This is a genomic window from Streptomyces sp. S.PNR 29, assembly GCF_030386795.1.
Classification (GTDB): Bacteria; Actinomycetota; Actinomycetes; order Streptomycetales; family Streptomycetaceae; genus Streptomyces.
The window spans coordinates 56,644-171,588 of record NZ_JANUQM010000015.1 but is presented as its reverse complement, the minus strand read 5'-3'; the positions used below and the strand labels follow the sequence as shown (position 1 = coordinate 171,588).

The following is a 114,945-nucleotide window of genomic DNA, read 5'->3' as shown; positions in this document are numbered from 1 at the left end:
GGGAGGAGACGACCGTGGTGGCCGACAGCGCCCGGTTCACGACGTGCGAGTCGCTGCCGCTGGAGCCTGCGAAGCTGTTGCTGCCGTTGTAGGTGGCGGTGACGGTGAACAGGCCGCTCGACCTGGTGGTGTACGGGCGGGTGACGGTGGCGACACCGTTCGACAGGGTGGCGGTGACCGCAGTGGTGCCGTCACCGAAGTCGAACGTGACGGTGCCAGTGGGAGTACCCGCACCAGGAGCCACGGACGCAACCGTGGCAGTGAAGGTCACCGGCTGGCCCACCACCGACGGATCCGGCGACGAACTCACCGTCGTCGTGGTCGACGCCTGGCCCACCGTGTGCGAATCCACCCCGGTCGAGCCCACGAAGTCCGTGTCACCGCTGTAAGTGACGGTGACCGTGTACGGACTACCCGTCCTGGCGGTGTAGGGGCGGGTGACGGTGGCGACACCGTTCGACAGGGTGGCGGTGACCGGCGTACTGCCGTCACCGAAGTCGAAGACTACGGAACCGGTGGGAGTACCCGCACCAGGAGCCACAGGCGCAACCGTGGCAGTGAAGGTCACCGGCTGGCCCACCACCGACGGATCCGGCGACGAACTCACCGTCGTCGTGGTCGACGCCCGGCCCACCGTGTGCGAATCCACCCCGGTCGAACGCACGAAGTCCGTATCTCCGTTGTAGGTGGCGGTCGCGGTGTACGGGCTGCCGGTCCTGGCGGTGTAGACATGGGTGGCGGTGGCGATGCCGTTCGTCAGGGAGGCGGTGACCGGCGTACTGCCGTCACCGAAGTCGAAGACAACGGAACCGGCAGGGGCACCCGCACCAGGAGCCACAGGCGCAACCGTGGCAGTGAAGGTCACCGGCTGGCCCACCACCGACGGATCCGGCGACGAACTCAGCGTCGTCGTGGTCGACGCCCGGCCCACCGTGTGGAGCCCGGCGCCGCTGGAGGAGACGAAGTCCGTATCTCCGCTGTAGGTGGCGGTCGCGGTGTACGGGCTGCCGGTCCTGGCGGTGTAGGCATGGGTGGCGGTGGCGATGCCGTTCGTCAGGGGGGTGGTGACCGGAGCAGTGCCGTCACCGAAGTCGAAGACAACGGAACCGGTGGGAGTACCCGCACCGGGAGCCACGGCCACCACCGCGGCGGTGAAGGTGACGGTCTCGCCGACCACCGACGGATCCGGCGCCGCGGTCACGGTGGTGAGGGTGAGTGCCCGGTTCACCCTGTGGGTGCCCGTCGCGGTGGAGCCGGTGAAGTTCGCGTCACCGCCGTAGGTGACAGTGAGGGGGTACGGGATGTCGGCGGCGTGCGTGTAGATGTGGGATGTCGTGGCCGACGCATCGGTGAGCGGCAGCGTGACGGGGGCAGTACCGTCACCGAAGTCGCAGGTGACGGTGCCGGTGGGGATTCCCGCCCCCGGGCCTTGGGGTGTGACGGTGACGGTGAAGGTCACCGGTGCCCCCACATGGGACGGATTCGGTACGGACGCCACCGCGATGCTCGTCGACGCCTGTCCCACGGTGTGGGTGGCCGTCGCTGTGGAACCGGCGAAGTTGTCGCCGCCATACGTCGCGGTGACGGTGTACGGGCTGCCGGTGGTGGTGGCGTAGGTGTGGACGATCGCGGCCGTGCCGCTGTCGACGGGGGCGGCGGCCGGCGGCGACCCATCACCGAAGTCGAAGACCACCGTGCCGGTCGGAATGCCGGCCTCCGCCGCGTCCGCTGCGACGGTTGCGGTGAAGGTCACCGGCTGGCCGGCCACGGACGGCTCGGGTGAGGCGCTGAGGGTGGTGGACGTGGGGGCCGGGTTCACCGTCTGGAGGTTCTGGCCCGCGGAGGCACTGATCGCTTCGTCGTCGCTGGTGTAGACGGCGACGACCGGGTAGGGGCTGCCGACTACGGAGGTGTAGGTGTGGCTGACGGCGGCGTTCCCGTCCGACAGAGGCACCTGGACTGTCGGCGTACCGTCGCCGAAGTCGAAGGTGACGGTGCCGGTGGGGGTGCCCCCTCCAGGAGCGGTGGACGCGACCGTGGCGGTGAAGGCCACCGGCTGCCAGGCCGTCGACGGATCCGGTGCGGACGTCACGGTCGTGAGGGTGGCCTCGACGTCGGACAGCACGCGGTGGGTGCGGACGCCTCCGGAGGGGGCGTGGTTCGTGTCTCCGCTGTAGGCGGCGGTGATCGTGTAGGTGGCCTCGGTGGCGGGGTAGGTGTGGGTGACCGTGGCCAGGCCGTCCACGAGCATCTGCACAGCGGACGGCGTGCCGTCGCCGAAGTCGACGGTCACCGTGCCCGTGGGTTGCCCGGCGCCGGGGGCGGCCACGATGACCCGCGTGGTCACGGTCGTCGATCCGCCGGGATTGGAGGGCTCCGGCGAGGACAGGACGGTGGTCGAGGTCGACGCCATTGCCACGGCCTGCTCGGCGGTGTCCGACGACGGGGCGAAGTCGTCGTCCCCGCTGTAGGCGGCGATGACGGTGTACGGGCTGCCGCTGGTGGTGCTGTAGCTGTGCGTCGCGGTTGCCAGCCCGTCCACCACCACGGCGGTGACCGGGACGGTGCCGTCGCCGAAGTAGAACCAGACCGTGCCCGTGGGCGTGCCGGCCTCTGCGGGAACGGCCCCGACCGTCGCGGTGAAGGTCACCTGCTCGCCGACGACGGGCAGCTCGGCGGAGGAACTCAGGGTGATGGTGGTGAGCGGGTCGCGATACGTGTAGGCGGGACCGCCGGCGGTGCCGCCCAGGGTGGTCACCACCACCGGTGTCCTGATGGCGGGCCCGGGCGGAGCGGGGGGAGCCGGGGGCGCGGTGAGGATGAGTTGACCGTCCGAGACGACGGTCGGGTACACGCCGGTGGTGCCGAAGCGGACTTCCTGGGTGGTGTACAGGCCCGTGCCGGTGACGGTGAGGGTGTTGCCGCCGGCGTTCGGCCCGGTGGAGGGGGAGACGGCCCGGATCCGTGGGGACTCCAGGTAGAAGAACTTCCCGACCGTGTAGGCGACGCCGGCGAGGGTGACGGTGACCGGGGCCACGCCCATGCCGGCGGGGGTGACGGCGGCGATGGTGAAGTCGTCCACCACCGAGAACGAAGCGGCCGGACGGCCTGCGAACCGCACCCCGGTGACACCGAGGAAGCCGCGTCCGCTGAGGGTGACCGGGGTGCCGCCTCCGATGTGACCCTGCTCGGGTGAGACGGCCACCGGAATGTTCAGAACCCTGACCGTGTCGGTGCCGCTGTCGGCCACATAGATGTGACGGCTGTCGCGGGTGACACCGAGCCCTTTGGGCTCGCCCAGCCCCGTGACGGTGGCGGCACGGGCGTTGGTGGCCAGATTGATCGCCGTGAGCGAGCCGGAGCCGCTCTCGGTGACGTAGGCGAGCGCGCCTCGGGGGCCGATGGCCAGGGAGAGGGGGCCGTTGAAGCCGCCGATCGTGGTGGCGACGGCGTACGTGGTGGTGTCCACGACGCCGACCGTGCCGCCGCCGTGGTCGGCCACGTACAGCCGCTGGCCGTCAGGAGTGAGGGCCAGACCGCGTGGCTGGGCGAAGCCGCCGATCGTGGCCACGGCCGTATGTGTCGCGGTGTCGACGACCGTGACGGTGCCGTTGCCGAGGTCGCTGACGTACGCATAGGGGGCGTCCGGGGAAAGCGCGACCTCGTAGGGGGTACCACCCACCGCCACGCTCGCCACCACCGCGCGCGTGGCGGTGTCCAGCACGACCAGACTGCCGGTGTCCTGGCTGACCACGTAGGCGCGGGTGCCGTCCGGGGAGAAGGCGATGCCCGCCGGTGCGGAGATACCGCCGATCGTCGCGGTGACAGCGTTCGTCGCGGTGGCGATCACGCTGACCGTCCCGGAACCTGAGTTGCCCACATATGCCTCCGCCCCGGTGGGGTCGACGGCGACTCCCCACGGGCCGGAACCCACGGTGACCGTGGCGATGGCGGACCGGGTGACGGTGTCCAGGGCGGTGACCGTGCCCGAGCCGAAGTTCGTCACGTAACCGGCCCGGCCGACGCGAGCGATGGCGACACCGGTGGGGTCGTCGCCCACCTGGATGGTGGCGATGGGGGCGGCGGGAATCGTGACACTCATGGCACGCGCGGGCGGAAGCAGATCGACGGACACGGACAACTCCCTTCTGGGGTACGTCACTTCGAGCGGAGCGCCCGCCCATGACGCCGAACGGACCAGCGTCCCGCTCCGGTGGACCCCTGTTGCGGAGTGGCAGGCAGGACAGAACGCCTCGCTGTGCGCACAGGGACATGACGCGGAACAGGCAAGGGGGGCGGAACAGAGTCGACCCACTACCGCGGCACGGCCAGGCACGCAGCAGCTTCCCGGCGTCTCCTGTGGGCAAAGAGAAAACCGGCGAGAGCAGCCGTCTCAACGTCCTCCGGCACGAGGATGGGCAGCCTGCCGGTTCACACTCTCAGTGACCCACGCGCCCATTCGAGTGACAAGGGCTCGCCCCCCTCAATCACACGAACGAAGTAATCCGGTGCCCACCTGCACCCGCACGCCGACCAAACTCAACGGGTTCCATGATTCTCGGAGGGCTTTCCCCTCGAACCCACCGCGGGAGAGACGACGGATCCGGGAGCGTGGGTACTGTTCGCGGCGGGTCCCTCATTCATCGACTTCATCGGCCACGGCCAGGGACCCTTCGAGTCCATCTACACAGCGGCGTCCGGCACGCACACCCGCGGGTTGCCGACCAGATCACTCCGTTATGGGCAGGCACTCGGCGAGCAGGTCTACGACGTCCCGCCAAGCTCGCTGCGCGTGCTGAGGGTGAAAACCGACCCCGGGGAGCACAGTGTGGTCGACCGGTGGGTGATGGAAGGCGTGCAAGGCGCCGCCGTAGACCACGAGGCGCCAGTCAACGCCCGCAGCCTGCATCTCGGCAGTGAATGCGTCCCGTTGCGCCGGCGGCATGATCGGGTCTTCCGACCCGACCCCGGCCCACACCGGGCACTGAATGCGCGCCGTCTCGCCTGGTCGGCCCGTGGTCAGTCCGTTGACTGTCGCGATCGCGCGCAGGTCGACGCCGTCGCGCCCGAGTTCCAGCGCGATCGCGCCCCCGGTGCCGTAGCCGACGGCGGCGATCCGGTCCGGGTCGGCCCGCGGCTCGGCGCGGAGCACGTCGAGCGCCGCGTGGCCGATGCCTCGCATCCGGTCGGGGTCGGCGAGCAGCGGCATGCAACGGGCCAACATCTCCTCAGGGTCGCCCAAATAGCGCCCGCCGTGGAGGTCGAAGGCCAAGGCCACGTATCCCAGCTCGGCGAGCGCATCGGCCCGGCGGCGCTCGACGTCGCTGAGCCCCACCCCCTCGGGCCCGACCAGGACCGCGGGCCGGCGGTCGGCACCGGCCGGGAGCGCGAGATGCCCGATCATCGTCAGGCCGTCGGCCGCGTACTCGATCGTGCGCGTTGTAACCGTCGTCATACGCCTGGACTGTAGTGATCGTCGAGCCCGGTCGGGCCGGTGTTCTGCCGCTGGCAGAAGGCAGGTCTCTGGCGCATTCCGGAACCACCCCGTCGGCGGTTCAGCTCGGAGCCGGTGAACCAACCGCCGTCCGCCCGAAGGGCGGGCGCACCGGACGCCGCTGCTCGCAGACGGGGTTTGTTCACAGGCTCTGATCGACTGTCGCTGGTCCTCGAGGAAGCCAGCCTGTTGGTGACTGCGTGATCTCCTGGGGCGTATCGGCTCCATGTCCCGCCTGTCTCTCCGATGAGGCGGCTGGTGGTCTTGTCCCGGTAGCCGAGGGCGTCCGCAACGACGGGGCCGGGTACTTCGAGGAGTTGCTGTCGGATGGCAGCACCGCGGGCAGCGGCGGCCGGGACCCCGACCTCGTGCAAGAGCGCAGACAGGTGGTCGGGGAGAAACGGCTCGCCCGCCCGGCGCCCGGGGAAGAGCCAGCGGGACGCAGGGTTGTTAGCAGTGTTCATGTTTCCGCGGTGTGCGATGTGCTCCAGCAGCAGCGCGGCGACCGGTGCAGGAACGGGAACAGTGGTTGGCGTTAAGCATGGACCGACGTCATGGACGCCGTTGACGGCTGCCATCATCGGATGCTGATCCGCTGGCGTAGCGAGGTCGTGTCGGACCCTTCAGCAAGACCGCCGTCGTCATCACCGCGAGGTCCGCCGGGCGCAAGGTCTTCGATCTCGCCACCGCAGGCGTCCGTCTCGCTTGACCTCTTGCGCGTCAGTCCGGCAGCCAGTGCAGCTCGTGCGCCAGGGTTTTGGCGACGGCACGGATGCGGCGGTGTAGCGGCGACTGCTCGCGTGGGAGGACCAGGTGGATCGTCAGGCTGGGCGCGCCCCGCAGCGGTCGCCAGGTGAGACCGGCCGGTTGTGCCGTGACCGCGGCTTCTCCGGCCGGGGCGAGGGTGACCCCGTCGCGCAGGTCGCGCTGAGACATGTCGAAAGAGACTGCGGGCGTGTGGAATCGGGGGTGTGGTCGGGTGTCTCGGAACAGTGCGGACAGCTGATCGTGGATCACGGGGTTGGCCGCACGGTCCGGGAGGCGCAGCGGATACGCAGCCGCGTCGGCGATCTCGATCTCCGGGTGTTCGGCCAGCGGATGGTGCTGCGCCAGCTGGACCCCGACGCGCAAACGCCGCAGCAGGAGCCGGCGCACGCCACGGCCCGGCTGTTCACCGCGGGTGATCCCGGCATCGATGCGGCCGTCGGCGACCGCGGGAGAGATTTCCGGTGTCGCCATCGGGACCGCACCGACCTCGAGTCCGCTGTTGTCGCGAATCAGCCTGTCCACCAGGGCCGGTGCCGTCTCGGCCCCGGCGCTGAGGCTGTATCCGATGCGCAGCGTGCCCAGTTCACCGGCCGCCGCGCTTCGGGCGGTGTCCCATGCCCGGTCCAGCGCGGCCAGCGCGGGCGGCGCGGACTCCGCCAAAGCCGCACCGGCCGTGGTCAATACGACGCTACGCGTGTTGCGGACCAGCAGGGCCGTACCGAGTTCCGCCTCCAGTCGGCGCATCCGGGCGCTGAGTGCGGGCTGTGCGATACCGATCCGTGCGGCCGCGCGGGTGAAGTTCAACTCCTGCGCCAGCACCAGGAAGTACCGCAGGCTCACCGTATCCGGCGCCACGTGCCCTCCCTGCCGATTGATAACGATCCGTTCTGAGTCCATCTCGTACCGGTCTTTCCCTCGACCGCACATCAAGCCCTAGCCTGCGCATATGACGATTCAACTGACCGCAGTACCCGTCGCCGGGATCGATCGATCTGAGTGTCAATTCGAAGTCGGACGTGTCCGGCCGAACACAGGAGGTTTCCATGACTAAGGGCTACTGGGTCAGTGTCTACCCCGCCATTTCCGACCCTGAGAGGCTGACTGCCTACGACAAGCTGGCCGGTCCGGCTGTCCAGGCTGGGGGCGGGCGCGTCCTGTCCCGGATCCCGTCCCGTGGCGGTCGAGTCGTCGCCCACGAGGCCGGAATCACGCAACGCGTCGTTCTGATCGAATTCGACAGCTTTGAACAGGCCGTCGCGGCATACGAGAGCGAGGCATACCAGAAGGCGCTGGTGGCCCTCCCCGACGGCGTCGAGCGCGACTTCCGCATCATCGAAGGCATCGACTGACCGGCTGGCCCAGCCATCGCTGAGCATCCGTCACCTGATACGCACACGGTGCTGAACGACGACTCACGAAGCACTCCGATCGTCTTCGGGGACAGGAAGGTCACCCTAGCCAGGGGGCGCTCTCCAGGTCGTCGGTTCGCCCAGAGCGGGCCCGGCACTGCCGCACCCAGCTTCGTCGTCCCTGCGCCTGACCGCCGACGATCCGCACTGATCCAACTCCATGGCGTGTTTCTATCGGAGGTATGTGTTCCGTTTGGTCTGTGGCTATCGGCCCCGACGACCCGGGCCGACGTTCAGGGAGCGATCGGGTCGGGTCGTTTGGCGGGGGTGAGCGGCCATGACGTACTTCTTCGCGGTGTTCTTGCTCAGGCCGAACAGCTGCATGAGGTGGACGGGGCCGGCGGTCCGGCGGGCCTCGTCGCAGATGCGGTCCTTGCGCAGTCTGCGTGCCGGGATTCCCACGTCTTGAGCGCGTCGCCGGGCAGGGGGGCCGCAAGTCGTGGGGCGGTGGTGAGGATGAGATGGCGTGCGGGGTCGCGGAAGATGCGGCGTTCGCGTCGCAGGGCGAGGAAGAGGGAGCGCAGCGGGGGTGGACGGAGTGCCGTCGGGTGGGCTCGGTGTCTTTCACTGCGGCGACGACGTGCTCGCGGGTGATCTGCCTGAGGTCCGTGATTCAGGCTGGGCCTCCCTTGAACGGGTCGCCATTGTGGACCCCGGCCCGATCGCGGCGGTCCAGGGTCCACCTCGCAGGCAGAGTTTGTCTGCCCTTGGTACAAGCCGGGGTCAGTGGTGGTCGTGGATCACTCGGAAGCTGCCGACAAGCGCGAAAGGCACCACAGCCCCGTCGAAGACCGTCGTACCGGGGATTGCGCTGCTGGAGTTTCGGGGCCCAATAGTCGCAATTGCACCGCCGTTATCACAAGTGATACCGGTAAAGAATTCGACAGTCTTGTCACTTTCGTTTCGGACGTTGAAGCTGGTGGCGGGACTACTGACCACAGCGGTGCACACGCCCGGCTGGGCCGCATACGTTCGCTCGTTGACGTGGATCCGATCCTCGTCGCTCCTGAAGCCGGGGTGCGTCTGGCCGTCGCCTCCAAGAGGAACAGAGGCTGCGGCCTCCTCCACAGCCGGGGCTGACTGTGGGACGGAACTGGAAGCTGAGGCGTAGTTCACACCGGTTGCGGCCAGGGCCGCGACGCCCACCGACGCTGCGATCGCCACAACGGTACGCCTACGCGCTCCGTTCCTCCTTCTTTCAGGCATTCCGTTTCTCCATTTCTCAGGGATGTCAGCTGAGCGGCCGACCATGATGAACATACTTGCGCATTTCACTGTCGCCACTTCAGAAAGCGGCTGAGGGTGATGAATGGGGCCGACTGGGTGCTCGATAGGCCTAGGTCGAATATGTGACTGGCCATCAAATTGTCTCGCCGAAAGGTACCTTGACGTGGACGTTGAGCCGACCGGGGGACTGAGCTGACACGCCTTCACACCACTGATGGCGTGTCATGCATTGACATCACTCCGGGCAACGACTACGGGGTCATTTCCAGTGGGCGTGATCTTGCGGCAGACGTCCTCGCAGGTCATCACGGTCTTCGAGGACCACAGCCGGATCGGCAGCGGGTCCTTGCCGCCGGGCAGGTGGGCGACCTTCAGGCGGATCAGCGTGCCGCCGCAGCCCCTTCGTGTCGATGTGGCCGCAGTTTTCAGCGCGTCGTACAACGCGCCGTGGCCGCGACAGCAAGCCGAGAGCCGGCAGCCACGTGTCTGGGACGGCACGGCTGGTACGTGGGATCAGTCGCCGGCTCGCGCTTGCTCCGCCAGACGCTCCTGAAGGCGGGCGTGCCGGAACTGGTACACCCCGCCTGTCTGTCGCAGGATCCCGCGGCGGTGCGCGTCCGCCAGGAATCCAAGGAGTCGCCCTGGCTGGCGTCCGCACACCGTGAGCCATCCGCGGCCCAGCAAGAAAACCCCCCATGCCCGTGACGACAGCACGGTGAATCCCACGGCGAGGCCGAACAGAAGACCCACGGCCAGGCCGAATGCCACCGAGTCGGTCGGAGGGAAGGCGAGACCTGCGGCAACCGCGCCGGCCGGGCTGTACGCGCATGCTCCCAGGCGCCCATAGGCGACTCCACCGACGACCGCTCCGGCGACCGCTCCCGACAGACCGAATTCGACCCCCATGCGGAGCCCTAGGGGAAGGTCCAGCATGGGTCCGCCGGAGGCCTCCTCGGTAAAGATGATCGCCGCGGCGTAACTTATTCCGAGCGAGAACGAGAAGGACGCGCAATGAGCGAGTGCTGAGGTCCTGTCCCGCCGGAAGACGACCAGGGGCGTTGAGGCGTTGGCCACATTGGCCGGGACGTCCAGCCACACGTGCAGCCCCACCGCGAGACCGAAGGCGAGGCCCAGCCCGAGGACGATGGGCCCTGGGAAGTCGAACGCTGTCCCCAGGGCGAGTCCGGTGACCACGCCGACCGGGAATCGGAGGAGGAAGGGTCCTGCGGTTCCCCGGAATCGCGCCTCCAGACAGGACGGTTCTGGCTCCGAGTCCAGCGCACAGCAGGTCCCGGCGGCGAGCGCGAAGAACAGTCCGTAGGCGAACCCGATGGCCGGGTCGGCCGCGATGCCCCCGACGAGGCCGAAGAGAACTCCCGATACGAGGCCGGCCGCAAGCCCCCGCACCCCGCGCGGCACGCCATGGATGTACTGCCACCACGCGATGTCACGCGTACCGAGTCGGCTCAGGTGAGAGGCGAGGAAGGTGAGCCACACCTGGGCTTGTTCCGGACGGTAGCGGCCCGTTCGCGCGGATCCGAGCGGCGCGGTGCTGGTGGACGCGTGCGGGAAATACGAAGCGAAGACAAAGGAGTTGAGCAGGTGCTTCTCGAGCACTGAGGTGTCGGCGAATCTGATGTCGATGAGTTCGAGGGGGTCGGCCGAGGTGTCGCTGTAGGCGACTCTGGCCATGGACGACATCAGCGGCGTGGAGAGCACCTCGATGAGCGCCTGCGCGACGGCGTCGGTGCCGCTTTCTCGCAAGTAGTCGAGGACCGGCGTCCACTTGGTGGTGAGCGCCCCATGTGCTTCGCCGTTCGTGCGCCGCGTGGTGAAGGGCAGGTAACCGACCAGCTGGTCCAGGCTCAGCGGCTGCAGCTCGATGACCGCGGCCGCGGTGAACACATCGGCGGATTCGATGGTGCGCCGATATTCGTCCGTACGACTGGTCAGGATCACCGGCGTTTCCAGGTCGAGCGTCGCGTTGAGGTGCCGGATGGCATCCGGACGAGAGGACTCGGGCATCTCGTCCAGACCGTCGAGGACGGGGAGGACGTGGTCCATCAATTCCGTGGCCCAGGTGGCCCCGGAGGGCGCGGTGGCACTGAGCGCGGGGAAGTCCTTCGCGACGCGCTCGGACATCCAGGACCGAAGGCTCTGCTCTCCCGGGCGCCATGAGGCCAGGGAGAACAGGACCGGCACCCGGTCCCCGGGCCGGCGGGCCTCGAGGATCTGGAGGACGAGACGCAAGGTGAGCACCGTCTTGCCCGCGCCGGGCTTGCCCAGGACGACCAGTCTCTTGGAAGGGACCGTGTCGAATGCCCCCAGGACATCGGCGAGTTCACCCGCCACGTCCAATGGCGCGATGTTGCCCGACTGCCTGCGGATGTTCGCCCAGTGGTCGGTGATCAGCGGATCGGCCATCGTCCAGCGAACCGGCAGGGGGAAGGGGTCTTGCAGCCGGCGAAACCTCTCCTCCGCGCGCCACTGCTCCCGTACTGCCGCTGCCAGGTCTTCCGCCGCCCGGCGCAGGCGCTCGGAGAATTCGGGAGTGGGTGCTGGGGGCTCGGCAGAGAGGAAGTCCGCGAGGAGTCCCAGGAGGCCGACGAACAAGGCGAGGGCGCTGGCCCACTTGTCGATCTTGTCCAGTTCCCCGAGGACGACGAAGAACGCGGCCACGGCGAGAACGGTGGAGATCCAGACGGCCTTGACCCAGCGCGGTCTCCGCCACCAACTCATGGGCCCGCTCCGTCATGCCGACATTCACCTCTGCCCACAAGCCTCCATCAGGCCATTGGCTGATGCTGCACAAAGACAGGAGTTGACCACTTTTGCCGGATGTGTAACACGTCAGGATCGGCCAGCACCTCCTGGGCCCACCGAGCGGCGCGCGTCCGGGTGGCCGGCCACGAGGGCGGACGGGGCAGGGCCCGGACGGCATCATCAAGGCGCGGCCTGTCGGCGTGCGGCCTGTCGGCGTGATCAACGCGCCCGCCAGTCAGGCCCGGCGAGTCTTGTTCGAACTGCGGGGTTGCATCTCAAGCTCAGGGGGTGGCGGACTTCAACACCTGCCGGGCCGCCCTGTCCTCCCGCAGCCGCAGGGCCTTCCACTCGGTGACCGCGTCCTGGTTGTCGTCCAGCCAGCGCTGCTGCATCGCGGCGAGCCGGGCGTAGGCACGCTCCAGGTAGCCGGTGCGCTCCTTGCACTCCAGGTCGGCGCGGACCGAGGGGTGGGTGGCGGGGTTCGTGCCGCGCGGCAGACCGCGGGCGAGTTCCCGGGGGTTGGCGGCGGCGACTCCGGCGCGTGCCATGCACGTCCGCCACCGAGAGTCGGCGGCGCGGAAGGCCGGGTCCTTCTCCAGCGTCCGCAACGCGTCCCGCTCCCCCTGGTCGAGCCTGAGCCGCAGGGTGAGGTCCCGGGTCCGCCCGTCCCGGCCCAGCAGCCGGGTCTGGGCCTCGGCGAGGCATCCCGTCGCGGGCCGCGTCACCCGCAGCACCTTGTTCCGGGCGGAGATCGTCCGGGCGGGGTCGCCGTACAGCGCGCGGTCGAAGCCCTCGTCGCGGGGCCGCTCCCTGGGCATCGGCTCCCGGGTGCCGGGGCCGCCCTGCCGGTCGAGGGTCTCGATGCCGAACAGGGCCGGGCTCGTACCGGAGTCCGCCGCGGCCGCCGGAGCGGGGTCGTAGCGGAAGCCGCGGGCGGCCATGCACGCGGCCACCAGCCGCTGTTCCGCCTGGTGGACCCGTCGGGAGGCGTCGGTGGACGCATGGAGCAGTCCGTGCAGCGGGAGTCGGGCCCGCAGCGCCGTGGGCGCCGGCTCGGGCCCGGACGACTGCGGGGAGGCCGGGGTACGGCCGGTCAGCGCCCAGGCAGCCGTCGCGGCGAGGGCGAGCGGGAGGAGCAGCAGCAGGGCGATGCCCGCACTTCGGCGCGATCTGATCGGTGGCATGGTGGGCCTTCCCTCCGTGGTCCAGGACGGCGGCCGGCCTGGGCCGGGTCGGTGGCCGGCCTGGCGGGGTCGGTGGGCGGACGGGGCCGGGAGGCGGTGCGGTGACCGCCGCCTCCCGGCGCCCGGCCCGTGGGGCCGCTCAGAAGCAGTTGATGCTGGTGGTGCCGCGCAACCGGAGGGAGCTGGCCCGGTTCTGCAGGCTGCCCGGCAGGTAGTCGACGTGGGACCCGGGGTTCACGCAGAACAGGAAGCCCTCCCAGTCGCTGCCGACCCCGGTGTAGTAGTGGCTCTCGTACCCGCCGGTGCTGGAGTTGCTGGCGGAGGCCACGTTGTTGTGCACCGTCTGACCGCCGCCCGTACGGCTGGTGAGCTGGTTGAAGGTGTCGTTGCGGAAGTCGGTGTCGGAGTCGAAGTAGGAGTGGCGGGCCGAGTCGTTGATGCCCAGGTAGTAGACGCAGTGGTACCCGGACGCGCAGTTGGGGCCTGCCGAGGCGGGGGCCGCCCCCAGCAGGAGTCCCGCCGACGCGGCCATCGCGGCCAGACCGCTCACTGCCGCAAGCCTCGTGCGTGTGCGCATGCTTCCTCCGTTGTCCGTTGCCTTGGTGATACGTCGTCGTCCACCCGCCTCGCGGCCCCGCGTGCGGGCCCTTCCGGTGGGCGAGCGCGAATCTACGGCCGGGCGCGGGGGCGCACATCGGGGCAGACCCTGAGTCAGGCGCGGAGGTAGGTGATGACGGCCTGGACCCGCCGGTGGTAGGCGAGGTCGGGTTCCAGCCCGAGCTTGGTGAAAATGCTGCGGATGTGGGTCTCCAGCGTCTTGCCGCTGATGTCCAGAATCCGGGTGATGGCGTCGTTGGAACGGCCTTCGGCCATCGCAGCGAGCACCTCGCGCTCGCGGCGGGTGAGACTGTCCAGGTGGCCGTCCGCGCGTGGGCGGCCGAGCAGCCGGGCGACCACCTGCGGGTCGATGACGGACTCGCCCGCCGCCACGCGTTTGAGCGCGTCGTGGAGTTCACCGACGTCGGCGACCCGATCCTTCAGGAGGTAGCCGAATCCGCGGGGAGAGGCCGCGAGCGCGCGGATCGCGCCGCCGGTCTCCACGTAATGCGAGAGCAGGAGCACCCCGACGGCCGGGAAGCGGGCCCGAACAGCGGTCGCCGCCGCGATGCCCTCGTCGGTGTGGGTCGGGGGCATGCGGATGTCCAGCAGGACCACGTCGGGGGCGTGGTGCGCGACCAGCCGGGGCAGGCTCTCGCAGTCGCCGGTCTGCCCGGCCACCTCGATGCCCGCATCGGTGAGCAGCCGCACCAGCCCCTCCCGGAAAAGGCCGGAGTCCTCTGCCACGATCACGCGCACGGCAGCTCCGCCCTGACCCGGGTGCCGCGGTGCGGGCCGTCGCCGATCCGCAGTACCCCGCCCGCCGCGGACAGCCGGTCGGCGAGCAGACTCAGCCCGGTGCCTCGGGCCGGGTCGGCACCGCCGGTGCCGTCGTCGGCGACCTCGACGACCAGCACGGCCCCTTCCCTGCGGACGGATACCTGCACGCGTTCGGCACGGGCGTGTTTGACCGCGTTCGACAGTGCCTCGCAGACGGTGAAGTAGGCGGCCGACTCGATGAACGGCGGATACCGGCCGGGTTCGGCGGTCACCTCGACGGGCAGCGTGGAGCGTTCCGCGAGGGCGGTGACGGCGGGGCCGATGCCCTCGCGGGTCAGTACGGCCGGGTGGATGCCCTGGGCGAGTTCCCGGAGGTCCTCCAGGGCCTGGCGCAGGGTCTCCTCGGCGTCGGCGACCGCCCGGCGCAGCGCCGCGTCCTCCTGCGGCGTCCCGGCCGTGCCGTCCCTCTCGTTCTCCCCGTCGCCCCGCAGGACGATGGAGCCCGCCCGGCGCAAAGTCATCAGGGCCAGAACGAGCCGCGTCTGCGCACCGTCGTGCAGATTCCGTTCCAGTTGCCGTCGTTGCTCGTCGGCGGCACGCAGCAGACGGGAGCGAGCCTCGGCGGCGCCCTCCTCTCGGGCCCGCATCTCCGAGCGCAGCCAGGAGGTCCGCAGGCACAGCCGTACGGCGGCGCCTGCCGCGGCCAGCAGTTCGGGCTCGTCGTCGAGGGCGGAGTCGTGCACGAGCACGGCCTCGACGACATCCTCCGCCTCCTCCCCGCCCAACGAGGTGACGCTCAGTGCGGGATCTTCGGCAGCGGGCAGGAGCAGCGGACGCCCGTACGGATCGATGTAGCCGTGCGCGACGGCCCGAGGGTCCTCGGTGTTCGCCGGGGCGCCGGAAGCAGCCGTTGCGGTGGCGACGGCTCTGCCCGTGGTCCGCAGCCCCAGGCGCACCGAGGGGTCCCCGAGTACCCGGGCCAGGACCTCCTGCAGGCGCCGCAGACCGGGATCGGCGGCGGCCTCGGTCACCAGGTCGACGACGGCGGCGCGGCGCAGCCGCATCCGCAACAGTCCGACCAGGAAGGCGAAGGGTACGGCGATCTGGCTCAGGTCGGAAGGAAAGGCCAGGACGGTGGCGGCAGGTCCGAGCGCGTCGGGCGCCATGACGTACAGCATCTCCCAGCCGATGAACGCGACCGCCACCGACAGGGCGATCCAGGCGGGCATCAATGTCCGCCTGCGGGCAGGTCCCCCGGCGCGCCAGCGGCGTACGAGGCGGGCGGTGCAGCAAAGGGTGAGCACCACGCCCAGCCACCGGTAGCCCAGATCGACCGCAGCGAAAAGGTCCGGTTCGGAGCGGAGCAGCAGGGCGTTCGGGCCGCAGGTTCGGCAGTTGAGATAACTGGCGGTGCCGGCGGCCGCCGGGTCGTACAGGAGCGTACGGAGCAGTCCGCCCACGCCGACCAGGAGGTAGCCGGCGGACACGACGCGCCGGTCGGTGGCGGTCGTCGTACGACCCTCCGGATAGGCCAGGAGGAGGTGGGCGAGGACGGCCAGGTTCAGGGCCTCCGTCCAGGCGCCGAGGGCGAAGAGGAGCGGCACGTTCGTGCCCTGGAGATTGCCGAGGAACCAGGTGAGCCCCACCGCCAGCATCAGCGGGCCGGTGCGGTTGGCCGGTCTGCGCCACCAGGCGGCGAGCCCGGCGCCCGCATAGGACCAGCCCACCGCCAGGTCCCGCAGGACATCGGTCCAGGAGGCCCCCGCTCTGCCGTAGGCCCAGGCCCCGCAGGAGCCCACCGCCAAGGCCGCCGCCGCGCTGAGGACGAGTCGGCGGCGGATCCGCTCATCATCCGGCGGCGAGGCCGCCGCTGTCACTGCCACCAAGCCGTCCCCCCGGACCACAGTCGAAGCCGCTGCCGCCCCGCCCCGCTCGATGTCAGGGCGACCCTACGAATCCGAGCGTGGACACGCCAAACAGACCGTATACATCCGGACAGCGTCGCCCTGCCGTGCGTCCGGCCAGCGGTCACTGTGTCCGTTCGCGAAACGGTTCCAGCCGACGCCTCCAAGCCCTCACCTTGCACCGCGGCGCGGCCGATGCCTGCGGGTCGAACCTGTGCCGGACGCGGTGCCGGTACACCTGAGTGAGCTAACGGAACTTGGTGAGCTCGAACCGCTGTCGATCGGCGCGTGACGGCCTGGTCCTGGTCCTGGTCCCACCCGCGGAGCGAGGCCCGCACTGCCGGCGTCTTCAGCAGCCTGAGCAGTCGTGTTCGGCCGACGGCCATCCGCGGACGCCGGCACAGCCGGGCAGCAGGACGGCCGCCGAGCTCGATCGCGATCGCGATCGACCGCAGCCATCCCGTGAGCCCGGTGCTGGAGCGGCGGTGCCGCTCGGACAGGCCCGGAACCTGGGCCTGCTTGCGGCAGTCCGGGCACCGGCCCGGACGAGTCGTGCGAACATCGATCCCGGGAGACGGCACACCCTCGCCCGTCTTGCTCGCCACGGCAGGAAACACCCTGCCGAAACGGTCCTCTAGAGCCTCAACACCACCAAGACACGTCCCGTGCTTGTCCGGGACACAGGTTGTTGTTCCTGGTGGGGAGGAGGTGGGTTGTCCCGGACAGGACGAGGGGTGCCGAAGCTCGCCTTCCGGTCATACCGTCGATGGCCATGGACACGACACGAAGGACATTACTCAGGGGCATGGCCGCGGTTCCTTTCGCGGCCGCGGCGGGCGGTCTGCTGGTTCCTGCCACCGCCGAGGCGGCACCGCTGCCGGCGTCGGGTTACCGGCTTACCGGCCGCGACCACCCGCTGTTCGCACCCCGTTACCCCTACGAGGGAGTGATGCGGCGCCTCGCGCCCGACCTCGGGCCGGCCGTCCCGCTCACGGCGGTGGCAGCGGCAGCCAACAGGACGGCGGTACGCGTCGCCCGGTGGCCCAGGCCGTCCGGCGGCTCTGGCCGGCCGTACCGCTTCGACGTGTCGCCGCAGCGACGCCTGGCAGGGCACGCGTTCCGGTGGGACCCGGACGATTTCACGGACAAACGCTGGCGTCCGCAGGGCATCACCCAGGACTACGACGGGGACGGCGCCAGTCCCGCGAAGACCCTGCTCGTGTCGTGGTACGCCCGTGGAAGCGCGCGTCACCAGGGCGCCCGGCTCACCGTCGTCAACTGGTCGCAGACGGGCGCCATCACCTACCGACACGTGCTGCTGGTCGAGCCGTTCTCGGAACGGGACGACCAGGATGAGCTGCGGGACGACATCGGCGCGACGGACATCCACGCCGGTGGTATCGCCTGGTACGGCGACCATCTGTACGTCGCCGACAGCGGCTACCTGGCGACAGGCACCATGCGGGTGGGGATCAGGGTCTTCGACCTGCGGAGGTTCTTCAAAGTCGCCCGGGGGCGCGGTATCGGGCGGCAGCCGGACGGAAGGACGTTCCACGCTCACGGCTACGAGTACGTCCTGCCGCAGATCTACGGCTACAACTGGAGCGGCAGCGCACGGGACCTCACCTTCTCCCAGGTATCCGTGGACCGGACGGCCAGCGGTCCCGGACTGCTCGTCAGCGAGTACGCCAAGGGCGGCCGCCCCCGGCTCGTCCGCTGGCCCTTCCAGACAGCGGGCGGTCTGCGGCCGCAGGCGGAGTGGGCCGCCGCAGTGCCGCAGGGCGTGCGCACACAGGGCGCGGTCAAGGTGGGCTCCACCTATTACCTGACCACCAGCAACGGCTCTCGCAGGGCCGGCGCGCTGCGCACCTGGAGGGACGCCGCAGGCGCGGCCCCCCGGCACAGGTCCCGGCTGAACATCGGCTGTGAGGACCTGAGTTACGACGGCAGCGGTTCCGGGGCGTTGTGGACACTCGGGGAGTACGCGAACGACGTGGGCGATGACGACCCCAAGGCGCCCTTCAGCCGCTACGTGTACGCCGTGCGGCCATAGGCGCGGGCGCCGGCCTGGGGTCAGGGTTTCGGGCCGCGCCGGGCTCACGTGCCTGGAACCGGGCTGATCCGGCCGGGTACGGGGGTGACTCTGCTCGCGGCCGCGAGCAGAGTCACCGAGAACGGTGCCGGGCTGCCGCCGGAGGTGACCGAGTCGGTGGTGTCGAGGCTGATGCCGGTGATCGTCACCGCCGTCCCGCCCGAGGTCGGCCCCGAGGCGGGGTTGGGGGGTCCCGCTACCCATAGCGACCCATACGGGACCACGACAGACCAAGAGAGCGTTACCCCTCGCGGCGAACTCGATGGGATCTTGTCGCCGATTCCGGTCAGCCCTTCCTTCTTTCCCTGAGTCTGGCGGGCCCCTCTGCACTGTGTGCCCCCACCGAAATGGGGTCTGTGCCCGATGGCCGTCTGGTGCCCGGGCGGTGAGGGTGGAAGGCCAAGGGGAGAGTGCCACGAACGCGGTGGTCTCCCTGCTCGGCTGATGTGGGAAGGGACTGTTTCGTGATGTCGCTGGACTCCGCTGCCCGCGCCGGTTCTGCTGTCGAACGCCTGAGTGCGTCTGAGGCACGCCAGCGTCTGGAGCACGAGCGCGGCGCCCGTTTTGCCCAGCTGCAGGCCGTCGACGAAGCCTCTGGCGGTGCTCCGCAGGCCGATGATCTGCAGGTCATGCAGAAGGGAGCGATCGAGCGGGCGCTGAAGGAGATCGACGCCGCCTTCGCCAGGTTGCGGCAGGGCACGTACGGCATCTGCCAGGGATGTGGCAGGCCGATCCCGGTGGAACGGCTGGAGATCCTGCCGTACGCGCGGTGCTGCGTGCCCTGCCAGCAGCGCACCGGCTGATCAGCGCGGCCTTCCCTGCGCCAAGGGGCACGCAGGGGCATGGGGCCGTCGTCTCCGTCCCGCTCCGGCTGCGGCTGCGGCTGCGGCCGGAGCCTTCTGGGCATCCCGCCCCCTGTTTCTTTCCTGAAGGGGTGAAGTCGTGAACCAGCAGGTCGTCGTGGCCGACACCAATGCGGGCCTGGGCGCGGCCGAACTGTCTGCGCTGCGGGAGAACCTCCATGAGCAGCGTGCCTTTCGTCTGGATCAGCTCGCCCAGCTGTGGCAGGTCGCTCCCACCCGGGCCCAGCGCGTCCGCGAACGGGCCGCGGTTGCCCAGCTGGAGGTCCACATCAAGCTGTGTGCCTCGGCCCGCATGGTCCTCGCCGACGTCGAAGCCGCTCTGGAGCGCATGGATCAGGGCACGTACGGCATCTGCCGGCAGTGCCGGCGCCCCATCGAGCCGGCGCGGCTGCGCATCGTGCCGCAGGCTCGCTACTGCGGGCGCTGCCACCAGGTCAGGGAGGCCCGCTCATGAATGCCACGATTCGTCGCCCGCCGTGGCCGGCCTGCCGACGCTGCCCCGCGATCGCCATTGATGGAGCCGCCCCCAAGCGGTCCCGGCAGCTCCGTTTCCCGACTCGTGGCTGGAGGCGATGTGCCCGACCTGATTCCGCGAGCTCAGCCGCCGCCGATCCGCACCATCCGCTGGTGGCGGTGGCGGCGCAACCAGCTGCGCCGCCCAAGCGACCTGCTCCAGGCATGGATCGGCCTCATCCTCGCCATCACGGTGGTGATCACCGCCCCGCTGGCCGCGTGGGCGGTCGGCACGGCTGTGCGCGACACGCTCACGGCCACCGCCTCCGAGCAGGCCCGCAGCGGACGTCACCACGGCTGTGCTCCTCAACGACGCGCCAGGGCATCCAGAGCCCGGCTCAGCAGAAGCCAGAGAAACCCAGTACCCGGTCAAGGTCCGCTACACCGCACCCGACGGCACCGCCCGCACCGCCACCACCGACGTCGACCCCAGCCTTCCGGCCGGGCACCGCGTACGGGTGTGGACCAACACCGAAGGCAAGCTCACCAAGCCGCCCATGCCCACGGACGAGATCCGCAACCGCGCCGTCGGCGCGAGCGCCCTCACCGCCATCACGGTGCTCGTCACCGGCACATTCGCCTACCGGCTCACCGCACGCGTCCTGGACCAGCGTCGTATGCGCGCATGGGAGGCCGAATGGCGGCGGACCGCCCGCCGGTGGACCACCTCCCCATGAGTGAGGGGCAGGGCGGAGCAGACACGGCCGAAGCGGTCGTCCTGGGCCGTCCAGGAGGCGTGGGCGGCGTCGATCTCGGCGCGGGTGCGGGCGACGAAGTGCCACGACATGAGGACCGGTTCGGGGAACGGTCCGCCGCCGAGCAGGGTCGCGCGGGCCGCTTCGCGCACCTCCAGGCGCAGTTGGTCGCGGCCTTCGCCGAGGTATCCGAGTGAAGTCGCCGACAAGGACGGTCGCCGTGCCCCCGCCGCCGTCCAGGCCGGCCCGGGGCAGCTCGGTGTGCTGCTCGAAGGCCCTGTCCGAGGCCCGACGGCTGCGCGTGCGGGAGGTCACCGTCGTCCGGATGCCGGACACCACGGGACGTCTTCATTCTGGGGCTTTGGTCGTAGGTCGTAGGTCGGTGGTCAAGTGATCGGCGGCAACAGAAGATTGGAGATGTGGAATCTCCTGGTTTCGATGTGGACGCCTTCCTGCAGCAGCCGCTCACCGCTCGCATCGCGACGAGCGGGCCAACGGTGCGTCCTGTCTGGTACCTCTGGGAAGAGGGAGCCTTCTGGACCTTGACAGGCCCGTGGGCCCGGCTGTTCAACCGCGTGAAGGATGACCCGAACGTCGCCCTCGTGGTGGACGAATGCGATCTCGCGACGGGGCGTGTCCGGCAAGTGATCGCTCGGGGCCGAGCCGAGCTTGTGCCTTTCGATGTGCCGAGGGGGCGGCGCAAGCTTGCCCGCTACTTGGGAGTGAACGAGGCTCTGTGGGACGAGCGTTTCGTGCACTACCTGCATGATGACCCGGGCGAACGAGGCACGATGTGGCTGCGTTTGAAGCCTGCCTCGCTCACCGCGGCGGACCTCAGCTACTCCGTGGCGTCGTGACGGTGCAGCGGCCGCGGCGGGCGGTCGCGGAACGACGGGCCGCGAACTGGCTCGCAGGGCCGCTGGAGCCGTGTCGCAGCCGATGCCGGTCTCAGCACACATCGGACGGTTATCGCTCCGTCTCCGCGGTCGCAGCGGACGAGGGCACTGGGGCGGTTTCGCCGGTGGGAGGCGAAGCCGTGGTGTCGGATGGGTCCGGCGCCGGATCGGTGCGCGGGGGACCACATGGGCGTGTTGCACTCGGCGCTCGGGCAGCGGCGAGTGTGCGGTCTCCAGGGCGTGGGCGAGCAGGTGGGAACGTCCGGCGACGATGGGGCTGAGGACAGCGAGAACGAGGACGTAGCTGGCGATGAGGTGAGCAGTCCCGCGGCCACGTTCATGGTGATGGTCAGTGCTGCGGCGATGGCGACTGGTCCGGCGACGGAGGTGATGTCAGCCATCGTGCGATCTCGTCCAGCCAGAGGCGGCGGTCTTCGTCATCGCGAGGGTGGCCGGCCCGCATCAAGGGGCGGCCAAGGGAGCAGAGCTGTGAGACATCCGCTCAGCTCCGTTGCGCGGTCCGATGGCACCCGCTGCCGAGCCGACCCTGGCGGCGACCCGGTCCCGCGCCCCCGCCCCGTCTGCAGCCGTCGACGCCGCCGCCTACCGCTTCCCTCGCTTCGCAGCGGTGTTCAAGGCCCGGCCCAAGAAGCTGATCAAGGATGGGCGGCCCGACCGCACAGTGATGCGCCGCGAGCTCATGACCGACCAGGAACTCCTCAGCCAGCTCCGCCTGCACGGCATCCAGGACCCTGCCCGCGTGCACCTGGCCCACCTGGAGCCCAACGGGATGATCAGCGTGCTGACCGACACGGATGAGGAGACCGAAGCCCCGCAGCACCCTCCAACCCGGTGACCGGTCCTCACCCCCGCCATCGCCGGCTGCTTCACACTCCCGTTGCGGGGTCGACGAGCACCGGGCCGCGCCTACGTGCGTTTGTGTAGTTCGACGGCGAAGGGTGTGGCGGTGAACATGGAGGAGTAGGTGCCGACGGCGAGGCCGATGAGCAGGGCGAGGCGAAGTCGGTGAGGGAGTCGCCGCCGAGGACGGCCAGGGCGCCGAGGATGAAGGCGGCGCCCAGGCCGGTGTTGACGGTGCGGGGCAGGGTCTGCAGCAGGGCGCGGTTGGCGGTGGCGGCGAAGGCTGTCTTGGGCTCGCGTCGGGTCAGGTCTCTGATGCGGTCGAAGACGACGACGGAGTCGTTGACCGAGTAGCCGATGACGGTCAGCAACGCGGCGAGGAAGACACCGTCGATGGGTTTGCCGAGCCAGGCGAAGATGCCGATGAGGATGACCACGTCATGGGCGAGGGCGGCGACCGCGGAGGTGCCGAAGAGCCAGCGGAAGCGGGCGGCGAGGTAGAGCAGCTGGGCGCCGAGGGCGCTGCCGAGAGCGATGAGGGCGCCGTGGCGTAGTTCCTTGCCGAGGCTGGGGCCGATCGCTTCGTCTCGGAGTTTATCGGCGCGGCTGGTCAGAGTGGTGATGGTGTCGGTGACGGTGGCCGCTTGCGCGTTGGTCAGCTGGTCGGTGCGGACGGTGAGCCGGCTGTCGCCGGAGGTCTGGACGACTGCGCGGGGGAATCCCGCGTCGGCGAGAGCGGCGCGGGCCCGGTCGGGGTCGACGGGGGTGGCGGTGCTGTATTCGATGAGGCGGCCCCCGGTGAACTCGACACCGAAGTCGAGGCCGCGCACGGCGATCCCGGAGGCCGACAGGGCCAGGACGGCCGCGGAGACGGCCAGCCACCGCCCAGAGCGGCGCATCAGGTGGGGATTGATGCGGGTGAGGCGGTCGCGGACGATGCCGGTGTGGGCGATGCCCGTCAGGTGTGGGCGGCGGCGAAGCCAGGGCCGGGAGACGGCCAGGTCGGCGAGGACGCGGGTGATGATCAGGGCGCTGAACATGGAGGCGAGGACGCCGATGCCCAGGGTGATGCCGAAGCCGCGCACGGGCCCGGAGGCGAGGAAGAACAGCAGGCCGGCGGCGATGAGGGTGGTGGTGTTGGAATCGGCGATCGCGCTGAAGGCGCCGCGGAATCCCGCGGTCAGCGAGGAGCGCGGGCTGGGCCGGTTACGGGAGGCGTACTCTTCACGGGCGCGTTCGAAGACGAGGACATTGGCGTCGACGGCCATGCCGATGGCCAGCACGAACCCGGCAAGGCCCGGGAGGGTGAGGGTGGCGCCGAGCGCGGCCAGGGCGGCGTAGGAGATCAGGCCGTAGCAGGCCAGCGCCACCGTGGCCAGAGTGCCCAGGAACCGGTAGACGGCGATGATGAAGAGCGCGGTCAGCGCGGTGCCCACGGCGGCGGCCCAGGCGCTGGCGGTGATGGCCTGCTTGCCCAGGGTGGGTCCGACGGTGCGCTGCTCGACGGTCTCGACGGGTGCGGGCAGGGCGCCGCCGTTGATGAGCAGGGCCAGCTCCTTGGCTTCGTCAGCGGTGAAGGATCCGGTGATCTGCGTGGAGCCGCCGCTGATGCCCGAGCCGCAGCCGACCGAGGCGTCGACCTGGGGCGAGGAGATGATCCTGTTGTCCAGGACGATGGCGACCCTTCGGGACGGGTCCCCCGCCGGGTGGCAGGCGGCCTGGCCGGTCAGGCGGGCCCAGCCGTCGCGGCCCGATCCCTTGAAGTCGACGGTGACCTGCCACCCGGCGCCGCCCTGCTGGTCGAACCGGGCGGTGGCCTCCTTGACGTCCTTGCCGGTCAGCGAGGCTGCCTCAAGACGCAGCAGCCGGCTGGACTCGTCGGCCAGAACCTGCGGGCGGGGCCGTTTCGGCAGCGATTCGGCAGTGTCGTCGGCGCGGGCGGCTGTGCCGAGCACCTGGTGGAAGGTGAGCTGGGCGGTGCGGCCGAGCACGTCCCCGGCCTTGGCCGGGTCCTGCACGCCGGGCAGTTCGACGACGATCCGGTTGCTGCCGGAGCGGGCGAGGGTGGGTTCGGCGACGCCGAGCGCGTCGATGCGCCCGCGCAGCACCTCCATGGTGCGGTCGGTGGTTTCGCTGTCGGCGTCGGAGGTGGCGGTGGGGCGGGTTTCCAGCACGATCTGCGTGCCGCCGCGCAGATCGAGTCCGAGGTGGACGGGCACAGTGAGGGCGACGTACAGCGACAGGGCGACAGCAGCGAGGGCGAGCAGCCCTCGGATGCGCAGAGCGCGGGTCAAAGTGGGCCTCCGGCAGGCACACCGCGGCCAGGACAGTGGCTGCGGCCAACGGAAAGAAAGGGGGAAGGTCAGGTGCCTGCGGGCGCGGGTGGTGCCCGTCCCTGGTGACGGTCAGCCGGGTGCGGGGAGGCGGGTGGGTTCGCCGCCGGCAGGGGCGTGCGGGTGGACGAGGGCGGGCCGTACGCCGTGCAGTACGAAGCGAAGGTGGCGCAGGTCGGCGGCGAAAAACGCTCGCCGGGGGTATCTCGAAGGCTTCGGACCAGCACATCGCAGGCGGCGCAGTGCCCGCCGTCTGCGTACGGTGCGCTGCCGGCCTGTAGATGGACGGCACCGGAAGCCGGCGACACGCCGTCGGTGGCGGAGGTGCCGCCCTGCGCTGGTGGGCCGATCAGGGCGGTGAGGACCGCAAGCAGGACAGCGAGCAGCGCTGCTGGGCCGAGGCCTCCCGCGCGGGGAACGGTGTGCAACGAGCGCGCCATACGCCGTCCCCCTTCTTGTCTCTCTTCTTGTCTCTCCCCCGGCTGGGCAGGAGCTGTTCTGCGAGGGCCTCAAGATCCCCGCTGAGGAGCGGAAACGGCCGGGCGGGTCAGGGTTCGATGAGACCGGCACGGATGGCATAGCGGGTGAGTTCCAGGCGGTCGCGCAGGCCGAGTTTCTGCAACAGGTTCGCCCGGTGCCGGTGGACGGTCTTGATGCTGATGAAGAGCATCTCGGCGATCTCCTTCGACGAGTGGCCCTCGGCGACCAGCTTGAGCACCTCCTCCTCCCGGGGCGTGAGCACCTGGTCGGGGGGTTCCTCGCCGTGGCGGACACGGTCGAGGTAGTTGCGGATGAGGGCGGTGACCGCGCCCGGGTACAGGAACGGCTCATCCCGCATCGCAGCCCGGCAGGCGGCGACCAGATCGCGATCGGCCACGGACTTCAGCACGTATCCACTGGCGCCGGCCTTCAGCGCTTGGAAGAAGTACTGCTCGTTGTCGTGCATCGTCAGCATCAGCACGCGCACATCCGGCTTCAGAGCGCTCAGCTCGCGGGCGGCCTGCAGACCCGTCATCCGGGGCATGGCGATGTCCAGCACGGCCAGATCGACCTCGTGGGTCCGGGCCAGGGCGATGGCCTCAGCGCCGTCGCCGGCCTCGGCGACGACCTGAAGGTCCGGCTCCCGGTCAAGGATGAGCCGCACGCCGCGACGCACCAGCGCGTGGTCGTCGGCGAGGAGGATGCGGATCGTGGACGTGTCGGTTGTGGTCATGGCTGCTTCCTGGGAACGGGCACGGCGAGCCGGACCTGCGTACCGGCCTGCGGCTGGGAGGCAATGTCCAGCGTGGCCCCGATCAGCAGGGCCCGCTCACGCATCCCGCGGATCCCCGAGCCTTCGCGCGCGACCCCTGTCCCTCGGCCGTCGTCCGCGACGGCCAGCACCACCGTGCCGTCGCTGTGGCGCAGGCTCACCTCCACCTGGCCGGCCTCAGCGTGGCGGGCCGCGTTGGTCAGGGCCTCCTGGGCGACGCGGTACAGCACCAGTTCGGTCTGCTGATCCAGCGCGGGCAGGCCGGCATCGAAGTGGCGCAGAACGCGCAGCCCGGTGTGGGTGGCGAACTCGGTGGTCAGCGAGGTCAGGGCGCTGACCAGGCCGAGATCCTCCAGGACGCCCGGCCGCAGCCGGCGCACCAGGCGGCGCACCTCGTCCAGGCTGTCCCGGGTGATCTCCTGAGCCTGGTGCAGCTCACCGCGCAGGGACTCGTCCGCCTCGTCCGCGGCCCGCTTCAGCACCAACAGGATCGCGGTCATGCTCTGGCCGACCTCGTCGTGGAGTTCCTGGGCGATGCGGCGTCGCTCGGCCTCCTGAGCGAGCAGGACGCGGGCGCTGCTGGCGGCCCGCTCGTGCTCCAGCCTCTCCAGCATGGCGTTGAAGGTGCGGATCAGCTCGGCGATCCCGCCACGGCCGTGTTCCGGCAGCCGCTGCCCGGGGCGCAACAGGTCGACGGTGGTCATGAGTTTCGTCAGCCGGTCCAGAGGGGCCAGCCCGATCCGCAGCAGGGCCGCGTTGGCGATCAACATGACCACCAGGCCGGCCAGGAGGATGATCGCCTCGGTCAGCAAGACCGGTACGGAAACGGTCACGGGAGCCCACAGCAGCAGCGCGGTCGCAGCCCCCAGCACCACGGCATTGAGAGCGAAGATCCGCCAGAACAGGGACACCGCGTGACGCCTTCCTCTTCATTCCTCTGTCTCTGCTGTCGGTCACCGCGTACCCCGAGCATGAGCTGCGGCCACTGCTCTCGACCGGCCTGCGGCCAGCCTGCCCGCTCCCCCGCTGATTCGTCGATGGGCTCCAATGCCCATTTCCGCATCCTGGCCTGACCACGTCACGATCGGCCCCGGACGCAGCCGCCGCGCGGTGCGAAGGCGGCGTTCTCGGACCGCGTCGGCCTCGGAATGATCATCGGGTATCCGGTCAGCGGCAGCGTCCTGGGCTGAGAGCGATGAATTTGGCCGCGGATCGCAGTCTCAGCTCCGTACCAACCGATTGGAGTGGAAATGGGCAAGCTGAAGCAGGTGGCCGACGGTGTCTGGGTCCGGCAGAGCGATTGGGTCTGGGCCAATTCCATCGCGGTGCGCGGGGAGGATGGTTTGATCCTGATCGATCCCGGCATCAATGGCTCCGAATTGAACCAACTCGCCGATGACGTGGACCAGCTCGGCATCCCGGTGGTCGCCGGGTTCTCCACCCATCCCCACTGGGACCATCTGCTCTGGCATCCCCGGTTCGGCGACGTGCCACGTCACGCCACCCCGGCCGCCGCCCACGTTGCCGGTGAAGCCCGAGAGCGGGCACAGGCGATGGCGGCGGAGAGCGCGTCCGGCATCCCTCTCGAGCCGATCGCGCTCGTCACCCCGCTGCCTGCGGACGGCGGCCCCGTGCCGGGCGAGATCATCGAGCATCAAGCGCACGCTGTCGGCCACGCCGCGATCCTCCTCGCGGACCGTGGCGTCCTGCTCGCCGGCGACATGCTCTCCGACGTCCTGATCCCGCTCTTCGACTTCCGCCAAGACGATCAGGTGGGCGCCTACGAAACGGCACTCGACCGGCTGAATGAGGCCGCCGGCCACGTCGATGTCGTGGTCCCCGGCCACGGCGCCGTTGCCAAGGGCCCCGAGGTGGCGGCCCGCCTCGCCGCCGATCGTGCCTACATCAACGCGCTGCGGCGAGGAGAGGAACCGGTCGATGCGCGTCTGGGGCCGGATACGGATTGGCTGTCCGCCATCCACCAGTCGAACCTGGAGCAGGCCCGAGGGCGGTAGGGACCTCTGATGGCCCGGGGCACCTGGCGGGTCTGCCGGATCGACACCCAGGGTGTTGTCACTGCGAGACCGTGACATGGCCGGCGAGTTCCAACTGGTCGTTGACCACACCGGTGCATGGGTCGACCGAGACCGGCACATGAGCACCGTTGACCGCCCCTCGGTCATCCACCGAGGACACCGACCTGCGCTGGGCTCTTCGTGGGCGACGCCTCCACCAGGTCCGGCTTCCAGATAACCCGGTCGAGGTAGACGTTCGCGGTGGGGGACAGCTCGTACGAGCCCGCGTTCGCGTTCTCGGCCAATACCCAGCCGGCGCCTTGGTACGCGGCGGGCGCCTCTTCCCGGGGCACGGTGCACTGCCCGGGATCCGTGATGACGGTCCTCCCTGCCGGGATGCTGAGGGAATGGGTGCTACTCGCCTTGGGACAGGGGTGGAATTCGGTGGCTCGCACATACTCCAGGCGGATCTTGACCGTGGATGCTGCCCGGCCCTGGTTGGTGAGCTTGAGGGCGAAGGAGACGCGCTCTGCCTCTACACGTGCGCACACTCTCCAGGTGACTGCCTCCGGACCGTGGAAGGGAGCGCTGCACCGGCTGTCCTCGCCGAGGACTCCCTTTTCCAGCGCTCCGGGAGCAGCAGTGGCTCCCCCCTCCGCGCCAGCACCCTCTTCACCACCGGCCGACGAAACAGGCCCATCGGACGTGCCGCCGTTCCAGATCGCGGCTCCCAGTACGCCGCCGACTGCGAGCGTGGCGAGGACAGCGGAAGTGACCCTCGCCTTTTTCGGGATGCGATCCCGCCGGCGCGCCCGGCCCGGGCTGTCCTGGGTGACCGGTTGACCAGGACCAACAGGCAGGTCGCCGCCCGTGGGCGACAGGGAGGCAGGTTCGCTCCCATCCTCCGTAGCGCCGATAGGCGCCTCTGGAGAGATGACGGTGCCAGGCGGTGCCCCGGTGAGGCTCTGGAGATGATCTCCGGCTCTCTTCCTCCAGTCCCTGCCGTGCTCCGTCAACTGTGCCTGTAGGTAGTCCACTTGGCCGGCCAACTGCATCAGGCGGGTGGACCCGCCTTCTTGAAGCTGAAGGACCTTTGCGACTCCCTGAGTAAGCCCTGCGCCGGGGAGAGCTGCTCCGCCTTTCCAGATCTGCTCCCGGCCGCCGAGCCACCTGGAGACGTTCCCCGGGTTGACGCCCAGCCCATTGACGAGCACCTTCTGCGGTCGTCCGTTGAGCGCAACCTTCACCTCTTGGGACCAGGCGTCGAGGGCGTCAGCGAAGTCCTCGGCCAGTTTCTCGAATGACGGTGGTGAATCCCCCACCTGAACACCCCTTCTCTTTTGCACCGTGACGGTGAAACCGCTGGTCACAGAGGTGCAAGTTGTACTGCAACATGCACCGCTCCGACGCTGTGGCCTCTCTCGGATCCCCTTGGCACTGTCGATTCCGGCGGCGCTCCGCCGCGCCGCCGAAGCCCGCAACTCACGTAACTCCGAGAGAGGAACAAACCGTGATTCGAACGAACGTACGCATGCCTCGTGCTGCACTGACCGCCCTGGCGGCGGCGCTGATCGGCTCTGCAACGCCCGCTCTTTCGCCCACCCCCGCGAACGCCGCACCGCTCGGCCGTGTGTGCCTGTTCCAGGACAAGGAGGGGGCCCGCGGGGCCGGCCACGTGGCATGGGCCATCCGCGACCCGAAGAACTCCAGCCACTGGATCTGGGGCGCGACGGAGAACGCCGAGGGAGACAGCTACACCGCTCCGGGCAAGAACAACGGCAGCTGGATCAAGGGCGGCAGCTGGACGCAGCTGCGCGGCAGCATCAACCTGGCCCGCTACGACTACTACCGATGCATCAACACCGCGAGCGGCAAGCTCACGTCCGCCCAGCAGACGTACCGCCAGATGAAGGCCAACGGCTACGCCGTGTTGACCAACAACTGTCTCACCAAGTCCCTCGCGATCTTCCGTAGCTACAGCCCCGCCCTGACCAGCGCCTACCTGCCCGACGGCAAGTTCAAGGCGCCCAACTACTACTTCACCACCTCGCTGAACAACTCCCGGGGCTGGGAGCGAGCCCGCGCCTACTGACTCACCCCGTCCACCTCCGAGGTACTCACACCGACCAGGAAAGGAACGACCACCATGTGCCAGCGATGCAAGGGTGACGGCAAGTGCACCACCTGCGGCGGCTCCGGCTACCGGGGCGTATGGAAGTGCGACAGCTGCCGAGGCAGCGGGGACTGCAAGGCGTGTAACGGTCGCGGCTGAACGCGGCCGAACCAGGTGGGCAGGGGCTCCGGCCCCTGCCCCTCCCCCTCGCAGACATTCGGACGGCGAAGGCGCACATGGAGACTGTCGCGCCGCTCCGCCTGACCAGCAGACCAGCTCGAGCTCGGATGCATTTCCCGGCTCGCGAGGTGCGAGCCGCCGACACCAGTGACAAGGAGACAGGTGGATGACCACATGGCTGATTACCGCTGAGGAGACCGTCACAGCCGACGGGGCAGCACCCCACCGGCAGATCAAGGTCATTCGGACGGTGAACAAAACCCGGGAAGAGGCACTCGTCGAGCTGCACAAGGCGGCCAAGAGCCACGTGCCCGACTCGCTGAAGGGCACCTCACGCGTGGTGGGACGCGACAGCGACGGCTCCTTCTGGATCCTGCCGAAGAACGGCAAGGGCCACGCTTCATGCACCATCCGTCTCATCGAGCAGATACATCCCTGAGTCGTGCCGTCCGGCAACCGAAGTCGATGAGGGGAACTCCTCGCCACCTGGTCTTGCACGGGTGTGCGAGGGGTGAGCTCAACTTCCGCTCGCCGCGGCGCCAGACCCGCTCCGCGCTTCATGGCCATGCGCTGTCCCTTCACGACCCCGGGTGGCGATTCGTGACACCCGGAAACGTAGTGAAGAGTATTAACCACGTAACATGGCCTCACTGCAAGTCGTATGATCCGTCAACTACCGGATTGCGGCGCCGAGTTGTGTGTATGAAGCGCCAGAGGGGTGTGAGTGAGTATGCGACCGTCCACCGAGGGGGAAGCCGCTCGGTCCGTGTCACGCCGTGAGCGTCTGCGCGCCGAACTGGAACGCGATGCGCTCACGGCGGCGCGCGAGCTCATCGCCTCGCAGGGCGCCGAGGCCCTGAGCCTGTCCGCGGTGGCCCGGGAAGTGGGCGTCACTCCACCGGCGTTGTATCGGTACTTCGAGGGAAAGGCGGGCCTGACGCTCGCTGTCTACGAAGCTGTCACACGCGACTTCGTCGCCATCGTCGCGAAGGCGGCAGGCGCCCGAGACCCGGAAGATTTCGGCGGCCAGCTCTACGCGGCCACCCGGGCGGTGCTGGACTGGTCGGTCGCCAACCCCGGCGAGTTCGACCTTCTCATGGGCGCCGGCTACGCACGGCTGGTCGCCTCGGGGCGCCACGTCGACCAGGTACTGGTCCGGGAGTTGGGCGGCCTGTTCGGACAAACCTTCATGCAGCTGTGGCGTCGGGGCATCCTGCCACATCCGTCAGAGGAAAAGCTGGAGCCGCGCCTTCGGGCGCAGGTGGCGGCCTACCAGCGGCTGATGGGGCACGACTACCCGGTCGGTGTCGCCATGGTGATGATCACCTGCTGGCGTCAGATCTACGGACTGCTTTGCATGGCCGTCTACGGACATCTGGCCTCGTCGTTCGACGATTACCTGCCCTTGTTCGAGAACATGATGGACGATCTGCTCGCCCTGTGTGGCGTACCGCGCGAACGGTGAGCATGCGTCGCATGGCTTTTCGAGCGGAGGCGCGAGGCTGGCGTGTGCCGTCGGCGTCCGCGTGCACGCTCCAGCCAGCCGGGTATGCGTTCGAGGTCCTCGTCGCGCTCCTCCTGCGGCACGTACCCAGCTGCTCCCTGCGTATAGCGGGAGTCGCCGAGCCGGAAGTCGACCGCGCGTACGGCGAGCCCGGAGCGCATCGGCGGCGACCTGGGTCTGCCGCATCCGGAGGAGAAGCTCACGCAACGCCGTCGGCAGATCGACACCTGCCCGTCAGCTTTCCACGTCCCTCGACCATGACGCGGAGCGTCGGCATCGACGTCCTACCGTCCTACGTCAGCCCGAGGCCACCGGCGGTCTGTCAGCGCAGGCCGAGACGCATCAGGACCCGGGGATGACCGGCCAGCACCGACGTGGTGTCGGCGGCGTGGGTGAACCCCGCGCGCTCGAAGTTCTTCCGGATTCCGGCGTACGCCATCGTCAGGTCGACCTTGGCGTCGCCATTGTCGAGGGGGTACGCCTCCACCGCCGGTGCACCGTGGGCGCGGGCGAAGTCGACCGCGCCGGCGATGAGGGCGTGCGAGATCCCCCTCTTGCGGTGACCGGGGCGTACTCGGATGCACCACAGCGACCAGACCGGCAGGTCGTCGACGTGCGGGATCTTGCGGTTGCGTGCGAAGGAGGTGTCCGAGCGCGGAGCCACGGCAGCCCAGCCGACCGGCTCGTCGCCGTCGTAGGCGAGCACCCCCGGAGGGGGCTCCGTACGGCACAGCTCCGCGACGTACTCCCCTCGGGCGGACCCGCGTAGCTCGTTGTTGAGCCTGGACGGGATCCGGTAGCTCAGGCACCAGCAGACATTCGCTCCAGGCGACTTCGGGCCGAGCACGGTACGGACATCCTCGAAGACCGAAGCCGGGCGCACGTCGATGGTCATGACACCACGATGTCACGGCGTCTGTGGTGCCGCTTCTCCCTTTGCGGCACCCACTCGCACCGTTATGAAGTGGCGCTGGGGCCAGGTGCGGATGCGCGTTTCGCGGTGTCCCGCCGGCCGATGGCCTCGGCAATCTCTTCGATGGCGGCGCGAAGAAGGTCACCGTAGAGGCCTTGAGGGAGATCGGGGGCATGCTCCCTGGCCGCGTCGATGTGCTCGGTCGCGGCTTCGAACGACCCGAGTCGGCGGTAGTTGTCCGCCAGATTGACGTGCAGGGACGGGTAGAAGCCGGCGATACGGAGGCCGGCGTGGTGCTGCCGCACGCGTTGGTCGGTCACGGCATCCGCAGCGTCCAGGGCCCGAACGTCCCAGGTCAGGGCCTGGGCGGGGTCTTCATGGAGATCTGCCAGGTAGTGCGCGAGGGTGCAGCGGTGCAGCGCGTCGCCGGTGATTCCGATCGCGGACCAGAGGTCCAGGAGTTCCTGACGGGCGGCAGCGACGTCACCTGCTCGGCCCTCGGCGACGGCTTTGCCGATGGCTTCCATGGTCGGGTCGGTGCTGGTGGGAGTGGCGGTCATGGAATAGTCCTTGTCGTCGTGCTCAGCTGGAGTGGTCGGGCTTGATGGGCATGGCCAAGGTGGTGAGATCGCCACGGTCGGCGGAGCGGATGGTGGCGGGCTGGTCGGGGCCTCGCAGGTCAATCACCACGTCAGGGCCGATGGCGGTGCTGACCGCTGGATAGAGGGTGGTCAGTTCGAACGAGATCTTGAGGGTCCGCCCCGTCGCGGTCGCGGGGAGCGGGACTTCAGGGTGTTCGTCATCGGTGGGCAGGATGTGCACTCCGTGGTCGGTCGCGCGCAGCGTGATCCGGTGGCCGGGGTGTTCTTCCAGAGCGCGCAGGAGGAGATCCTTCGAGACCGTCATACGGGTGGTGGCCTCAGGGAGCGCCCCGAGCATCAGCCGGTAGTCGGGGAACTCCTCGGTCAGCAGTCGGCAGTGCTGGTCCTCCCCCTCTGCCACGCGTAGCCAGATCCCGTGTGGCGTCGCTTCGACTCGGACGAGCGCGCTGCGGCGGATTTCGGCGACCGCGGTCCGCAACTCGTCGCCTCGGACTGTGGCAGCCCATGTCGTGGTGGGCGGTTCGGCAGGGACCAGCGTTCGTGTTGAGAGCCGGTAGCGGTCGGTCGCGGTGAGTGCGACTGCCTCATGAGTCGTTTCGATGCGCAGACCACCGAGTACCGGCATCCCCGGCTCGCGTGCGGTTGCAGTCAACACCTGCTCGACGGCGTCAGCCAGCACGGGACCCTTCAACGCGGCGATCGGCAGGCTGGGCACACGAGTGAGCGAGGACCTGATGACGGCAGCCTTCTGCTGCGCGGCGACCGCGTCTGCCACGACCTTCGCGAGGTGCTCGTCGATCAGCCGGGACGCTTCGTCGGACACGGCGTCGAGGACCGCCTCAACGGCGGTGAGGGGCATGGCGATCTCACGGAGCTGACGAAGCGCGGTTGCCCGCGCCACCTGGTCACCCCTGTAGTAGCGGTAGCCCGAGACCGGGTCGACCTCGGCAGGGGGCAGCAGCCCGCAATCGGCGTAGAACCGCAACGCGCTCGCGGTCAGACCACTGCGCTGGGCGAAGGCCCCGATCGGCATCAGATCGTCAGAAGGTGGCACCCCGCCATCATTGGGCTTCAACCAACTGGAAGGTCAATGCCGGCCGGTGGCGTTCTTCGGTAGTAGCTGGGGTCGGGCCGCGGTGGTCGGCGCGCAGCTGCGCGAGCATGTCGCCGTAGTGGCCGGCGTACAGGATGCCCTCCATGACGACGTGATCCCCGGCGTCCAGGGCAGCGCACGCACCGCGTCGTGCCAAGCGGCATGCCGCACGTCTTGTGCGGCGCGAGTCCCGCGTAGAGGTGCGGCCGCGTCTCACGCTCCTGCCAGGCCCGGCGGCGGATTGTCATGGACGTCATGTCTGTGCCCCGCTTATCGTTTCTCAGCACGCGTTCTCCGCGGGCTGTTCCGTTCTCTGCCCGTGGGGGGCCACCGTCATGTCCTCATCCAGTGATCTGCGTCCGCGTCCCTTGCTGCCCGGCGGGGTGCCGCGCTCGTCTCGCGGCCTCCTGGCCGCCGTTTCGGCGCTGCTCGCTGTCGTCGCCCTCAGCGATCTGTTCGCCGTGTTCGCCGGGGCCCGGATCCACGCGCTGATCGACGAGGACCACGGCTTCGCCACCGCTCCCCAGCAGGACCTGGACGCCGCGTACTCGCTGTACCAGACGGCCGGGAACCTGCAGGTCATCCTGTACGTGCCGTGCGCGGTCCTGTTCGTCGTCTGGTTCTTCCGCATGCGCCGCAACACCGGACTGCTGGCGCCCGACCGGTTCCGCAACGGGCCCGGCTGGGCCATCGGAGGCTGGGCCATTCCGCTGGCGAACCTCTGGATGCCGTACCGCGTCGCCGTCGACATGTGGGGCGCAGGCACCCCCCTGCCGGATGGCGGCGAGCCGTACCGGACGTCGATCTGGCCGGTGAACCTGTGGTGGGGTCTGTTCGTCGCCAGTGCGCTGTTCCGCAGATACGCCGGCTCGCGATACGAGGCCGCCGAGACCCTCTCGGAGGTCCGTGACGCCGTGGTGCAGTACATGGCGGCCGACGTCCTGGACGTTGCCGCCGCTGCGGCTGCGGTGTACTTCGCCGTCCGGCTGACCGCCATGCAGCGGCTGAAGGCGGCTGAGGGGCCGTACCGGACGGCTCGGGCCTAGGTGTGCTGTCAACACCTCAGGAAACCGGAACCCATCGGAGTACGTGATCAACCGTCTTGCAGATGATTCACCGCGACGGGGCCGTGCCGATCATCCGCGGAGTCGTTAGGCCTGGTGCGCCCGGTCGGTGCGGCCGGGCCCCGATTCAGCGGAAGGAAACCGACACAGATGTACGGTGCACGGCGTATCGCAGTGATGGCCTCGATGGTGGGCGTGCTGTTGGCGGTCCCCACCGGCTTGGCCCATGCCGGTGACGGCGACGCGGGGGCGGGCGGTGTGCTGTCCAACCTGTCGGGCAGGAACTCCTCCGGCCACACCAACCTCTGCGGCACGGGCAAGCTGGCTCTTTTCAAGGACCGCACCTGCGTGGCCGAGGACCGCCGATCGGGCGGTGGGGACCAGGCGGGCCCCAGCGGAGGCGTGCTGTCCAACCTGCTGTTCGCCCGCAACGCCTCGGGCCACAGCAACAACTGCGGCAACGAAACGGTCGCGGTGTTCAGCCGCACCACCTGCGTCACCGTGGACCGCCCCGGCCACTGACGCCGGACAGGACGGAACATGCCCGCAGGCCGGTGACCTGTGACCGGTGTGCGCCGACACAGCGCCCCGGTCCGCGGGCAGCGGGACAGAGAGAAAGAGCGGCCCGTGAACACTCGGCCACAGCGGCTGTCCATCGGCGTGGTGGCGCCCCTGACGGGACGGCTGGCATCACTCGGGAAGCCGTTGTCGTACGTTCTGCGCAGGCTCGCGCCCAGGCTCACTCACATCCGCAACGGCACGCGCCGGTACGACGTGTCGGTCGCCGTACGCGACAGCCGCTCCGATCCCGGCGCGGCCCAGCGGGCCGTCCGCGACCTGGTCGCCGTCGACGGGGCGCACATTGTGCTCACCATGGCCGGGACTCGGGTGCTGCCTGCCGTCGCCGACGCCTGCGAGGCCTCGCAGATTGCCTGCGTCTCGACCACGTTCCCCTGGCAGGCATACGTTCACGCGCGCGGCGTCCATCCGGGGCACCGCTTCCAGTGGACGTATCACTTCGCGTGGGGCTTGGACGACATCGCCACCGTCTTCGCCCACATGTGGGAGGGCATCAGCGGCCGGCGCTCCGTCGGCTGCCTGTGGAACGACGACCTGCAAGGCAGCCTGCTGCGTCACGAGACGTACGGTTTTGGTCCGGTGGCGTCCGCGCGCGGACACACACTGGTCGACCTCGGCACCTACCGGGAACCGGCCCATGACTTCCGCGCGCAGGTCGACCGGATGCGGGAGCACGGCGCCGACCTCGTCACGAGTGCTGCCACCGCCTCCGACCTGGCCCTCTTCCACCGCCAGGCCCGCGAGGCGGGGCTGCGTCCCAGGCTGATCACCTGCTCGCGATGGCTGACCTACCCCCACACCCACACCACCTCCGCCCCGGCCATCCACACCGAACTCGCCGACGCACGCGTGGCCACCCTGGTCTATTGGAGTCCGGATCATCCCTACCGCTCCAGTCTGGACGGCACCACCTGCACCGACCTCGCCCACGCCTACCAGCAGGACACCGGCGCTCCCTGGCTACAGCCGCTGGGCCTGGCCCATGCCCTGCTGGAAACCGCCCACCACGCCCTGACGACGGCCATCGATCCCACCGACCGTACGGCCGTCGCGCAGGCCTTGGCCGGCGCCACCCTCACCACGATCGCCGGAACCCTTGACTGGACACGGGGACCGACGCCCAACACCGCCCTGCTCCCCCTGGTCGGCGGCCAGTGGCATCCGAGCCCGCGAGGCCCCCGCCTCGCCATCGTCACGAACACCGGAAGTCCCGACATCCCGCTCACCGGCGAACTCCTGTCGGCCCGACAGCACGGATGACAGCCGGGCGGCGCACCTGAACTCGCGGTCACCCCGCTGGTCGGGACGGCAACACAGACCGTTTGAAGTGCACCGGACCCATTGACCTTTCCTTACGCGTGAGTAAGTTGACTCTGGAGTAAGTACCCACGGGTGCACGTCAACCTCATCGCGACCGGGAGCCGTCATGGGCGTACGCAAGGATCTGAAACGGGCGCAGCGGCGCACCGGCCTGGCGACCCGCACGAAGATCGAGACCTTCAGGGACGAGCGCGGCGTCGTTCGTGAGGTCCGCGCCGCGCCCCTCGCGCCGAGGGCGGCCACGGGCAGTACCGCCGACATTCCGTTCACCAACGCCACGCAGGCTCCCGACGCCGTGGTCCTGCGCCGCGAGCACCGCGGCACCTGGCAGCCCGTGACTGCGGCGGCTTTCGCCCGTGAAGTGACGGCCGTGGCCAAAGGATTGATCGCCGCAGGCCTCCAGGCCGGTGGCCGGGTCGCGGTGATGTCCCGCACCCGTTATGAGTGGACGGTCCTGGACTTCGCGATCTGGGCCGCCGGCGGCCAGACCGTGCCGATCTACGCCACCTCCTCCGCCGACCAGGTGGAGTGGATCGTCCGCGACTCCGGCGCCCGCTACGTCGTGGCCGAGACCGCGGAGAACGCCGCCACCGTCACCACCGGCACGGCCGACCGCCCGGAACCCCCACGCGTCTGGCAGCTGGACGGCGGAGCGCTGTCCGACCTCACCGCCCTGGGCCGGGACATCTCCGACGAGGAGGTCACCAAGCGCCGTACCGCCCTGACCCCCGAGACCATCGCGACGGTCTGCTACACCTCCGGCACCACCGGACGGCCCAAGGGCTGCGTCCTCACCCACGCCAATCTGCACGCCGAAGCCGCCAACACCGTCGAATTGCTGCACCCCCTGTTCAAGGAGGTCACCGGCCAGACCGCCTCGACCCTCCTCTTCCTCCCGCTCGCCCACATCCTCGGCCGCACCCTGCAGATCGCCTGCCTGATGGCCCGTATCGAGATCGGCCACTGCCCGAGCATCAAGCCCGACGAACTGCGCCCGGCCCTCAAGGCGTTCCGCCCGACCTTCCTGGTCGGCGTTCCGTACCTCTTCGAGAAGATCCACGACACCGGCCGCGCCACCGCAGAGAAGATCGGCCGCGGCGCCTCCTTCGACCGCGCTCACCGCATCGCCGTCCGCTTCGGCGAGGCGCACCTGAACAGGTTCCTCGGCAGGGGCAAGGGACCCGGCCCCGGCCTGTACGCCGCCTGGGCGCTGTACGACCTGCTGGTATACCGCCGCATCCGCAAGGAGCTCGGCGGCCGCATGCGCTATGCCATCAGCGGCGGCTCCCCGCTCGACCGCGATCTCAACCTGTTCTTCTACGCGGCCGGGATCATCGTCTACGAGGGGTACGGCCTGACCGAGACGACGGCCGCCGCCACCATCGTCCCGCCCCTGGGTCCCCGCCCCGGCACGGTGGGCCTCCCCGTTCCCGGCACCACCGTCCGCGTTGCCGACGACGGCGAGGTACTCATCAAGGGCGGCATCGTCTTCGGTTCGTACTGGAGCAACCCGGCCGCCACGGACGCGGTCCTCACCGACGGCTGGTTCGCCACCGGCGACCTCGGCTCCCTCGACGCGGACGGCTACCTCACCATCACCGGCCGCAAGAAGGACATCATCGTCACCTCCGGCGGGAAGAACGTCTCCCCTGCCGTCCTGGAGGACCGGCTGCGCAGCCGCCCTCCTGTCGGTCAGTGCCTCGTCGTCGGTGACAACCGCCCCTTCGTGGCCGCCCTGATCACCCTGGACCCCGATGCCGTCGCCCATTGGCTGGCCGTCCGCAAGCTGCCCGCGGACACCCCGGTGTCCGAGATCGCCCGCGACCCCCGGATGCGCGCCGACGTCCAGAAGGCCGTGGACCACGCCAACCAGGCAGTCTCGCGCGCCGAGTCGATCCGCGCCTTCACCATCGTCGACGGCGAGTTCACCGAGGAGAACGGCCTGCTGACTCCGTCCCTGAAGGTGAAACGGCGGGAGGCGATGGCGGCGTACGCAAAGGACATCGAGGAGCTCTACGCGTCCGGGCGCTGACACGGCATTCCAGGGGGTCGGGCAGGCGCCGGGCCGCATGACCCGCGCCTCGGCGCCACTCCCCCGGGTCGGATACGGCCGGGCCCACGCCTACTGGATGGTGCGGGCGGCCGACCTGGCGCGCGGGCCCGCCGACACGGGGACGCCCACTACGGCTTCAGCGTCAGCGGCAGCGTCCGTGACTCCATGCCGTCCGTCGGCGGGGCGCGACCGCCGACCACCGCGACGTGAAGACCGTGGACGGCAGTGGAAAGCAAATAACGTACTGGTCATGCCCTCCAGCGACGTACGCTGAGCATATGGTGCTTCGCCATACTAAATACGGGCATATACGGAGCGAAGCGTCGACCGGTCAGAGCACCCCTGTCTTCGTCGACTCCTCCGGTCGGCGCGCGCGGATTCTCCGGCGTACCGGATACGGGTTGGCCGGGCTGGCAGCCGCGTACCTGGCAGTGCTGGGACTGAGCCTGATGGGAGCAACTCCCTTCGCGCCGGGGACGATCCTGCCCGGTCCCGGTGACGCCGCGGCACCTGCCGCGCCCGAACGGCACCCGTCGGACAGGACCCCCTCGCCGCCCGGCGACTCGCTCCCATCGGACCGCCCGGCGCCCGCCGGCCCGGGACCCTCAGCCGGTCCGGACAGCCTGCTCATTCCGCAGCTCACTCTGCCGGGTCCGCTCACTCCGCCCGGCCCGCTCACTCCGCCCGGCTCGCCCGCTGTTCCGCCCGTCGTGCCCGAGAGCCCGCCGAACAGCAGCGCGCCGGAGCCTCCGGACACAGCCGAACCGGAAGCGCCGACGACATCGACGCCACCCTCGCCGGCACCACCTCAGGTCCCGACCCCCGGTGAACCCGCTGCCCCCGCACCTGCGCCCGGCACGGGCGGCACTCCCACCTCTCCCCCGCCGTCGCCCGTACCTGCTCCGGGATCCAGTGACACTCCGGCCTCACCGACGCCCTCACCCCCGGCGCCGACACCGACTCCGACGCCCAGCACGCCGACGGCCGGCCCCTCCACACCGTCACAGGCGCCGAGCACCGCACCGTCGTCCAGCACATCGGTCACCGAGGCCCCCTGATGCGGCGGCGCCCTCACCGGCCCGTCCGCCGCGCACCGACGTCAGCCGGTCCGCGGCGGATCCGGGGGCCTCTGCCGTCCCGGCATCGCTTCCGCATCGTCGTTCCGCTCGTACTGCTGGCCTTCCTCGTCTCGATGCTTCTGGTCGAGGGGTACACACACAGGGGCTTCGCCGGTGACCAGGAAGGGCGCAGCGGGCAACCGGCCACTCGCGTCCCTCGGAAGATCACCGACGGCGGGCCGATCGTCGACACCACGGGTGATCACCTGCGCACCTATCGCACACCGGCAAGGACCGTGGCCCTGACCTTCGACGACGGCCCCGACCCCACCTGGACGCCCCGTGTACGGGCCGTTCTCGACCGCTACGACGTGCCCGGCACGTTCTTCGTCACCGGGCAGCAGGTCGCCCGCCACCCCGGAACCGTGCGCGAGCTGATCCGGGCCGGCCATGAGATCGGTGTGCACACCTTCTCCCATCCGGACCTGGCCACCCGGTCCGCGAGCGACATCGACCGAGAGCTGGCCCTGACCCAACTCGCCCTCGCGGGGGCCGGGGGCATCAACAGCTCGCTCCTGCGGATGCCCTACTCCTCGACCACCTCCGCCCTGGACGACCCTGCTTGGTCCGTGGCCCAGCGCCTCGGTGACAAGGGGTATGTGCTGGCGTTCATGGACCAGGACACCAACGACTGGCGGCGGCCGGGCGTCCGAGCGATCGTCGAAGCGGCCACGCCGAGTCCACCGGGCAGAGGTGCGGTCATCCTCCTGCACGACGCGGGAGGAGACAGGTCACAGACCGTGGAAGCCCTCAAGACCCTGCTTCCCCGGCTCCAGGCCCAGGGCTATCGCTTCACCACCCTCGCGGACATCCTCGGCACCGACAGTCTCACCAGCCCCGTCGGAACGGCGGACTTGTGGAAGGGCCGGATCTTCGTAGCCGCTGTGACCGTGTCGGGGACAGCTGTGTCGGTCGCCACCGCGCTGCTTCTGGTGGTCGGTTCGCTGGTCCTCGCACGGTGTGTGCTGCTCCTGGTCCTGGCACGTCACCACGCCCGTCGGCGCCTGCGCCATCCCACCGGCCGGGGCCGGCCCGTCACCCGGCCCGTCAGCGTCGTCATCCCCGCCTACAACGAGCGGCTGTGCATCGCCAAGACGCTCCGCTCACTGGCCGCCAGCGATCATCCCGTCGAGATCATCGTGGTGGACGACGGCTCCACCGACGGCACCGCCGACATCGCGGAGTCACTCGCCCTCGGCCACGTCACCGTAATCCGCCGACCGAACGGCGGCAAACCGTCCGCGCTCAACACCGGCATCCTGCGGGCCTCCCACGACATCATCGTCATGCTGGACGCCGACACGGTCTTCGCCCCCTCGACCGTGCGCCGCCTCGTCCAGCCGTTCGCCGACCCCGTCGTCGGCGCCGTCGCCGGGAACGCCAAGGTCGGCAACTGCCGGCGTCTGCTCGGCCGGTGGCAGCACATCGAGTACGTCATGGGCTTCAACCTCGACCGCCGCATGTACGACCTGCTGCGCTGTCTGCCCACCATTCCCGGTGCCGTGGGGGCGTTCCGCGCCACGGCCCTGCGGGACGCCGGGATGATGAGCGGGGACACCCTCGCCGAGGACACCGACATCACCATGGCCCTGCACCGGGCCGAGTGGGAGATCCGCTACGTGGAGGACGCCCTGGCGTGGACGGAGGCGCCGGCCACGTTGCGGGAACTGTGGCGCCAGCGCTACCGATGGAGCTACGGCACCATGCAGGCCGTGTGGAAGCATCGTCACGCACTGCTCCAGCGCGGCCATGCGGGCCACTTCGGCCGTCTCGGCCTGCCGTTGCTGGCCGTCTTCCAGATCTTCACCCCTCTCCTCGCCCCACTGATCGACATTCTGACCCTCTACGGTCTGCTGTTCGGCGACCCGCTCGGCACGATGCTGGCCTGGACCGGTGTGCTGGCGGTGCAGTTCGTCTGTGCCGCCTACGCGTTCCATCTGGACGGTGAGAGGCTCGGGCCCCTGTGGGCGCTTCCTCTTCAGCAGATCGTCTACCGTCAGCTGATGTACCTGGTTCTCACTCAGGCGTGCCTCACCGCGATCAACGGCTACCGGCTGCCGTGGCAGCGGCTCAAGCGCAGCGGAGACGTGATGCTGCCTCCTCAGCCGTCCACCCGGGAGCCGTGAGCCTCCGGTCCGGCCCTTCATGCCGTGCGACTTCCTGCGGCAAACGCCGATGTTCTCGCACCGGACGGAACTCACCACCCGGGTGTGGCACCCGGGTGGTGAGCCGGTCTCCCCGGTACGTTCAGCAGCTGGAGGTCCAGGTGTGGGAGTCGCCCCGGTCGTTGGCGGTGGCGTTGTGGCCGACCTCCTGGCCGGGGGCCAGGCAGATGGTGACGCCGCCGCCCTGCCACGCGCCGGCGTAGACCTTGACGTGGTCCTTGACGCCCGGGCCGGAGATCCCGTGGTTGGCCCACGAGCTGTCCTGGTCGGCGATGTTGCCCTCCCACCAGCCGTCGTCGCCGGTCCAGCCCACGGCCAGGCCACCGAAGTCGGCGTCGGTGTAGGCGCAGAAGCTCCCGGAGGCGCAGGGGGCGGCGGCCTGGGCCGTACCGGGAACGGCGGCCAGGGCGGCACCGGCGGCGAGGAGCACGCCGGCGGCGGTGATGAAGGTCTTGCGCATGATGTCGGTCCCTTCGCTGTGAAAACGCCGTGTGGTCGGGCGGTTTCGGTGAGTGGAGTCGAGCGGAGCCCTGACGGGACCCACTCGCTGAGCCCGGTGGCCTGCCGGCCGGTCGGCCGGTCTTGGCTCCGGGAGTCCGGTTGCGGTGGTGCGGCGCTCGGCACCGCGGCACGGTGCCACCGCGGAGGTCATGAGGCGTCTGCGGGGCCCGGTGGTGTCGGCCGGAGGAAGGCGTGTCAGAGATCGTGCTGGACGGCGTAGCGCAGGCCGCGCTCGCGCATCCGCCGGTGCTCGGCGATCAGGTCGGCGTACTCGGCGCTCAGGTCCGCCGCGTGGCGCTTCTCCAGCCGGGCGCCGGTGTCTGCGAGGTCCGTGCGTTGTACACACCGTGCCTCGGCCACGGCGTACCGCCGCTGCAGATCCGTGGCCTGACGCGGCTGGAGATCGCGGGCACGGCGCTGCCACGCGCGGCGCAGCTCCGCCGGATCCTCGGCCTTGTGCACCGGGGCGACGCAGTGTGCCCAGCGGGCGAGCGCGGCCCGGTAGGCAGGGTCTCGGGTCACACGGTGGTGGGCGGCGGCCTCAAGGTTGTTGACCGCGACCTCGGCTCGGAACCAGCGCGCCTGGTCGCCGTAGAGGACGCGCTGTGCTTCGGCGAGGCAGCCGTCGCTGTTGGCTTTGACGACAAGTCCGGTGGCCGTCCGGGTGGACAGTTCACGGCGTCCGGTGCCGAACAGCGCGTCGGACAGCCGCTGTTGCTGCTCCGCCGCCTGTGTTCCGGGCTGGGGGGCCTGCTGTGCCTGTTGGGTCCGCCGTGTCCGCGGTGCGTCGCGGGGTCCGTCCCCGTGGTCCGGGCCCGTGGTCCACGCCGCGCTGCCGAAGCCGTGCTCGGCGGCCCAGGCGGGGTCGTCGATACCGTACGGGAACTGGCGCTGTCGTGAGGCCTTCTGGTCCTGCGTGGTGCCCCTGCCGGTGCCGGCCCCGTTCACCGGCCCGTCGGGGCTCGGTGGCAGCGCCACCTCACGCCGTGTCAGACAACGCCTTACGAGAGCGGACTCGGCGCTCTTCAGCAGATCGTCCTGGTCCCGGGGTGACCGAGGTACGGACCGCGACTCCCCCGCATCGTTCTGATCCGCGCCTTGCCCGCAGCCGCCCGCCATGGCCGCCACGCACATCGACAGTGCCACCGTGGAAACGAACCTCGCAGCCCGCACCGTGGCCACCCCCTGCCTTCGTCCGGTCGTACGGACCGGATCAGCCGTCTTCCGACTCCCCCGTCGGCTTGGTTCCCATTAGAGAGGAGGGCAGGGCGGTTGTGATCCTCGGAAGTCATAGGGCGGGCAGGACCTATGGATGTCCCTGACACACGGACCAGACCTCCCGCAGGACTGTCCGATAGTCCTCGCCCTGGGTGACCACGGCCGCGTACACCGCATCGAGGGCTGCCTGGAGCGGGTCGGTTTCGGCGGCGCCGAGCAGTGCGGGGACGGCCATGTGCGGTTGGGACAATCTCAAGGACGGGTCCGGCGCGCCGATCGTGATCATCAAGGTGTGCGGTGTCGCTTCGCCGGCCTGCGGTGTCGGCGGCCGTGGTCGGCTCGGCGGTTTCAGCGCGGCGGCCGCGGGGCCCACGATCCGGGAGGTCGGATCAGGCTCGGGCTTGGCCGTGGGTGCGCCGTCATGGGCGGGCGGCTCGAAGGGGGGCCGCTCCGGTGGGATTGCGCTGGCGACGGTTCTGTCGGGGACGCGCGGGTCGGATTCCAGTGCCTGCCATACGCGGGTCGGGTCGTCGAAGGGTGGTGGCAGCGGACGCCCCTCTGCCAGGGCGGTGAGTCCGGCGGCGATCCAGTCGAGGTCGGCGAGACCGGCCGCCTGGCATGCGTGGCGTGCCGCCAGCAGGGCTACCGCACGCTGGGTGGCGGGGCCGGCGGCGTCTATGGCGTGGACGAGGGCCGGGTCGAAGCGGAGCAGTCCGCGGACGTTGCCACGGACGTTGCGCAGTGCCTGGCTCGGCAGTTGCCCGCCCCAGTCCCATCGTTCGTGGGCGAGCCGGCGTTCCGTCTCCGCTTGTTCCTCTGCGAGGTGGGCGAGCCGTTCCGCTTCGGCGCGTTCGGCGGGTGTGGGAGGGGGTGGTTGCCGCCGGGCGTGGTCGTGCCAGTAGGCGGCAGTCGCCGAAGTCTGCCGCAGTATGCGGTCCGGCGCGGGTGGTGCGGGCCAGAACTGCAGGAGGTAGGAGTCGAGTGGGAGTTCCTCGTCCAGTCGGGTGTCCTGCCGGCTCGCCTCGTCCATGCCCTTGGCGCAGTAGCGCACCCGGTAGTCGGTCTCTTCCAGGTCCAGCTCCCAGGAGGCCTCGCCTGCCCATTGCACGAGGGCCGTGCTGCCCGACACGGGGCGGAAGGACACCTCCACGACGTCCTCCCACGCCTCCTCCAGCAGCGGGGTCTGGTCGTGCACCTCGACGGTGAAGCCGACGTTGCCTGTGTGCAGCCCGGTCGACAGCCACAGCGCGCCGGGGATCGCCGCCCCGCACAGTCCGGCGCTCTGCCCGGCGAACGACTCCGCGAGGTCCGGGCCGAAACCGCCCGGATCGCTCTCGACGTAGAGCTGACCGTAGTGAACATGGACCTCCCCCTCGACCGGCCTGCGCACCATTACCTCCGTCGTTTCCCGGAACGGGCCATGCTCAGCAGGTTAGGGAACACCACTGACAACACACCGCTACCGCCCGGGGCCGCCGAGCGGGCCGGAGGTGTTGGGGGGAATGGCAGGTGACCCGGCGGAGCCGTGCGGGGGCGTGACGCCCCCGCACGGTGAGTCCGGCTAGATGCCGAACGGTGCCGCGTAGCGGACGGTACCGCTGGGCAGTGGGTGGCCGGCGTCGAGGGTGAGGGCCATCATGGCCTCGTCCGGGACGTCGAGGGTGACGCTGATGCCGTGGCCGGAGGCGCGGGTGAAGCCGAACCGCGGGTAGTAGGCCGGGTGTCCGAGGACGGTGACGAAGTGCTCGCCCTTGTCCTTGGCGGCCTTGAGTGCGGCGCGGATGGCCGCGGATCCGGCGCCGCTCTTCTGGTACTCGGGAAGTACGGCGACGGGTCCCAGGCACAGGGCCGGGGTGGCGTCGATGTGGCAGCGAGTCAGCAGGGCGTGGCCGACAGGCTTGCCCTCCTGGTCGGTGGTGACGATGGACAGGCCGTCGATCCAGGAGGCGTCGGTACGCAGAGCCTCGACGAGGTCGGCTTCCAGCGGGGTGTCGAACGCCGCCAGGTCGATCTCGCGGATGGCGGGGATGTCGGCGCCGGTCTCGGCACGCGTGATCCAGTCGGTGCGAATGCTCATGACGGGATGCAGATCCGTTTCGGGATGAGGTTCGTGCAGGTGTCACCTCGCGAGCTCACGCTCCCGGCGAGGGCGAATCCGGATGAGGTCAGACCGTCGCCCGGGACGTGAGGATGGTCCGGGCGCTGCGCGCGGCAGTGGCCTTGAGCGCGGTCATCAACCTCACCTCCCGCACATTCCTCGGCTCAGGAAGACACGAACATCGAAAACCCTAGCATCCAGCAAACCCACGCCAGTCGGAGCGGCATCCGCGAGGACGGATGGCGGAAGGCGTGGCCGCGTGCCGGCGGGGCTTCCGTGAGGGCCTCGGCTGACCGCACCGAGGCCCACCCCTACGAGAGCCCGGAGCGCTCGGCTCTCACCGATGCCCGTCGGCACGGTGGGCACGGCCGCACTGCTCGATGAGGTCCGCCGCCGTACGGAGCCCGTCGCGGGCTCGGATGGTTCTGGAGGCTTCCGTCAGGGTGCGCCGCAGGCGTCCGTCGCCCAGCAGCTGTGCCAGCGCCGCGTGCAGCTCACGGTCGGTGAAGCCGTACGGCTGGAGGCGGATGCCGTAGCCCAGCTCGGCGACCCGTTGTGCGTTGTCGTACTGGTCCCAGAAGAGCGGGAGCACGATCATGGGTTTGCCGAAGTGGAAGCACTCGGTGGTCGTGTTGTTGCCGCCGTGTGTGATGACGAGGTCGACCAGCGGGAGGATGCGTGTCTGGGGCAGGAACTCGGCACCCCACATGGTGGAAGGGAGTTCGATCTCCTCGTGCAACGGCCCCTTGGAGACGATGCAGCGGTGCGGGGTGCGCGCCAGCGATGCGATGACCCTGCGCATGAGGTCGACGTCGGCGGAACCGAGCGAGCCCAGGCTGAAGTAGATCAGTGCGCTGTCGTCCGAACCCTTGGCGGGGCCCTCCAGTTCCGCGGGCAGGGTGAACTCCTCGTCCGTCTCGCGGACCGAGGAGTCCAGCCGGTGCCAGGTGGGGCCCAGCGGGCGGGCTTCCGTGTAGTCGGCGATCTCCGGGTAGACGTACAGGTTCAGATCGCCCTCGTGGACGAACTCCAGGTCGGGTAACGGCCGTGCGCCCTGTTCCACCACCCAGGCGTTGAACGCGGCCCATAAGTCGCGGTGCGTACGGTCGTACTCGGCACGGAACCCGGGCCATTCCGTGCGGTCGCGGGCCGGGTAGCCGGAGAAGGGCGGTGGGACGTGCTCGCCCTTCATCTCAAGCGGGTTGCAGGAGACGATCCGCACGAAGGGCACGCCCGCCGTGGTCAGCGCGGGGAAGCAGACGACGTTGTCCTCGACGATCACATCAGGCCGGACCCGGTCGATGATCTCCTTGAGCCGGGGTTCGCAGTACCGGGCGCCGGAAATCAGCTCCTCCCACACCGGCCTGACCCAGGTCCCCAGTTGTTCGATCGTCGGCTTCCTGAACTCGGGAGCGGTGTCCCGTACGAAGTCCTTCCAGAACTGACCCGCTTCCTGGGGCACTTCGGGCGGCGGGGACAGGTCGACGAGTTCCTCCTCGAAGCCGAACGGGGTGAGCCTGCCCTTCCAGGACGCCTCGGCCGCGAACACCACGCGATGGCCTCGGCGGCGCAGTACGTCTCCTATGCCCACGCAGTTGTTGGTCGGCCCGTACGCGCTCTCCGGAGCGAAAAGGATCGTCAGTGGCCTCATGGAACCTGTCCTCCCTCGGGATCGGACGTGTCCGCTAGATTTTGCATCTCCTTGACCACGATCACTCACGATCTCTCACGTTACGGAGTCGGCAACCCCATGAGCGACATCGTCAACGGACTTGGCCGAGCCGCCGCTTACGGCGGCCTGGGCCTGATCCTGCTGGTCCTCGGCATCGTCCTGGTCGACGTGCTGACGCCCGGAAAGCTCGGCCGACAGATCTGGGAAGAGCGCAACCGCAACGCTGCGACCGTGCTCAGTTCCTCGTTGCTCGGCATCGGTGGCATCGTGTTCACCTCCATCTGGACGACGTACGAGGACTTCGGCAAGGGACTTGTGTCGACCGCCGCGTTCGGGTTGCTCGGGCTGGTGATGATGGCCCTGGCGTTCCTGGTGGTGGACCTGATCACGCCGGGGCGGCTGGGCGCGACGCTGGTCGAGTCCGAGCCGCACCCCGCGGTCTGGGTGACGGCGTCCTGCAACCTCGCTGTGTCCGCCGTCATTTCGGCTTCCATAGCCTGACCCGCCGATCGAGGCATCGCCCGTCAGTGATGTCCGAGCGGATCCCGGCGGTGCGGATGCGGCATCCGCACCGCCGGTCCCCTGAGGCGCCGCCCGTCCCGCCTGGTCAGAGGCGCTCGGTGATGGGACGCTGGGACTGAGAGGTGTACGAGGAGGGGAACCCCGGGAGGGCCGATGGGACGGGACGTCCCGGCGCTGGTCTTCACCCGCGAGGATCGCCGCCGGTACCGGAACAAGATGCAGGAGTGCCTCGACGCCTTCGCGCAGATGCTGCGCGAGTCACGGTTCGAGTCCGAGCGGCCCCAGGTGGGGCTGGAGATCGAGCTGAACCTGGTCGACGGCGAGGCAGAGCCGGCGATGCGCAACAGCGATGTGCTTGAGGCGATCGCGGATCCCGCCTGGTCCACCGAACTGGGCAGGTTCAACCTCGAGATCAACATTCCGCCCCGCCGTCTGACGGCGGGCGGCCCCGACTCCTGGGAGTCCGAGATCCGCACCGCGCTGAATCACGCGGAGCAACGCGCTTCCTCGATCGGCGCGCATCTGATCATGATCGGCATCCTGCCCACACTGCGGCAGGAGGACGTCGGCGAGAAGGCGCTGTCGGAGAACCCGCGCTACCGGATGCTCAACGACCAGGTCTTCGCGGCACGGGGCGAAGACCTGCGCATCGAGGTGGACGGCGTCGACCGGCTGCGGACCTACGCGGACACGATCACCCCGGAGGCCGCGTGCACCAGCACGCAGTTCCACCTCCAGGTGGCCCCGGAGCAATTCGCGGACTACTGGAACGCCGCACAGGCGATCGCCGGGGTGCAGGTCGCGCTGGCGGCCAACGCGCCGTTCCTGTTCGGCAAGGAGCTGTGGCACGAAACCCGTATCACGCTGTTCGAGCAGGCCACCGACACCCGCCCGGAGGAGATCAAGGTGCAGGGGGTGCGGCCCCGGGTCTGGTTCGGAGAGCGGTGGATCAACAGCGTCTTCGACCTCTTCGAGGAGAACCTGCGCTACTACCCTGCGCTGTTGCCCCTGTGCGACGAGCAGGACCCCTTGGAGACGCTGGACCAGGGCGACATCCCCGACCTGGCCGAGCTCACCCTGCACAACGGCACCATCTACCGCTGGAACCGTCCGGTCTACGCCGTCGCCCACGACATGCCGCATGTGCGGGTGGAGAACCGTGTCCTGCCCGCCGGCCCGACGGTCGCCGACACCCTGGCCAACGGCGCGTTCTACTACGGGCTCACGCGTGCCCTGGTGGAGGAGGAGCGGCCGGTGTGGTCCCGGATGTCCTTCGCGGCCGCCGAGGAAAACCTGCACATGGCGGCGCGGGACGGCATCGAGGCACGGCTGTACTGGCCAGGGACGGGCGAGGTCCCGGTGCCCGAACTCGTTCTGCGGCGTCTGCTGCCGCTGGCGCACCGGGGGCTGGAGCGCTCCGGCATGGACGAGGCCTGGCGGGAGCCGCTGCTCGGGATCATCGAGCAGCGGTGCGTCACCGGCCGTAACGGAGCGGTGTGGCAGAAGGAGATGTTCCACCACATCGACGCCTCCACCCGCTCGGGGCGGCACGAGGCCCTGCGGCGGATGACGCAGCTGTACATCGACTACATGCACCTCAACGCCCCCGTCCACACCTGGCCGGTCGACTGACGGAGGTCAGCTGGGCGCCAGGGGGCTTGGGAACCGGCGGGCCCCCCGGCCGCCGGGGCAGCCGAGGGGGCAGGGCCGTGGTGTCAGCTGGAGGGACCGGTGTCGCCCGGCTTGATGCGTCCGCGCCACGCTCCGGACTCTCCTCCGCGCTCCTCGATGTACTGCTTGAAGCGCTTCATGTCCCCCTTGACACGCCGGTCGATGGTGCCGAGCAGGTCCCCGACCTTTTCCACCGCACCGCTGGGCTCGATGTCCATCACGAGCTCCACCCGGGTGTGCGTGTCGTCCAGACGCTCGAAGCGGACCGTGCCCTTCTGCCTGGTGTCACCGCTGGTGGTGCGCCATGTGATGCGTTCGTCGGGGAGCTGGTCGACGATCTCGGTGTCGAACTCCCGCCGGGTTCCGCCGACCTTGGTCGTCCAGTGGTTGTGGCGGTCGTCCAGTTGCCTGACCTCCTCGACCCCCTCCATGAAGTTCGGGAACTCCTCGAACTGAGTCCACTGGTTGTAGGCGGTGTGGACGGGAACGTCGACTTCTACCGTTTCCTTGACCGTGCTCATCTGTGCGCCTCCGTTCTCGCTGATCGGCTTCTGGAGGCCCATCGGCCCACAGGCGGTCCGGGCCCGTGGCGACGAGTACCCGACGAGCTGCCGGTTACCACCGACCCGGATCCTTCGTGTTGCGGGCTGTCCGGTCGCTCACGAAAACTTGCCAGTAGCGGCCGTACTCCGGAGGGGCCTGGAACGATGGGCACATACGTCGAGCTCCCTGGCGTCAGGACGTGGTACGAGTCCGAAGGCGCCGGCGATCCGCTGCTCCTCCTCCACGGCGGTCTGTGTACGAACGAGACATGGGGAGCCCAGCGGGCCGCGCTCGCGGCGCACTATCACCTGTTCCTTCCCGAGCGCCGAGGGCACGGGCACACCCCCGACGTCGACGGACCGCTCTCCTACCAGGCCATGGCCGACGACACCATCGCCTTCATCGAGTCCGTCGTCGGGGGCCCGGCGCATCTCGTCGGATGGAGCGACGGCGGGATCGTCGCTCTGCTCGTCGCCATCGCGCGTCCGGACCTGACCCGGAAGGTCGTGGCCATGGGGGCCACCTTCCTCCCGGGCCCGCAGAGCTTCGCGGCGCCGGAGACGCTCGACCACATGACGCCCGATGCGCCGGACATGGCGATGTTCCGTGACATGTACGCAGCCACGTCGCCGGACGGCGCCGCGCACTGGCCGATCGTGGTCGCGAAGGTCGGCGACATGATCCGCACACAGCCGACCATCTCCAAGGGCGACCTGGGGCGTATCGGAGCACCCACGCTGGTGCTGGTCGGGGACGACGACCTGGCGACATTCGAGCACACGATCGCCCTGTATCGCGCGATCCCCGGTTCCGAGCTGGCGGTCGTCCCCGGGACCTCACATGCGCTGCCCATGGAGAAGCCCGAGCAGGTCAACCGGCTCATTCTCGACTTCCTCGGGAACGATGCCGTCCCGACGTTGTTCCCCATCCGGCGTGCCCCGCCGGTGTCCGACGAGGTGCCCGCACACGGCGCGCCCGAGGCGCCGCGGAGCCGGGCTACCGGGTGAACCGTACGGGCAGGCTCCGCGGGCCGCGGATCAGTATTCCGGGGCGCCAGGTGATCGCTGCCGGGTGGATGTCCAGGGCGAGGTCGGTGCAGCGTTCGAGCAGTGTCCTGATGGCGATGCGTGCCTCCAGGCGGGCCAGCGGGGCTCCCAGGCAGTAGTGGATGCCGTGGCCGAAGGCAACGTGTCCGCGGGCGTCACGGGAGATGTCGAAGCGGTCGGGCGCGGGGAAGCGCGCGGGGTCGCGGTTGGCGTCGGCCAGGGCTACGAGGACGAGTTCTCCGCCTTCGGGGATGACCGTGTCGCCGATCGTCACCGGTTCGGTGGTGAAGCGGTACGTGGGGGTCTCCACGGGGCCCTCGTAGCGCAGCATCTCCTCGATGGCGGAGTCGATGAGGGAGAGGTCCGTGCGCAGGGCGGCCAGCTGATCGGGGTGGGTGAGCAGGGCGAGGACGCCGTTGGAGATGAGGTTCACCGTCGTCTCGTGGCCGGCGACGAGCAGGAGCCAGGCCATGCCGAGGAGTTCCTCGTGGGACAGCCTGTCGCCGTCGTCGTCCGAGCCGTGCATCAGCGCGCTCAGGAGGTCGTCGCCGGGCCGCTGCCGCTTGCCCTCCACCAGCTCCCGCAGGTATTGCGCCATCGAGGCCGCCGCGGCCTCTCGGATTTTCCGGTCCATGGCGCCCAGCGCGTCGTTCGACCACGTCCTGAAGGACTCGCGGTCCAGGTCGGGAACGCCGAGGAGTTCGCAGATCACGGAGATGGGCAGTGGGAAGGAGAGCGCTTCGACGAGGTCGGCTCGTCCGTCGGGTGCGGTGAGCATCCGGTCCAGGAGCGCGTCGGTGGTCTTCTGGACGCGCGGGGCGAGTTCCTCGACCCGGCGCGCGGTGAACTCCCGGGCGACCAGCTTGCGCAGCCGCGTGTGGTCCGGCGGGTCGGCCCTCAGCATGTGGGGGCCGGAGGAGATGGCCCCCAGTGGCAGGGAGGGCGATGCCTTGCCCCAGTCCTTCGAGAGCCTGGGGTCCGCGAGGGCTGCGCGCCCGGCTTCGTACCCGACGACGAGCCAGGCCTCCGCACCTCCTTCCGGTATCCGGATGCGGTGCACCGGGCCCTGGGCCCGTAACCGTGCGTACACGGGGTACGGGTCGCGGGTGAAGGACTCACCGAGCGCGGCGAGGTCGACGATATCCATGGGGCTACCACCTCACTGACGGGTACGGAGGGAGACGGGCGGCACCTCACCGCCCCCCGACTGTAACCCGCACCACCACCGGGCGGACCTGAGGTGATGCCCCGCTGTTCGGTCAGCACGAGGGCCGCGACGCGCGGTTCCAGCTCAGCCGCTCCGGTAACCGCTGACGTGCAGAAGCCGGAAACCTTGGCCCACGAGGTCGTTGAAGGTCTGCTGGTACTGGCCGGCCGTCAGACCGTGACGAGCCTGGAACGGCGGCCCAGGACGCTGCTCGAAGATGGCGGTGAACCGTTCACCACCACCCGCACTCAGGTAACCGTTGACCTGCACCGGCCGGAAGCCCTGGCCGACAAGGTCGTTGAACGTCTGCTGGAACTGGCCGGCCGTCAGACCATGACGAGCCTGGAACGGCGCTCCTGAACGCTGCTCGAAGATCGCTGCGAACAGGTCGACACCGCCACTGGAGTAGCCGCTGACGTTCACCGGCCGGAAGCCCTGGCCGACGAGGTCGTTGAACCTCTGCTGGTACTGGCCGGCCGTCAGACCGTGCATCGCGTGGAATGAGGGCCCCGCGGACTGCTCCCAGATCGCGGCGAAGCGCTGGGTGTCGATGGCCTCTTGCACGCCCGGGGCCGCGGTGGCGCCGGTGACGCGCTCACCTTCGCTGATTTCACGGAGGGCGTCGTGCAGCTCGAAGGTCACGTCCGAGGCGTCGCCGTCCTCTGTCTGCAGCACCGTGGAGCCGAGTTCGGTTTCCACCACGGCCGCGGGGGCGGAGCCCCCGTTCTGGGAGTCAGGATCGGCGGAGGAGGTGCCCCATCCAACGCGTACTTCACCCGCGGGGGCACCGTCGGGGTCCTCCAGCTGGTAGACGACCTGTCCTGCGGAACCGGTCGCGGGTTCGTCAGTCCGGAATTCCCACTCTCCCCTGTCGCTGATGAGTTCCGGCGGACTCGAGGTCCACTCACCGCGATCGAGGCGCATCGCCGTACGCCTGAGCCTCAGGTTTCGGCGGTCCGCCCCTCTTGTCAGCGTGGCGTGGTTGTTGAGCGTGACATGCGTCGATCTGGTGGCCATCGCGCTCCCCTTCCAGCGAATTGACCGAAAAGATGTCTTTTCTACGCTACGCGTCGGCGCCTACCTGCGCTCAACGGCGCGAAGAGTGCTTGATCGACCACGCCTTGCAGTCACCCATCCACGCCGCCGCGCGGCGCCGTGCGATGTCGCCGGGCAGTTGTTCGCAGCCGACGCCGCCTGGACGCGGACGCGCTGGACGCGGTCCGTGAAGTGATGCGCCTGCTGAAGTCGCCCGCCGCGGCTGCCCTTTGCCGGTGGCTTGAGGCCGGCCACCGTCATCAATCCAGCGGGATGACAGGCCTGACGAGGGCGCCTCGGGTATGCGGGCGTTGCGCGACGAAATCGCCCTGTTCGGGGTCACGGTAGGCACTGGCCTGAATCAGCCATTTGGTGAACCAGGGTTCGCCGCCGCATTCGGCACCGCCCCCGTCGGCGCCGCGGACCTCGCGGCGGTCGGCGGTCAGCTCCCACTTGTAGGAGTTCTGGGCCATGTGCAGTCCTGACAGCATCGGCGATGCCGTGGCGACGCGGACGCCGTCGGGCATGACAAGGGTGTTGTCGTCTTCGAGCCATCGGGTCGGCATGCGGTCGCCCCAGGGAACAGGCTTCGCGCGCCGAATGCGTAGGCGTGTTCCCATTCGTCGGGAGTGGGCAGGCGTCGGCCCGTCCGTGCCAGCTCCTCGGTGATCGTGTCGTAGGTGGTGTGGGCCGCGAGCCACGCCGCCGTGGGTGTTCCGTCCGGGGCGAAGCGGACTCGGCCGTGGGTGTCCATGTCGGTTTCGGGCAGGATGAGATCGTCGACGAGTTCCTGGTATCCCGGCTTCCACTTCTGTATGAGCGCGGTGATGACCGGGTGGTCGAGGGGAGCCTCACTCACGCCGGCCTCGTCAGCGTGCGTTGCGGCGAGGAAGGCTTTCACATGCGCGGTACGGGGGCGCGAGGTGATCGCGGCGATGTGCTCGCGGATCTCGTCGACAGTACTGTCGGTCCGGCGGGCGCGGGCCTCAGCTCGGTCGTCCGGCTCAAGGTCGGCGTACTCGGGGAACGGGTCCAACGCCGTACAGCTACCGAGATAGGACAGAACTTCTTCGTCGGTCGGTGTCCACGATTCGGGGTCGAAGCCGAGCCGGGCGTGTCCGCCGGGGACGAAGGCGAACGGTCTCCCGTCGACCTCGATGATCGCGTTGTAGGCGGTTCGTCCGGCGAATTCGTGAAGGCGGACGGACGTGACGACACCACCCACCGTTCGAGCGGTTGCCTCGGCGGTGACTGCAGCCGCCCTTTCGTCGAAGCGGAGCCACTCGTCGAGGGTGATATCGGCGGTCGACATGCCGTGGAGTATGCCGGAACCGGCCGACAGTCGCTCGATGCAGAGTGGGCCTTCGCGGACCTGCCATCCTGGGAAGCTCGGCGGGGACGGCGCTTGCCCGCCGCCTGCGTGTCCCGGACGCCCGCGGGATCAAGTGGCCCCCGGCTGTTTGATCCACCCCACCGACCGCTCGACGGCCCGCTGCCAGTTGTCGTACTCCGACTCCCGCCGCTCGGGGTCCATGTCGGGCAGCCATTGGGCGGCCCGGTGCCAGTTGCGGCGCAGCACTTCAAGGTCCGGCCAGTAGCCGGCGGCGAGCCCGGCGGCGTAGGCGGCGCCGAGGGAGACCGTCTCGGCGACCATGGGCCGCACCACGGGAACGTCGAGCACGTCGGCCAGGAACTGCATGAGCAGGTTGTCCGCTGTCATGCCGCCGTCCACCTTGAGCTGCGTCAGGGCGACCGAGGAGTCGGCGTTCATGGCGTCGACGACCTCTCGTGTCTGCCATCCGGTGGCCTCCAGGACGGCACGGGCCAGGTGACCCTTGGTGATGTACGAGGTGAGGCCGACGATGACGCCGCGCGCGTCGCTGCGCCAGTGGGGCGCGAAGAGTCCGGAGAACGCGGGGACGATGTAGCACCCGCCGTTGTCCTCGACCGTCCGCGCGAGGGTCTCGATCTCCGGCGCGCTGCTGATCAGTCCCAGCCGGTCACGGAACCACTGGACCAGAGAGCCGGTGACGGCGATCGAGCCCTCCAGGGCGTAGACCTGAGGCTGGTCCCCGATCTTGTACGCGACGGTCGTGAGGAGTCCGTGCCGGGACCGCACGACGTCGGTGCCCGTGTTGAGCAGCAGGAAGCTTCCAGTTCCGTACGTGCACTTCGCCTCGCCCGGGGAGAAGCAGGTCTGGCCGAACAGGGCGGCCTGCTGGTCACCGAGTGCGGCCGTGATGCGGACGCCGGGGAGGACGGAGCGGGCGGCGCCGTAGTTCTCGGCGGAGGATCGGATCTCGGGCAGCATGGGGCGGGGGACCCCGAAGAACGACAGCAGCTCCTCGTCCCAGGTGAGCGTGCGGATGTTCATCAGCATGGTGCGGCTGGCGTTGGTGGCGTCGGTGATGTGCAGGCCGCCGTCCGTGCCGCCGGTGAGGTTCCAGATCAGCCAGCTCTCCATCGTGCCGAACAGCACCTCGCCCTCCCTGGCCCGCCGTTCCAGACCGTTGACATGGTCGAACAGCCAGCGGATCCGCAGCGCCGAGAAGTAGGTCGAGGGCTGCAGACCGCACCGCTCAAGGAAGAACTCGTCTCCGGGACTGCGTCTGAGGTCCTCGACGAGCGGTGCCGTTCGGGTGTCCTGCCAGACGATCGCCCTGCCCAGCGGGGCTCCTGTCCGCCGGTCCCACAGCACCGTCGTCTCCCGCTGGTTGGCGACACCGATGGCAGCGACCTCTCCCGCGCCGACACCGCCTTCGGACAGCGCATCGGGCACGACGCGCTGCAGATTGCGGAGGATCTCGACCGCGTCGTGCTCGACCCATCCGGGCCTGGGGAAGTGCTGCTGGTGCTCCCGCTGGGCCACCGTCACCAGCCGCCCGTGGTGGTCGAACAGAATGCATCGGGTGGAGTTGGTGCCCTGATCGATGGACATTACGTACCGTTCAACCATGATCGGGTCTGCCTTCCGATGAGTCGAGGAGGCGGTGGAGTCAGAAGCGGGACGCACCCAGGTCTCTGGAGATCGCCCGTGCGGCCTCGCGGAGCAGGGTGATCAGGCTGGGCCGGGGGTGGCCCTGGCTGTCGCAGATCCTCTCGACCGGGCCGGACAGTCCGATCGCGCCCACGACGAGGCCACCGTGCCCCCGGATCGGCGAGGCGACGCCGGCCTCCCCCATGCTCATTTCCTGGACCTCACCGGCCCACCCGAGTTCCCGGATCTCCGCGAGTACCCGGGTGAGCTGCTCCGGCACGACCAGGGTGTGCCGGGTGTATGCCTCCAGCCCCACTTCCAGGGCCGACTCCAGGGGCGCGGTCCCGAAGGCCAGCAGAACCTTGCCGAGCGAGGAGGCGTGCAGTGGCAGCAGCGAGCCCACGTCCAGGGTCTGGAGCGTGTCGTCCGGCCGGAACACGTGGTGGACGACGAGGACCTTGCCCTCCAGGGGCGTGCCCAGGCGGACCGCTTCCCCGCTGCGCGCCGCCAGGGCGTCGGCCCAGTTGATCGAGCGTGACCGCAGCTCGTTGACGTCGAGGTAACTGGTGCCGAGGTGCAGCAGAGCGGCCCCGAGCTGGTACTTTCCGGTCGCCTCGTCCTGCTCCACGAAGTCCACGTGCTGGAGCGTGCGCAGAATGCCGTGGGCCGTGCCCTTCGCCAGCCCGAGCGAGGCGGCCACCTCGCCGAGACCGAGTCGGCGGGGCCCACCGGCGAGCAGACGCAGAATCGCCGCCGCCCGTTCGATCGACTGGACTGGGCCGGCCATGAAGCGAGCCTATTACCGTCAGGGACGGTTCGCTGTACGTGCAAGTGGACGTTTCAGCGGCACATGGGTGTGGTCGTTCGGTAATGCCGACCGCCGTTCATTGACCGCCCTTTTTTCACTCCATAGCGTGCTTCGAGGCCCGGCACCTCGCGCTGCGGCCGGCGTCTGGCCAGCAGCGCCCACCGGAGGAAGGCATATGGCGGTACAGCTCAACACGATGCCTCGGGAGGCGGTCGAACACGTCTGGCCGCTGCAGCCCGCCACCGGGGCCGTCTCGGCCGTGCGCCGAGGGGCAGGGACGGTACTCGCCGAGTGGAAGGTGTCCCCCGAGGTGATCGAGGACTCCCTGTTGGTCGTGTCTGAGCTGCTCACCAACGCGCTCGTCCACGCCCTGCCCCCGGCACAGCTGCGGCTGTCCTGGTTCCGCAGCGATGGCCTCGACACCCTGCGCGTCGAGGTCACCGACGCGGGGCCCGCTCCTGCGGAGGGGAGGTCGGCCGCGGAGATCGATCCGGACGAGCACGGCCGGGGCGAGGCGATCGTCCACGCGCTGGCGACTCGGCACGGCATCCGGGTCCACGCCGGCGGGGTCACCCGGTGGGCCGATCTCGTCGCGGCGTGAGCACGCGGCCGGAGGTGCCACGGCCGTTTCACGACGAGCGGTGCGACGGGACGGGGAGACAGCCACGAGCGGCCTCGGAGCCCGGTTCGGGAACCGCCCGCTCCGACCCGGCTGCGTCGAGGGTGGCCGGCTTGCGGAGCAGGAGCAGTGCCGCGTCGTCGTGCAGCCGGCCGCCCACATGCGCCAGCAGTTCGTCGTGGAGTGCGGTCAGCGTGCGTGCCGGCTCGTCGGACACATGACGCGCCAGCCCCTCGGCGAGCGGATAGAACTCCCGGCCGTCGTTGCGGGCCTCGGTGACCCCGTCGGTGTACAGGAGCAGTTGCTCTCCGTCGGCGAAGGGCAGCACCTGGAGGCTCGGGGCCAGGCCGGAGAGGGCGCGCAGCCCGAGGGGCGGGGCCGGGTGAGCGGGGTCCAGCGCCATGATGCTTCCGTCTCCGCGGACCAGCAGCGGAGGCGCGTGACCGCAGTTGACCACCTCGAGATGCCCCGTCCGCGGGTATCCGGCGACCACGGCGGTCACGAAGTCGTCGCTCCCCAGATTGCGCGCCAGGCTCCGCTCGATCCGGCCGACGACGGCGAGGAGATCGGGTTCGTCGTAGGCGGCCTCACGGAAGACGCCGAGCACGAGCGCGGCGGTCCCCACGGCCGGCAGTCCCTTGCCGCGCACATCGCCGACGATCGTCCGGACCCCGTACGGGGTGGACACCAGCGCGTAGAGATCCCCGCCGATACGGGCCTCCGCCGCCGCGGCGCTGTAGCGGACGGCCGCCCGGAAGGGGCCCACCGTCTCCGGAACGGGTTTGAGCAGGGCGTGCTGAGCGGCCTCCGCGACGGAGCGGACGTCCGCGAGCACCTGTTCACGACGTTCGCGCAGCGCGCCGGCCAGGCCGCTGGCCAGGGTGACGGCCACCACGGCGGACAGGACGGCCACCATTTCACTCCCCGGGACCCCGTCCTGGATGCCGAGCATCACGGCCACGGCAGCGGCGAGGAGCCCGACACCCAGGACTCCGCGAGGCCCGCTGGTGGTGGCGGCCAGCGCCGGCCCGGCCGCGAGCAGCGGCCACCAGATCATCCCCGCTCCGCCGAGGAGATCGATGAGCACGACGACGGAGACGATCAGTACGGGCGCCCCGGCGGCCAGCTGGGTGGCGGCACGCCTGCGGGCTGACGCTCCGGAGTCGGCCCCTCGGTTCCTGAACGGCCGCATCGGCCAGGGGGCGCCACCATCGTCTCGGGCCTCAGTCATGTCTCCGTCCGCGGTCCTCACCTGTCTGCGGGATTTACTCCCGGCATGTCCGTTTCGTCCAGGAAACGGGTTCGGCGCGGGCGCCACAAGGACCGGATTTTCAGATAGTGAGCGAAAGGCCTCTGGTCACTCGGTTCGCGGCCGGGATCAGCCGCTCCCGGATCTCCGCGAGCCGGGAGAGGCGGTCCGCCGGCAGTGAGACACCGAGCGAGCCGAGCGTGTCCCCGCTGTAGACGGGTACGGCGACGCAGACCGTGCCGAGGGCGTACTCCTCCAGGTCCGTGACGGCCGGGGCCGCGGGCGAGGCGTCGAGCCGCCGCAGAAGCTCCGGGAGGCTGGTGATGGTCCGCGGTGTGAGGTCGGCGAGGTCGTGACGGGAGAGGTAGTCCTTGCGGGAGTCGTCGTCGAGTTCCCGCAGCACGGACTTGCCCAGCGCCGTCGCGTGTCCCGCGTCCTCGAAGCCCACCCAGAGGTCGACCCGGGGTGCCCGGGGGCCGTCGACGATCTCGGCGACCCGGATCTCACCCTCCTCGTAGAAGGTGAGGTAGGTGGCGGTCGCCAGCTCGTCCCGCAGAGCGGCGAGAGTGGGACGGACGCGGCTGAGCAGCGCCTGCCCACGGCTCGTGGTGTGCAGCGCCTGCAGCTTGTCGCCCAGGATGAACCCGCCGTCGTCCAGTTTCCGGACGTATCCGTCGTGTGTCAGCGTCCGCAGGAGGTGATAGGCGGTGGCCAGGGGCAGGCCCGTCTCACGTGCCAGCTGCTTGGCCGGCGCGCCGTTGTCGTGCGCGCTCACCGCCTCCAGCAGGCGGAAGGCTCGTTGCACCGAGGTGATGAGCGTGGGGCCGTCCTGCGCAGCCATAGGACCAGCCTGCGCCTGGCGCCGGGCGCAGGCAAGACGCACGCCGCTCCGCGCGGCGGCGTCCCGGATCCGCATGCCCCGCGCCGCTCATCCGGTCCCGGTGTCGTCCCCCCGTTCGCCCTCCGCCTGGGACGGCTCGGTCCTGGGCACGTCCGGGTGCTGTTCCGCGGCGGCACGCTCGGCCGGTTCGTCGCGCTCGCCCTCGGCCTGGGACGGGGTGTGGGAGTACAACCAGGTGTCGTAGTCCGAGGCTCCGGTCTTCATGGTGGGCCTCCCTTGGTCGCTCACCCCCCATGCTCCTCCTGCTGCGCCAGTCGGCAAGCCCGGCCATCGGCCTCGTGCCGCGGCCGGCCCCACCCCGTCACGCCGTGCGCCTACTCTGGGCCTGTGGTGCCTCTGGCGAGCTCCGCGCCCAGAGAGCCGGAGGATCTGGTGCGAGCCCTCACAGCCGCCGGAATCACGGACCAGCGGCTGCTCAGGGCCGTGCGGACGACGCCCCGGGCGGGATTCGTGCCGGCCGGTCAGCTCGCCGCCGCCTACTGGGACGTACCCGTCGCGATCGGGCTGGGGCAGGTCACCACGCAGCCGTCGCTCTCCGCCATGATGATCGAAAGCCTCGGTCTGCGGGGGGACGAGCACGTCCTCGAAATCGGTACCGGCCTCGGTTTCCAGACCGCGCTGCTCGCCCGGCTGGCCGCCGACGTGGTGAGCATCGAGATGCGGCCGGAGATCGCCCGGCAGGCACGTGGCAATCTCGCACGGCACGGTGTGCGCAACGTGGAGTTGCGGGTGGGCGACGGCAGCGGCGGGGTGCCGGACCGCGCGCCGTACGACGCGGTCGTCGTGTCGGCCGCCTTCCCGGAGGTGCCGGAGCCGCTGGTCGCGCAGGTGCGGCCGGCCGGCCGCCTGGTGCAGCCCATCGGGCCGGGCGGGCACGAACAGGTGGTGTGCTTCGTGCGGGGGACGTCGGGTCTGGAGCGGGAGCGCGTGCTGACCGCGGCCCGCTTCGTCCGGCTGCAGGGGCGGTACGGCTTCCCACAGGGCGGTGCGGAGCTTCCCTGACGAGGTGTACGGCGCGGAGGGCCTGCCCTACTCGTCACCGACGCGCACGACCGCCAGGGTGATGTTGTCGGGGCCGCCCGCCGCGATGGCGGCCTTCCACAGCTCGAAGGCCGCGCGGCCGTCGTCGTGTTCCCTCAGCACCTCGTCGATGACGTCCGTCGTCAGCGGATCGGTCAGACCATCGGTGCAGACGAGATAGCGGTCACCGGGCGACACGGGCGCGGCTGTCACATGCGGGCGGATCGAACGGTAGGTGACGCTGCCGCCCAGGCACTGGGTGACCAGGCTCGTCGTACGCCGTCCCGGTTCGAGCGGCGGGCTGTCGTCGACGCTCACCTGACGCAGCCCGTCGCGAGTGACCGCGAAGACCCGGCTGTCGCCCACGTTGAACGTGAGCAGTGAGCCGGGCTGTACGACGATGCCGGCGACCGTCGTCCCCATGGCGGTCAGCGCGCGTCCGTCATCGCCGTCGGCGGCCTCGTACACGGCACGGTTGCAGGCGTTCAGGACATCACGGACGGCGACCTCGCTGCTCAGGGCGGGCCCGAGCCACGCGATCCGGCGGGCCACCAGCGCGCTGGCCACGTCGCCACCGGGATGTCCGCCAAGACCGTCGGCGACGGCGACGACGACGGGGCTCGCGTACGGGAAGAACAGCGTCTGAGGGTTCTCGGTGACAGTGGCGCACAGGGTCCACGGTCCGATCACGAGACTGTCCTCGTTGTGGTCACGGATCAGACCGGGATGGCTCAACGCGCTCACAGCGACGTACGGCATGGGGCGCCACCGCCTTCCCGCGCCGGACACACCGCCCGGGGCCGGGCTTTCGCTCCAAGTCTAGGAACGGCTGCTTCCGGCGTGCCAGTGCGGCGTCCGACGGGCCTGCCCGTCGGACGCCTCGGCCGGTCAGCCGCCCAGCGCCCCCAGGACCACCAGCTTGGCCTCCTCCTGGACCTGGCGGAGGTGGTCGGGGCCCAGGAAGGACTCCCCGTAGATCTTGTAGACGTCCTCGGTGCCGGAGGGCCGGGCCGCGAACCAGGCGTTCTCGGTGGTCACCTTGATGCCGCCGATGGGTGCGCCGTTGCCCGGTGCCTCGGTGAGGACGGCGGTGACCGGCTCTCCGGCGAGGGTGTCGGCGCTGACCTGTGCCGGGGACAGCTTGGCGAGGCGGGCCTTCTCCTCACGGGTCGCCGGTGCGTCGATGCGGGCGTACGCGGGTTCGCCGAAGCGGGCGGTGAGGGCGGCGTAGTGCTCGGAAGGCGTCTTGCCGGTGACGGCCGTGATCTCGGACGCGAGCAGGGCCAGGATGATGCCGTCCTTGTCCGTGGTCCACACCGAACCGTCGCGGCGCAGGAACGACGCCCCCGCGGACTCCTCGCCGCCGAAGCCGAGCGATCCACCGACCAGTCCGTCCACGAACCACTTGAATCCCACCGGGACTTCGACCAGTCGGCGGCCGAGGTCGGCGGCGACCCGGTCGATCATGCCGGAGGACACCAGCGTCTTGCCCACACCGGCTTCGGCGGGCCACCGCGTGCGGTGGGCGTACAGGTAGGAGATGGCGGTGGCGAGGTAGTGGTTGGGGTTCATCAGCCCGCCGTCCGGGGTGACGATGCCGTGCCGGTCGGCGTCCGCGTCGTTGCCCGTCGCGATCTGGAAGCGGTCGCGCTGCTCGATGAGGGAGGCCATCGCGTACGGCGACGAGCAGTCCATGCGGATCTTGCCGTCCCAGTCCAGCGTCATGAACCGCCAGGTGGGATCGGTGAGCGGGTTGACCACGGTCAGGTCGAGGCGGTGCTGCTCGGCGATGCGGCCCCAGTACGCGACGGAGGCTCCGCCCAGCGGGTCGGCGCCGATGCGGACGCCGGCGGCGCGGACCGCGTCGAGGTCCAGCACGTTCGGCAGGTCGGAGACGTACGCGCCGAGGAAATCGTAGCGGCCGGTGCCGGGCGCGGCCAGTGCCTTGGCGTAGGGCAGGCGCCGTACGTCCTTCAGGCCGCCCGCGATGATCTCGTTCGCCCGGTCCTGGATCCAGGAGGTCGCCTCGGAGCCCGCTGGACCGCCGTTGGGCGGGTTGTACTTGAAGCCGCCGTCGGTGGGCGGGTTGTGGGAGGGAGTCACGACCACGCCGTCGGCGAGGCCGGTGTCGCGGCCCCGGTTGTGGGTCAGGATGGCGTGCGAGACCGCCGGGGTGGGGGTGTAGCCGTCCGCGCTGTCGATGAGGACGGTCACGTCGTTGGCCGCGAACACCTCCAGCGCGGTGGCCCTCGCCGGCTCGGACAGGGCGTGGGTGTCGGCGCCGAGGAAGAGGGGGCCGTCGGTGCCCTGTGCCGTGCGGTACTCGCAGATGGCCTGGCTGGTCGCGGCGATGTGGTCCTCGTTGAACGCCGTGGCCAGCGAGGATCCGCGGTGCCCGGACGTACCGAACGCCACCCGCTGCCCGGGCTCGGACGGGTCGGGGTGCAGCGCGTAGTACGCCGTCACCAGCCGGGCCACGTCGATCAGATCCCCGGGGTCGGCCGGCTTGCCCGCTCGCTCATGCTGCATGAGCTCACTCCTCCACATCGGTCGTGAATCCGCTCGCGATCTCATCTTCCCCCTTGCCGGGCCGCGGACTGAAGCCGCGTCCGAACCTCGTCGCCGACGGAACCGCATAGGGTGAAGCCCATGACCGAGGTGGAGGTGCTGCAACTCCTGGTGTCACCTGCACACCGGCTGGCCGGGCGGCCCTCCGACGGGCCCTCCCCCGGCCCGTCCGACGAACGCGTTGCGCGGGTGGAAGTACGGCGCGGCATGGGGCTGGTCGGCGACCGATACTACGGCCGGCCCGCCCACCGGAACGCGGCGGTGACCATGATGGCCGCGGAGAACCTCCCCTTGGACATCGATCCGTCCGTCGACCTGCGGCACACGCGCCGGAACGTCCTGCTCAGGGGTGTCGACATCGACTCCTGCGTCGGCGCGACGATCTCGCTGGACTGCGGTCCTGGTCCCGTGCTCTTCGCCGTGAACCGTCCCGCCCGGCCCTGCGCCTGGATGGACGTGACCGTCGGTCCTGGTGCGCAGCGGGCGCTGCGCGGCAAGGGCGGCGTGCGGTGCACACCCCTGAGCGACGGGGTGCTCTCCCTCGGTCCGGCGACGTTCCGCGTCGTCGGCCCGCCGGATGCGGGGACGACGACAGGCCTTTGAGCCTGCAAACACAACACCTCCACCTGATGTGCACGTTGTCGGTATGCCCGCCGGGAACTCGGGCAGCACCCACCGACGTGTGCCGGCATGCGCTGCGGGCGCACGGTTCGCAGAGGTGTACAGAGGCAAGGCGAGAGAAAGGCGACGGTGTGTTCGACGCAGTGCCTGATGGGCGGTCCGATCCCTCGGGCAGGGGAAAGCCGGGAACGGTTGCGAGCATGCCGCGGCAAGTCCGTGAGGAACTGGCCCGGCGGCTGCGCCGGAAGAAACGGGCCTTCCGCGAGGAGGACGTCCAGGTCGTCGAGCCGCCGTTGCTCAAGCGTGCGGTCGGTGCCTCGGCACTCGGCAACTGCATGGAGTGGTTCGACTTCGGTGTCTACAGTTACCTCGCCGCCACCATCGGCAAGGTGTTCTTCCCCGGCGCGTCTCCGGCCGCCCAGGTGATCAGTTCCTTCGCGACGTTCGCCGCGGCGTTCGTCGTACGTCCGCTGGGCGGCCTGGTCTTCGGCCCCCTCGGGGACCGCCTGGGCCGGCAGAAGGTGCTCGCGACCACCATGATCATGATGGCCGTGGGGACGTTCGCCATCGGCCTGATCCCCAGTTACGCCACGATCGGCATCGCCGCCCCGATCCTGTTGCTGCTCGCCCGGATGGTGCAGGGGTTCTCCACCGGCGGGGAGTACGGCGGCGCCACCACTTTCGTCGCCGAGTACTCACCGGACCGGCGTCGGGGCTTCCTGTCCAGCTGGCTCGACTTCGGTACCTTCGTCGGGTACGCGCTCGGCTCCGCGCTGGTCACCCTGCTCAACATCCTGCTCACGGACGCGGAGATGCTGTCCTGGGGCTGGCGCGTCCCCTTCCTGATCGCCGGGCCGCTCGGTGTGATCGGCCTGTACATGCGGCTCAAGCTGGAGGAATCGCCGGCGTTCCAGCAGCAGTTGGACGAACACGAGAAGAGCCTCGCCCAGGAGTCGGCGGGCAGCGAGTTCAGGACCATCGTCGGCAAGCACTGGCGTCCGCTTCTCGTCTGCATGGGGCTGGTGCTGCTGTACAACGTCCCCAACTACATGGTCACCGGCTACATGCCCACCTACCAGACGGAGACCCTGGACCGGTCCAGCGGTTTCGCCGATGTCCTGGTGCTGGCGGGCATGGTGTGGATCGTGCTGCTGATCACCTTCATCGGCCGGCTGAGCGACCGCGTCGGCCGGCGCCCGGTGTACGGCGTCGCCGCGGGCGCGATGATCGTCCTGTCCGTGCCGTCCTTCCTGCTCATCAAGATGGACGGGACCTGGGGTCCGGTTCTCGGGGTGCTGATCCTCTCCACTCTGCTGGCCTGCTTCGCCGCACCGAGCGCCGCCACGCTGCCCGCGCTGTTCCCGACCGCCGTGCGCTACGCGGCCATGGGCATCGGCTTCAACTTCGCCGTCGCCGCCTTCGGCGGCACCACCCCGCTGCTCACGGCGGCTCTGGTGGACGCCACGGGCAACGACCTGATGCCCGCCTTCTATCTCATGGCGGCCGGCGTCATCGGTCTGGTAGCCGTGGCGTTCCTGCCGGAGAGCGCGCAGGTGCCGCTCAACGGGTCGCAGCCGATGGTCGGTTCGCAGGAGGAACAGCGTGAGCTGATCACCTCGTCCAAGGATCTCTACCGCGCCGCAAAGGAATCCTCGGGGAGGCGGTGACCGACCGTCGGGCGCAGCAGGAGGACGGTGATGTCGTCGGCGTGCTGACCCGCGGGTGCCGTGCGCCCGACCAGGGCGTCGAGGAGCCGGTCCAGGTCACGGTCGTCGGCGGTGGCCAGGCGGGCGGCCAGTTCGTACGTGGCCCGCGTGGCGTCGGTGCCGGGGATCTCGACCAAGCCGTCGGTGTAGAGGGCCAGAACGGCGCCGGCGGGCAGGTCGGCCCTGGTGACGGGATAGCGGACGTCGGTGTCGATACCCAGCAGCGGCCCCGGCTCGACCTGCAGGACACGCGCGTCCTGTGCGGCACGCCGCAGCAGTGGTGGCACATGCCCCGCACTGGCCAGGGTGACCTGACCGCCGGCGAGGTCCACATGTGCGTAGAGGCACGAGACCAGCAGGTCGGACTCCAGGTCGGCCAGGAGACGGTTGGTCCGCACGAGCACCTGGTCCGGCCTGGCGCCGGCGGCGGCGTGGGCGTGGACGGCGGTGCGCACCTGGCCCATGAGGGCGGCCGCGGCGACGCTGTGACCCTCCACGTCACCGACGACGGCCGCTGCCGTGCTGTCGTCCAGACGCAGTACGTCGTAGAAGTCACCGCCGACGGCGAGGCCGTGGCCGGCGGGCAGATAGCGGGCGGCGACATCGAGGCCGGCCACCTTCGGCAGGGCACGTGGCAGGAGGGCCTGCTGCAACTCGTTGACCAGGCGGTGCTTGGTGTCGTACAGGCGTGCCCGGTCCAGGGCCTGCGCGATCAGACCGGACAGGGGTGTCAGTACGGCGCGTTCGTCGGCCGTGAAGGTGTGCGGCCGGTCGTAGGACAGGATGCAGCAGCCCACCGGTCTTCCCACGATGATCAGCGGGAGGAACGCCCAGGCCTGCTTGCCGCTGATCTGCGGTGCCTTCGGGTGACTGGCAGTGAGTTCCCCGGGGCTTGCGAAGAAGGCGGGGACGCCGCCGGCCAGGACGGGGCCGGCGGGAGTCAGGTCGGTGTCCAGCGGCAGCGCGTCGAGCCGCTCCATGACGGCGTCCGCGTAACCGTGGTAGCCGATGATCTTCAGACGGCCGGCGTCGGCGGCGGACAGCACGAGACCCTGAGCGCCGAAGGCGGGCAGGATCTGGTCGACGATCAATGCGACGAGGTCACTCACCGTCACCACCTCGGTGAGCGCGGCGGCAAGATGCACCAACTGGTACAGGCGCCCTGTCGTCGCCTGTGCGCGGTGCCGCGCGGGCGCCGGCGCCGGCATGTCGGGGGTGCGGTCCCCCTGCGGGACGACGCGGACACTGATGCCGCTGGTGTCGGGGTAGAGCTGGAAGGTCAGCCAGTGGTCCGGCGGGCGGCACGCGGTGAAGGACACGGGTGCGCGGCTGACGACCGCGGTGCGGTAGTGGTCCTCGTACACGGGATCGTCGAGCCAGGGCAGCGACTGCCAGGGCCGGGTGCCCAGCAGTTGGTCCGCGCTGCGTCCGAGCAGTTCGGCTGCGGTCGTGGTGACGAAGGTGACGCGTCCCTCCAGGTCGAGGGAGACCGCGCCCTCCGGAAGGCGTTCGAGGTAGTCGGCACCGGCCGGTCCCGTCTGTGCGGGCTGCCGCATCGCATGGGCGGGGACGCTCCGCGGCCGCTCGGGGTACGAGGGCGGCACGGGGCTGTCGTCGAGAAGCCGGGCCATGCGGTGGGTGCCGGCGGTGAGACGCCCGCGTTCGCGGGGCGTGGTCTGCCGTGGGCGGTCACCGGGCCACATCAGGACGATGCCGCCCCAGCAGCGGCGCACGCCCGTCAACGGCACCGCGGCGAGAGCGAAGCCGTACGGCAGCACCGCCGCGGCGCGTGGGTAGCGGCGGGCCATCTCGTCCTGGTCCGCGACCCATACCAGCCGGTCGTCCCGGATCGCGTCGGCGACCGGAACCGGAGCGGACAGGGACAGCCGCCGCCAGGGAGCCGTGAAGTCCGCCGGCAGCCCGCTCAACGCCACCAGCGACAGCACCTGCTCTCCCTCCTCGATCAGGTACACGCCGCCGATCGAGGCACCGGTGCCGCGTACGACGTCGGCCAGCGCCGCCGCGAGGGCGTCGTCCAGTGACCCGGTGGCCACCGGTAGCTCGTCGGTCCCGGACATGGTGCCTCCCGTCCGGTGTCGAGGCGGGCGTCAGCCCGCCGGACCGGGTACGGGCGCGCTCTGCCGTCGTTCGGACGCGCCGCGCCCTAACCGGGACGCTACGCCTGAAAAGGAGCGCGGGCACGGCGTCACGCCCGCTCGTTCCCGCCTTCGACGTCGATGTGCGGGAGCAGGCGGTCGAGCCAACGGGGTGTCCACCAGGCGTGCCGTCCGAGCAGGGTCATCACCGCCGGTACCAGCAGCAGGCGTACGACTGTGGCGTCGATGAGGACGCTCACGGCCAGCCCCAGGCCGAGCATCTTGACCACGATGCTGTCGCTGATGATGAAGGCCGCGAAAACGCTCACCATGATCAGTGCCGCGCAGGTGATGACCCGGGCGGTGATCTCCAGGGCGTGGGCGACCGACGCTTTGGCGTCCCCGGTGCGCAGCCAGGCCTCGCGGACCCGGGAGAGCAGGAAGATCTCGTAGTCCATGCTCAGTCCGAAGATGATCGCGAACATCATCATCGGCACGTAGCTCTCGATGGGCACCTTGCCGTTGACGCCCAGCGCGGGCCCGCCCCAGCCCCACTGGAAGACGGCGACGACGACGCCGTACGACGCCGCGATCGACAGCACGTTGAGGACGGCGGCCTTCACGGCGACCAGCAGGCCGCGGAAGACGGCCAGGATGATCAGGAAGGCCAGGGCCACGACGACGCCGATGATGAGGGGCAGCCGGGATGCGACGATGTCGCGGAAGTCGATCTGGACCGCGGTGGTGCCGGTGACGTAGCCCTTGGCGTCGGTGCCGGAGAGCGCGTCGGGCAGTGTGTCGTCGACCAGGCGGTTGGTGAGGTCCGTGGTGTCGGCGTTCTGCGGGGAGGTCGCGGAGTAGACCGTGCCGACCAGTACGTCGCCGTCCTGGGTGGGGGCCAGGGGGGTGACCACGGCCGCGCCGTCGACGTCGTCGAGGGCCTGCTGGGTCTTCGACGCGAGCGCGGACCGCTGGGATTCCGGCACGCCGCTCTCGTCGATGACGACGGTGAGCGGGCCGTTGGAACCGGGCCCGAACGCGTCGGTCATCAGGTCGTAGGCCCGCCGGTCCGTGAAAGAGGTGGGGTCGGCGCCGTCGCCGATGTGGCCGAGCTGGAGGGAGAACACCGGGATGGCCAGGACGACGACGGTCGTGACGCCCACGGCGAGGAACTGCCAGGGCCTGCGCTCCACCCGCTGCGCGTAGCGGTGCCAGGTTCCCTGGGGCGTGGTGCCGGGGGCGGCGTCGGTCTCGGCGACCGGGCGGCGCACGTGGAGGTGGTCGATCCGGGCGCCGATGAGCCCGAGCAGGGCGGGCACCAGGGTCAGGGCCCCCACCACCGCCGACACGACGGTCACGGCGGCGGCGACGCCGAGCTTGCCGATGAAGCTCACCCCGGAGGCGTAGAGCCCGGCGAGCGCGACGATCACGGTGCAGCCGGAGACCAGCACGGCCCGGCCGCTGGTGGCGGTGGCCTGCCCCGCGGCCTGCACCGGGTCGGCGCCGTCCATGAGGTTCTGCCGGTGCCGGGTGATCAGGAACAGGGCGTAGTCGATGCCGACGCCGATGCCGATCATCGTGGCCAGGGTGGGCGAGACCGTGGCGAAGGTGAACGCCGCGGCCAGCAGGCCGAGGCAGGCGAGCCCGACGATCGCGCCGACCAGTGCCGTCACGAGGGGGAATCCGGCGGCGATCACGCTGCCGAAGCCCACGAGGAGGACGATGACGGCCACACCGAACCCGATGAGTTCACTCACCCGGTCGTCGGCGGGAGGCCGCGCCAGTTCCCCGAGTGAGCCTCCGTACTCGACCTCGACGCCGGCCGCCCGCAAGGGCTGCACGGCATCGTCGACTCCATCGAGGTAGCTGTCCCCCAGGGTCGAGGGCTGCACGTCGAAACGGACGGTGATGTAAGCCGTCCTGCCGTCCGAGGACAGCGGCCCGACGTTCTGCTCCCCCTGCCCCGAGGAGTCGGAAGAGCCGGAGGCGGACAGCGGGTTCTGGACGGACAGGACGTGCGGAAGCTTCTGCAGGTCGCCCACCGTGGTGGACATCTGCGAACCGAAGGAGGTCAGCGGGGTGTTCGCGTCGTGGAGCACGATCTGGGTGCCGTAGCCGCCGGCCGCCGGATCGTGCTGCTGCAGGACGTCGAGGCCCTCCTCGGACTGGACGCCGGGCAGGGAGAAGTCGTCCGAGTAGTCACCGCCGACGGCACGGTCCACGACCTGGAGCACGACCAGTGCCACGAGCCACGACACGATGACCACCACGAAGTGGCGCGCACACCACTCCCCCTGCCGTCGGAGCACCCCCTTCGCGGCGGTGCCCCGGACTTCTGCGTCCGCGCGGGTGGCTGGCATGGCCTCAGCCTTTTCTGTCGGGCGTCTCACTCGGAGCTCTCATTAGACGTCGGCCCGATCAGTCCGGCATGCCGGGGAACGCCAATGTAGGTACGAGGCCCTGTCCCGGTGCGCCCCCGGGGCGCGCGGTTGCCGCAACGCACGAAACCCACCCCGTGGCTCTCGGGATGGGTTTCGTCTGTGGAGCGCCGGGCAGGCCTTGCACCTGCATCTCCCCGCAGGAAGCGGGGCGTCTTTCCTTGGACCACCAACGCGCGGCCAGGTGCCAGGAGTTCTGGCGGCCTGAACAAGATCAAGCATAGCGCACGATCACCGGCTCCGCATGTCGGCTTCCTGTCCGGCGCGCGAGCGGGCGGGGACGGCGCGAGGATCGGTGGATGGGTGTGCTGCTGCCGGTCCTCTTCGCGCTGTGCGCCGCGTTCAGCAACGCGCTGGCCACCGTGTTGCAGCGGCGTGCCGCGCTGAACGTGCCGCAGAGCAAGGGGTTCCGTCCCGGACTCGTCGTCGACCTGGTGCGGCGGCCGGTGTGGCTCGTCGGGATGCTGGCCGTCGTCGTCGCCGGCGTGGGGCAGGCGGCGGCCCTGGCGACCGGCCCGTTGTCCCTCGTGCAGCCGCTCTTCGTGCTCGAACTCCCGCTGGCGCTGCTGCTGGCCTCGCTGATGGCCGGGCAGCGGCAGCCCGGGGCGCTGTGGGTGGCCGTGGCCGCGGTGATCGCCGGGCTCGGCCTGGCGCTGGCGTCGGCAGCGCCGTCCGGCGAGCAGACCCACGTGTCCGTCGAGCGCTGGGTCCCGGTGCTGGTGGCCTCCGCGGCGGCGGTGGTCCTGCTGACCGGTGCCGGATTGAGGCGGCCGGTGGGCAAGGCCCGGGCCGGCTGCCTCGCTGCGGCGACCGCGATGTGTTACGCGCTGACCGCCGGTCTGATGAAGGCCGCCATGGGAGAGTTGGACCGCGGTGGCCTCGCCGGCTTCCTGACCGCGTGGCAGACGTACGCGTTCGCCGCGGCCGGGGTCTGTGCCGTGCTCCTGCTGGAGCACGCCATGCAGGGTGGGCCCCTGGTCGCCTCCCAGCCCGCCCTCACCTGGGGGACGCGACGGTGAGTCTGGTGCTCGGTGTCCTCCTCTACCGCGAACACGTACGGACCAGTTGGTGGCTGGCGCCGCAGGTGCTCGGTGTCGCCCTGGTCGTCGTGGGCGTGCTTGCCCTGGCCCGGCGCGGAACAGAGGTGGGAACCGCCCGGTGAGCCGCCCGGGGTGGCCGTGTTGCCGGTGCTCCGCGCGAGGGGCCCGGCGATGGTGAGATGACGGAAGAGGGCCCCTCGCGCAGGGTGCGCGTCAGTCCACGATCACGGCCTCGCGTGCTGCCACACCCGGCGCTGTGAGCGCGCCGCCGAAGTTGTCCTCGACCTCCGCCTTCTCCGCCGCGTTCGGGTAGGGGTTCTTGCACGCGGTTCCCGCGCTGGAACCGGACATCAGGCTGGAGCAGGGGCCGGGCTTGCGGTCCGGCAGGCCCAGGATGTGGCCGAGTTCATGGGCCGAGATGCGGATGGTGTCGTAGCCCTGGTCGACGGCCTGCCGGCCGATGTAGACGGTTCCGTTGCCGAGGGTGGTGGGCAGGGCCCGGGGCCAGCCGTTGTCCGCCAGGACGCGTATGTTGGCGCGCTGCCCGGATGCGACCGGGCGCAGTTCGACGGCGTCGACGCTCTCGTTCCAGATCGCCGCGCCCCGGTCGACGGCGGCCTTGAACTCCGCGGCGCCGCTCGCGTCGTAGGTGAACACCTGTGCCGCCAGGGTGCGGTCCGCCGTCGTGGAAGAGGCGGCCACGGCTTGGCCGGCGGTCAGGGACAGGGTCGCCGCGAGGGCGGTGGCCAGGCCGGCTGTCAGCGTGCGGTGGTGCATGGTCGACCTCCTTGTGGGGGAAGGTAGTCGTGCGCATGACATTCCGCAGGCTCCCTGCCCAGGGGAAGCGGACACCAACCGTCGATGCGTCGCCCGGCACCACGTGGCGCGCTGCTGGTACGCGTCGAGGCGAAACGGGAACACCATGACGGTGAGGGGGCGGGCTACACCGCACACACGGACGACGAGATGCAGACGTTTCTGCCCTACCCCGACTTCGGCGCCTCCGCGCTGGTGCTCGACCGCCGCCGGCTGGGCAAACAGCGGGTCGAGGCCCTGCAGGTCCTGCGCGGCCTGACGGTGCCCGGCTACGGGTGGCGCCGGCATCCGGCGGTTCGTATGTGGGCCGGCTACGAGGAGGCGCTGGTGCGGTACGGCCTGGAGGTCTGCCGGGTGTGGCGGGAACGGGGCCACCAGGACAGCTGTGCCGCCACGCTCGTCGCCGATCTGGCCGTGGTACGCCCCGGCGCGCCGGTGCGCGGTCAGCGGGAACTCGCCCGGGCAGGTGAGCTGCCCCCCTGGCTCGGCGACGACGCCGTGCACCGCAGCCACCGGTCGGCGCTGGTCCGCAAGGACCCGGACTTCTACGCGGCCGTGTTCCCCGGGGAGCCGGACGACCTGCCGTACGTCTGGCCCGCCTCGGACCGCGACCCGGACGCGTCCGGCCTCTGACGGCCGCCACCCGGGTACGGCGAGCGAGGGTACTGACGTCACCTGTTGGGCACTCGGAGGGCACATCGTCCACGAAGAGAGGAAAGCCGTGCTCGCGGTTGCCTTCCTGCTGCTGCCCGGACTGGGGCTGCTGCTGTTCGTCATGGCACACATCGAGGACAGGCTGCTGCAGGGCGGCGGCTCGCGACAGGGGCCCCGCCCGCGCCATCTGCGTCTGATCCCCGGCGGAAAGAGCACGTCCGCCAAGGCCTCGTCGGAGGCGGGCAGCGGACGCCATGCCCATCGGGGGCGACATGCCGCCTGAACGGGCGGAAGGGAGACCGGACCTCCGGCGGCCCGTCCACAACACACAAACCCCACCTCCGGACATCCGGAGGTGGGGTTTTCAGAGCGCCGGGCAGGCCTTGCACCTGCATCTCCCCGCAGGAAGCGGGGCGTCTTTCCTTGGACCACCAACGCCGGGCGCACCCACCGGAGTTCCGTGGCGCGCTCAAGAAGATCATACCGCACCGGCCGGCCTTGTCACACACGGACGAACTATCGCCCCGCAGGACTCACCTCACGCAAACACCACGGCGATCAGCCCGGTTCGCCGCCTCCTCGCTGCCATATTCGAAAGCCCCTTCGGAGGTGGCTGTGACGCGAGAGGCGACAACTTCCCATACGAGGACGGCGGCAGCCGGCGGAGGCGGCCGTGGCCCGGAGCCCACGGCAGAGCGCATCACGGAGCGCGCCCCGGGCCTCGCCCCTGACCGCACCGCCGACCGCATCACCGACCTGGAGCGCCGACGGGCTCAGGCGGTGGCTCCGGGCCGGCCGCGAAGAGGGGGTGACTTCGGGGCTCGGGAGCGGATCGAACGACTGCTGGATGCCGGCTCCTTCACCGAGACGGGGCTCTTCGTCCGGGCCCGGCCGTCGGCCGACGGTGGCCGCCGGCCGTACGGCGATGGCGTGATCACCGGGCACGGCACCGTCGACGGCCGCCCGGTGTGCGTGTTCGCCCAGGACTCCACCGTCTTCGGCGGCAGTATGGGCGAGGCCTTCGGCGAGAAGACCGTGGCCCTCATGGACCTCGCCCTGAAGACCGGCTGTCCGGTCGTCGGGCTCAACGACTCCGGCGGCGCCCGCATCCAGGAGGGCGTCGCCTCCCTGGCCCTGTACGCCGAGTTGGTGCGGCGCAATGTGCAGGCCTCCGGGGTGATCCCGCAGATCTCGGTCATCCTGGGGCCGTGCGCCGGCGGCGCCGCGTACTCGCCCGCCATCACCGACTTCACGGTGATGGTGGACGGCGCCTCGCACATGTTCGTCACCGGTCCCGACGTCATCGAGGCCGTCACCGGCGAACGCACCACCGCCGAGGACCTGGGCGGGGCCCGCACCAGCAACACCGTCAACGGCAACGCCCACTTCCTGGCCGCGGACGAGGAGGACGCCCTCGACACCGTACGCGACCTGCTGTCCTATCTGCCGTCCAACAACCTCCAGGAGCCACCGCAGTACGCCCCCGGGACCCCTCCCGACGGGGGCGCTCTGGACGCGGTCGTCCCGGACCGGACCGGGCAGGCCTACGACATGCGCGCCGTCCTGCGCGCGGTCGTCGACGACGGCGATCTGCTCTACGTGAAGGAACTCTTCGCGCCGAACATCATCTGTGCGCTGGCCCGCGTCGAGGGCCGCTCGGTCGGGGTCGTCGCCAACCAGCCGCTGCACGCCGCCGGCGCCCTCGACATCGACGCCTGTGAGAAGGCCGCGCGGTTCGTGCGGTTCTGCGACGCCTTCGGCATCCCCCTGCTGACCTTCGCCGACGTCCCCGGTTATCTCTCCGGTGTGCGGCAGGAACAGGCCGGGATCATCCGGCGCGGCGCCAAACTGCTGTACGCCTACGCCGAGGCCACCGTCCCCAAGGTGACCGTGGTGGTACGCAAGGCCTACGGCGGCGGGTACGCGGTGATGGGCTCCAAGCACCTCGGCGCCGACATCAACCTCGCCTGGCCCACCGCCCGTATCGCCGTCATGGGCGCCGAGGGCGCCGTGGGCCTCCTGCACCGGCGCGAACTGGCCGCGGCCGCCGACCCCGAGGCGCTGCGGGCCCGCCTCGTCGCCGCCTACGAGAGCACCCACGGCACACCGTACCCGGCCGCCGAACGCGGCTACGTCGACGACGTCATCGCCCCGCGCGACACCCGCGCCCACATCTGCCGCGCCCTGCGCGCGCTGCACGGCAAACGCGCGCCGATGCCGCAGCGCCGCCACGGCAACATCCCGCTCTGACCTGCCCGACACCCCGCGACGTGAGGAGCCACGCCCGATGGACAGCCGCCGCCCGCTCGCGCCCGCGTGCCGGACCCTGCCGGAGTTTCTGCGGCACTGGGCCGACACCACCCCCAGCCGGCGGGCGTTCACCTTCGTCGACCACCCCGCCCCGGATTCGCGCGGCGTCCACCGCACTCTGACCTGGCAGCGCCTGGAGTTGCGGGTGCGGGCGCTGGCCGCCCGGCTCGCCGAGGAGGCCGAGCCGGGCGCGCGGGTCGCGCTGCTGTGCCCGCAGGGGACCGAGTACGTCACCGCCTTCCTCGCCACGCTCGCGGCCGGTCGGGTCGCCGTACCGCTGTATCCGCCGGGCCTGCCCGGGCACGCCGACCGGCTCGCCGGTGTGCTGGCCGACGCGCATCCCGCGGTGGTGGTGACGACCGGCCGTGCCCTGCACGAGGTACGGGAGTTCTGCGCGCGCGTCCATGGCGGGGACGTGCGGATCGTGGCCGCGGACCAGGTGCGCGACGACGACGCCGGAGACTGGAAGCCGGTCGAGGTGGACGCCGCTGCCACCGCCTACCTCCAGTACACCTCCGGCTCCACCCGCAACCCGGCGGGCGTGGAGATCACCCACGCCAATGTCGTCGCCAACGCCCGCCAGGCACTGGCCGCCTACGGCGCCGACACCGAACCGGTGACCTGTGTGGGCTGGCTGCCGCTCTACCACGACATGGGGCTCGTGCTGAGCGTGGCGGCGCCCGTCGTACGGGGTCTGCTGTCGGTGTTCATGGACCCGGCCGCGTTCCTGCACCAGCCCGCGCGCTGGCTGCGGCTGCTCGCCGCGCACCCGCGTGCGCTGACCGCCGCGCCCAACTTCGCCTACGACTACTGCGCGTCCGCCGTCACCGGCGCCGAGAAGGCCGAGCTGCGGCTGGACGGCGTGGCCGCGCTGATCAACGGCAGTGAGCCGGTCCGGCCGGCCACCGCCGACCGCTTCCACGCCGCCTTCGCCGCACAGGGCCTCCCCCCGACCAGCCACTGCCCCTCCTACGGGCTCGCCGAGGCCACCGTGTTCGTCTCCGCCGCCCGGCCCGGTGAGCCGCTGCGCCGCTTCGTCCTGGACCGTGACGCCCTCGCCGCCGGGAAGGCGCTGCCCGCGCGGGCGGACGATCCACGGGCGGTGCTGCTGGCGGGCTGCGGTACCCCGGCGGGACAGCGGGTGCGGATCGCCGATCCGGTGACCCGGGCCGTCCTGTCCGAGGCGGAGGTCGGTGAGATCTGGGTGCAGGGGCCCAACGTCGGCCGCGGCTACTTCCGGCAGGAGCGGCAGTCCGCGCAGGTGTTCGGGGCCGAGTTCACGGACTCCGCGGACGCGGCGGGCCGGTGGCTGCGGACGGGCGACCTGGGGACCGTGCTGGACGGGCAGCTGATCGTAACCGGCCGGCTGAAGGACCTCATCGTCGTCGACGGCCGCAACCACTACCCCCAGGACGTCGAGGCCACCGCGCAGGAAGCGCATCCGGCCGTACGCCGCGACCGGCTCGCCGCCTTCTCGGTGCCCGGCACGGAGGGTGAGCGGGTCGTCGTCGTGGCCGAGCACAAGCGGTCCGCGAGCATCGGGGTCCTCGACGTACCGGCCCTGGTGCGTGCCGTGCGCGCGGCTGTCTCCGCCGGGCACGGGCTGCGGCTCGCCGATGTCGTCGTCGTCCCGCCGGGCACGGTGCCCCGCACCTCCAGCGGCAAGGTGTCCCGGTCGCTGACCCGCGCCCGGTACCTGGAGGGCGCCTACGCGACGCCGGCCGCCGACAGCCGGGGAGGCGCGTCGTGACGGCCGCCGACGAAGCGGGGCTGCGCCGACTGATCGCCGCACGGGTGGCCGCCTGGAACGACATGCCCCCCGAACAGGTCCCGATGGACCGGCCGCTGGCCGATCTCGGCATGTCCTCCCGCGACGCGGTGGCGCTGGCCGGCGAGCTGTCCCGGGCCACCGGCCGCGACCTGCCGGCCACGCTGCTGTGGGAGACACCCACCGGCGACGACCTGGTCGCACGCCTGTGCGGCACGGTGGCCGAGAGTGCGCCTCCGCCCGCGCCGCAGCCGACCGGGGAACCCGTCGCGGTCATCGGGGTCGGCTGCCGGCTGCCCGGTGGCGTGCACGGCCCGGCCGACTACTGGCGGCTGCTGAGCGAGGGCACCGACGCGATCCGGCGCGTGCCCGAGGACCGGTGGCGCGACTTCACCCCGTTCCCGCCGGCCGACGTCCCCGCGTACGGCGGCTACCTCGACGACATAGCCGGGTTCGACGCGGACTTCTTCCACATCACCCCGCGCGAGGCCGCCGTGATGGACCCCCAGCAGCGGATCCTGCTGGAGGTCGTCCGGGAGGCGCTCGACCACGCCGCCGTCCCGGCCGTCTCCCTCGCCGGTACCTCCACCGGCGTCTTCGTCGGCGTCTCCGCCCCCGAGTACGGGCAGCTGACCGGCGCCGACCCGGCCACCGTCGACGCCCTGGCCCCGGCCGGTGCGGCCCTGAGCGTCACCGCGGGCCGCCTGGCGTACGTACTGGACACGCGTGGGCCGAGCATGGCCGTTGACACCGCCTGTTCCTCGTCGCTGGTCGCCGTGCACCATGCCTGTGTCAGCCTGCGCACCGGCGAGAGCGACACGGCGATCGCCGCCGGCGTCAACCTGCTGCTGTCCCCGACCGTCACCGCCGCCTTCCGGCGGGCCGGTGCCCTCGCTCCGGACGGGCGGTGCAAGCCGTTCTCGGCGGCGGCCGACGGTATCGGCCGGGGTGAGGGGTGTGCGGCGGTGCTGCTGAAGAGGCTGTCCGACGCCGAGCGGGACGGCGACCGGATCCTCGCGGTCATCCGCTCCACCGCCGTCAACTCCGACGGCCGCTCCAGCGGCCTGATGGCTCCCAACCCGGCCGCGCAGCAGGCACTGTTGGCGACCGCCTACGCGCGGGCCGGGCTCGACGCGGCGCACGTCGACTACGTCGAGGCGCACGGCACCGGCACCCCGCTCGGCGACCCGATCGAGGCGGGCGCGCTCGGCGCGGTGCTCGGCGTCGGCCGTGACGTGGACCAGCCGCTGCTGGTGGGCTCGGTGAAGAGCAATCTGGGTCATCTGGAGGCGGCCGCGGGCATCGCCGGCCTGGTCAAGACCGTGCTCGCCCTCCATCACGACCGCATCCCGCCCTCCCTGCACTGCGCCGACGACAGCGCCCTCGGTGACGCGCCGCTGCGGGTGGTGACGGAGCCCGAGCCGTGGCCCCGGTACGGCGGCACCGCCACCGCCGGTGTGTCCGGCTTCGGGTTCGGCGGCACCAACGCCCATGCGGTGCTGCAGGAATGGCGGTCCGGTGTCCTGCCGCCGGCGCCGGCCGACGCGCCGGCCGCGCGCCTGTACCTGCTCGGCGACGTGGACTCCGACCGCCTCCGGGACACGGCGGGGCGGATCGCCGGCTGGCTCCGAGGGCCCGAGGGAAGCGCCGCACGCCTGGCGGACGTGGCCCGTACGCTCGCCGGGCGCACCGGCCGCGGGCCCGTGCGCGCCGCCGTTTCGGCCCGCGACCGGGACGAACTGGCCAAGGCTCTCGGCGAGTTGGCGGCCGGACATGCTCACCCGCGGGTCGCGTGGGCGGACCACCGACGGATCGGGCGCGGCCCGGTATGGGTGTTCTCCGGGTACGGCAGCCAGTGGCCCGGCATGGGGCGCCGGCTGCTGGCCGAGGAGCCCGTCTTCGCCGCCGCCGTGGAGAAGCTCGACGCGCAGCTCGCCACCGAGTGCGGGCTGTCGCTGTACGACCAGCTGGCCTCCGGGGACGGCCTGGACCGCCTGGAGGTGGCCCAGCCCGTGCTGTTCGGGCTGCAGCTCGCGCTGGCCGAGCTGTGGCGCTCCCACGGCGTCGAACCCGCCGCCGTGATCGGCCACTCCGTGGGCGAGGTGGCCGCCGCCGTGTGCGCGGGCGCCCTGGACGTGCCGGACGCGGCCCGCGTCATCGCCGTACGTGCCCGGTTGCTCAGTCGGCTGCGCGGCGGCGCGATGGCGGTGGTCGACCTGGAGGATGGTGAACTGGGCGCTGTGGTGCGGGAGTTCCCCGGTGTGCATGTCGCCGTCCACTCCTCGCCCCGGCAGAAGGTCGTCACCGGTGACGAGCCCGCGGTGAACCGGCTCGTGCGGCGGCTGGAGGAGCAGGGGCGGGCCGTCCGGGCCATGCGGGTGGTCGGCGCCGGGCACTCGCCGCAGGTCGACCCGCTGCTGCCGGAGCTGACCGACGCCCTCGCCGGTATCCAGGCACGGCCGCCGCGTGTGCCCGTCTACTCCACCGTCCTGGACGACCCGCGCGGTCCCTGCACGTTCGACGCCGCCCACTGGGCCGCCAACCTGCGCCGGCCCGTGCGCCTGGACCGGGCCGTCACCGCGGCTGCGGCCGACGGGCACACCGCCTTCGTCGAGGTCTCCCCGCATCCGGTCCTGTCCCATGCTGTCACCGACACGGTGCCCGGCGCCCTCGCCATCGGCACGCTGCGCCGGGACGCGGACGACGCGGTGGCGTTCACCGCGCAGGTGGGCGCCCTGTACGCCGAGGGCCTCGACCTGCCGCTGCCGCCCGGCCGTGTCATCGACGTGCCCGTGCCCCGCTGGCGGCACACCCGGCACTGGTGGACGGACGGCCCGGGACCCGCCGCGGCGAGCAGCGCTCCGGCGCTTGTCGAGGAGGCACGCCGACCCGAGGCCGACCCGGTCCTCGCCCGCCTCGGCCACCACATCGCCGCCGTCACCGGTCACTCGCCCGCCCGTCTCACCGCCGGCACCGCCCTGGCCGACCTCGGCCTGGACTCGCTGATGGCCGTCCGCATCCGCACCGCCGTCCAACGTGAGTTCGCCGTGGAGCTCCCGCTGCGCGACCTGCTCGGCGCCACCACCATCGGGGACGCGGCCGCCCGTGTCCGACGGGCGCTCCCGGCGGACGGCGACTCGCCCCTGCAGGTCCTGCACGGTACCGGCTCGGGGGCCCCGCTGTTTCTGGTGCACGCCGCCGGTGGGTCGACCGACGTCTACCGGACCCTCGCCGGGCGGCTCGGGGACGACCGGCCCGTGTACGGGCTGGAGCGCGTCGACGAGGCCCGCACGATCACCGAGAAGGCCCGCCGCTACGCAGAAGCCGTCACCGAAGCCCACGCCGACGGGCCCTTGGCGCTGGGCGGTTGGTCCTTCGGCGGCTTCGTCGCCCAGGAGACCGCGCGGCACCTGACGGCCGCCGGGCGGGCGGTGGAGCTGGTGGTGCTCATCGATTCCGTACGGCCCCTCCCCCGCCCCGGCCGGTCCCCGGCCGACCGGATCCGCGCGCACCTCACCGGCTTCGCCCACCACGTCGCCGAGACGTACGGCGTCCGGCTGGAGTTGCCGTACGACGACCTCGTGGCCATGGACGACGACCGCGAGCGCATCGACGCCGTGCTGAGCGTCCTGCGGGCGGCCGCCGACGTGCCACCGGCCGCGTTGGAGCACCAGCGCGCCTCCTACCTGGACATGAGGATCGGGGAGGCCCACCGTCCGGGTCGCTACGACGGCCGGGTGGTGCTGTACCGGGCCACCGAAACCGCACCGCACACCGTGCGCGACCCGGCGTACGAGCGCGAGGACGAGGCGCTCGGCTGGGACGAGGTGTGCCCCCGGCTGGAGGTCGTACCGGTGGCCGGGCACCACCTGTCGCTGCTCGACGACCCGCACGTCGACGAGATCGCCGCCCATCTGCGGCGGGTGCTCGCCGAGCAGATCCGCTGAACGCAGAACCCGAGGAGCCGCCATGCACCACCGCACCCCCGCCGTGTCCCGGCGCACCGTCGCCAAGGCCGGGGCAGCCGCCGGCCTGGCCGTCCTGTTCGGTGCCGCGGCCGCTACCGGCCGCGCCCAGGCGGCCACCCGGATCGGCCCTCGCACCTTCGACGTGACGGTCGCCTCCGCCGCCCTGGGCCGCAGCGCACCGGTACGGCTGATCCTGCCGACCGGATTCGACTCCCAGCCCGGGCGGACGTACCCCGTCCTGTACCTGTTGCACGGCGCGCACGACGACTACACGTCCTGGACGCGGGAGACGGACATCGAGGCCTTCACCGAGGGCCGCGACCTGGTCGTGGCGATGCCGGACGGCGGCCCCACCGGCATCCCCAGTGCCTGGCGCGGCGGCCCCGACTACGAGACGTTCCAGATGAAGGAGGTCTGGGCCCTGCTCCAACGCGACTACCGGGCCTCCGGGGTGCGGGCCGTCGCGGGCGTCTCCACCGGCGGCTACGGGGCCATGGCGCACGCCGCACGGCACCCGGGCGCGTTCACCGCCGCCGCGTCCTACAGCGGCATCCTCGACACGACCGCACCCGGCGTCCCCCACATCGTGAACGCCATCGTCGCCCGGGAGAACCTGCTGCCCGCCTCGCTGTGGGGCGGTACGGTGCTGGATCTGCTCACCACCTGGCGGGACTTCAACCCGCGTGCCCGCGCCTCGGGGCTGCGCGGCACCGCTCTGTACGTCTCCAGCGGCAGCGGGCTGGCCGGTGGCGGCGGTGAACCCCTGCCGGAGGCGCTGGAGAGCGCGCTGTGGCCGTCCGCCCACGCCTTCACCGGCGAGCTGGCCCGGCTACGCATCCCCGCCACCACCCACTTCTACACGGGAGGAGAGCACAACTGGACTTACTGGAAACGGGAGTTCAGGGCATCATGGCCGATGCTCGCCCATGCACTGGGCCTGCCGGAGTGATGTCGGTGCCGACGGGGCACGGAACGGAGCGCAGGGGACGGCCGAACACCGGACAGCTCCCCCGCCCCACGGGAAACAGTCCGCGGGTGAGTCGCTTCCGGGTGAAAGGAGTGTCCGCGATGGCTGTCCCCACCCCGCACGGTGTGCCGGAGGGTCGCGTGGCCGCATCGGTGCCGCCCGATCTGGCCCAGCTGCTGCGCGCCCAGCTCGAGACCGTCGCCGACGAGGTGGAGGCCGAGGTCCGCAGACAGGTCCCCGAGTACGCGCGGCCGTCCGACGGGGCGTACGTCAGGAACCTCCGAGCCGGGGTCGTGCAGGCGCTGACGCTGTTCGTCGAGCACATCGCGGACCCGCGCAGCCAGGGCGACGGGATCGCCGCGACGTACTACGAACTGGGGCGTGGCGAGGCGTTGGAGGGTCGTAGCCTGGACGCGCTGCAGTCCGCGCTGCGCGTCGGCGGGCTGCACGCCTGGCGGCTGATGGGCCGTACGGCGGAGGAGCTGGGGCTGGACTCCACCGTGGTCGCGGCACTGGGCGAGCTGGCGTTCCGGACGGTGCACGAGGTCGCGGAGGCCGCCGCGGCCGGGTACGCGGAGGCCCGGCTGCGCAGCACCGACGAGGTGGAACGGCGTCGCCGCCGGCTGCTCGGTCTGCTGCTGGGCGACGGTCCCGTGTCGTCGGAGGCGGTGCAGGACCTGGCGCACGGGGCACGGTGGCCGGTGCCGCGGCAGGTCGCCGTCGTCGCGCTGGCCGCCGGCCCGGACCAGCGGGAGCAGGACCGGCCGCTGGTCGCGGCGGGTGCCCTGGTGGACATGGAGTCGCGGCCGCCGCGCCTTCTGGTGCCGGACCCGGACGGTTCCGGGCGCTTCGCCGGTCGGGCGTTCGCCCTGGCGTTGCGTGGCCGACCGGCCGCGATCGGTCCGACGGTCCCCGTCACGGAGGCCGCCCGGTCCTTGGAGTGGGCCACCCGGGCGCTCGGGCTGATGGGCCGTGGCGTTCTGCCCCGCCAGGGCGTGGTGCGGTGCGCCGACCACCTCTCGACGCTGCTGCTGCACAACGACGAACCGCTCCTCGCCCAGTTGCAGTCACGCGTCCTCGGTCCGCTCGACTCGGTCTCGGCGGGGCAGCGCGCCCGGCTCGCCGAGACACTGCTGGCCTGGCTGCTCAGCGGCAGCAACGTGCCCGACGTCGCCGTCCGGCTGCACATCCACCCGCAGACGGTCCGCTACCGCCTGCGCCAGCTGGAGAAGCTCTTCGGCGACGCCCTGCACGATCCCGACACCCGCCTGGACCTCATCCTGGCACTGCGCGCCGAGGCGCTGCGGGACCGGCCGTAGAGATTTCCCGCCCACTCATGTCGGAACAAAAACACGGGGCACTTCTGCATTTCTGTCCATAACACCCCGTCAGGAAAAGCGAATACGTTCGGGACCGTCCTTTCACGCAAGCGCTTCACGCGCCCCACACGCGGAGGATCCCCATGCGTATCCGCTTGTGCCTCGCCGCGCTCTCGCTGGTCGGCGGGGCCGGACTGGCCACCCTCTCGGCACCCGCGGCATCGGCCGCGGCCTGCACCGACATCGACGTCGTCGCGGCTCGCGGCACCTTCGAGCCGGGCACGCTCGGCTTCATCGTCGGCGACCCGGTGTATTCCGCACTGCAGAAGAAACTGAGCGGGAAATCCCTGTCCAGCTATGCGGTGAACTATCCTGCCGATCTCTCCCTGACCTCGGCCGCGCAGGGCAATGCGGACCTGGTGAACCACGTCCGGAGCCAGGCTGCCGCCTGCCCGAACCAGCGGTTCGTTCTCGTCGGCTATTCGCAGGGCGCGAACGTCGTCGACAACTCCTTGGGGATCAGCAGCGACGGCGCGGTGGTCGGCAGCCGCATCGTCGCGACCATTCCCGCCGCCCTCGAACCGAGAGTCTCCGCGGTGCTGCTGTTCGGCAACCCGATCCGGGCCATCGGCAGGAGCGTCACCGGCACCTACCAGAGCCGCACCTTCGATGTCTGCGCGAAGGGCGACCCCATCTGTGAGAGCGGCGGGAACGACGTGGGGGCGCACCTCGGGTACACCGCGAACGCCGACGCGGCCGCCACCTTCGCCGCGGGCAAGGTCTGAGCCGGGCGACACACAGGGCCGGGCCCGGGAGGAGGTCCTCCCGGGCCCGGCCGTCGTGTGGAGAGGGCTATCGAGGGGATGCGGCGAACCGCGCGAGATGGGTGGAGACGATCTCGGGGCGGCCGTTGTTCTGCTCGGGAGCAGCGGTCAGCACATCGAGGTGCTGGTAGCCGTCGGCGACCACGGGGTGCAGATCGGACGGGATCCGGCCCGCCAGCAGTCCGTCACCCGCGAGGACCGTGAGCGCCGGGTTGGCCGTGAGCCCCGCGGGGTGGACGACCAGGCGCTTCACCTGCGGAGAGGTGGCCAGCTGGAGGTCGGTGACCAGTTTGGTCGGGAAGTACTGCTCGGTGAAGTCCAGCGGTTGCTCGGCCAGGCTGCGGGCCAGTTCCCGCAGGTCGGTGACCTCCTTCCCGGCGGCCGTGAACGGCGTGCCGTCCGCCGACCGGTACACGGGGTCGTCGCTGTCGCCGACGCGGTCGTAGTCGCGCCAGGTGTACAGCGGCCCGTGCGGCTGGTCGGGGATGGCCTTGTACTCGGTGCCGTACAGACCTGTCGGCTGTGAACTGCCGTTGGCGGCGGGGAAGTTCTTGTCGGCGATCGGTCCGCCGTCGAAGAAGCCGACGCTGGTCTGCAGGAAGGCCAGCGGTACGGACTGGTCGTCCATCAGAGCTCCGAGCACCGCCGCATTGCTGAGCCGGTAGTCCTTCACCGCGGGGGAGCCGGTGAGGAACGTCGCGGTGTCCTCGGAGAACAGGAACCGGTTGGTGGCCTCGATGTTGGTGTTGGAGGGCAGGTAGCGGGGCAAGTCGGCCTCGCCGTCGGCGTCCTGGAGGGCGCCCAGACCGGCGATGGCGAGCAGCATCATCGTCTCCGGGTTGAGCAGCACCGGCGCGGACAGGGTCCGCGACAGTATTCCGCTGTCGAGGCCGGCCTGCACCGCGCCGTAACCGAGCCCGATGTCGGGCAGGTTGGTGTCGTCGGGGATGCTGCCGCTCAGGTCGGCCAGTGTCGTGGAGACGGTGGTGTCGAGGGCGAAGTAGCCGGCGCACTGGTTGTATCCGGCGTCGGTCGTGGTGGCGCGGTTGCCGTCGAAGTCGGCGGCGGCGAAGTAGCCGGTGATCACACCGCCCAGCGAGTGCCCGCCGCACAGCACCTTCTGCTTGCGCAGGCTCTGGTCGGGCAACTCTGCGGCGAGCAGGTCGTACTGGTCCCGTACGGTCTGCTCGATGCCGAGCTTCGCCATCCAGCCCAGCTTGTCGTTGCCGACGAACCCGTCGAAGGTCCGGCCTCCCACCTCCTTGTCCCGGTAGTAGTAGTCGACGGCGGTGTGCTGGTCGCCGGACGCTATGCCGGTACGGTCCTCCAGGCAGTTGGAACGCCGGTCCAGGGCCCAGAACTCGATGTGCTGTCCCTGTTCGGCGGCCCGCGCGACGGTGTTGCGGGCGACGCTGTCGAAGGCTCCGGCGCCCTCCAGGATGCCCGGCTGGGCGATGAGGATCCGGTCGGCGTCGGCCGACGCGGCGGGGCCGTCGGCGGCGCGGTAGCGCAGATACGACAGCCAGTCGCACGCCTCGGGTCGGGCCCCGAACGACGCCGGCAACGGCACCTTGACCCGTACCGCCGACTCGCTGACCTCGGTGACCGGGGACGTCGATGTCACGGGCGTCTCGGTCCGGGCGCCCGCGGCCTGGGAGTGCGGGGCGGCGGCCGTGAGGGTTCCGGCAGTGAGCAGCACCGCCAGCGCGGCGCTCCGCCACGTTCTTCTTCTGCTGCGGCTCGTGTCCATGGCCGGACGGTAGGACCGCGGACGCCGTGTGCTCAGGCGGTGCTCACAGGTTTGCAGCTTCCCGGTGGGGCTTTGTCACCGGATCACAGGGCGGAGTGCAGTGCCCGGATCGAGGCGGGCCCCGCGCAGTTCGACACGGCCCGGCCCAGGAGGTTGTCAGGGACATGCGGGCGCCCTACAGTCCGTCAGAAACAGCCTATGGGAGCGCTCCCATACGACGCTCCCGTATATGGGGAGGCGAAAGCTCCCCGAAGCCCCTCTGTCTCCGGCCGTACCTCCGAAAGAGGCCCCGCATGCGACCGTTACCGCACTTTCCCCGTACCGTGCGCGGCACGCTGGGCGCGATCGTCACCGCACTCGCCACCGTGGTGGCGCTCTTCGCCGCCACGCCGCAGGCTCAGGCCGACACCACGGTCTGCGAACAGTTCGGCTCGACCGTCATCCAGGGGCGATACGTCGTCCAGAACAACCGTTGGGGCACCAACGAGCCCCAGTGCGTCACCGCGACCGACACCGGCTTCCGGATCACCCGGGCCGACGGTTCCGTGCCCACGAACGGCGCGCCGAAGTCCTACCCGTCCCTCTTCAACGGCTGCCACTACACCAACTGCTCGCCGGGGACCAACCTCCCCGCGCAGCTCGCCCGCATCTCCAGCGCGCCGAGCAGCATCTCGTACGGCTACGTCGGCGGCGCCGTGTTCAACGCCTCGTACGACATCTGGCTGGACCCGACGCCCCGCACCGACGGCGTGAACCGGACCGAGATCATGATCTGGTTCAACAAGGTGGGCCCGATCCAGCCCATCGGCTCGCAGGTCGGCACGGCCACCGTCGGCGGACGGACCTGGCAGATGTGGTCGGGCAGCAACGGTTCCAACGACGTGCTGTCCTTCGTCGCCCCGTCGGCGATCGGCAGCTGGAGCTTCGACGTGATGGACTTCGTCCGGCAGGCGGTAGCCCGCGGACTGGCGCAGAGCAGCTGGTACCTGACGAGCATTCAGGCGGGCTTCGAGCCCTGGCAGAACGGCACGGGGCTGACCGTGAACTCGTTCTCGTCGACCGTCAACACGGGTGGTGGACCCGGTGGCCCGGGCGGTGGCACGACCTGCGAGGTCTCGTACACCACGAACGTGTGGCAGGGAGGCTTCACCGCGAACGTCACCGTCGCCAACACCGGTTCGGCACCTGTCGACGACTGGCACCTGGCCTTCACCCTGCCCTCCGGCCAGCGCATCACCAGCGCCTGGAATGCCTCTGTCTCCCCGTCCACGGGATCTGTCACGGCGAGCGGCCTGACGCACAACGCGAGCATCGCCCCCGGCGGCAGCCAGACGTTCGGGTTTCAGGGCACCTACAGCGGCGCCTTCGCCGTGCCGGGCGGGTTCAGCCTGAACGGAACCACCTGCGCCAGGACGTGACGTGACCGGCGCCGGACGCTTCCGTGCCGCCCGGCGCAAACTGCAGGATGTGCCCCATGCCCCTTACGGCCCGCGGTGCGCGGCGCGCCATCAGGATCGCCCTCAGGCCCCGCGGTGGGGAGACGGATCACCGACCCCGGCGGCCGGGTCAGCCCTCCGGCCGTCGCGGGTGTCGCTTCCGCACGCGGCTGCTCCATCTGGTCACTTCGGTGCCTCCCTGTAACGGGGAGGTGGACGCCGCCCCGTGGCGGGCCGGACCGCCTCGGCAGTTCGGCCCGGCCTGTCCGCTCGCGGGTCGGCGGTGGGTCCACAGAATGCGGCCGGCGACCGTCTTGGGCCGCTTCGGTCGCCCGGGGTCTACGCCGTCGCTCGGCGCCGTGGCAGACCAGGGTCTCGGTCGGACTCGTGGAGGTGACCATGCCCGCCGGAAGCGGTCGATGATGACGAAGTCGTTGAGCTCGATGGCCGCCTCCGCATGGGACTTGGGCCCTCATCCCGCCGAACCGTGTCGGCCAGGCGGACTCTGCGCAGTGTCATCGGGGCGACGAGCCGTCGAGGCGGGCGAGGGCCCGATCGGCGGACAGCTGCGCCTTGAGCCAGCTCCTGAGGTCGGCGGCCAGGGCCTGTGGGCCCACGCCGCAAATGCCGTCGAGCGGGCCGCGGCCACGTCGCGGGGGTCGGCCTTGGGTGCGTCGACACCCGCCGCCATGTCGGTGGCGGGCCGCCCGCCAGGGGTCTGTTTCTCGTGGTTTGTGCTCGGGCGCGGTCAGATGTCAGCCGGGCAGCCGGTTGAGCTTGCGGATCTGCTTGTCGAAGACCCCGGCAGGAGCGAGGCGGCGCAGTGTGCTGGCGCGTCCGGCCAGGGGGCCGGCGGTGTAGCGCAGCTTCGGCTTGGGGTCGGTCGCCGCCGCGACGATCACCTTGGCGACGGTGGCGGGGTCGTCGCCGTCCTTGATCGCTGTCTCCATCATGCGGTCGAAGGCGCGCCGCTGGTCCGCGTAGACCTGCAGGGGTGTGTCGGGCCGCGGGCTGTTGGCCTCGAATCCGGTGTTGGTATAGGCGGGTTCGACGAGAAGTGCCCGGACACCGTGCCCGCGGACCTCGTGGTCCAGGGACTCGGAGTACCCCTCGATCGCATGCTTGGACGCGGCGTAGACGGCCATGTAAGGCGAGGGGAGGAAGCCGACCACGGAGGAGAGGTTGATGATGCGTCCGCGTCCCCGGGCGCGCATGTGCGGCAGGACTGCCTTCACCATGCGCATCACGCCGAAGACGTTGACGTCGAAGACGGCCTGGGCCTGTGCGACGGAGTTCTCCTCGACCGCGCCCATCAAGCCCATACCGGCGTTGTTGACCAGGACGTCGATCCGCCCGAACCGGTCGACCACCTGCTGGACCGCGGTGGTGGCCGACGCGTCGTCCGCCACGTCGAGGTCGAGGAAGGTCACACCGTCGAGCGGGGTGACGCGGGACGTGTCGCGGCTTGTGCCGACCACGTCGAACCCCGCTTCGACCAGCGCGAGCGCGGCCGCCTTCCCGATGCCGGATGACGCACCCGTCACGAGTGCCACCGGCCGATACGTGCTCATCATGTACTCCCTGCCCCAACGAGAAACCGATCGGTTTCCATTCACCGTAAACCGATCGGTTTCCGGGTGCAAGTGCGGGGGCAGGATTAGCGAGCAGGAGACGTCAGAGCGTCATCCGCGCGGCCATCGCTGATGCAGATGCGGATACAGATGCAGGAACTGATCAAAACCTTGAGCCAACGGCTTCCCTCCGACCGCCGGGAAGTAAAGCCGCGATCCGTCGGAGGTGCCTCGACTACCGAAGGCAGGCGTTACCCCTGAGAGTGCATCAGGTCGCCAACCTGCTCGCACAGGCGATGCGTCATGAGATCGCCCTGCGCGACGGCACACGACGCGAACACGGCAGATCAACTACGCGTCCCTGACGCCCTCCGACTCCAGCGGCGCATCCCAGACACCATGACCAGCACGAATCCGACCACAACACCGGCGATCAGCAGCCTGCCGTCGCACCAGCATGTCAACTGGCGCAGCGGGTCACAGTCTCCGCCGGGGACCGGCCCTGCCGCGACTGCTCTGCGATTGGCACTCAGCGCGAGGGCGGGACGGAGATGGCCATCACCATCGCCGTCGGGGTGTCACCGTCGTTGCTGTAGGTGTGGGGAGTGCCGGCTTCGAAGGAGGCGCTGGAGCCCGCCGGGACCTGGAATGTGGTGCCATTGACCGTGAGGGTCAGTTCGCCAGCCGTGACGTGGAGCAGCTCGACCGTGCCCGGGGGATGCGGGTCGGAGGAACTGCTGTCGCCGGGCATCAGCTGCCAGTCCCACATCTCCAGGGGGCCGGGGGCCTCGGTACCTGCGAGGAGGCGGTTGTAGCTGCCCGCAGCGGTGTGCCACAGCCGTACGGCCTGCTCGGCAGGGACGATGCGGACTGCGGGCCCCTGCGCGTAGTCGAGCAGGGTGGTGATGCTGACCCCGAGGGCGTCGCCGATCTTGACCACCGTACCGATGCTGGGATTGGTGCGGGCCTGCTCGATCTGGACGATCATGCCGCGGCTGACACCGGCCCGGGCGGCGAGCGCGTCCAGGGTGAGATTGCGCGCGGCGCGCCAGTGCCTGACGTTGCCCGCCAGGGACTGGGTCAACTGATCAAGGTCCGACACGTTTCACCCACGAAATAGTCTACTATTTTGAACGGTGTATCCAATGTGTTGCACTACACTGCACTGACTTGACCGTTCACTCTACTGTACTGCGAGGCGTGTTGTGACGGCGCTGTTTGCCCTGGCCACCAGTGTCCTGTACGGGCTGGCCGACTTCGGCGGCGGGCTGCTGACGCGTCGCATACCCGCGCTCACGGTGGTCGTGGTCTCGCAGCTGATCTCCGCGGTCGTGCTCGGCCTGATCGTCGTCACCACCGGGGCGTGGAGTGAGGCAGGGCCGAAACTGTGGTTCGCCGTCGCGGCCGGACTCGTGGGACCGGTCGCCATGATCGCGTTCTACCAGGCGCTGGCCCTGGGGCCCATGGGCGTCGTCTCACCGCTGGGCACCCTGGGCGTGGCCGTCCCCGTCGGCGTCGGACTCGCTCTGGGCGAGCGCCCCGGCCTGGTGACGGTCGGAGGCATCGTGATCGCCGTCACGGGCGTGGTGCTCGCGGGCGGACCGCAACTCAAAGGTGCTCCGGTGCAGCGCCGGGCCATACTGCTCGCCCTGGTGGCCGCGCTGGGTTTCGGCACGGTCTTCGCGCTGATCGCCGAGGCGTCGACGACCATCCCCGGGCTCTTCCTCGCCCTGTTCGTCCAGCGCGTCACCAACGTGATCGCCGGCGGCGCCGCACTCTGCGTCTCAGTGCGGCGCGGCGCCCCCGCGCTGCCGGACGCCGGCTTCCCGTGGGCCTCCGTGCCGGCCCTCGCCTTCGTCGGACTGGCCGACGTCGCGGCCAACGGCACCTACTCGATCGCCGCTCAGCATGGTCCCGTCACGATCGCCGCCGTGCTGGCATCGCTGTACCCGGTGGTGACCGCACTGGCCGCACGCGGCTTCCTGCGCGAGCGGCTGCAGGGGCTGCAGACGGTGGGCGCGAGCCTGGCACTACTCGGAACAGTACTGCTGGCCACCGGATGACCCAGGGGCCCGATCAGCGTGACGGACATCCAGACAAGAACCACACAGGAGCACACATGATCACCCGCAGTGACATCACTGAGGCGCTCGACGCGGCCGGCATCGCGTTCTCGCTCGTCGAACACGAGGAGGCCCGAACGACCGCAGAGGCCGACGCGTTCATCGAGGGGTACGAAGGAGTACGGACGAAGAGCCTGTTCCTGGTCAACCGCAAGCGCACAGCCCAGTACCTGCTGATCATGGATGACCAGAAAGACCTCGACCTGAGCAGGCTGGTCAGAACGCTCGGCGAGAACCGGCTGTCGTTCGGATCCGCGGAGCGGCTCTCGGCCGCGCTCGGGCTCGAGCCCGGCGTGGTCTCACCGTTCGGCCTCATCGACCCGGACCACCGCGAGGTGTCGCTGCTGTTCGACACCGAGATGCTCCAAGAGGACATCCTCACCTTCCACCCGGGGGACAACAGGGCAACGATCTTCATCGACACCAAGGACCTGCTCGCGTTCCTCGGCGGACTCGGTGTGGAGTACCGGACCATCGAAGTCTGAGCCCCGGTGACGCCGGAGTTCAGCAGCCGTCGATCGGGCGGAGAGGGTCGTCGACGCAGTTTGTCGCCAGCCACTGCTCGACGGCGGTGATGTGGGAGATCGTGCGGTTGCAGCACGGACGCGGCCAGTCCGGTCACCTGGGGTTCGAGCGGCACGTCCCTGGGAGACGTCCGCTGCGAAGTGGCGGTCAGGGCCCGCACGGCTTCGCGCAGCGAGTTGCGGGAGAGGCGCCGAGCTGGCCGGCGAGGACACCTTCCTTGGGGAGGCGGGAGCCGGGCACGAGTTCGCCGGCGACGATCATCGCCTTGATCTTGTCCATCGCCTCGTCCGTCAGTGCCATGGCGGTGCCTCTGTGTGGGAGGTGGGTGGGTCCCGTCGCGCTCCACCGACCGAGGAAGCTTCATGACCGTGTCTCTCTTCATGCAGGGCGGGGAGACCGTCGGCGAGGCTGAAGGGGCGTACTCGCCTGCCGGTTACCGAGACGTGGAGGTCGCACGGCCGCACTGCGCGAGGCGCGTGCGCGCACAGGACCATGCGGATGATTCATCCGATGTATCTCGGACGTCGAGGGCGTTACGAGGCTGTTGTCGGCGTTGACAGGAGTGCGCCATCGCAGGTGTGCATGACGGCCACCCGCAGGGCGGCACGGGCCCGGCTGGGCGTCAGACGCCCGACGGACCATCTCCTTTCGCGAACAAACCCGCTCATATTGACCGTGCAGGCGGGACACAACCGCCAACAACGAAGAAATACATCCGAGGTCTCCTTTGTCTGCGGGTCCTTCTGCGTTTACAGTCGCCATGCCGCCATTCCTCCGATGACTGTGAAGAGGGCTTCGAACCCTCCGCAGGTCCCGCTCATGGCATCGACGGCGGCGCGGCCCGTACGGCCGGTCTCCTCACGTACCACCGACGGCAAGGGAGTTGCCCAGTGAAACTGCTACGAGTCGGCGCGCCCGGCGAGGAGCGGCCCGCTGTCCGCACCGACGACGGACGGCTGCTGGATCTGTCCTCCGTGGCTTCCGACATCGACGGCGCCTTCCTCGCCGGGGGCGGTGTCGGACGGGCCCGAGCGGCGGTCGCGGGGGGCGAGCTGCCCGAACTGGAGACGGAGGGTCTGCGGGTCGGCGCACCGGTCGCGCGCCCCGGCAAGGTCGTCTGCGTCGGACTGAACTATCGGGACCACGCCGCCGAGACCGGTGCACAGATCCCGCTGCGTCCGGTGGTGTTCATGAAGGACCCGGGCACGGTCGTGGGCCCGTACGACGAGGTGCTGATTCACGCTGGGCCGGCCGCCGCGCGGACCGTGATCGCCGGCTACGCGGTCAGCCACGACGTCTCCGCACGGGAGTTCCAGCTGGAGTACTCGCCGCAGTGGGACCTGGGCAAGTCCTGCGAGACCTTCAATCCCCTCGGCCCCTGGCTGGTCACCGCCGACGAGGTCGGCGACCCCCAGAACCTCGGGCTGCACCTGAGCGTCAACGGCGTGAAGCGGCAGGGCGGCCACACCAGCGACACGATCTTCCCGGTCGACCGCATCGTGTCGTACCTGAGCCAGTACATGGTTCTCGAGCCGGGCGACGTGATCAACACCGGTACGCCCGCGGGCGTGGCCCTCGGCCTGCCCGGCACCCCGTTCCTGCGTGCCGGGGACCGTGTCGAGCTGTCCGTGGACGGGCTCGGCAGCCAGCGCCAGACCTTCTGCCAAGCGTGAAAGGCACCCCCGTGACTGCAAGCTCCGCCCGGATCACCGCGGTCGACACCTACGACGTCCGTTTCCCCACCTCGCGGGAGCTGGACGGCTCGGACGCGATGAACCCGGACCCCGACTACTCGGCCGCCTACGTGGTGCTGCGCACCGACGCCGGCGCCGGGCTGGAAGGCCACGGCTTCACCTTCACCATCGGACGCGGCAACGACGTCCAGGTGGCCGCCATCGACGCGCTGCGGTCCCATGTCATGGGCCGCAGCGTCGACGAGTTGTGCGCCGACCCCGGAACCCTCGACCGCGATCTGATCGGCGACAGCCAACTGCGCTGGCTCGGCCCGGAGAAGGGCGTGATGCACATGGCGATCGGCGCGGTGGTCAACGCCGTGTGGGACCTGGCCGCCAAACGGGCCGGACAGCCACTGTGGCGCCTGCTCGCCCACGCCGACCCCGAGTGGCTGGTCTCCCAGGTCGACTTCCGTTACATCGCCGACGCCCTCACCCCCGAGGACGCCCTGCGGTTGCTGCGTGAGGGCAGAACCGGGCTCGCCGAGCGCGAGGCCACGCTGCTGCAGCGCGGCTACCCCGGCTACACCACATCACCCGGCTGGCTCGGCTACTCCGACGAGAAGCTCACCCGGCTCGCCCAGCAGGCCGTCGCCGACGGTTTCACCCAGATCAAGCTCAAGGTCGGCGCCGACCTGAACGACGACATCCGGCGGATGCGCACCGCCCGAGCGGCCGTCGGCGACGGCATCCGCATCGCCGTCGACGCCAACCAGCGGTGGGACGTGGACGAGGCGATTCGCTGGACCAACGCCCTCGCCGAGTTCGATCCGTACTGGATCGAGGAGCCCACCAGCCCCGACGACGTCCTCGGCCACGCGACCGTACGCCGGGCGGTGGCGCCGGTGAAGGTCGCCACCGGCGAGCACGTGCAGAACCGCATCGTCTTCAAGCAGCTTCTCCAGGCCGGCGCCATCGACGTCCTCCAGATCGACGCCGCCCGGGTCGGCGGGGTCAACGAGAACCTCGCGATCCTGCTGCTGGCGGCGAAGTTCGAGGTGCCGGTGTGTCCGCACGCCGGCGGCGTGGGCCTGTGCGAGCTGGTGCAGCACCTGTCGATGTTCGAGTACCTGGCCCTGTCCGGCACCACCGAGAACCGCGTCATCGAGTACGTCGACCACCTCCACCAGCACTTCACCGCGCCCGTGGTGATCCGCGACGGCCACTACACCGCGCCGCTCGCCCCCGGCTTCTCCGCCACCATGAAGGAGGAGTCCATCGCAGAATTCCGATACCCGGACGGCACGTTCTGGGTGGCCGACCGCACCGGGCAGGAGAACGCGGTATGAGTGATCTGTCAGGTCTCAGAGCCGTCGTCACCGGAGGCGCGTCCGGTATCGGGCTCGCCACGGCCCGCGCGCTGGCCGCGCAGGGCGCTGCGGTGGTGGTACTCGACCTCGAACCCGCCGGTGTGCCACGACCGTTGCTCGGGCTCAAGGCCGATGTGAGCGACGACACCTCGGTACGCGTCGCCGTGGAGGCCGCGGCCGCGGGGCTGGGCGGCATCGACATCCTCGTCAACAACGCCGGCATCGGCGCCAGCGGCACCGTCGAGGACAACCCCGACGAGCAGTGGCACCGCGTCCTGGACGTCAACGTCCTCGGCATGGTCCGCACCACCCGGGCCGCCCTGCCCCATCTGCGCCGCACTGCCACTGCCCGTCCGGGCACCGCGGCCGTCGTCAACACCTGCTCCATCGCGGCCACCGCCGGGCTCCCGCAGCGCGCCCTGTACTCCGCCAGCAAGGGCGCCGTGCTGTCCCTCACCCTGGCCATGGCCGCCGACCACGTCCGCGAGGGCATCCGCGTCAACTGCGTCAGCCCCGGCACCGCCGATACGCCCTGGGTGGGCCGGCTGCTGGACGCCGCCGACGACCCGGAAGCGGAGCGTGCCCCGCTCAATGCCCGCCAGCCCATGGGCCGTCTGGTCACCGCCGACGAGGTGGCAGCCGCCATCGTCTACCTCGCGAGTCCCGCCGCGGCCGCCGTCACCGGCACCGCACTCGCGGTGGACGGCGGCATGCAGGGGCTGCGGCTGCGCCCGGCGGCCCAGTCATGAGGACCACCACGCTGGGCGGGAGCGCGGTCGGGGTCACGCAGCTCGCGCTCGGTTGCGCGGGCATCGGCAACCTCTATCAGCCGGTCAGCGACGAGGCCGCCTTCGCCACCGTGGACGCGGCCTGGGACGCCGGAATCCGAACCTTCGACACCGCACCCCACTACGGGCTCGGCCTGTCGGAACGGCGGCTGGGCGCGGCACTGCGCGGCCGCCCCCGGGACACATACACCGTCTCCACCAAGGTGGGCCGACTGCTCGTACCGAACAAGACGGCGGGTGCCGGTGACGACCTCGCCGACGGCTTCGCCGTACCCGCCACCCACCGCCGCGTCTGGGACTTCACCGCCGACGGGGTGCTGCGCTCGCTGGAGGCGAGCCTGAACCGCCTCGGCCTGGACCGGGTCGACATCCTCCTGCTGCACGACCCGGACGACCACGCCGAGCAGGCCCTGCGTGAGGCCTACCCGGCACTGGAGCGCCTGCGCGCCCAAGGCGTGGTCGGGGCCATCGGCGTCGGCATGAACCAGTCCGCGCTGCCCGCCCGCTTCCTGCGTGAGACCGACATCGACGTGGTGCTGCTGGCCGGCCGCTACACCCTCTTGGACCAGGACGGCCTCGCCGAACTGCTGCCGGAAGCCGCCGCCCGCGGCCGGAGCGTGGTCATCGGCGGCGTCTTCAACTCCGGGCTGCTCACTGCCCCGCGCCCCGGCGCCACGTACGACTACGCCCCGGCGCCCCGGCCGGTGCTCGACCGCGCGCTGCGTCTGCTGGAGGTGACCGAACGCCACGGCGTGCCGCTGCGCGCCGCAGCCCTGCACTTCCCCTTCGGTCATTCCGCGGTCGCGAGCGTCCTGACCGGCGCCCGCTCCCCCGAAGAGGTACGCGACACCTGCGAGCAGCTGTGCCGCCCGGTCCCGGACGCGCTGTGGGACGAACTGCGTGCCGAGGGGCTGCTGGCCCCGGGCAGCCCCGTCCCCGTAGCCACGCCGTCGAAGGAGCCGTCATGACACGCGGCATCGCCGCCCTCAGCGGCACGGTGGGCGGGGATCGGCTCGTGTTCGCGGGGCGTGGCGGTCAATGCGAGTGGTACTGAGGTCGGGCGGGACCGTCGAGGTCCAGTTCCACGACATTGACGTAGCGCGCCGGCGAGTGGGCAGGCAGGCCTGTGATGACGACCCGGCGTCCCTCGCGGTGCACGGAGAGCTGCTCGCCGGTGGGCAGCAGGCGTGCTGCCAGCACCTCGTTCGCGAGTTGCGTGATGACGAGCTCGCCGGTGGTGCTCCATTGGTCGAGCGTCAGGAAGGCCTGTTTGCCCTTGGTCGTGATGCGACCGGTGGAGTGGACGTCGAAGTAGTTCGGCAAGAGGCGTTCCGTGCCGTATACGGCCTCCCCGTGTGTCCTGAGCCAGCCGCCCATCTCGCGCAGCCGATCGACGGACGGGGCGGGGATGACGCCGTCCGGGTCGGGGCCGACGTTGAGCAGGTAATTGCTGCCGCGAGCGGCGCAGGCGATCAACTGCCGGATCAGTAGGTCGGTGCTCTTCCAGTTCCCGTCTCCGATGGCGTATCCCCAGTTGTCGTTCATGGTGACGCAGGATTCGTACATGCGTGTGTCGTCGGGCACCTCCATGGGTACGGTCTGCTCGGGTGTGGCGTAGTCCTCGGGGAGGCCGGAGCGGTCGTTGATGAGGATGCCGGGCTGCAGTTGGCGGACCTTCGCGTTGAGAGTTTCCGAGTCCCACACCTCGGCCGTGCGCTCTCCCCATCCTCCGCGGAAGTCCGCGTCGTCCGCGCAGTCGTAGAACAGGATGTCGATGGGGCCGTAGTTGCTCATCAGCTCCAGAGTCTGCCGGTGGAACCGGTCGACGCACTCCTGCCAGCCGGACGGGTCGGCCTCCGGGCCGCGGAAATAGGCCGGGATACTCCAGTCCTTGACGCTGAAGTACAGCCCAGCCATGAGGCCTTCGGCTCGGCAGGCGTCGAGGTACTCGGCGACCAGGTCGCGCCGGGCGGCGGTGCGCACCGAGGTGAATTCGGTGTGTTGGCTGTCGAACAGGCAGAAGCCGTCGTGGTGTTTGGCGGTCAGTACCATGTAGCGCATTCCGGCTTCACGGGCGATGCGTGCCCAGGCCCTGGGGTCGTAGTGGCGGGGATTGAACTGGTCGGCGAGTTTCGCGTACTCGGCGGGCGGAATGTCTTCTTGGTATCGGACCCATTCGCCTCTGCCGGGGATGGCGTACAGACCCCAGTGGATGAACATCCCGAACCGGGCGTCGTTGAAGTTCTTGAGGCGTTCTTGGCGCATGGCTGTTTCCCTCGGACAGTGGTGGGCGGTGCGGACGGATGAGCACCGCCGCACAGGAAGACTTCAGAAGGCAGGACGAAGCGGCGCGTTGGGCCACGCCGAACAGTGAAGGCATGGTCTTCAAGGACCGTGCGGGCTGGAACGCGTCTCGTCGAGGAGGCCGGGCCGCTCGGCAGCTCTCGGTCAGCCCGGCGCCGTCACTGTCGGTGCCCGGGTGCAGGCGCCGGTGAGAACGCGGATCGGTTCGGTGCTGGGACGCGTTGTCATGAAGGTCCTCGGTCGGCCGGGACGGTGGGACGGTTCAGCGGACGACGTCGTCGTGGTGGTCGAGCAGTGCCAGCTCAAAGCGGCGGGGCAGGCCCTCCCAGTCGCCGGTGGTGCTGACCGCGAAGGCGCCGAGCAGGGCCGCTGTGCGCAGCCGCCGCTCCGGTGGCTCACCGGCGAGCAGTTCGGCCAGGTAGCCGGCGGCGAACGCGTCTCCGGCTCCGATGGAGTCGTGAACGGTGACGGGAACGGCCGGCTGACGGTACGGCCTGCCGTCGATGAGGGCGAACGCCCCCTCGGCGCCCAGCTTGAGAACGGCGCCACCCGGCCCGAGTTCGCAGATGGCCTTGGCGAGTTCCTCGGGATCCTGGGCGTGCGGGACCATCAGCCGCGCCTCGTGCATGCCCGCGAACACCACGTCGCTCATGCACAGCAGGGGCAGGAGGTTCTGCCGCGCCTCGGCCTCGGTCCACAGCAGGGAGCGGAAGTTGATGTCCAGGGAGACCGGCACCTTCGCGGCGACGGCGATGTCCACCGCGCGGCGGACGGCCAGGGCCGGTCCGGTGCCGAGCGCCGGCGTGATCCCGGTGATGTGCAGCACGGCCGCGCCCGCGACGGCGTCCTCGGGGATGTCGCGCACCGACAGCCGGGAGCCGACGGTGTGGGTGCGGTAGTAGCGCGTGCGGCTGTGCGTGGCCGTGCGCCGCTCCTTCAGCAGCAGCGACGTGGGAGCGGAGTCCCGGGTGGCGAGGGCCGTGACTCCCTCGGCGCGGAACTCACGGAGGGTCAGTTCACCGAGCGCGTCCTCGCTGACCCGGCCGATCCATACGGCGGCGCCGCCGAGCCGGCTGACACCGACCGCCACGTTCGACTCGGCGCCGGCGAGCCCGAGCCGCATCCCGGCGCCCACGGCCAGTGGACCCGGCTCCGGCGCGGCGAGCACCGCCAGGACCTCGCCGACCGTCACCAGGTAGGGCTCCTTCGGGTGGATGTTCACCGGGCCGCCTCCTCGGTGTGCCCGACCGGGCTGGCCGCTTCCAGCAACGCACATGCCCTTTCGGTGAGACGGTCCAGGTGCCGTGAGGTCGGGTTCCGGTCCGCACCGCGCAGCAGCGGGGAGCCGACGCCGACAGCGTGGGCCCCCGCGCCGGTGTACTCGCGCGCCTGGTGGATGTCGACGCCGATCGGCAGGTCGGGCAGCGGGGCCGGCAGTTGCCGCAGATACGCCGGGCCGCCGGTTGCCGCCGGGAAGAGCTTCACGGCGGCCGCGCCCGCTCGCCATGCCGTGGACGCCTCGGTCGGCGTCCAGGCGCCCGAGTGGCACGTGACGCCCGTTTCCGCGACCGTGCGGACGACGTCGGCGTCGACCGGGGTGACCGGGAACTGTGCCCCCGCCGCGAGGGCGTCCCGGGCCTGCGCCCCGGTGACCACGGTGTCCGCGCCCACCGCGACTTCGGGGCCGAGTTCGCCCCGGACTTCGGCCACCGCGTCCAGTGCACCTGAGGTCGTCGGTGTGATCTCCAGGCCGGTTACGCCGCCGGCCGCGAGCGGCCGGGCCGTGGCGGGCAGCCCGGAGGCGTCGGCCGACCGGAGGACGGCCATCACCCGGGTCCGGCTCAGCTCCGGTGTGAGGGCAGGACGTGCGGTCACGACCAGGCCTTCCCGGACGGGACGCCCGCTGCCATGCGACGTCCCGGGAGGACGACGACCGACGCCTTGGCATGGCCGCCGGCGGGCGCGGTGGAAACCTGGCGGGCCGCCTGGTGAGGGACAGCGCGACGCCGGTGTGGGCCCAGGACCCACCAGGGTATGGCGGATACGGATATCGGCCTCCTTCCGGCCACGGCTGCGGACTCTGCTGCGCCGATGATCAGCTGTCGGTTGAGGGAAAGCACGGGTGACTCCTGGTCCGCTGGGGCATCGTCACGAGCTACGCGGGCGAGGTGACGTCTGCTTGCCGGGCCCTCGCTGCCGGAGGGCGCGGCAAGCAGACGTCACCCAAGTGCCCTCGGGCGCCGGGCCGCCCGGTGGCGCGCAGAGTGTCCTTACTTGAGCCCGGAGGTTGCGATACCCGAGACGAAGCCGCGCTGCATGATCAAGAAGAGCGCGAGCACGGGCAGGACGTACATCACGGCACCGGCAGCGACGGCGTTGTTCATCGGTGCGCCCTGATCATTGAGGTAGCCGGTGGCGAGCTTGACCGCCAGGGTGGTGCGGTCGCTGTCAAGCAACAGCGCGGGTCCTATGTAGTCACCCCAGGCCCAGGTGAAGGACAGGATGAGGCTGGTGGCGATGACCGGCCACGACTGGGGCAGGAAGATCCTCCAGAAGATGCGGAGCTGCCCGCAGCCGTCGACGATCGCCGCTTCCTCCAGTTCCTTGGGCATGTTGGAGAAGAACTGCCGGAACAGGAAGATCAGATATGGGGCACCGCACAGGCCCCACAGGACCCACGGCACGTACGTGTTGAGCAGGTCGAGCTTGGCGAACATCAGATAGGTCGGGACGAGGGTGATGACCTGCGGCAGCATCATCGTCGCCAGCAGCACCCCGAAGATCGGCCGCTTCCCTGGTGCGTCGAGCCGGGCGAAACCGAACCCGGCCCAGGCCGAGGCGAGCGTGATCAGCCCCGCGTAGATCACCGAGATCGTCAGCGAGTTGCGGGTGTAGCCGAGGTAGTCGAACGTGGTCAGGGCCTGCTTGAAGTTGCCCAGGGTCGGGTGGTGAGGCCACCAGTGGATGGGGAAGGCGCGCAGCTCCGACGGGTCCTTGAAGGCGGTGATCAGGAGCCACCCGAAGGGGCTGAGGAAGAGCACGAGGAGCGCCACCAGGACCATGTAGACGGCGCCGCGCCGGGTGAACACCATCACGACTCTCCGATCGTCCGGGGCTTGGTCTTCGCCGGTTCCGGCTCCACGGAGTAGAAGACCGCGCCCTTGCTCAGCCTGAAGACGAGGAAGGTGACGACGCTGATGATCGCGAAGAGCACCCACAGCATGGCCGAGGCATAGCCGTAGCGTCCGTTGGCGAAGTACTGGGTGAAGACGCTGATGATGAACAGGTTGTTGCCCTCCGGGACGCGCGCCATCCCCTGCGGGGAGGAGTCCACGGCGATCAGCAGCGGTTGGACACTCTGCAGTGCCGCGATGATCCCGGTGACGACCTGGAAGAAGATCACCGGGGAGAGGAGCGGCAGGGTGATGCGGGTGAAGGACTGCCAGGGGCCGGCGCCGTCGACACGTGCGGCCTCGTGCAGCTCTTTGGGTATGTCCTGGAGGCCGGCCAGCGAAATGATCATGACGTTTCCGACCGCCCACATCGTCAGCATGATCAGCACCCAGCGGGCGTAGGGATCCAGCAGCCATGCCACACCGTCGATGTGGAAGAGGTCCAGGATGCCGTTCGCCGATCCGGAGTCCCGGTCGAAGATCAGCTTGAAGGTGAGGGCCGCGCCGACCGGCGGTACGACGGCGGGCACGTACAACAACGTGCGGAACACTCCGCGGCCGCGGATCGGCTGGTTGACCAGCACCGCCAGCACAAGCCCCGCCACGATCGACAGCGGCACCGTGATTCCCGTGAACAGCGCGGTGCGCCCCAGGGAAGCCATGGTGTCGGGGTCGGTGAAGATCTCCCTGTAGTTGGCCAGTCCGACGAATCGGGAGCGGCTGGAGAGCCCGTCGGAGTTGGTGAGGCTCAGCCACAGCGCGTACCCGAGTGGGTAGGCGGTCAGGGCCAGGAAGCCCAGCACCCACGGGCCCGCGAAGACGTAGAAGGCTGCGGCCCTGCGCTGCCTGAGCGTGAGCCGTTTGCGAGTGGACCAGCCTGTCGTCCCCGATGCCGGGGACGGCACGCGCGGCGGCCGGCTGGTCCGGCCGGTGAGCTGGCCGGTACTCACCCCACGTGCTCCTTGCCCTGAGCGATCTGGGAGTTCATCTGCGAGTTCAGCTGGTCGGCGACCTTGCCGGCGGGTGTGCCGGACTTGATGGCGTTGGACAGCACCTTGCTGAGCACACCCTCGAGAGCCGCCGACTGGACGTACGGGGTGAAGGTCAGCACCGAGAAGTACGGAAGCTCCTGCTGCTGCACCTGGTAGGCCTGCTTCTGGAAGGCTGTGGTCTGCGGCATCTTCGGGCGCAACGACTTCAGGGAGGGGATGCCCACACCGCCGGTGGCCCGGTCCTGGGCGGGCTTGCCGCCGAAGAACCACTCGAAGAACTTCCAGGCCGCCTCCTTGTTCTTGGCTTCCTTGGGAATCCAGTACCCGGTGGCGCCGAAGCACGGGCTGACGCGCTTGCCGCCTCCCATCTGGGGCGCCGGAGCGAAACGCGACACCTCGGTCGTCTTGGCGTCGCCGGTGATGACTCCGCCGAACCAGTAGCCGTCACAGGCCATCGCCATCCGGCCGGCCTGGTACGTCGGCCAGTCCCACCCGTCCGGATTGGGGTTGGCCACGCTGGGACCGATGTTGGCCCGCGCGTACTCCATGTACCAGTTCAGTGCCTTGCGCGCCTCGGGCGACGAGAAGTCGACTGACGCCAGGTCCTCGGCGAACAGACTGCCGCCGGCCGACGCGGTCATGTTCATCAGCAGGGCGAAGTTGCCCAGACCGGTGGCGCTGAGCCCGTACACCTTGACCTTGCCGAACCTGCGCCGCGTCAACCGCTTCGCCATGTCGAGCCACTCGTCGTAGGACAGCGGGTCGGTCTCGCTGGGGTAGTCCAGCTCGGCGGCGTCGAACATGTCGGTGCGGTACCAGAACATGCCGTCCTGGGAGTAGTCCTTCGCCATACCGTAGCGGGGGCCCGCTCCCTGCTTGGTGCCGTCGAAACGCCAGAGGTCGTTGACGGGGTCGAGGTCGGACGGCTTGAGCACCGAGCTCTCGGCGAAGTAGGAGTCCAGTTCGGTCATCAGTCCGCGCGCCGCGAAGTACGGCGTCTCCAACGCACCACTGCCCTGCACCACGTCCGGCGGGTTCTTGCTGGCAAGCATGGCGTTGAGCTTGGTGGTGTCCTGGGTGAGGAGGTTGATCTTCATCCCGAGCGCCTTCTCGGCGGCCTTGACGTCGCTGTCGGACAGTGACGACATGATGGTGAGCGTCGTCTTCTCGTTGCCGGCGGAGCTGCCACCGTCGTCCACCGAGGCGGCACATCCGGGCAGAGCCACGGCGGCCAGCGCGGTACCGGCGGAGACGGCAAGGAAACGGCGTCTGTCGAGCGAACCCGTGGGTGAATTGGGCATAGTTGTGCTCCATTTGTGTGGTGTGCCGTGGATGCGGGATACACGGAAGGCGGGTGCCGCCGCGCCAGAAGGCGCGCAGAGAAGGGGAAGAAGACGCAGTTCCGCGGTCAGCCGTGGCGCATGACCGTCGAGGCGGGCCGGCTCCCGGGCTGTTCGACGAGCCCAGGGGCCAGTCCGGCTTCGGAGGTGGTCGCTGCCGCCCCTCTGACGGTCGTGCGCTCAGATCCGTCAAAGGAAGGCGTGCGGCGACACCACCAGTGGCGACCGCGGGGATCTCCCGCAGCGCTTCACCGCAGCTCAGCCGTCAGCGGATGCCGTCGGCATGCACTGACGAGTGCGGACGGCCTGTGCACCGGTTCTTCGACGGTGTGGCGTCACGCCCCGCAACGCCCCCACCCGTGCCGACCGGATGCGGAAAACTGCGGCGAACCGTAAGTCGGTCCGCCAAGCAGTGTCAAGAGGTCCGGCTGTCCCGCCGAGCAAATGCCCGCGGTACCGCGGTCGGACTACATGACGTAACACTCTTGACACCTCCGGCACCACGGTGCCAGTTTCTTGTAGCGCTACAAGAAACTGCTTGGAACGGCGTCATAGCTCCTCAAGCGAGGCGACCATGAGCCCGTAACGCCGCACCACCCCTGCTGCGAACCCCGGAACCCCCTGTCCCGCCGCTGCCCGCCAACGCCTCAAACGCATCTCTCACGCCATCAGCCCGATACGCAGGAGTACGTCCGTGCCCAACGCCACCGCGGTCATCAACCTCGACATCGAGGGACCCAGGATCAGCCGCCACCTCTACGGCCACTTCGCCGAACACCTCGGCCGCTGCATCTACGGCGGCTTCTGGGTCGGGGAGGACTCACCGATCCCCAACGAGGGAGGCATCCGGCTCGACATCGTCCAAGCCCTGCGTGCCCTGAACATACCCAACCTGCGCTGGCCCGGAGGCTGTTTCGCCGACGAGTACCACTGGAAGGACGGCATCGGCCCCAGGGACCGGCGGCCCAGGATGGTCAACACACACTGGGGCAACGTGGAGGAGAACAACCACTTCGGCACCCATGAGTTCATGGCCCTGTGCGAGCTGCTCGGTGCTGAGCCTTACATCAGCGGCAACGTCGGCTCCGGCACCGTGCAGGAGATGAGCGAGTGGGTCGAGTACCTCACTCGCGACGGCGACAGCCCCATGGTGCGGCTGCGCAAGGCCAACGGGCGCGAGGAGCCGTGGCGCTTGCAGTTCTGGGGCATCGGCAACGAGGCCTGGGGCTGTGGCGGCAACATGCGCGCCGAGTACTTCGCCGACCTGGCCCGGCAGTACGCCACGTACTGCCGTGACCACGGTGACAACAAGCTCTACCGCATCGCCGCGGGAGCCAACGGCGACGACTACAAGTGGACCGAGAGGCTGATGCAGCAGATCAGCTGCTTCGGCTGCGAAGCCACCCCACGCAACTTCTTCCAGGGCGTCTCGGTCCACTATTACACGATGGCCGGTCCCTGGGAGGCGAAGGGCAGCGCCACCGTCTTCGACACCGACGACTACTACCGGACGATGGTCTCGGCCCAGCGGATCGACCGCATCATCGCCGGCCACTCCACCGTCATGGACATCTACGACCCTGGCCGCAAGGTCGGCCTCGTCCTGGACGAGTGGGGCACCTGGTGGGATGTCGAACCGGGCACCCATCCCGGCTTCCTGTTCCAGCAGAACAGCCTGCGCGACGCGCTCGTGGCCAGCACACACTTCGACATCTTCCACAAGCACGCGGGACGCCTTCACATGGCGAACATCGCCCAGACCGTGAATGTCCTCCAGGCGATGGTCCTCACCGACGGCGACGCGCTGGTGCTGACCCCGACGTACCACGTGTTCGAGATGAACAAGGGCCACCAGGACGCCGCCTCGCTCGCCGTGCACCTGAACGCGGACGGCGCCCGTCGGCGCGTGGGAGACACCGACCTGGACACGCTGTCCGTCTCGGCCAGCGTCAAGGACGGCACGGTCCTGGTCTCCCTGTCCAACCTGGACGCCGAAGAACCGGCCGAGGTGACGCTCGACCTGCGCGGCGGCACAGTCGGCGAGCCGGTCGCCCGCCTGCTGGCAGCCGACAAGCTGCAGGCCCACAACACCCCCCAGGACCCGGCGGCGGTCGCCCCGCGCCCGTTCGACGCCGTGACCGTCACCGACCGGGGCCTGGGCCTGACGCTGCCGCCCCACTCCTTCCTCACCCTCCAGGCCGCGCTGGTCCGACGGTGAACATCCACCCACTCCGCCCCCCTGGCAACGCCGAACGACATACTCGGGGGAAACCGTCCCCGGGCTCACAGAAAGGGGGTGCACATGGCAACGCTTCAGGATGTCGCGAAGGCGGCAGGGGTCTCACCGATGACCGTCTCGAACGTCATCAACAACCATCCCCATGTGCGAAGTTCGACGCGGGAGAAGGTCCTCGAGGCCATGGCCCGGCTCGACTACCGTGTCAACGTCGCGGCCCGCAATCTGGCCAAGGGCCGCACCGGCACCATCGGGCTGGCGGTTCCCGATGTGAACAGCCCCTACTACGGGCGGCTGGCATCCGCCATCATCACCGCTGCCGAGCGCCGCAGGCTCCGGGTGAGCATCGAACAGACCGGCACCCGGGAGAACGAACTGGACGCGCTGTCCCTGTCGCGCAACCGGCTCTACGACGGACTCATCCTCACCGCCGCGGGCCTCGGACAGGGCGACGCCGAGCGGCTCAGGGTGGACCACCCGGTCGTCATTCTCGGTGACCGCATCTTCGACGGACCCGTGGACCACGTCGCCATGCCCAACCTCGACGCCTCCCGGGCGGCCACCCGCCACCTGATCGAGCGGGGCTGCCGCCGCATCGCGATCCTGTGCGGGGCGGTGGACGAAGTCGACACCTCCAGCCTCCGGCTCACGGGCTACCAGCAGGCATTGCACGACGCCGGCCTGCCGGCCGACCCCGCCCTCATCCAGCAGGTCAGCAGGCTCGACATGGGCGAGGGTGCGCAGTGTGCCCGGGAGATGGCCAAGAGCGGGCTCGACTTCGACGGCGTGTTCTGCGTGAACGACTCCCTGGCCATGGGCGTGCTGCGGGGCCTGGCCGACGCCCGGATACGAGTGCCCGACCAGGTCAAGGTGATCGGTTTCGACAACGTCAAGGAGAGCACATTCCTCATTCCGTCGCTCTCCACCGTCGATCCGGACCACGACGGCATGGCCGAGCGCGCGGTCGACCTGCTCATCAGGCGCATCGAGCAGACCGAGCCCCCGGCCGGTCACGCGGAGTCCGTCGGCGACTTCTCGCTGGTGATCCGGGAGTCGACAGGCGGCTGAACTCGTCCGACCGGGCGACGGTCACCGCCCCGAGGGCGGGCTCCAGGGAAGGCGTGTGGACCTCGCTGGTTCGGCCACGACGGCCTCGGCGGACACCTGGCCTTCGCCCACCCGGAGTCCGGCGTCGCGTTCGCCTTCGTCACCGACCGGGCCCTCCCCGAGCCCACGCACCGCACTCGACTGTGGCGCCTTCTCCCGGCGGTGGCCGCGGCCCTGTGATCCGTGGTGCGCTGGTCAGGTCAGGCTGTGGCAGCGGGACCGGGCGGCAGGTGAACCGTCATGATCAGGTGGCAGGTCTCCGTGCCCGCGCCGCGGTAGGTGTGAGAGGTGTCGCCGTCGAACGTGGCGGTCTGCCCGGCGTCGAGGGTGTGTTCGGTGCCGTCGACGACCAAGGTCATCCGGCCGGAGGTGACGCTGACGGTTTCCACGACTCCGGCCTGGTGGGGGTGGCTGGGATATTCCTCACCCGGCTCCAGTTGCCAGCGCCAGACTTCGACCGGGGCCGGGCCTGAGGTCGTCAGCATGAGCCGGGCCTCGCTGCCCCGCTCCCCGGTCCACAGGGGTGCCACGGCGTCGGCGGACACGACACGGACACGCCCTTCGGACGGTCCCTGCATCAGGGCGGACACCGAAATACCGAGGGTGTCGGCCAGCCGCACCAAGGTGGCCAGGTTGGGGTTGCCCTGGGCCTTCTCCAGTCCCACGAGCGCGCCCTTGCTGACCTGGGCACGCCGGCTGAGTTCCTCCAGGGACAGGCCCGCGCGGATGCGGGCCGCCCGGACGTTGTGCGCGACCGTCCGCAGGGCTGTGGCTGTCTCGGCCACCTGATCACCATCCTCCACGGCGGGCCATTCCAATGAACCGTCCGGTCATTCGGTTTGACTTCAATCGGTCGTTCTGTTGTACGGTCGGGTCGTTACAGTGAATGGTAAGGGATGTGTCGTGATCGCTCTGCTGCTGGCCCTGGGCAGCTCACTCGCCTACGGATGCGCCGACTTCCTCGGCGGCCTTGGCGCCCGTAAGGCTCATGTGCTGCGGACCGTGATGATCGCGGCCCCGGCCAGTCTCGTGGTCGAGCTGCTGCTGTGGCCGGTGCTCGGTGCCTCGTTCAGCTCTGCGACCCTGGCCTGGGGTGCCGCGTCGGGGGTCGCCTCGGCCGCCGCGTTCGCCCTGTTGTACCGCACCCTGGCGATCGGTCCGATGAACGTGCTGTCGCCCGTGACCGCGCTGGTGTCCGCAGCGCTGCCCATCGGTGTGGGTCTGGTGCAGGGCGAACACCTGGCAGCCACTGGCCTGGTGGGTCTGCCGCTCGCGCTGGTGGCGGTGGTCCTGGTCAGCGCCGGACACGGCGCGGGCTCGGCACGCCCGTCACGTACGGCACTGCTGCTGGCCTTCGGGGCGGGCGCCGCCATCGCCCTTCAGCTGATCTTCCTGCACCAGGCGCCGTCCGACAGCGGAGTGGCCCCGCTGATCATCGGCCGGGCCGTCTCCTCGGCTGTCACCCTGACCGCGGCGGGACTGATGCACCGCAGGCTGGGCCCCGAGCGTCCCGCGTACGCGATGTCGGCGGCCGCGGGCGCGCTGGACTCCGTGGCAAACCTGCTGTTCCTGCTCGCCGCCCGCAGCGGGGACCTCGCCGTCGTCGCCGTGATCACCGCCCTCTACCCGGCCGGGACGGTCCTGCTCGCCCGCGGCGTGCTCGCCGAACGCATCCACCGCGGCCAGCTCGTCGGCCTGGGCACCGCCGCCGCGGCCGTCAGCCTCCTCGCCCTGACCTGAGCCCCCGACCAAGGAGTACGGCATGCTGGTTCAGCCCTGGGACGCCGGCCTGGACGAAGCCGAATGGCAGACCTGGATCGCCGACGGCCACGACTTCGGGCAGCTGAGCGTCAACGGCCTCCCCGGACACCCGCCCATCGTCGTCCCCACCCACTTCACCTACGACGGACAGCACCTCCTGATCCATCTCGCCCGGCCCAACCCGGCCTGGAAGGCGATCGCGCACGACCCGAACGTCATCTTCACCGTCATCGGCGACTACGCCTTCATCCCCGGCCCGTGGCGCGCCAAGACCGGCACCCCGCCCACCGACGGCGTCCCCACCAGCTACTACGCGGCCGTCCAGTTCACCTGCCGCGCCGCCATCGTCGACGACCCAGAGGCCAAGGCCGAGTTGCTACGCCGGCAGCTCGCCCACTTCCAGCCCGAGGGCGACCACGCCCCCGTGGCCGTCGACCAGCCTCCCTACGGCCGCATGCTGCCCGGCATCCGCGGCCTGCGCCTGGAGGTCACCGACGTACGGTCCAAGTTCAAGTACGACGACCACAAGCCCGTCGAGCACCGCGCCGCCGTGGCCGACCACCTCACCGAGCGCAACCAGAGCCTGGACGTGCCCACCGCGCGCCAGCAACGCCGCCGCCTGGACCGCATCGGCCCCTGGCAACCCTGATCTCCCCAGCCCCGCCCCGACGCAGGAAACGGAAACCCCGCCCATGCCCGCCTTCCGCCTCTCCCCCACCGTCGCAGACGCCTTCCCCGACGCCCTCATCGCCCTGGTCACCGCCACCGGCCTGCGCGGCCGCGAACCCTGGCCCCGCACGACCGCCGCCCTGGAGGAGCTGGAGCAACAGCTCGCCGACGGGATCTGGCGCCCCGCCGACGAGACCGACCCCCGCATCGAGGCGTGGCACACCGCCTACCGCTCCTTCGGCACCAACCCCCGCCGCATCCGCCCCAGCGTCGACGCGCTCGGCCGCCGCCTCGCCAAGAAGGGAGCGCTGCCGCGCATCAACCCGGCCGTCGACTCCTACAACGCCGTCTCCGTCCGCCACGGTCTGCCCGCCGGCGCCTTCGACCTCGACCACGTCACCGGTGACGTCGACATCCGCCACGCGGACGGCACCGAGTCCTTCACCCCGCTCGGCGAACCCGACGCCGTCGAGAACCCCAAGGCCGGCGAAATCATCTACGCGGACACCACCGGCGTCCTCACCCGCCACTGGAACCACCGCGACGCCCACCGCACCCGCGTCACCGAGGACTCCACCCACGTCGTCTTCGTCCTCGAGACCCTCCAGGCCGCGCGGGACGGCGACCTGCTCGAAGTCGCGGCCCACGAACTGCAGGGTCTGCTCGCCCCCCACGCCGAACAGACCGCCGTGCACTTCGTCAGCCCCGCACAACCCCAGGTCACCACCTGAGACCCGAGAGGCCTCACCTACCAGCAACACAATCGACCGCAGGGATTCGAGGGAATGCCATGCCGAATGCGAGCACTCGGCCCTCCGGGCCCGACAAGTATGATCCGGCCACGCTCGCGTTCCAAACCCAGGCGGTGCACTGCGGGAACCAGGCTGACGTCGGCACGGGCGCGATCCGTACACCGATCGTCACGGCGAACTCCTGCACCCTGCCCGAGGATCCGTTCGGCTCGACGCGGCCAAGAGGACGCGGTCGTACTGGCCGGCGGCGTGACGGCTTTGCACGCCGTGTTCTTCACACACCTCCGCGCAGGGGACCACGTCGTCGTCACTGCCGTCACCGGTCGCTTGCGGTACGGGGGCGCAGGACGGTGAAGGAACGGGGCGGGACGTTGCGGAGGGCCGGGGCCGTGGTCGCATCGGGTGCGTAGGTACTCCTGCGTGGGCGTGGCGTGAGTGATCGGTGGCTCGGGGGCGACCCCCGCGGGGGAGCGCGGGGGCCGCCCAGGGGCTACTTGGTGTACATCAGCGTGCCGAAGCCGAGTTGGTCGTAGCCGCCACTGGTGGAGCCGTAGTCACCTCCTCCGCCCTCGGTCCCGACGAGGTTGTAGTGTGGAAGTGGATCATGGCCCATACGGGGCGAACCTGGCCGCGGGAGTTGGAGCTGATCACCGTCTGCGAGTACTGGGTGCAGGTCGTGCCGCTGCCCCAGGTGTAGGTGGTGTACGGCACGTCGAGGCCGATGTTGTACCTGGCGACGTACTGGGCCGCCTTGAAGAACCTCCTGCTGTCGTAGCTGTACAGGTCGACGCCCTGGTTCCAGGCCATCTCGCAGAGGGCGCCCATCTGGCCCATGCCCATCATGCAGTGGCCCTGGTCGCGGCCGGACTCCTGCCACTGGCCGAGGTCGAAGCCGTCGACGTCGGTGTGCAGGAACGGCACCGCGTGCTGGATGGAACCGTTGCCCGCGCCAGTCTGGAAGTAGTTGACGGCCTGGTCGAACTTGGCGCCGTCGTCGCACAGGATCCCGATGGCCATGATCGAGGCCATGGTGCACAGGTCCCAGTTCGCCCAGTAGTTGGTGATGCAGGCGCCGTTGTGGCGGACCAGGAAGTCGTTGCATCGGGTAGAACACGTTCAGCAGCATCTGCTTGAACTTGTTCAGGTCGAATCCCGGATAGCCGCGCAACAGCTCCCCCGCATTGGCGAACTGCCAGCCGTAGATCCCCGATGCGAGCCACCGGTCAGCGGTGCCCTGGATGGATGTGAGGGTGTTCGCCCAGGCGTTGCAGATGCGGGCCGCACAATCGGCGTTGGCCGTGGTACCGCCGACCTTCCAGCGCAGGGCGTGTGGAGGATTACATGGGGGTGATGCTCACCTCGTCGAACTCGGTGGTGCTGCGGGCCAGGGGGTTGCGGGAGCAGACCACGAGGCCCACGTACTAGGTCGTGTCCGCAAAGTCCCTCCGTCCGCCCGGAGGGCGGGCCCTGCGGCGTCTGGTGCGTGCTCTCGGCGTGCCGGGTGCAGCCCCTCGTACTGGACGTACTTGGGTCTGCGCCCGGTGCGGCGAGAGTGCGTGCCAGGCGTCGCGGGGCAGGAGGGACTTTGCGGACACGGCCTAGGGGCGTCACCGAAGCCGGGGATGTCTCCCACAGCGAGGGGGGCCGGCTGACGCCCTCGTCGGTCGAGGCGGAAGCGGCGAAGTGTGTCCCGGTGCGCTTCAGCCGCAGCAGGCAGGGGGCGTTGACTGCCGCGTTGCCCGTGAAGGTGGACCGTCGGCACCCGAGATGGCCGTAAGGGAGGCCGACCAGGCGTTGAGGATGTCGCGGGCCTTGTCGGCGTAGACCCGGTTGCCGGTGATGCACCACATGAGGGCCAGCTGGTAGGCGGCGGCCGAGTCGGCGACGGCCTGGTTCTGGAAGTTGGTGGGGCCGCGGACCCAAGTGGTGATCTGGCCGGCAGCCCGGGGTGGGTGAAAGCCCGGAGCCTGGTGGTGTCGTCCTGGGCCCAGGCAGCCGAGGGGGAGGCGGACAGCAGGCCGCCTCCGGCAGCGACTACGAGCCCCGCATGCGCCGAGGAACGAACGTCTGCTGAGGGGAAGCACGGGGGGTCACTGGGTGGCTTCTGGATCAGTGGTGCCGCATCACGGGTACTGAACGGTGAGCGTGACGGTCTGGGTCGCGGTGCCGACGCTGTTGGCGGCCGACACGGTGACGTCGAAGGAGCCGACGTTGTCCCTCATGACACCGGAGATCAGACCGGTGCCCGTGTCGATGTCCAGCCCCTTCGGCAGCCCGTCCGCGCTGAACGACGTCGGCAGCTCGCTGGCCGTGATCAGGTAGTTGAAGACCTGGTTCTTGGTGCCCGCGGCCTGGTCGGGGCTGGTGATCTGGGGCGCGTTCGTGGACGTGGCGTCGGTGGAGTTCAGGAACCGCGCGTTCAGCACGTGCTCGTTGGCGTACGCGGGCATCATGTCCCAGAACGTGTACCAGCCGGGCTTCTTCATCCCGTTGCCGATGAACTTGCCGTTGATGACCAGGTTCTGGAAGGTGACGTTCTTGATGGCGTGGTCCGCGTCGTAGCCGACCATGATCGCCGGGTTGGCGTGCGTGCCGTTGTACGACAGGTTCTTGATGTACACGCCGTCGATGCCCCGGCCGATGGAGGTGTTGTACGACTTGTTGAACATGACCCGCATGTTGATCAGCTGGCCCCAGCGGAAGTCCTCCACCCGGATGTCCTGGGCGCGGACGTTGCGCACCAGGTTGCTGTCGCCGGGGTTGAGCGCGATGCAGCCCTGGTAGTTCATCTGCGGTTCGCGGTGGTCGAGGATGTCGATGTTGCTGAAGACGAGGTTCTCGATGGTCTCCGGGTTGTCGGTGTTGCCGTGCGTGCCGACGTTGACCGGGTGCGCGACGTCCGCCCAGAGGGTGGAGTCGCGGACGGTGATGTTGCGGCAGTCGCCGTAGTAGTCCCAGCGGTGGGCGTAGATCGCGATGCAGTCGTCGGCGTTGCGCATCCAGACGTTGTCGATCAGGATGTCCTCGCTGCAGAAGATGTCGATGCCGTCGCCCCACTGGCCGTGGCTGTAGGCGTGGAAGTTGTGGATGGTGACCTGCTGGGACCGGCCCACGTTGATCGCGTAGCCGCTGCTGGGGTTGAGTACCGTCACGCCGTCGATCTCTATGTTCTTCGAGTATTCGACCAGCACGCCGCTCGGGGAGTTGTACAGCACACCGCGACCCCGCAGCCGGGCGTTCTCCACGTTCTGGAACGCCACCCGCGACGTCAGCACCGCGCCGCCGGCCAGGTAGACCGTCTTGCCGCTGGGCACGGTCAGTACGTTGTTCGCGGTCCTGTGCAGGCCGGGGCCGAAGTAGATGATGTCCTCGTCCCCAGGGTCGGGGACGTACGTCTCGATCGGGTTGGCGTGCAGCTGCAGGTTGTTGAAGATGTCCCCGTCGACCTCGATGGAGAGGTTGCGCGGCTCGGTGAGGGTGAAGCTGATCGTGGCGCCGTCCACTGTGAACTGGGTGCCGTACGACAGGGGGCGGATCCGCGCGGTGCCGATCGTGCCCTTGGCGGACGTGGCGGCGACCTCCACGGTGCCCTGGAAGTCGAACATGGCCACGGAGGAGTTGAACACCGGACCACTGCCCGTGTTCGGATCGATCTGCTTCGCTCTGGCGCGGTAGACGGGCACCGTCTGCCAGTCGCCGCCCGGCGTACGGGCCTTGACGGAGTAACTCGCATTGGTGGGGACGCCGCTGGGGATGGGGTACACCACCAGCTTGTTGTCCGACGCGGGGGTGTCGTCCGCGAGCGCGGTGCCGGCCGCGGTGCCGATCAGGGAGTAGGCGGCCGCGGCGGCACCCGCAGCCTGGAGAACGGTGCGCCGGGTCAGGCCGGTGCCCTGGGTGTCGTTCATGGAGCAGTTCCTTAGCTATAAGGGGGAGATGAGAGACACGCGTGGAAAGCGGGGTGGTCACTTGAGACCGGAGGTGGCCATCCCGGCGACGGGACCGCGCTGGGCGACGAGAAACATCGGCAGGCTCGGGACGACGTACATCACGGCGCCCGCCGCGATCCAGTCATTGACTCGGAGACCCGCCGGCCGCCTCCTCGTTGCGGGCCTTCTTCGGCATCCAGAAGCCGGTCCCCCTTCTCGTCGGTGTTGATCACGCCACGTACTCCTGCTCAGGCGTGGCGTGGACGATGGGTTGATCGGGGGCGCCAGGGCTCGGCACGCGCGGCCACCTTGACCTTGGCGCGGTTGATGCCACCGGGGTGGTGTAGCTCAAGTGGGCCCCGAGCGGCTCAGACCAACGGTGATGTCGACTTGATCGAATAGTGTGCTGAGGTGCAGGGGGCGCTTGGTTGGGAGGTCGCGAGCAGGGGGGTGCGGCATTCCCTGACCATGACTGTCTCGTCTTCGAGGCGCTGGAATCGGCCAGTAACCGGTTTCTTGTAGCGCTACAGAACGCTGACATCATCGCGCCGGATCAGTCAAGAGGCCTGCGCCCAGGTGTGCTGTCTCGACCCGTTGGCAACGGGAACTTGCCAGGGTGAGGGCCTTCTGGATTCGGCGTGGATTGCGACCCTCATCCACCACACGGACGGCACCGGGCATCTCGGCGGAGCGGGTACTGACCGGTGTCTTGAACGGCTCCAGGGCGCCGTTGGGCCGGCAGAGCACACCCGACCGGCTGTCGTTTCGGTTCCTCCGCCAAACTCCTTGACAGTGATCGGATGAATTCCTAGCGTTCCGCTGCAGTCGACGATCGATCCGGTCGCTCATTCGCCCATACATCCGATGGCTGACCTTGCGTTCCCAAGGAGCCCCATGACGTCCCCGAGAATCCC

The 114,945-nt window shown here is 70.1% G+C and carries 95 protein-coding genes and 8 pseudogenes (2 of these 103 cut by a window edge); 45 read left to right on the top strand and 58 right to left on the bottom strand.

Annotated elements, in window-relative coordinates; translation table 11 throughout:
- From NW895_RS33730 to NW895_RS33720, 3 genes are all read right to left on the bottom strand, one after another.
- Nucleotides 1-4,135: the 5' portion of an Ig-like domain repeat protein gene (locus NW895_RS33730; protein ID WP_289940553.1), read on the bottom strand. The gene continues 260 nt to the left of window position 1, outside the view; only the first 4,135 of its 4,395 coding nucleotides appear in the window; the start codon lies at nt 4,133-4,135; its stop codon lies beyond the left edge, outside the window.
- A 594-nt stretch (nt 4,136-4,729) separates the two neighbouring features.
- Entirely contained in the window at nt 4,730-5,455 is a 726-nt protein-coding gene (locus tag NW895_RS33725) for a dienelactone hydrolase family protein (protein WP_289940551.1), read from the bottom strand.
- A 759-nt stretch (nt 5,456-6,214) separates the two neighbouring features.
- Nucleotides 6,215-7,159 carry a LysR family transcriptional regulator gene (locus NW895_RS33720; protein WP_289940550.1) on the bottom strand — a complete coding sequence of 315 codons (945 nt, stop codon included), beginning with the start codon at nt 7,157-7,159 and terminating at the stop codon, nt 6,215-6,217.
- A 146-nt stretch (nt 7,160-7,305) separates the two neighbouring features.
- On the opposite strand from NW895_RS33720, the gene NW895_RS33715 reads away from it, so the two are divergent.
- A complete protein-coding gene (locus NW895_RS33715) occupies nt 7,306-7,611 on the top strand; it encodes a DUF1330 domain-containing protein (RefSeq protein WP_289940549.1) in 306 nt (101 codons plus the stop codon).
- 264 nt (nt 7,612-7,875) lie between these two features.
- Here NW895_RS33715 and NW895_RS33710 read toward each other — a convergent pair whose 3' ends face one another.
- From NW895_RS33710 to NW895_RS33675, 8 genes are all read right to left on the bottom strand, one after another.
- A complete protein-coding gene (locus tag NW895_RS33710) occupies nt 7,876-8,073 on the bottom strand; it encodes a hypothetical protein (RefSeq protein ID WP_289940548.1) in 198 nt (65 codons plus the stop codon).
- Nucleotides 8,074-8,394: 321 nt separating this feature from the next.
- Nucleotides 8,395-8,931, bottom strand: coding sequence for a hypothetical protein (locus NW895_RS33705; RefSeq protein ID WP_289940547.1), 537 nt, complete (start codon nt 8,929-8,931; stop codon nt 8,395-8,397).
- A 189-nt stretch (nt 8,932-9,120) separates the two neighbouring features.
- The gene (locus tag NW895_RS33700) at nt 9,121-9,339 is read right to left on the bottom strand and encodes a hypothetical protein (RefSeq protein WP_289940678.1); all 219 of its coding nucleotides are present in this window, start codon (nt 9,337-9,339) and stop codon (nt 9,121-9,123) included.
- 72 nt (nt 9,340-9,411) lie between these two features.
- Complete coding sequence (locus NW895_RS33695) at nt 9,412-11,637, bottom strand: NACHT domain-containing protein (protein ID WP_289940546.1); 2,226 nt, start codon at nt 11,635-11,637, stop codon at nt 9,412-9,414.
- 305 nt (nt 11,638-11,942) lie between these two features.
- Complete coding sequence (locus NW895_RS33690) at nt 11,943-12,845, bottom strand: hypothetical protein (RefSeq protein ID WP_289940545.1); 903 nt, start codon at nt 12,843-12,845, stop codon at nt 11,943-11,945.
- A 139-nt stretch (nt 12,846-12,984) separates the two neighbouring features.
- Nucleotides 12,985-13,422: a hypothetical protein gene (locus NW895_RS33685; RefSeq protein ID WP_289940544.1), complete on the bottom strand. Its 438-nt coding sequence runs from the start codon at nt 13,420-13,422 to the stop codon at nt 12,985-12,987.
- A 134-nt stretch (nt 13,423-13,556) separates the two neighbouring features.
- Nucleotides 13,557-14,195, bottom strand: a complete 639-nt coding sequence (locus NW895_RS33680) for a response regulator transcription factor (protein WP_289940543.1) — start codon at nt 14,193-14,195, stop codon at nt 13,557-13,559.
- Nucleotides 14,192-16,105, bottom strand: a complete 1,914-nt coding sequence (locus NW895_RS33675; RefSeq protein WP_289940542.1) for an ATP-binding protein — start codon at nt 16,103-16,105, stop codon at nt 14,192-14,194. Before NW895_RS33675 ends, NW895_RS33680 begins: the two co-directional genes overlap by 4 nt.
- Nucleotides 16,106-16,931: 826 nt before the next feature.
- Between NW895_RS33675 and NW895_RS33670 the strand changes: the two genes are divergently transcribed.
- Nucleotides 16,932-18,179, top strand: a complete 1,248-nt coding sequence (locus tag NW895_RS33670) for a hypothetical protein (RefSeq protein WP_289940541.1) — start codon at nt 16,932-16,934, stop codon at nt 18,177-18,179.
- Between the two features lie 44 nt (nt 18,180-18,223).
- Here NW895_RS33670 and NW895_RS33665 read toward each other — a convergent pair whose 3' ends face one another.
- The gene (locus NW895_RS33665; protein WP_354670137.1) at nt 18,224-18,442 is read right to left on the bottom strand and encodes an IPT/TIG domain-containing protein; all 219 of its coding nucleotides are present in this window, start codon (nt 18,440-18,442) and stop codon (nt 18,224-18,226) included.
- A 243-nt stretch (nt 18,443-18,685) separates the two neighbouring features.
- On the opposite strand from NW895_RS33665, the gene NW895_RS33660 reads away from it, so the two are divergent.
- The 3 genes from NW895_RS33660 to NW895_RS33650 all read left to right on the top strand — a co-directional run bounded on the left by NW895_RS33660 (nt 18,686) and on the right by NW895_RS33650 (nt 20,271).
- The gene (locus tag NW895_RS33660) at nt 18,686-19,021 is read left to right on the top strand and encodes a TraR/DksA C4-type zinc finger protein (RefSeq protein ID WP_289940539.1); all 336 of its coding nucleotides are present in this window, start codon (nt 18,686-18,688) and stop codon (nt 19,019-19,021) included.
- Between the two features lie 139 nt (nt 19,022-19,160).
- Nucleotides 19,161-19,535 (top strand): TraR/DksA C4-type zinc finger protein, encoded by a 375-nt coding sequence (locus tag NW895_RS33655; protein WP_289940538.1) that lies wholly within the window; start codon nt 19,161-19,163, stop codon nt 19,533-19,535.
- Between the two features lie 358 nt (nt 19,536-19,893).
- Nucleotides 19,894-20,271, top strand: coding sequence for a hypothetical protein (locus NW895_RS33650; protein ID WP_289940537.1), 378 nt, complete (start codon nt 19,894-19,896; stop codon nt 20,269-20,271).
- Here NW895_RS33650 and NW895_RS41315 read toward each other — a convergent pair.
- Nucleotides 20,175-20,441 (bottom strand): pirin-like C-terminal cupin domain-containing protein, encoded by a 267-nt coding sequence (locus NW895_RS41315; protein ID WP_354670143.1) that lies wholly within the window; start codon nt 20,439-20,441, stop codon nt 20,175-20,177. The genes NW895_RS33650 and NW895_RS41315 overlap by 97 nt on opposite strands.
- Before the next feature lie 288 nt (nt 20,442-20,729).
- On the opposite strand from NW895_RS41315, the gene NW895_RS33640 reads away from it, so the two are divergent.
- Nucleotides 20,730-21,146, top strand: a complete 417-nt coding sequence (locus NW895_RS33640) for a pyridoxamine 5'-phosphate oxidase family protein (protein WP_289940534.1) — start codon at nt 20,730-20,732, stop codon at nt 21,144-21,146.
- 273 nt (nt 21,147-21,419) lie between these two features.
- Here NW895_RS33640 and NW895_RS33635 read toward each other — a convergent pair.
- Nucleotides 21,420-21,580 (bottom strand): annotated as a pseudogene (locus NW895_RS33635) (cation/H(+) antiporter); the annotation flags it as partial.
- A 128-nt stretch (nt 21,581-21,708) separates the two neighbouring features.
- Here NW895_RS33635 and NW895_RS33630 point away from each other — a divergent pair.
- Entirely contained in the window at nt 21,709-22,041 is a 333-nt protein-coding gene (locus NW895_RS33630; RefSeq protein ID WP_289940533.1) for a YetF domain-containing protein, read from the top strand.
- Nucleotides 22,042-22,112: 71 nt separating this feature from the next.
- On the opposite strand, the pseudogene secD reads toward NW895_RS33630, so the two are convergent.
- From secD to NW895_RS33615, 3 genes and pseudogenes are all read right to left on the bottom strand, one after another.
- Nucleotides 22,113-24,340 (bottom strand): annotated as a pseudogene (gene secD, locus NW895_RS33625) (protein translocase subunit SecD).
- Nucleotides 24,341-24,926: 586 nt separating this feature from the next.
- Entirely contained in the window at nt 24,927-25,592 is a 666-nt protein-coding gene (locus NW895_RS33620; protein WP_289940532.1) for a response regulator transcription factor, read from the bottom strand.
- Entirely contained in the window at nt 25,589-26,542 is a 954-nt protein-coding gene (locus NW895_RS33615) for a sensor histidine kinase (RefSeq protein WP_289940531.1), read from the bottom strand. The genes NW895_RS33620 and NW895_RS33615 overlap by 4 nt, the downstream gene beginning before the upstream one ends.
- 339 nt (nt 26,543-26,881) lie before the next feature.
- Here NW895_RS33615 and NW895_RS33610 point away from each other — a divergent pair, with 339 nt between their 5' ends.
- Entirely contained in the window at nt 26,882-27,646 is a 765-nt protein-coding gene (locus NW895_RS33610; RefSeq protein WP_289940530.1) for an MBL fold metallo-hydrolase, read from the top strand.
- A gap of 164 nt (nt 27,647-27,810) precedes the next feature.
- Here NW895_RS33610 and NW895_RS33605 read toward each other — a convergent pair whose 3' ends face one another.
- The gene (locus NW895_RS33605; RefSeq protein WP_289940529.1) at nt 27,811-29,016 is read right to left on the bottom strand and encodes a hypothetical protein; all 1,206 of its coding nucleotides are present in this window, start codon (nt 29,014-29,016) and stop codon (nt 27,811-27,813) included.
- A 161-nt stretch (nt 29,017-29,177) separates the two neighbouring features.
- On the opposite strand from NW895_RS33605, the gene NW895_RS33600 reads away from it, so the two are divergent.
- From NW895_RS33600 to NW895_RS33590, 3 genes are all read left to right on the top strand, one after another.
- On the top strand, nt 29,178-29,738 hold the full coding sequence (locus tag NW895_RS33600; protein ID WP_289940528.1) for a Tat pathway signal protein: 561 nt from the start codon (nt 29,178-29,180) through the stop codon (nt 29,736-29,738).
- A gap of 367 nt (nt 29,739-30,105) precedes the next feature.
- Nucleotides 30,106-30,378: a hypothetical protein gene (locus NW895_RS33595; protein WP_289940526.1), complete on the top strand. Its 273-nt coding sequence runs from the start codon at nt 30,106-30,108 to the stop codon at nt 30,376-30,378.
- 327 nt (nt 30,379-30,705) lie between these two features.
- Nucleotides 30,706-31,404 carry a TetR/AcrR family transcriptional regulator gene (locus NW895_RS33590; protein ID WP_289940524.1) on the top strand — a complete coding sequence of 233 codons (699 nt, stop codon included), beginning with the start codon at nt 30,706-30,708 and terminating at the stop codon, nt 31,402-31,404.
- Nucleotides 31,405-31,765: 361 nt separating this feature from the next.
- Here the strand turns inward: NW895_RS33590 and NW895_RS33585 are convergent, their stop codons facing one another.
- The 4 genes and pseudogenes from NW895_RS33585 to NW895_RS33570 form a co-directional block, all read right to left on the bottom strand.
- The gene (locus NW895_RS33585) at nt 31,766-32,338 is read right to left on the bottom strand and encodes a GNAT family N-acetyltransferase (RefSeq protein WP_289940523.1); all 573 of its coding nucleotides are present in this window, start codon (nt 32,336-32,338) and stop codon (nt 31,766-31,768) included.
- Nucleotides 32,339-32,400: 62 nt separating this feature from the next.
- Complete coding sequence (locus tag NW895_RS33580; protein WP_289940522.1) at nt 32,401-32,916, bottom strand: hypothetical protein; 516 nt, start codon at nt 32,914-32,916, stop codon at nt 32,401-32,403.
- Nucleotides 32,917-32,938: 22 nt separating this feature from the next.
- Nucleotides 32,939-33,991 (bottom strand): MerR family transcriptional regulator, encoded by a 1,053-nt coding sequence (locus NW895_RS33575; protein ID WP_289940665.1) that lies wholly within the window; start codon nt 33,989-33,991, stop codon nt 32,939-32,941.
- 91 nt (nt 33,992-34,082) lie between these two features.
- Nucleotides 34,083-34,184 (bottom strand): annotated as a pseudogene (locus NW895_RS33570) (kinase); the annotation flags it as partial.
- A gap of 202 nt (nt 34,185-34,386) precedes the next feature.
- Here NW895_RS33570 and NW895_RS33565 point away from each other — a divergent pair.
- From NW895_RS33565 to NW895_RS33550, 4 genes are all read left to right on the top strand, one after another.
- On the top strand, nt 34,387-35,097 hold the full coding sequence (locus tag NW895_RS33565) for a DUF4328 domain-containing protein (protein WP_289940520.1): 711 nt from the start codon (nt 34,387-34,389) through the stop codon (nt 35,095-35,097).
- A 168-nt stretch (nt 35,098-35,265) separates the two neighbouring features.
- Entirely contained in the window at nt 35,266-35,637 is a 372-nt protein-coding gene (locus NW895_RS33560; RefSeq protein ID WP_289940518.1) for a hypothetical protein, read from the top strand.
- 105 nt (nt 35,638-35,742) lie between these two features.
- Nucleotides 35,743-36,954, top strand: coding sequence for an ABC transporter substrate-binding protein (locus NW895_RS33555; protein WP_289940516.1), 1,212 nt, complete (start codon nt 35,743-35,745; stop codon nt 36,952-36,954).
- A 166-nt stretch (nt 36,955-37,120) separates the two neighbouring features.
- The gene (locus tag NW895_RS33550; RefSeq protein WP_289940514.1) at nt 37,121-39,046 is read left to right on the top strand and encodes an AMP-dependent synthetase/ligase; all 1,926 of its coding nucleotides are present in this window, start codon (nt 37,121-37,123) and stop codon (nt 39,044-39,046) included.
- Nucleotides 39,047-39,875: 829 nt separating this feature from the next.
- Here the strand turns inward: NW895_RS33550 and NW895_RS33545 are convergent.
- Nucleotides 39,876-40,112: a hypothetical protein gene (locus NW895_RS33545; RefSeq protein ID WP_289940512.1), complete on the bottom strand. Its 237-nt coding sequence runs from the start codon at nt 40,110-40,112 to the stop codon at nt 39,876-39,878.
- Between the two features lie 147 nt (nt 40,113-40,259).
- Between NW895_RS33545 and NW895_RS33540 the strand changes: the two genes are divergently transcribed.
- A complete protein-coding gene (locus NW895_RS33540; RefSeq protein ID WP_289940510.1) occupies nt 40,260-42,311 on the top strand; it encodes a bifunctional polysaccharide deacetylase/glycosyltransferase family 2 protein in 2,052 nt (683 codons plus the stop codon).
- A 121-nt stretch (nt 42,312-42,432) separates the two neighbouring features.
- Here NW895_RS33540 and NW895_RS33535 read toward each other — a convergent pair whose 3' ends face one another.
- The 5 genes from NW895_RS33535 to NW895_RS33515 form a co-directional block, all read right to left on the bottom strand.
- Nucleotides 42,433-42,810, bottom strand: a complete 378-nt coding sequence (locus tag NW895_RS33535) for a peptidase inhibitor family I36 protein (RefSeq protein ID WP_289940508.1) — start codon at nt 42,808-42,810, stop codon at nt 42,433-42,435.
- A gap of 236 nt (nt 42,811-43,046) precedes the next feature.
- Nucleotides 43,047-43,829, bottom strand: coding sequence for a hypothetical protein (locus NW895_RS33530; protein WP_289940506.1), 783 nt, complete (start codon nt 43,827-43,829; stop codon nt 43,047-43,049).
- 328 nt (nt 43,830-44,157) lie between these two features.
- Complete coding sequence (locus NW895_RS33525; protein WP_289940504.1) at nt 44,158-45,462, bottom strand: hypothetical protein; 1,305 nt, start codon at nt 45,460-45,462, stop codon at nt 44,158-44,160.
- A 168-nt stretch (nt 45,463-45,630) separates the two neighbouring features.
- A complete protein-coding gene (locus NW895_RS33520) occupies nt 45,631-46,140 on the bottom strand; it encodes an N-acetyltransferase (protein ID WP_289940664.1) in 510 nt (169 codons plus the stop codon).
- A 364-nt stretch (nt 46,141-46,504) separates the two neighbouring features.
- Nucleotides 46,505-47,818: a nucleotide disphospho-sugar-binding domain-containing protein gene (locus NW895_RS33515; RefSeq protein WP_289940503.1), complete on the bottom strand. Its 1,314-nt coding sequence runs from the start codon at nt 47,816-47,818 to the stop codon at nt 46,505-46,507.
- A gap of 99 nt (nt 47,819-47,917) precedes the next feature.
- Here NW895_RS33515 and NW895_RS33510 point away from each other — a divergent pair, with 99 nt between their 5' ends.
- Together NW895_RS33510 and NW895_RS33505 are read left to right on the top strand one after the other, a co-directional pair.
- Complete coding sequence (locus tag NW895_RS33510) at nt 47,918-48,340, top strand: DUF350 domain-containing protein (RefSeq protein ID WP_289940501.1); 423 nt, start codon at nt 47,918-47,920, stop codon at nt 48,338-48,340.
- 174 nt (nt 48,341-48,514) lie between these two features.
- Entirely contained in the window at nt 48,515-49,993 is a 1,479-nt protein-coding gene (locus NW895_RS33505; RefSeq protein WP_289940498.1) for a glutamate--cysteine ligase, read from the top strand.
- An 83-nt stretch (nt 49,994-50,076) separates the two neighbouring features.
- Here NW895_RS33505 and NW895_RS33500 read toward each other — a convergent pair whose 3' ends face one another.
- A complete protein-coding gene (locus tag NW895_RS33500; RefSeq protein ID WP_289940496.1) occupies nt 50,077-50,553 on the bottom strand; it encodes an SRPBCC family protein in 477 nt (158 codons plus the stop codon).
- A gap of 186 nt (nt 50,554-50,739) precedes the next feature.
- Between NW895_RS33500 and NW895_RS33495 the strand changes: the two genes are divergently transcribed.
- Nucleotides 50,740-51,582 carry an alpha/beta hydrolase gene (locus NW895_RS33495; protein WP_289940495.1) on the top strand — a complete coding sequence of 281 codons (843 nt, stop codon included), beginning with the start codon at nt 50,740-50,742 and terminating at the stop codon, nt 51,580-51,582.
- Here the strand turns inward: NW895_RS33495 and NW895_RS33490 are convergent.
- The 6 genes from NW895_RS33490 to NW895_RS33465 all read right to left on the bottom strand — a co-directional run bounded on the left by NW895_RS33490 (nt 51,572) and on the right by NW895_RS33465 (nt 57,627).
- Nucleotides 51,572-52,768: a cytochrome P450 gene (locus NW895_RS33490; protein WP_289940494.1), complete on the bottom strand. Its 1,197-nt coding sequence runs from the start codon at nt 52,766-52,768 to the stop codon at nt 51,572-51,574. The two genes, NW895_RS33495 and NW895_RS33490, sit on opposite strands and share 11 nt — an antisense overlap.
- 144 nt (nt 52,769-52,912) lie before the next feature.
- On the bottom strand, nt 52,913-53,470 hold the full coding sequence (locus NW895_RS33485; protein WP_289940493.1) for a hypothetical protein: 558 nt from the start codon (nt 53,468-53,470) through the stop codon (nt 52,913-52,915).
- A gap of 653 nt (nt 53,471-54,123) precedes the next feature.
- Nucleotides 54,124-54,336 (bottom strand): hypothetical protein, encoded by a 213-nt coding sequence (locus NW895_RS33480; RefSeq protein WP_289940492.1) that lies wholly within the window; start codon nt 54,334-54,336, stop codon nt 54,124-54,126.
- Complete coding sequence (locus NW895_RS33475; RefSeq protein WP_289940491.1) at nt 54,306-55,175, bottom strand: hypothetical protein; 870 nt, start codon at nt 55,173-55,175, stop codon at nt 54,306-54,308. The genes NW895_RS33480 and NW895_RS33475 overlap by 31 nt, the downstream gene beginning before the upstream one ends.
- A 129-nt stretch (nt 55,176-55,304) precedes the next feature.
- Nucleotides 55,305-56,819 carry a glycerol kinase GlpK gene (gene glpK, locus NW895_RS33470; protein WP_289940489.1) on the bottom strand — a complete coding sequence of 505 codons (1,515 nt, stop codon included), beginning with the start codon at nt 56,817-56,819 and terminating at the stop codon, nt 55,305-55,307.
- Nucleotides 56,820-56,859: 40 nt separating this feature from the next.
- Nucleotides 56,860-57,627 (bottom strand): IclR family transcriptional regulator, encoded by a 768-nt coding sequence (locus NW895_RS33465; RefSeq protein WP_289940488.1) that lies wholly within the window; start codon nt 57,625-57,627, stop codon nt 56,860-56,862.
- A gap of 196 nt (nt 57,628-57,823) precedes the next feature.
- Here NW895_RS33465 and NW895_RS33460 point away from each other — a divergent pair, with 196 nt between their 5' ends.
- Nucleotides 57,824-58,249, top strand: coding sequence for an ATP-binding protein (locus tag NW895_RS33460; protein WP_289940486.1), 426 nt, complete (start codon nt 57,824-57,826; stop codon nt 58,247-58,249).
- Between the two features lie 28 nt (nt 58,250-58,277).
- Here NW895_RS33460 and NW895_RS33455 read toward each other — a convergent pair whose 3' ends face one another.
- The 3 genes from NW895_RS33455 to NW895_RS33445 form a co-directional block, all read right to left on the bottom strand.
- Complete coding sequence (locus NW895_RS33455) at nt 58,278-59,324, bottom strand: PP2C family protein-serine/threonine phosphatase (protein WP_289940663.1); 1,047 nt, start codon at nt 59,322-59,324, stop codon at nt 58,278-58,280.
- A 274-nt stretch (nt 59,325-59,598) separates the two neighbouring features.
- Nucleotides 59,599-60,357 carry an IclR family transcriptional regulator gene (locus NW895_RS33450; RefSeq protein ID WP_289940484.1) on the bottom strand — a complete coding sequence of 253 codons (759 nt, stop codon included), beginning with the start codon at nt 60,355-60,357 and terminating at the stop codon, nt 59,599-59,601.
- A gap of 87 nt (nt 60,358-60,444) precedes the next feature.
- Nucleotides 60,445-60,621: a hypothetical protein gene (locus NW895_RS33445; protein ID WP_289940482.1), complete on the bottom strand. Its 177-nt coding sequence runs from the start codon at nt 60,619-60,621 to the stop codon at nt 60,445-60,447.
- A gap of 168 nt (nt 60,622-60,789) precedes the next feature.
- Between NW895_RS33445 and NW895_RS33440 the strand changes: the two genes are divergently transcribed.
- On the top strand, nt 60,790-61,419 hold the full coding sequence (locus NW895_RS33440) for a protein-L-isoaspartate O-methyltransferase (RefSeq protein ID WP_289940480.1): 630 nt from the start codon (nt 60,790-60,792) through the stop codon (nt 61,417-61,419).
- A 27-nt stretch (nt 61,420-61,446) separates the two neighbouring features.
- Here NW895_RS33440 and NW895_RS33435 read toward each other — a convergent pair whose 3' ends face one another.
- Together NW895_RS33435 and pgm are read right to left on the bottom strand one after the other, a co-directional pair.
- On the bottom strand, nt 61,447-62,196 hold the full coding sequence (locus NW895_RS33435) for a PP2C family serine/threonine-protein phosphatase (RefSeq protein ID WP_289940479.1): 750 nt from the start codon (nt 62,194-62,196) through the stop codon (nt 61,447-61,449).
- Between the two features lie 129 nt (nt 62,197-62,325).
- Entirely contained in the window at nt 62,326-63,966 is a 1,641-nt protein-coding gene (gene pgm / locus NW895_RS33430; RefSeq protein WP_289940478.1) for a phosphoglucomutase (alpha-D-glucose-1,6-bisphosphate-dependent), read from the bottom strand.
- Between the two features lie 120 nt (nt 63,967-64,086).
- Here pgm and NW895_RS33425 point away from each other — a divergent pair, with 120 nt between their 5' ends.
- Nucleotides 64,087-64,608, top strand: a complete 522-nt coding sequence (locus tag NW895_RS33425; RefSeq protein WP_289940477.1) for a molybdenum cofactor biosysynthesis protein — start codon at nt 64,087-64,089, stop codon at nt 64,606-64,608.
- Between the two features lie 218 nt (nt 64,609-64,826).
- Nucleotides 64,827-66,293 (top strand): MFS transporter, encoded by a 1,467-nt coding sequence (locus NW895_RS33420; RefSeq protein WP_289940476.1) that lies wholly within the window; start codon nt 64,827-64,829, stop codon nt 66,291-66,293.
- Here NW895_RS33420 and NW895_RS33415 read toward each other — a convergent pair.
- Nucleotides 66,257-68,410: a SpoIIE family protein phosphatase gene (locus NW895_RS33415; protein ID WP_289940475.1), complete on the bottom strand. Its 2,154-nt coding sequence runs from the start codon at nt 68,408-68,410 to the stop codon at nt 66,257-66,259. The genes NW895_RS33420 and NW895_RS33415 overlap by 37 nt on opposite strands.
- Nucleotides 68,411-68,538: 128 nt before the next feature.
- The gene (locus NW895_RS33410; protein WP_289940473.1) at nt 68,539-70,788 is read right to left on the bottom strand and encodes an MMPL family transporter; all 2,250 of its coding nucleotides are present in this window, start codon (nt 70,786-70,788) and stop codon (nt 68,539-68,541) included.
- Nucleotides 70,789-71,165: 377 nt separating this feature from the next.
- Here NW895_RS33410 and NW895_RS33405 point away from each other — a divergent pair.
- Nucleotides 71,166-72,028: pseudogene (locus tag NW895_RS33405) on the top strand (DMT family transporter).
- Between the two features lie 91 nt (nt 72,029-72,119).
- Here the strand turns inward: NW895_RS33405 and NW895_RS33400 are convergent.
- Nucleotides 72,120-72,683 (bottom strand): snapalysin family zinc-dependent metalloprotease, encoded by a 564-nt coding sequence (locus NW895_RS33400; protein WP_289940471.1) that lies wholly within the window; start codon nt 72,681-72,683, stop codon nt 72,120-72,122.
- Between the two features lie 189 nt (nt 72,684-72,872).
- On the opposite strand from NW895_RS33400, the gene NW895_RS33395 reads away from it, so the two are divergent.
- From NW895_RS33395 to NW895_RS33360, 8 genes are all read left to right on the top strand, one after another.
- Nucleotides 72,873-73,355: an MSMEG_6728 family protein gene (locus NW895_RS33395; protein ID WP_289940662.1), complete on the top strand. Its 483-nt coding sequence runs from the start codon at nt 72,873-72,875 to the stop codon at nt 73,353-73,355.
- Nucleotides 73,356-73,443: 88 nt separating this feature from the next.
- Nucleotides 73,444-73,659, top strand: coding sequence for a hypothetical protein (locus NW895_RS33390; RefSeq protein ID WP_289940469.1), 216 nt, complete (start codon nt 73,444-73,446; stop codon nt 73,657-73,659).
- A 416-nt stretch (nt 73,660-74,075) separates the two neighbouring features.
- Nucleotides 74,076-75,626, top strand: coding sequence for an acyl-CoA carboxylase subunit beta (locus tag NW895_RS33385; protein WP_289940661.1), 1,551 nt, complete (start codon nt 74,076-74,078; stop codon nt 75,624-75,626).
- Between the two features lie 37 nt (nt 75,627-75,663).
- Nucleotides 75,664-77,436, top strand: coding sequence for a fatty acyl-AMP ligase (locus NW895_RS33380; protein WP_289940467.1), 1,773 nt, complete (start codon nt 75,664-75,666; stop codon nt 77,434-77,436).
- On the top strand, nt 77,433-81,401 hold the full coding sequence (locus tag NW895_RS33375) for an acyltransferase domain-containing protein (protein WP_289940465.1): 3,969 nt from the start codon (nt 77,433-77,435) through the stop codon (nt 81,399-81,401). The genes NW895_RS33380 and NW895_RS33375 overlap by 4 nt, the downstream gene beginning before the upstream one ends.
- 22 nt (nt 81,402-81,423) lie before the next feature.
- The gene (locus NW895_RS33370; protein WP_289940464.1) at nt 81,424-82,371 is read left to right on the top strand and encodes an alpha/beta hydrolase family protein; all 948 of its coding nucleotides are present in this window, start codon (nt 81,424-81,426) and stop codon (nt 82,369-82,371) included.
- Nucleotides 82,372-82,490: 119 nt separating this feature from the next.
- Entirely contained in the window at nt 82,491-83,708 is a 1,218-nt protein-coding gene (locus tag NW895_RS33365) for a PucR family transcriptional regulator (protein WP_289940463.1), read from the top strand.
- Nucleotides 83,709-83,851: 143 nt separating this feature from the next.
- The gene (locus NW895_RS33360) at nt 83,852-84,493 is read left to right on the top strand and encodes a cutinase family protein (RefSeq protein ID WP_289940461.1); all 642 of its coding nucleotides are present in this window, start codon (nt 83,852-83,854) and stop codon (nt 84,491-84,493) included.
- Nucleotides 84,494-84,560: 67 nt separating this feature from the next.
- Here the strand turns inward: NW895_RS33360 and NW895_RS33355 are convergent, their stop codons facing one another.
- Complete coding sequence (locus NW895_RS33355; protein ID WP_289940460.1) at nt 84,561-86,282, bottom strand: hypothetical protein; 1,722 nt, start codon at nt 86,280-86,282, stop codon at nt 84,561-84,563.
- Between the two features lie 293 nt (nt 86,283-86,575).
- Here NW895_RS33355 and NW895_RS33350 point away from each other — a divergent pair, with 293 nt between their 5' ends.
- Nucleotides 86,576-87,700: a cellulose binding domain-containing protein gene (locus tag NW895_RS33350; protein WP_289940459.1), complete on the top strand. Its 1,125-nt coding sequence runs from the start codon at nt 86,576-86,578 to the stop codon at nt 87,698-87,700.
- A 773-nt stretch (nt 87,701-88,473) separates the two neighbouring features.
- Here NW895_RS33350 and NW895_RS33345 read toward each other — a convergent pair.
- Entirely contained in the window at nt 88,474-89,289 is an 816-nt protein-coding gene (locus NW895_RS33345) for an oxidoreductase (RefSeq protein ID WP_289940458.1), read from the bottom strand.
- Between the two features lie 529 nt (nt 89,290-89,818).
- The gene (locus tag NW895_RS33340; RefSeq protein ID WP_289940457.1) at nt 89,819-90,391 is read right to left on the bottom strand and encodes an XRE family transcriptional regulator; all 573 of its coding nucleotides are present in this window, start codon (nt 90,389-90,391) and stop codon (nt 89,819-89,821) included.
- A 103-nt stretch (nt 90,392-90,494) separates the two neighbouring features.
- On the opposite strand from NW895_RS33340, the gene NW895_RS33335 reads away from it, so the two are divergent.
- Nucleotides 90,495-91,352 (top strand): EamA family transporter, encoded by an 858-nt coding sequence (locus NW895_RS33335; protein WP_289940456.1) that lies wholly within the window; start codon nt 90,495-90,497, stop codon nt 91,350-91,352.
- A gap of 56 nt (nt 91,353-91,408) precedes the next feature.
- Nucleotides 91,409-91,897, top strand: coding sequence for a prolyl-tRNA synthetase associated domain-containing protein (locus NW895_RS33330; protein WP_289940455.1), 489 nt, complete (start codon nt 91,409-91,411; stop codon nt 91,895-91,897).
- A gap of 185 nt (nt 91,898-92,082) precedes the next feature.
- Here the strand turns inward: NW895_RS33330 and NW895_RS33325 are convergent.
- Nucleotides 92,083-92,237 (bottom strand): annotated as a pseudogene (locus NW895_RS33325) (GntR family transcriptional regulator); the annotation flags it as partial.
- A gap of 590 nt (nt 92,238-92,827) precedes the next feature.
- Between NW895_RS33325 and NW895_RS33320 the strand changes: the two are divergent.
- The 4 genes from NW895_RS33320 to NW895_RS33305 are packed head-to-tail and all read left to right on the top strand — an operon-like array spanning nt 92,828 to nt 96,736.
- Nucleotides 92,828-93,610 (top strand): fumarylacetoacetate hydrolase family protein, encoded by a 783-nt coding sequence (locus NW895_RS33320; RefSeq protein ID WP_289940453.1) that lies wholly within the window; start codon nt 92,828-92,830, stop codon nt 93,608-93,610.
- A gap of 11 nt (nt 93,611-93,621) precedes the next feature.
- Nucleotides 93,622-94,959 carry an L-fuconate dehydratase gene (locus tag NW895_RS33315; protein ID WP_289940452.1) on the top strand — a complete coding sequence of 446 codons (1,338 nt, stop codon included), beginning with the start codon at nt 93,622-93,624 and terminating at the stop codon, nt 94,957-94,959.
- A complete protein-coding gene (locus NW895_RS33310; RefSeq protein WP_289940450.1) occupies nt 94,956-95,729 on the top strand; it encodes an SDR family oxidoreductase in 774 nt (257 codons plus the stop codon). The genes NW895_RS33315 and NW895_RS33310 overlap by 4 nt, the downstream gene beginning before the upstream one ends.
- Nucleotides 95,726-96,736: an aldo/keto reductase gene (locus tag NW895_RS33305; RefSeq protein ID WP_289940449.1), complete on the top strand. Its 1,011-nt coding sequence runs from the start codon at nt 95,726-95,728 to the stop codon at nt 96,734-96,736. Before NW895_RS33310 ends, NW895_RS33305 begins: the two co-directional genes overlap by 4 nt.
- Before the next feature lie 67 nt (nt 96,737-96,803).
- Here NW895_RS33305 and NW895_RS33300 read toward each other — a convergent pair whose 3' ends face one another.
- The 6 genes from NW895_RS33300 to NW895_RS33275 all read right to left on the bottom strand — a co-directional run bounded on the left by NW895_RS33300 (nt 96,804) and on the right by NW895_RS33275 (nt 103,538).
- A complete protein-coding gene (locus NW895_RS33300; RefSeq protein WP_289940447.1) occupies nt 96,804-98,087 on the bottom strand; it encodes an alpha-L-fucosidase in 1,284 nt (427 codons plus the stop codon).
- 247 nt (nt 98,088-98,334) lie between these two features.
- Nucleotides 98,335-99,294: a sugar kinase gene (locus NW895_RS33295; RefSeq protein WP_289940445.1), complete on the bottom strand. Its 960-nt coding sequence runs from the start codon at nt 99,292-99,294 to the stop codon at nt 98,335-98,337.
- Nucleotides 99,291-99,947 (bottom strand): bifunctional 4-hydroxy-2-oxoglutarate aldolase/2-dehydro-3-deoxy-phosphogluconate aldolase, encoded by a 657-nt coding sequence (locus tag NW895_RS33290; RefSeq protein WP_289940443.1) that lies wholly within the window; start codon nt 99,945-99,947, stop codon nt 99,291-99,293. The genes NW895_RS33295 and NW895_RS33290 overlap by 4 nt, the downstream gene beginning before the upstream one ends.
- Nucleotides 99,948-100,342: 395 nt before the next feature.
- Nucleotides 100,343-101,164 (bottom strand): carbohydrate ABC transporter permease, encoded by an 822-nt coding sequence (locus tag NW895_RS33285; protein WP_289940442.1) that lies wholly within the window; start codon nt 101,162-101,164, stop codon nt 100,343-100,345.
- Entirely contained in the window at nt 101,164-102,195 is a 1,032-nt protein-coding gene (locus NW895_RS33280; protein ID WP_289940440.1) for a sugar ABC transporter permease, read from the bottom strand. The genes NW895_RS33285 and NW895_RS33280 overlap by 1 nt, the downstream gene beginning before the upstream one ends.
- Complete coding sequence (locus NW895_RS33275) at nt 102,192-103,538, bottom strand: extracellular solute-binding protein (RefSeq protein ID WP_289940439.1); 1,347 nt, start codon at nt 103,536-103,538, stop codon at nt 102,192-102,194. The genes NW895_RS33280 and NW895_RS33275 overlap by 4 nt, the downstream gene beginning before the upstream one ends.
- Nucleotides 103,539-104,271: 733 nt before the next feature.
- Between NW895_RS33275 and NW895_RS33270 the strand changes: the two genes are divergently transcribed.
- Together NW895_RS33270 and NW895_RS33265 are read left to right on the top strand one after the other, a co-directional pair.
- The gene (locus tag NW895_RS33270) at nt 104,272-105,795 is read left to right on the top strand and encodes an alpha-L-arabinofuranosidase C-terminal domain-containing protein (protein ID WP_289940438.1); all 1,524 of its coding nucleotides are present in this window, start codon (nt 104,272-104,274) and stop codon (nt 105,793-105,795) included.
- A gap of 84 nt (nt 105,796-105,879) precedes the next feature.
- A complete protein-coding gene (locus NW895_RS33265) occupies nt 105,880-106,881 on the top strand; it encodes a LacI family DNA-binding transcriptional regulator (protein ID WP_289940437.1) in 1,002 nt (333 codons plus the stop codon).
- Nucleotides 106,882-107,120: 239 nt separating this feature from the next.
- Here the strand turns inward: NW895_RS33265 and NW895_RS33255 are convergent, their stop codons facing one another.
- Entirely contained in the window at nt 107,121-107,705 is a 585-nt protein-coding gene (locus tag NW895_RS33255) for an XRE family transcriptional regulator (protein WP_289940430.1), read from the bottom strand.
- Between the two features lie 118 nt (nt 107,706-107,823).
- Here NW895_RS33255 and NW895_RS33250 point away from each other — a divergent pair, with 118 nt between their 5' ends.
- The 3 genes from NW895_RS33250 to NW895_RS33240 are packed head-to-tail and all read left to right on the top strand — an operon-like array spanning nt 107,824 to nt 110,081.
- Nucleotides 107,824-108,660, top strand: coding sequence for an EamA family transporter (locus NW895_RS33250; RefSeq protein ID WP_289940429.1), 837 nt, complete (start codon nt 107,824-107,826; stop codon nt 108,658-108,660).
- Between the two features lie 22 nt (nt 108,661-108,682).
- The gene (locus NW895_RS33245; protein WP_289940428.1) at nt 108,683-109,330 is read left to right on the top strand and encodes an FMN-binding negative transcriptional regulator; all 648 of its coding nucleotides are present in this window, start codon (nt 108,683-108,685) and stop codon (nt 109,328-109,330) included.
- Between the two features lie 43 nt (nt 109,331-109,373).
- Nucleotides 109,374-110,081 (top strand): phenylalanine--tRNA ligase beta subunit-related protein, encoded by a 708-nt coding sequence (locus NW895_RS33240; RefSeq protein ID WP_289940427.1) that lies wholly within the window; start codon nt 109,374-109,376, stop codon nt 110,079-110,081.
- Between the two features lie 511 nt (nt 110,082-110,592).
- Here the strand turns inward: NW895_RS33240 and NW895_RS33235 are convergent.
- From NW895_RS33235 to NW895_RS33220, 4 genes and pseudogenes are all read right to left on the bottom strand, one after another.
- Nucleotides 110,593-111,432 (bottom strand): annotated as a pseudogene (locus tag NW895_RS33235) (alginate lyase family protein); the annotation flags it as partial.
- Nucleotides 111,433-111,850: 418 nt separating this feature from the next.
- A pseudogene (locus NW895_RS33230) lies at nt 111,851-112,186 on the bottom strand (alginate lyase family protein); the annotation flags it as partial.
- Between the two features lie 39 nt (nt 112,187-112,225).
- Nucleotides 112,226-114,010, bottom strand: coding sequence for a glycosyl hydrolase family 28 protein (locus tag NW895_RS33225; protein WP_289940426.1), 1,785 nt, complete (start codon nt 114,008-114,010; stop codon nt 112,226-112,228).
- A 57-nt stretch (nt 114,011-114,067) separates the two neighbouring features.
- Nucleotides 114,068-114,166, bottom strand: a pseudogene (locus NW895_RS33220) (carbohydrate ABC transporter permease); the annotation flags it as partial.
- Between the two features lie 759 nt (nt 114,167-114,925).
- On the opposite strand from NW895_RS33220, the gene NW895_RS33215 reads away from it, so the two are divergent.
- Nucleotides 114,926-114,945 carry the beginning of a PDZ domain-containing protein gene (locus tag NW895_RS33215; protein WP_289940425.1) on the top strand. It continues 2,782 nt past the right edge of the window, so 20 of the gene's 2,802 nt are visible here — the first part of the coding sequence; the start codon lies at nt 114,926-114,928; its stop codon lies beyond the right edge, outside the window.

Excerpts from the sequence above, each read along its gene's own strand:
- NW895_RS33275 (WP_289940439.1), bottom strand. The coding sequence starts at position 103,538 with ATGCCCAATTCACCCACGGGTTCGCTCGACAGACGCCGTTTCCTTGCC.
- NW895_RS33525 (WP_289940504.1), bottom strand. The coding sequence starts at position 45,462 with ATGGTGCGCAGGCCGGTCGAGGGGGAGGTCCATGTTCACTACGGTCAG.
- NW895_RS33465 (WP_289940488.1), bottom strand. The coding sequence starts at position 57,627 with ATGGCCGGCCCAGTCCAGTCGATCGAACGGGCGGCGGCGATTCTGCGT.
- NW895_RS33580 (WP_289940522.1), bottom strand. The coding sequence starts at position 32,916 with ATGACCGCCACTCCCACCAGCACCGACCCGACCATGGAAGCCATCGGC.
- NW895_RS33285 (WP_289940442.1), bottom strand. The coding sequence starts at position 101,164 with ATGGTGTTCACCCGGCGCGGCGCCGTCTACATGGTCCTGGTGGCGCTC.
- NW895_RS33575 (WP_289940665.1), bottom strand. The coding sequence starts at position 33,991 with ATGCCGATCGGGGCCTTCGCCCAGCGCAGTGGTCTGACCGCGAGCGCG.
- NW895_RS33535 (WP_289940508.1), bottom strand. The coding sequence starts at position 42,810 with ATGCGCAAGACCTTCATCACCGCCGCCGGCGTGCTCCTCGCCGCCGGT.
- NW895_RS33225 (WP_289940426.1), bottom strand. The coding sequence starts at position 114,010 with ATGAACGACACCCAGGGCACCGGCCTGACCCGGCGCACCGTTCTCCAG.
- NW895_RS33350 (WP_289940459.1), top strand. The coding sequence starts at position 86,576 with ATGCGACCGTTACCGCACTTTCCCCGTACCGTGCGCGGCACGCTGGGC.
- NW895_RS33630 (WP_289940533.1), top strand. The coding sequence starts at position 21,709 with ATGGCACCCGCTGCCGAGCCGACCCTGGCGGCGACCCGGTCCCGCGCC.
- NW895_RS33435 (WP_289940479.1), bottom strand. The coding sequence starts at position 62,196 with ATGCCGTACGTCGCTGTGAGCGCGTTGAGCCATCCCGGTCTGATCCGT.
- NW895_RS33240 (WP_289940427.1), top strand. The coding sequence starts at position 109,374 with ATGCCCGCCTTCCGCCTCTCCCCCACCGTCGCAGACGCCTTCCCCGAC.
- NW895_RS33495 (WP_289940495.1), top strand. The coding sequence starts at position 50,740 with ATGGGCACATACGTCGAGCTCCCTGGCGTCAGGACGTGGTACGAGTCC.
- NW895_RS33395 (WP_289940662.1), top strand. The coding sequence starts at position 72,873 with ATGCAGACGTTTCTGCCCTACCCCGACTTCGGCGCCTCCGCGCTGGTG.
- NW895_RS33420 (WP_289940476.1), top strand. The coding sequence starts at position 64,827 with ATGCCGCGGCAAGTCCGTGAGGAACTGGCCCGGCGGCTGCGCCGGAAG.
- NW895_RS33690 (WP_289940545.1), bottom strand. The coding sequence starts at position 12,845 with ATGCCACCGATCAGATCGCGCCGAAGTGCGGGCATCGCCCTGCTGCTG.
- NW895_RS33400 (WP_289940471.1), bottom strand. The coding sequence starts at position 72,683 with ATGCACCACCGCACGCTGACAGCCGGCCTGGCCACCGCCCTCGCGGCG.
- NW895_RS33600 (WP_289940528.1), top strand. The coding sequence starts at position 29,178 with ATGCCTCGTGCTGCACTGACCGCCCTGGCGGCGGCGCTGATCGGCTCT.
- NW895_RS33365 (WP_289940463.1), top strand. The coding sequence starts at position 82,491 with ATGGCTGTCCCCACCCCGCACGGTGTGCCGGAGGGTCGCGTGGCCGCA.
- NW895_RS33670 (WP_289940541.1), top strand. The coding sequence starts at position 16,932 with ATGGCCGCGGTTCCTTTCGCGGCCGCGGCGGGCGGTCTGCTGGTTCCT.
- NW895_RS33550 (WP_289940514.1), top strand. The coding sequence starts at position 37,121 with ATGGGCGTACGCAAGGATCTGAAACGGGCGCAGCGGCGCACCGGCCTG.
- NW895_RS33585 (WP_289940523.1), bottom strand. The coding sequence starts at position 32,338 with ATGACCATCGACGTGCGCCCGGCTTCGGTCTTCGAGGATGTCCGTACC.
- NW895_RS33425 (WP_289940477.1), top strand. The coding sequence starts at position 64,087 with ATGACCGAGGTGGAGGTGCTGCAACTCCTGGTGTCACCTGCACACCGG.
- pgm (WP_289940478.1), bottom strand. The coding sequence starts at position 63,966 with ATGCAGCATGAGCGAGCGGGCAAGCCGGCCGACCCCGGGGATCTGATC.
- NW895_RS33330 (WP_289940455.1), top strand. The coding sequence starts at position 91,409 with ATGATCACCCGCAGTGACATCACTGAGGCGCTCGACGCGGCCGGCATC.
- NW895_RS33360 (WP_289940461.1), top strand. The coding sequence starts at position 83,852 with ATGCGTATCCGCTTGTGCCTCGCCGCGCTCTCGCTGGTCGGCGGGGCC.
- NW895_RS33720 (WP_289940550.1), bottom strand. The coding sequence starts at position 7,159 with ATGGACTCAGAACGGATCGTTATCAATCGGCAGGGAGGGCACGTGGCG.
- NW895_RS33685 (WP_289940544.1), bottom strand. The coding sequence starts at position 13,422 with ATGCGCACACGCACGAGGCTTGCGGCAGTGAGCGGTCTGGCCGCGATG.
- NW895_RS33455 (WP_289940663.1), bottom strand. The coding sequence starts at position 59,324 with ATGATCTGGTGGCCGCTGCTCGCGGCCGGGCCGGCGCTGGCCGCCACC.
- NW895_RS33410 (WP_289940473.1), bottom strand. The coding sequence starts at position 70,788 with ATGCCAGCCACCCGCGCGGACGCAGAAGTCCGGGGCACCGCCGCGAAG.
- NW895_RS33500 (WP_289940496.1), bottom strand. The coding sequence starts at position 50,553 with ATGAGCACGGTCAAGGAAACGGTAGAAGTCGACGTTCCCGTCCACACC.
- NW895_RS33565 (WP_289940520.1), top strand. The coding sequence starts at position 34,387 with ATGTCCTCATCCAGTGATCTGCGTCCGCGTCCCTTGCTGCCCGGCGGG.
- NW895_RS33305 (WP_289940449.1), top strand. The coding sequence starts at position 95,726 with ATGAGGACCACCACGCTGGGCGGGAGCGCGGTCGGGGTCACGCAGCTC.
- NW895_RS33265 (WP_289940437.1), top strand. The coding sequence starts at position 105,880 with ATGGCAACGCTTCAGGATGTCGCGAAGGCGGCAGGGGTCTCACCGATG.
- NW895_RS33490 (WP_289940494.1), bottom strand. The coding sequence starts at position 52,768 with ATGGATATCGTCGACCTCGCCGCGCTCGGTGAGTCCTTCACCCGCGAC.
- NW895_RS33370 (WP_289940464.1), top strand. The coding sequence starts at position 81,424 with ATGCACCACCGCACCCCCGCCGTGTCCCGGCGCACCGTCGCCAAGGCC.
- NW895_RS33515 (WP_289940503.1), bottom strand. The coding sequence starts at position 47,818 with ATGAGGCCACTGACGATCCTTTTCGCTCCGGAGAGCGCGTACGGGCCG.
- NW895_RS33245 (WP_289940428.1), top strand. The coding sequence starts at position 108,683 with ATGCTGGTTCAGCCCTGGGACGCCGGCCTGGACGAAGCCGAATGGCAG.
- glpK (WP_289940489.1), bottom strand. The coding sequence starts at position 56,819 with ATGGTTGAACGGTACGTAATGTCCATCGATCAGGGCACCAACTCCACC.
- NW895_RS33540 (WP_289940510.1), top strand. The coding sequence starts at position 40,260 with ATGCTTCTGGTCGAGGGGTACACACACAGGGGCTTCGCCGGTGACCAG.
- NW895_RS33450 (WP_289940484.1), bottom strand. The coding sequence starts at position 60,357 with ATGGCTGCGCAGGACGGCCCCACGCTCATCACCTCGGTGCAACGAGCC.
- NW895_RS33725 (WP_289940551.1), bottom strand. The coding sequence starts at position 5,455 with ATGACGACGGTTACAACGCGCACGATCGAGTACGCGGCCGACGGCCTG.
- NW895_RS33355 (WP_289940460.1), bottom strand. The coding sequence starts at position 86,282 with ATGGACACGAGCCGCAGCAGAAGAAGAACGTGGCGGAGCGCCGCGCTG.
- NW895_RS33480 (WP_289940492.1), bottom strand. The coding sequence starts at position 54,336 with ATGGCCCAGAACTCCTACAAGTGGGAGCTGACCGCCGACCGCCGCGAG.
- NW895_RS33610 (WP_289940530.1), top strand. The coding sequence starts at position 26,882 with ATGGGCAAGCTGAAGCAGGTGGCCGACGGTGTCTGGGTCCGGCAGAGC.
- NW895_RS33345 (WP_289940458.1), bottom strand. The coding sequence starts at position 89,289 with ATGAGCACGTATCGGCCGGTGGCACTCGTGACGGGTGCGTCATCCGGC.
- NW895_RS33695 (WP_289940546.1), bottom strand. The coding sequence starts at position 11,637 with ATGAGTTGGTGGCGGAGACCGCGCTGGGTCAAGGCCGTCTGGATCTCC.
- NW895_RS33510 (WP_289940501.1), top strand. The coding sequence starts at position 47,918 with ATGAGCGACATCGTCAACGGACTTGGCCGAGCCGCCGCTTACGGCGGC.
- NW895_RS33715 (WP_289940549.1), top strand. The coding sequence starts at position 7,306 with ATGACTAAGGGCTACTGGGTCAGTGTCTACCCCGCCATTTCCGACCCT.
- NW895_RS33705 (WP_289940547.1), bottom strand. The coding sequence starts at position 8,931 with ATGTTCATCATGGTCGGCCGCTCAGCTGACATCCCTGAGAAATGGAGA.
- NW895_RS33595 (WP_289940526.1), top strand. The coding sequence starts at position 30,106 with ATGACCACATGGCTGATTACCGCTGAGGAGACCGTCACAGCCGACGGG.
- NW895_RS33620 (WP_289940532.1), bottom strand. The coding sequence starts at position 25,592 with ATGACCACAACCGACACGTCCACGATCCGCATCCTCCTCGCCGACGAC.
- NW895_RS33310 (WP_289940450.1), top strand. The coding sequence starts at position 94,956 with ATGAGTGATCTGTCAGGTCTCAGAGCCGTCGTCACCGGAGGCGCGTCC.
- NW895_RS33445 (WP_289940482.1), bottom strand. The coding sequence starts at position 60,621 with ATGAAGACCGGAGCCTCGGACTACGACACCTGGTTGTACTCCCACACC.
- NW895_RS33415 (WP_289940475.1), bottom strand. The coding sequence starts at position 68,410 with ATGTCCGGGACCGACGAGCTACCGGTGGCCACCGGGTCACTGGACGAC.
- NW895_RS33505 (WP_289940498.1), top strand. The coding sequence starts at position 48,515 with ATGGGACGGGACGTCCCGGCGCTGGTCTTCACCCGCGAGGATCGCCGC.
- NW895_RS33380 (WP_289940467.1), top strand. The coding sequence starts at position 75,664 with ATGGACAGCCGCCGCCCGCTCGCGCCCGCGTGCCGGACCCTGCCGGAG.
- NW895_RS33560 (WP_289940518.1), top strand. The coding sequence starts at position 35,266 with ATGTACGGTGCACGGCGTATCGCAGTGATGGCCTCGATGGTGGGCGTG.
- NW895_RS33660 (WP_289940539.1), top strand. The coding sequence starts at position 18,686 with ATGTCGCTGGACTCCGCTGCCCGCGCCGGTTCTGCTGTCGAACGCCTG.
- NW895_RS33460 (WP_289940486.1), top strand. The coding sequence starts at position 57,824 with ATGGCGGTACAGCTCAACACGATGCCTCGGGAGGCGGTCGAACACGTC.
- NW895_RS33475 (WP_289940491.1), bottom strand. The coding sequence starts at position 55,175 with ATGTCGACCGCCGATATCACCCTCGACGAGTGGCTCCGCTTCGACGAA.